The organism is Candidatus Palauibacter soopunensis (genome assembly GCF_947581735.1).
GTDB classification, from domain to species: Bacteria; Gemmatimonadota; Gemmatimonadetes; order Palauibacterales; family Palauibacteraceae; genus Palauibacter; species Palauibacter soopunensis.
The window spans coordinates 57,672-173,014 of the sequence record NZ_CANPVT010000053.1; the positions used below are offsets into that span (position 1 = coordinate 57,672).

Annotated in this window: 91 protein-coding genes and 3 tRNA genes (2 of these 94 cut by a window edge); 76 read left to right on the forward strand and 18 right to left on the reverse strand. The window is 68.9% G+C overall.

Going from position 1 to position 115,343, the window contains the following annotated elements; all coding sequences use genetic code 11:
• From RN901_RS13665 to RN901_RS13685, 5 genes are all read right to left on the reverse strand, one after another.
• Nucleotides 1–1,027: the 5' portion of a hypothetical protein gene (locus tag RN901_RS13665; RefSeq protein ID WP_310758852.1), read on the reverse strand. The gene continues 731 nt to the left of window position 1, outside the view; the window shows 1,027 of its 1,758 coding nt (coding positions 1–1,027); the start codon lies at nt 1,025–1,027; the stop codon falls past the left edge of the window.
• Nucleotides 1,028–1,031: 4 nt separating this feature from the next.
• Entirely contained in the window at nt 1,032–2,699 is a 1,668-nt protein-coding gene (locus RN901_RS13670; RefSeq protein WP_310758853.1) for a formate--tetrahydrofolate ligase, read from the reverse strand.
• A 139-nt stretch (nt 2,700–2,838) separates the two neighbouring features.
• On the reverse strand, nt 2,839–4,542 hold the full coding sequence (locus tag RN901_RS13675; RefSeq protein ID WP_310758854.1) for a sodium:solute symporter: 1,704 nt from the start codon (nt 4,540–4,542) through the stop codon (nt 2,839–2,841).
• Nucleotides 4,539–4,685 (reverse strand): hypothetical protein, encoded by a 147-nt coding sequence (locus tag RN901_RS13680; protein WP_310758855.1) that lies wholly within the window; start codon nt 4,683–4,685, stop codon nt 4,539–4,541. Before RN901_RS13680 ends, RN901_RS13675 begins: the two co-directional genes overlap by 4 nt.
• The gene (locus RN901_RS13685) at nt 4,682–7,372 is read right to left on the reverse strand and encodes a PIG-L family deacetylase (RefSeq protein WP_310758856.1); all 2,691 of its coding nucleotides are present in this window, start codon (nt 7,370–7,372) and stop codon (nt 4,682–4,684) included. Before RN901_RS13685 ends, RN901_RS13680 begins: the two co-directional genes overlap by 4 nt.
• Before the next feature lie 200 nt (nt 7,373–7,572).
• On the opposite strand from RN901_RS13685, the gene RN901_RS13690 reads away from it, so the two are divergent.
• The 8 genes from RN901_RS13690 (at nt 7,573) to RN901_RS13725 (ending at nt 16,277) form a co-directional block, all read left to right on the forward strand.
• Nucleotides 7,573–8,229: a hypothetical protein gene (locus RN901_RS13690; RefSeq protein ID WP_310758857.1), complete on the forward strand. Its 657-nt coding sequence runs from the start codon at nt 7,573–7,575 to the stop codon at nt 8,227–8,229.
• 188 nt (nt 8,230–8,417) lie between these two features.
• Nucleotides 8,418–9,137, forward strand: a complete 720-nt coding sequence (locus RN901_RS13695; RefSeq protein WP_310758858.1) for a hypothetical protein — start codon at nt 8,418–8,420, stop codon at nt 9,135–9,137.
• A 55-nt stretch (nt 9,138–9,192) separates the two neighbouring features.
• Nucleotides 9,193–9,573 (forward strand): cupin domain-containing protein, encoded by a 381-nt coding sequence (locus RN901_RS13700; RefSeq protein WP_310758859.1) that lies wholly within the window; start codon nt 9,193–9,195, stop codon nt 9,571–9,573.
• Nucleotides 9,573–10,364, forward strand: coding sequence for an SDR family oxidoreductase (locus RN901_RS13705; protein WP_310758860.1), 792 nt, complete (start codon nt 9,573–9,575; stop codon nt 10,362–10,364). The genes RN901_RS13700 and RN901_RS13705 overlap by 1 nt, the downstream gene beginning before the upstream one ends.
• Nucleotides 10,361–12,586, forward strand: a complete 2,226-nt coding sequence (locus RN901_RS13710; RefSeq protein ID WP_310758861.1) for a multicopper oxidase family protein — start codon at nt 10,361–10,363, stop codon at nt 12,584–12,586. The genes RN901_RS13705 and RN901_RS13710 overlap by 4 nt, the downstream gene beginning before the upstream one ends.
• A 49-nt stretch (nt 12,587–12,635) precedes the next feature.
• Nucleotides 12,636–14,072, forward strand: coding sequence for an amidohydrolase family protein (locus RN901_RS13715; protein ID WP_310758862.1), 1,437 nt, complete (start codon nt 12,636–12,638; stop codon nt 14,070–14,072).
• Between the two features lie 44 nt (nt 14,073–14,116).
• On the forward strand, nt 14,117–15,586 hold the full coding sequence (locus tag RN901_RS13720; protein ID WP_310758863.1) for an amidohydrolase family protein: 1,470 nt from the start codon (nt 14,117–14,119) through the stop codon (nt 15,584–15,586).
• An 82-nt stretch (nt 15,587–15,668) separates the two neighbouring features.
• Nucleotides 15,669–16,277 (forward strand): nitroreductase family protein, encoded by a 609-nt coding sequence (locus RN901_RS13725; RefSeq protein ID WP_310758864.1) that lies wholly within the window; start codon nt 15,669–15,671, stop codon nt 16,275–16,277.
• Here the strand turns inward: RN901_RS13725 and RN901_RS13730 are convergent.
• A complete protein-coding gene (locus RN901_RS13730) occupies nt 16,274–17,347 on the reverse strand; it encodes a Glu/Leu/Phe/Val dehydrogenase dimerization domain-containing protein (protein ID WP_310758865.1) in 1,074 nt (357 codons plus the stop codon). The genes RN901_RS13725 and RN901_RS13730 overlap by 4 nt on opposite strands.
• A 153-nt stretch (nt 17,348–17,500) precedes the next feature.
• On the opposite strand from RN901_RS13730, the gene RN901_RS13735 reads away from it, so the two are divergent.
• Nucleotides 17,501–18,097: a hypothetical protein gene (locus tag RN901_RS13735; RefSeq protein ID WP_310758866.1), complete on the forward strand. Its 597-nt coding sequence runs from the start codon at nt 17,501–17,503 to the stop codon at nt 18,095–18,097.
• Nucleotides 18,098–18,116: 19 nt separating this feature from the next.
• Here RN901_RS13735 and hemH read toward each other — a convergent pair whose 3' ends face one another.
• Nucleotides 18,117–19,181: a ferrochelatase gene (gene hemH / locus RN901_RS13740; protein ID WP_310758867.1), complete on the reverse strand. Its 1,065-nt coding sequence runs from the start codon at nt 19,179–19,181 to the stop codon at nt 18,117–18,119.
• A 93-nt stretch (nt 19,182–19,274) separates the two neighbouring features.
• Here hemH and hemG point away from each other — a divergent pair, with 93 nt between their 5' ends.
• Entirely contained in the window at nt 19,275–20,540 is a 1,266-nt protein-coding gene (hemG, locus tag RN901_RS13745) for a protoporphyrinogen oxidase (protein WP_310758868.1), read from the forward strand.
• 39 nt (nt 20,541–20,579) lie between these two features.
• Here hemG and hemE read toward each other — a convergent pair whose 3' ends face one another.
• On the reverse strand, nt 20,580–21,602 hold the full coding sequence (gene hemE, locus RN901_RS13750) for a uroporphyrinogen decarboxylase (RefSeq protein ID WP_310758869.1): 1,023 nt from the start codon (nt 21,600–21,602) through the stop codon (nt 20,580–20,582).
• Nucleotides 21,603–21,717: 115 nt separating this feature from the next.
• Here hemE and RN901_RS13755 point away from each other — a divergent pair, with 115 nt between their 5' ends.
• Nucleotides 21,718–23,439 carry an amidohydrolase family protein gene (locus RN901_RS13755; protein WP_310758870.1) on the forward strand — a complete coding sequence of 574 codons (1,722 nt, stop codon included), beginning with the start codon at nt 21,718–21,720 and terminating at the stop codon, nt 23,437–23,439.
• A complete protein-coding gene (locus tag RN901_RS13760; protein WP_310758871.1) occupies nt 23,426–23,998 on the forward strand; it encodes a TlpA disulfide reductase family protein in 573 nt (190 codons plus the stop codon). The genes RN901_RS13755 and RN901_RS13760 overlap by 14 nt, the downstream gene beginning before the upstream one ends.
• On the opposite strand, the gene RN901_RS13765 is transcribed toward RN901_RS13760, so the two are convergent.
• A complete protein-coding gene (locus RN901_RS13765; protein ID WP_310758872.1) occupies nt 23,995–25,749 on the reverse strand; it encodes an ABC transporter transmembrane domain-containing protein in 1,755 nt (584 codons plus the stop codon). The two genes, RN901_RS13760 and RN901_RS13765, sit on opposite strands and share 4 nt — an antisense overlap.
• A gap of 112 nt (nt 25,750–25,861) precedes the next feature.
• Here RN901_RS13765 and RN901_RS13770 point away from each other — a divergent pair, with 112 nt between their 5' ends.
• Nucleotides 25,862–26,998, forward strand: a complete 1,137-nt coding sequence (locus RN901_RS13770; protein WP_310758873.1) for a COX15/CtaA family protein — start codon at nt 25,862–25,864, stop codon at nt 26,996–26,998.
• On the opposite strand, the gene RN901_RS13775 is transcribed toward RN901_RS13770, so the two are convergent.
• Nucleotides 26,943–28,232: an acetyl-CoA C-acyltransferase gene (locus RN901_RS13775; RefSeq protein ID WP_310758874.1), complete on the reverse strand. Its 1,290-nt coding sequence runs from the start codon at nt 28,230–28,232 to the stop codon at nt 26,943–26,945. The two genes, RN901_RS13770 and RN901_RS13775, sit on opposite strands and share 56 nt — an antisense overlap.
• 101 nt (nt 28,233–28,333) lie before the next feature.
• Here RN901_RS13775 and gltX point away from each other — a divergent pair, with 101 nt between their 5' ends.
• Together gltX and tadA are read left to right on the forward strand one after the other, a co-directional pair.
• The gene (gltX, locus tag RN901_RS13780; protein WP_310758875.1) at nt 28,334–29,809 is read left to right on the forward strand and encodes a glutamate--tRNA ligase; all 1,476 of its coding nucleotides are present in this window, start codon (nt 28,334–28,336) and stop codon (nt 29,807–29,809) included.
• Complete coding sequence (tadA, locus tag RN901_RS13785) at nt 29,806–30,273, forward strand: tRNA adenosine(34) deaminase TadA (RefSeq protein WP_310758876.1); 468 nt, start codon at nt 29,806–29,808, stop codon at nt 30,271–30,273. The genes gltX and tadA overlap by 4 nt, the downstream gene beginning before the upstream one ends.
• Here tadA and RN901_RS13790 read toward each other — a convergent pair.
• Nucleotides 30,270–30,704, reverse strand: a complete 435-nt coding sequence (locus tag RN901_RS13790) for a MerC domain-containing protein (protein WP_310758877.1) — start codon at nt 30,702–30,704, stop codon at nt 30,270–30,272. The genes tadA and RN901_RS13790 overlap by 4 nt on opposite strands.
• 139 nt (nt 30,705–30,843) lie before the next feature.
• Nucleotides 30,844–32,805 (reverse strand): Na+/H+ antiporter NhaC family protein, encoded by a 1,962-nt coding sequence (locus RN901_RS13795; RefSeq protein WP_310758878.1) that lies wholly within the window; start codon nt 32,803–32,805, stop codon nt 30,844–30,846.
• Here RN901_RS13795 and pyrR point away from each other — a divergent pair.
• Genes pyrR through RN901_RS13810 form a run of 3 tightly spaced genes read left to right on the forward strand, consistent with a single transcriptional unit; the run spans nt 32,804 to nt 35,795 of the window.
• Nucleotides 32,804–33,514, forward strand: coding sequence for a bifunctional pyr operon transcriptional regulator/uracil phosphoribosyltransferase PyrR (pyrR, locus tag RN901_RS13800; protein ID WP_310758879.1), 711 nt, complete (start codon nt 32,804–32,806; stop codon nt 33,512–33,514). The genes RN901_RS13795 and pyrR overlap by 2 nt on opposite strands.
• The gene (locus RN901_RS13805; protein ID WP_310758880.1) at nt 33,511–34,485 is read left to right on the forward strand and encodes an aspartate carbamoyltransferase catalytic subunit; all 975 of its coding nucleotides are present in this window, start codon (nt 33,511–33,513) and stop codon (nt 34,483–34,485) included. The genes pyrR and RN901_RS13805 overlap by 4 nt, the downstream gene beginning before the upstream one ends.
• The gene (locus RN901_RS13810) at nt 34,482–35,795 is read left to right on the forward strand and encodes a dihydroorotase (RefSeq protein WP_310758881.1); all 1,314 of its coding nucleotides are present in this window, start codon (nt 34,482–34,484) and stop codon (nt 35,793–35,795) included. The genes RN901_RS13805 and RN901_RS13810 overlap by 4 nt, the downstream gene beginning before the upstream one ends.
• 19 nt (nt 35,796–35,814) lie before the next feature.
• Here RN901_RS13810 and rpsT read toward each other — a convergent pair whose 3' ends face one another.
• Nucleotides 35,815–36,069 (reverse strand): 30S ribosomal protein S20, encoded by a 255-nt coding sequence (gene rpsT, locus RN901_RS13815; RefSeq protein ID WP_310758882.1) that lies wholly within the window; start codon nt 36,067–36,069, stop codon nt 35,815–35,817.
• A gap of 241 nt (nt 36,070–36,310) precedes the next feature.
• Between rpsT and RN901_RS13820 the strand changes: the two genes are divergently transcribed.
• The 17 genes from RN901_RS13820 (at nt 36,311) to RN901_RS13900 (ending at nt 54,727) form a co-directional block, all read left to right on the forward strand.
• On the forward strand, nt 36,311–37,087 hold the full coding sequence (locus RN901_RS13820; protein ID WP_310758883.1) for a segregation/condensation protein A: 777 nt from the start codon (nt 36,311–36,313) through the stop codon (nt 37,085–37,087).
• The gene (gene scpB, locus RN901_RS13825; protein ID WP_310758884.1) at nt 37,084–37,665 is read left to right on the forward strand and encodes an SMC-Scp complex subunit ScpB; all 582 of its coding nucleotides are present in this window, start codon (nt 37,084–37,086) and stop codon (nt 37,663–37,665) included. Before RN901_RS13820 ends, scpB begins: the two co-directional genes overlap by 4 nt.
• 22 nt (nt 37,666–37,687) lie before the next feature.
• Entirely contained in the window at nt 37,688–38,428 is a 741-nt protein-coding gene (locus RN901_RS13830; protein WP_310758885.1) for a pseudouridine synthase, read from the forward strand.
• Nucleotides 38,429–38,477: 49 nt separating this feature from the next.
• Complete coding sequence (locus RN901_RS13835; protein ID WP_310758886.1) at nt 38,478–39,500, forward strand: MoxR family ATPase; 1,023 nt, start codon at nt 38,478–38,480, stop codon at nt 39,498–39,500.
• Nucleotides 39,497–40,429, forward strand: coding sequence for a DUF58 domain-containing protein (locus RN901_RS13840; protein ID WP_310758887.1), 933 nt, complete (start codon nt 39,497–39,499; stop codon nt 40,427–40,429). The genes RN901_RS13835 and RN901_RS13840 overlap by 4 nt, the downstream gene beginning before the upstream one ends.
• A complete protein-coding gene (locus tag RN901_RS13845) occupies nt 40,426–41,388 on the forward strand; it encodes a hypothetical protein (RefSeq protein ID WP_310758888.1) in 963 nt (320 codons plus the stop codon). Before RN901_RS13840 ends, RN901_RS13845 begins: the two co-directional genes overlap by 4 nt.
• The gene (locus RN901_RS13850; protein ID WP_310758889.1) at nt 41,385–42,377 is read left to right on the forward strand and encodes a VWA domain-containing protein; all 993 of its coding nucleotides are present in this window, start codon (nt 41,385–41,387) and stop codon (nt 42,375–42,377) included. Before RN901_RS13845 ends, RN901_RS13850 begins: the two co-directional genes overlap by 4 nt.
• A 2-nt stretch (nt 42,378–42,379) precedes the next feature.
• Nucleotides 42,380–43,369: a VWA domain-containing protein gene (locus RN901_RS13855; protein WP_310758890.1), complete on the forward strand. Its 990-nt coding sequence runs from the start codon at nt 42,380–42,382 to the stop codon at nt 43,367–43,369.
• Nucleotides 43,362–44,072 (forward strand): hypothetical protein, encoded by a 711-nt coding sequence (locus tag RN901_RS13860; RefSeq protein WP_310758891.1) that lies wholly within the window; start codon nt 43,362–43,364, stop codon nt 44,070–44,072. The genes RN901_RS13855 and RN901_RS13860 overlap by 8 nt, the downstream gene beginning before the upstream one ends.
• A 43-nt stretch (nt 44,073–44,115) precedes the next feature.
• Nucleotides 44,116–45,177, forward strand: a complete 1,062-nt coding sequence (gene selD, locus RN901_RS13865; protein ID WP_310758892.1) for a selenide, water dikinase SelD — start codon at nt 44,116–44,118, stop codon at nt 45,175–45,177.
• Between the two features lie 86 nt (nt 45,178–45,263).
• Nucleotides 45,264–45,337, forward strand: a tRNA-Ile gene (locus tag RN901_RS13870).
• A 57-nt stretch (nt 45,338–45,394) separates the two neighbouring features.
• Complete coding sequence (locus RN901_RS13875; RefSeq protein WP_310758893.1) at nt 45,395–48,475, forward strand: carboxypeptidase regulatory-like domain-containing protein; 3,081 nt, start codon at nt 45,395–45,397, stop codon at nt 48,473–48,475.
• Between the two features lie 192 nt (nt 48,476–48,667).
• Nucleotides 48,668–51,940: a SusC/RagA family TonB-linked outer membrane protein gene (locus RN901_RS13880; protein ID WP_310758894.1), complete on the forward strand. Its 3,273-nt coding sequence runs from the start codon at nt 48,668–48,670 to the stop codon at nt 51,938–51,940.
• A 22-nt stretch (nt 51,941–51,962) separates the two neighbouring features.
• On the forward strand, nt 51,963–53,294 hold the full coding sequence (locus RN901_RS13885) for a hypothetical protein (RefSeq protein WP_310758895.1): 1,332 nt from the start codon (nt 51,963–51,965) through the stop codon (nt 53,292–53,294).
• 50 nt (nt 53,295–53,344) lie between these two features.
• Complete coding sequence (locus RN901_RS13890) at nt 53,345–53,770, forward strand: hypothetical protein (protein WP_310758896.1); 426 nt, start codon at nt 53,345–53,347, stop codon at nt 53,768–53,770.
• On the forward strand, nt 53,757–54,317 hold the full coding sequence (locus RN901_RS13895; RefSeq protein WP_310758897.1) for a hypothetical protein: 561 nt from the start codon (nt 53,757–53,759) through the stop codon (nt 54,315–54,317). The genes RN901_RS13890 and RN901_RS13895 overlap by 14 nt, the downstream gene beginning before the upstream one ends.
• Before the next feature lie 83 nt (nt 54,318–54,400).
• Nucleotides 54,401–54,727, forward strand: coding sequence for an Hsp20/alpha crystallin family protein (locus RN901_RS13900; RefSeq protein WP_310758898.1), 327 nt, complete (start codon nt 54,401–54,403; stop codon nt 54,725–54,727).
• 31 nt (nt 54,728–54,758) lie between these two features.
• On the opposite strand, the gene RN901_RS13905 is transcribed toward RN901_RS13900, so the two are convergent.
• Nucleotides 54,759–57,284 carry a zinc-dependent metalloprotease gene (locus RN901_RS13905; protein WP_310758899.1) on the reverse strand — a complete coding sequence of 842 codons (2,526 nt, stop codon included), beginning with the start codon at nt 57,282–57,284 and terminating at the stop codon, nt 54,759–54,761.
• A gap of 335 nt (nt 57,285–57,619) precedes the next feature.
• On the opposite strand from RN901_RS13905, the gene RN901_RS13910 reads away from it, so the two are divergent.
• The gene (locus tag RN901_RS13910) at nt 57,620–58,444 is read left to right on the forward strand and encodes a DUF4440 domain-containing protein (RefSeq protein ID WP_310758900.1); all 825 of its coding nucleotides are present in this window, start codon (nt 57,620–57,622) and stop codon (nt 58,442–58,444) included.
• A gap of 84 nt (nt 58,445–58,528) precedes the next feature.
• On the opposite strand, the gene RN901_RS13915 is transcribed toward RN901_RS13910, so the two are convergent.
• Complete coding sequence (locus RN901_RS13915) at nt 58,529–60,079, reverse strand: SLC13 family permease (protein WP_310758901.1); 1,551 nt, start codon at nt 60,077–60,079, stop codon at nt 58,529–58,531.
• Between the two features lie 257 nt (nt 60,080–60,336).
• Between RN901_RS13915 and secD the strand changes: the two genes are divergently transcribed.
• The 9 genes from secD to RN901_RS13960 are packed head-to-tail and all read left to right on the forward strand — an operon-like array spanning nt 60,337 to nt 70,089.
• Nucleotides 60,337–62,034, forward strand: a complete 1,698-nt coding sequence (secD, locus tag RN901_RS13920) for a protein translocase subunit SecD (RefSeq protein WP_310758902.1) — start codon at nt 60,337–60,339, stop codon at nt 62,032–62,034.
• A gap of 12 nt (nt 62,035–62,046) precedes the next feature.
• Nucleotides 62,047–62,979: a protein translocase subunit SecF gene (secF, locus tag RN901_RS13925; protein WP_310758903.1), complete on the forward strand. Its 933-nt coding sequence runs from the start codon at nt 62,047–62,049 to the stop codon at nt 62,977–62,979.
• A 6-nt stretch (nt 62,980–62,985) separates the two neighbouring features.
• Nucleotides 62,986–63,771, forward strand: a complete 786-nt coding sequence (locus tag RN901_RS13930) for a TatD family hydrolase (RefSeq protein WP_310758904.1) — start codon at nt 62,986–62,988, stop codon at nt 63,769–63,771.
• On the forward strand, nt 63,768–65,561 hold the full coding sequence (gene mutL / locus RN901_RS13935; RefSeq protein ID WP_310758905.1) for a DNA mismatch repair endonuclease MutL: 1,794 nt from the start codon (nt 63,768–63,770) through the stop codon (nt 65,559–65,561). Before RN901_RS13930 ends, mutL begins: the two co-directional genes overlap by 4 nt.
• 26 nt (nt 65,562–65,587) lie before the next feature.
• Nucleotides 65,588–66,517, forward strand: a complete 930-nt coding sequence (gene miaA / locus RN901_RS13940; protein ID WP_310758906.1) for a tRNA (adenosine(37)-N6)-dimethylallyltransferase MiaA — start codon at nt 65,588–65,590, stop codon at nt 66,515–66,517.
• 10 nt (nt 66,518–66,527) lie between these two features.
• Nucleotides 66,528–67,682: an N-acetyl-alpha-D-glucosaminyl L-malate synthase BshA gene (gene bshA, locus RN901_RS13945; protein WP_310758907.1), complete on the forward strand. Its 1,155-nt coding sequence runs from the start codon at nt 66,528–66,530 to the stop codon at nt 67,680–67,682.
• On the forward strand, nt 67,679–68,479 hold the full coding sequence (locus tag RN901_RS13950; protein WP_310758908.1) for an undecaprenyl-diphosphate phosphatase: 801 nt from the start codon (nt 67,679–67,681) through the stop codon (nt 68,477–68,479). The genes bshA and RN901_RS13950 overlap by 4 nt, the downstream gene beginning before the upstream one ends.
• A gap of 7 nt (nt 68,480–68,486) precedes the next feature.
• The gene (locus RN901_RS13955; RefSeq protein ID WP_310758909.1) at nt 68,487–69,305 is read left to right on the forward strand and encodes a biotin--[acetyl-CoA-carboxylase] ligase; all 819 of its coding nucleotides are present in this window, start codon (nt 68,487–68,489) and stop codon (nt 69,303–69,305) included.
• 4 nt (nt 69,306–69,309) lie between these two features.
• Complete coding sequence (locus tag RN901_RS13960) at nt 69,310–70,089, forward strand: type III pantothenate kinase (RefSeq protein WP_310758910.1); 780 nt, start codon at nt 69,310–69,312, stop codon at nt 70,087–70,089.
• Between the two features lie 33 nt (nt 70,090–70,122).
• Here the strand turns inward: RN901_RS13960 and RN901_RS13965 are convergent, their stop codons facing one another.
• The gene (locus RN901_RS13965; protein WP_310758911.1) at nt 70,123–70,341 is read right to left on the reverse strand and encodes a hypothetical protein; all 219 of its coding nucleotides are present in this window, start codon (nt 70,339–70,341) and stop codon (nt 70,123–70,125) included.
• A 205-nt stretch (nt 70,342–70,546) separates the two neighbouring features.
• Here RN901_RS13965 and groES point away from each other — a divergent pair, with 205 nt between their 5' ends.
• The 18 genes from groES to recN all read left to right on the forward strand — a co-directional run bounded on the left by groES (nt 70,547) and on the right by recN (nt 92,039).
• Complete coding sequence (groES, locus tag RN901_RS13970; RefSeq protein ID WP_310758912.1) at nt 70,547–70,855, forward strand: co-chaperone GroES; 309 nt, start codon at nt 70,547–70,549, stop codon at nt 70,853–70,855.
• A 71-nt stretch (nt 70,856–70,926) separates the two neighbouring features.
• Nucleotides 70,927–72,567, forward strand: coding sequence for a chaperonin GroEL (gene groL / locus RN901_RS13975; RefSeq protein WP_310758913.1), 1,641 nt, complete (start codon nt 70,927–70,929; stop codon nt 72,565–72,567).
• A 118-nt stretch (nt 72,568–72,685) separates the two neighbouring features.
• Nucleotides 72,686–74,581, forward strand: a complete 1,896-nt coding sequence (locus RN901_RS13980) for a hypothetical protein (RefSeq protein WP_310758914.1) — start codon at nt 72,686–72,688, stop codon at nt 74,579–74,581.
• Nucleotides 74,582–74,734: 153 nt separating this feature from the next.
• Nucleotides 74,735–76,672: a hypothetical protein gene (locus RN901_RS13985; protein ID WP_310758915.1), complete on the forward strand. Its 1,938-nt coding sequence runs from the start codon at nt 74,735–74,737 to the stop codon at nt 76,670–76,672.
• A gap of 103 nt (nt 76,673–76,775) precedes the next feature.
• Nucleotides 76,776–78,719 carry a threonine--tRNA ligase gene (gene thrS, locus RN901_RS13990; protein ID WP_310758916.1) on the forward strand — a complete coding sequence of 648 codons (1,944 nt, stop codon included), beginning with the start codon at nt 76,776–76,778 and terminating at the stop codon, nt 78,717–78,719.
• Between the two features lie 213 nt (nt 78,720–78,932).
• The gene (gene infC / locus RN901_RS13995) at nt 78,933–79,445 is read left to right on the forward strand and encodes a translation initiation factor IF-3 (RefSeq protein WP_310758917.1); all 513 of its coding nucleotides are present in this window, start codon (nt 78,933–78,935) and stop codon (nt 79,443–79,445) included.
• Between the two features lie 81 nt (nt 79,446–79,526).
• Nucleotides 79,527–79,721, forward strand: a complete 195-nt coding sequence (rpmI, locus tag RN901_RS14000) for a 50S ribosomal protein L35 (RefSeq protein ID WP_310758918.1) — start codon at nt 79,527–79,529, stop codon at nt 79,719–79,721.
• Nucleotides 79,722–79,796: 75 nt separating this feature from the next.
• Nucleotides 79,797–80,153: a 50S ribosomal protein L20 gene (rplT, locus tag RN901_RS14005; RefSeq protein ID WP_310758919.1), complete on the forward strand. Its 357-nt coding sequence runs from the start codon at nt 79,797–79,799 to the stop codon at nt 80,151–80,153.
• On the forward strand, nt 80,150–81,184 hold the full coding sequence (gene pheS, locus RN901_RS14010; protein ID WP_310758920.1) for a phenylalanine--tRNA ligase subunit alpha: 1,035 nt from the start codon (nt 80,150–80,152) through the stop codon (nt 81,182–81,184). The genes rplT and pheS overlap by 4 nt, the downstream gene beginning before the upstream one ends.
• Nucleotides 81,181–83,670, forward strand: coding sequence for a phenylalanine--tRNA ligase subunit beta (pheT, locus tag RN901_RS14015; RefSeq protein ID WP_310758921.1), 2,490 nt, complete (start codon nt 81,181–81,183; stop codon nt 83,668–83,670). The genes pheS and pheT overlap by 4 nt, the downstream gene beginning before the upstream one ends.
• A 231-nt stretch (nt 83,671–83,901) precedes the next feature.
• Nucleotides 83,902–84,207 carry a cell division protein ZapA gene (locus RN901_RS14020; RefSeq protein ID WP_310758922.1) on the forward strand — a complete coding sequence of 102 codons (306 nt, stop codon included), beginning with the start codon at nt 83,902–83,904 and terminating at the stop codon, nt 84,205–84,207.
• A gap of 267 nt (nt 84,208–84,474) precedes the next feature.
• Nucleotides 84,475–86,046 carry a ribonuclease Y gene (gene rny / locus RN901_RS14025; protein WP_310758923.1) on the forward strand — a complete coding sequence of 524 codons (1,572 nt, stop codon included), beginning with the start codon at nt 84,475–84,477 and terminating at the stop codon, nt 86,044–86,046.
• A gap of 15 nt (nt 86,047–86,061) precedes the next feature.
• Nucleotides 86,062–86,979 carry a tetrahydrofolate dehydrogenase/cyclohydrolase catalytic domain-containing protein gene (locus tag RN901_RS14030; protein WP_310758924.1) on the forward strand — a complete coding sequence of 306 codons (918 nt, stop codon included), beginning with the start codon at nt 86,062–86,064 and terminating at the stop codon, nt 86,977–86,979.
• Nucleotides 86,980–86,981: 2 nt separating this feature from the next.
• On the forward strand, nt 86,982–88,286 hold the full coding sequence (xseA, locus tag RN901_RS14035) for an exodeoxyribonuclease VII large subunit (RefSeq protein ID WP_310758925.1): 1,305 nt from the start codon (nt 86,982–86,984) through the stop codon (nt 88,284–88,286).
• Nucleotides 88,283–88,564: an exodeoxyribonuclease VII small subunit gene (gene xseB, locus RN901_RS14040; RefSeq protein WP_310758926.1), complete on the forward strand. Its 282-nt coding sequence runs from the start codon at nt 88,283–88,285 to the stop codon at nt 88,562–88,564. Before xseA ends, xseB begins: the two co-directional genes overlap by 4 nt.
• Nucleotides 88,561–89,466 (forward strand): polyprenyl synthetase family protein, encoded by a 906-nt coding sequence (locus tag RN901_RS14045; protein ID WP_310758927.1) that lies wholly within the window; start codon nt 88,561–88,563, stop codon nt 89,464–89,466. The genes xseB and RN901_RS14045 overlap by 4 nt, the downstream gene beginning before the upstream one ends.
• A gap of 7 nt (nt 89,467–89,473) precedes the next feature.
• Nucleotides 89,474–90,373 carry an NAD(+)/NADH kinase gene (locus RN901_RS14050; protein ID WP_310758928.1) on the forward strand — a complete coding sequence of 300 codons (900 nt, stop codon included), beginning with the start codon at nt 89,474–89,476 and terminating at the stop codon, nt 90,371–90,373.
• Between the two features lies 1 nt (nt 90,374).
• On the forward strand, nt 90,375–92,039 hold the full coding sequence (gene recN / locus RN901_RS14055; protein WP_310758929.1) for a DNA repair protein RecN: 1,665 nt from the start codon (nt 90,375–90,377) through the stop codon (nt 92,037–92,039).
• A 26-nt stretch (nt 92,040–92,065) separates the two neighbouring features.
• Here recN and RN901_RS14060 read toward each other — a convergent pair whose 3' ends face one another.
• The gene (locus RN901_RS14060; RefSeq protein WP_310758930.1) at nt 92,066–93,727 is read right to left on the reverse strand and encodes a hypothetical protein; all 1,662 of its coding nucleotides are present in this window, start codon (nt 93,725–93,727) and stop codon (nt 92,066–92,068) included.
• An 86-nt stretch (nt 93,728–93,813) separates the two neighbouring features.
• Between RN901_RS14060 and RN901_RS14065 the strand changes: the two genes are divergently transcribed.
• A tRNA-Cys gene (locus tag RN901_RS14065) sits at nt 93,814–93,884 on the forward strand.
• A 51-nt stretch (nt 93,885–93,935) separates the two neighbouring features.
• Nucleotides 93,936–95,057, forward strand: coding sequence for a calcium/proton exchanger (gene cax, locus RN901_RS14070; RefSeq protein ID WP_310758931.1), 1,122 nt, complete (start codon nt 93,936–93,938; stop codon nt 95,055–95,057).
• 269 nt (nt 95,058–95,326) lie between these two features.
• Here cax and RN901_RS14075 read toward each other — a convergent pair whose 3' ends face one another.
• Entirely contained in the window at nt 95,327–95,644 is a 318-nt protein-coding gene (locus RN901_RS14075) for a hypothetical protein (RefSeq protein ID WP_310758932.1), read from the reverse strand.
• 256 nt (nt 95,645–95,900) lie between these two features.
• Here RN901_RS14075 and RN901_RS14080 point away from each other — a divergent pair, with 256 nt between their 5' ends.
• The 11 genes from RN901_RS14080 to RN901_RS14130 form a co-directional block, all read left to right on the forward strand.
• Complete coding sequence (locus RN901_RS14080) at nt 95,901–97,559, forward strand: amidase (protein WP_310758933.1); 1,659 nt, start codon at nt 95,901–95,903, stop codon at nt 97,557–97,559.
• 37 nt (nt 97,560–97,596) lie between these two features.
• Nucleotides 97,597–98,871 (forward strand): serine hydrolase domain-containing protein, encoded by a 1,275-nt coding sequence (locus RN901_RS14085; protein ID WP_310758934.1) that lies wholly within the window; start codon nt 97,597–97,599, stop codon nt 98,869–98,871.
• Nucleotides 98,872–98,915: 44 nt separating this feature from the next.
• Nucleotides 98,916–98,999, forward strand: a tRNA-Leu gene (locus tag RN901_RS14090).
• A gap of 38 nt (nt 99,000–99,037) precedes the next feature.
• The gene (locus tag RN901_RS14095) at nt 99,038–100,012 is read left to right on the forward strand and encodes a 3-hydroxyacyl-CoA dehydrogenase NAD-binding domain-containing protein (RefSeq protein WP_310758935.1); all 975 of its coding nucleotides are present in this window, start codon (nt 99,038–99,040) and stop codon (nt 100,010–100,012) included.
• 115 nt (nt 100,013–100,127) lie between these two features.
• Nucleotides 100,128–103,454, forward strand: coding sequence for a hypothetical protein (locus RN901_RS14100; RefSeq protein WP_310758936.1), 3,327 nt, complete (start codon nt 100,128–100,130; stop codon nt 103,452–103,454).
• Nucleotides 103,455–103,562: 108 nt separating this feature from the next.
• A complete protein-coding gene (locus tag RN901_RS14105; RefSeq protein WP_310758937.1) occupies nt 103,563–104,867 on the forward strand; it encodes a hypothetical protein in 1,305 nt (434 codons plus the stop codon).
• A gap of 118 nt (nt 104,868–104,985) precedes the next feature.
• The gene (locus RN901_RS14110; protein WP_310758938.1) at nt 104,986–106,152 is read left to right on the forward strand and encodes an aminotransferase class I/II-fold pyridoxal phosphate-dependent enzyme; all 1,167 of its coding nucleotides are present in this window, start codon (nt 104,986–104,988) and stop codon (nt 106,150–106,152) included.
• Nucleotides 106,153–106,459: 307 nt separating this feature from the next.
• On the forward strand, nt 106,460–107,710 hold the full coding sequence (locus RN901_RS14115; protein WP_310758939.1) for an efflux RND transporter periplasmic adaptor subunit: 1,251 nt from the start codon (nt 106,460–106,462) through the stop codon (nt 107,708–107,710).
• Nucleotides 107,707–109,104 (forward strand): TolC family protein, encoded by a 1,398-nt coding sequence (locus RN901_RS14120; RefSeq protein ID WP_310758940.1) that lies wholly within the window; start codon nt 107,707–107,709, stop codon nt 109,102–109,104. The genes RN901_RS14115 and RN901_RS14120 overlap by 4 nt, the downstream gene beginning before the upstream one ends.
• Before the next feature lie 31 nt (nt 109,105–109,135).
• Entirely contained in the window at nt 109,136–112,546 is a 3,411-nt protein-coding gene (locus RN901_RS14125) for an efflux RND transporter permease subunit (RefSeq protein WP_310758941.1), read from the forward strand.
• Nucleotides 112,543–115,343: the 5' portion of an efflux RND transporter permease subunit gene (locus RN901_RS14130; RefSeq protein ID WP_310758942.1), read on the forward strand. Its footprint extends 304 nt past the window's final position; the window shows 2,801 of its 3,105 coding nt (coding positions 1–2,801); the start codon lies at nt 112,543–112,545; its stop codon lies beyond the right edge, outside the window. Before RN901_RS14125 ends, RN901_RS14130 begins: the two co-directional genes overlap by 4 nt.

A 115,343-nucleotide genomic window follows, 5' to 3' on the forward strand; every position in this document is an offset into this window, starting at 1 on the left:
GGTGGCCGGCCGCCTCGAGCGCGTCGAGGAGGTCCGGTGTCTCATCGGCTTCCCCCCATTGCTCCGCTTCGCGCGCCGCGTCGCCGCCGAGGAGGAGGCCGACGAAGACCCGATCCTCGCCGTACTCGTCCGGCGGACGGGCAGGCTCGGCGACGACCGGAACGATGCCCCGACCCTCCTTGCCGGTGCTCTCGGCGAGGAGTTGCTCCGCCCAGCCCGGAAATGCCTCCCAGTCGGGCGCCACGACGAACGTGACCTTGTCGCGCCCGGCGAGCGCGAGTTCTCCCAGTGCCGCCCCGAGGAGGAAGCCCGGGTTGTCGTGGACCTCGTCCTTGCAGGTGTCCGCGGCCTCGGCCACCTCCGCGAGCAGGGCCGGGAGGTCGGCGCCCGCGAGCGCCGCCGGCACCAGGCCGAACGGGCTCAGGGCCGAGAAGCGCCCGCCCACCTCGGCGGGCGCCTCGAACACGGCGCGGAAGCCCCGTTCGCGGCCGAGTTCCGCGAGGGGGGACCCGGGGTCCGAGATCGCGATGAAGTGCGCCCCGGGATCCTCCACCACTTCCGCGGTCCGCGACCAGAAGTGGCGGAAGAGCGAGAGCGTCTCGATGGTGGTGCCGGATTTGCTGGAGACGATGAAGATCGTGTTTGCGGGGCGCAGCCACTCGAGGTCGCGGAGCGCCCCGGGGTGCGTGGTGTCGACGAGCGTGAGCGGCAGCCCCTCGCCCGGCATCGTGCGCGCGATGACCTCGGGCGCGAGGCTGGAGCCCCCCATGCCGAGCAGCACGAGATCGGTGAACCAGAAGGGCACGCCCGCGCGCAACTCCTCGAGCGGGCCGAGCGCCGCGGGAGACGTCTCCGGAAGGTCCAGCCAACCCAGCCGGTCGGCGAGTTCGGGCGTGTCCGGTTCCGCGCACCACAGCGTCGAATCCCGCCGCCAGAGCCGCGACACCGCGCCCTCGGCGGCCCATTCCCGGAGCCGGCGCTCCACGCCCTCCATGTAGGGGCCGGCGGAGAGATCGATCTCGATCATGCGCTCAGAAGAGCCCGACCACGCTCCCGTCCTCGACGATCCGGATCCCCTCGGCGGCGGGCACGCGCGGGAGTCCCGGCATCGTCATGACGGTGCCGGCTCGAGCTACGACGAAACCCGCCCCCGCGGAGGGCCGCACGTCCTGAACGGTGATGCGGAAGCCGGTCGGCCGTCCGAGGCGCGCCGGATCGTCGCTCAGGCTGTTCGGCGTCTTCGCGATGCAGACCGGCGTGTCCCCGAGCCCGGCCGCCTCAAGTTGCCGGATGTCCTTCGAAGCGCGCGCCGCGTAGTCGACGCCGTCCGCTCCGTACACCTTCCGGGCGATCGCCTCGATCTTGTCCCGGATCGAAGCCTCCGCATCGTATTTCGGCTCGAAGGAAGCCCCTCCCTCGTCGAGCGCCGCCAGCACCGCGCGGGCGAGATCCTCGCAGCCGGCGCCGCCCAGCGCATGGCCGTCGGAGCGCGCCCAGGGCGCGCCCAACTCCTCACACGCCTCCGCCACCGCCGCGATCTCTTCGTCGGAGTCCGTCCGGAACACGTTGATCGCCACCACCGGTTCGATGCCGAAGCCCCGGATGTTCTCGACGTGCGCGCCGAGGTTCGCGAGTCCGCCGCGGACGGCGTCGGCGTCCGGCGTCGAGAGCGCCGCGCGGTCGCCGCCGCCGTGCAGCTTGAGGGCGCGGATCGTGGCCACGAGCACGGTGGCTTCCGGGTTCAGTCCGCCCGTCCGGCATTTGATGTCGAAGAACTTCTCGGCCCCGAGGTCCGAGCCGAACCCCGCCTCCGTGATCACGACATCGCCGAAAGCCAGCCCCGCCCGCGTTGCCATGAGTGAATTGCAGCCGTGGGCGATGTTCGCGAAGGGCCCGCCATGGACGAAAGCCGGCGTCCCCTCGAGCGTCTGAACGAGGTTCGGCCCGATCGCCTCCCGCAGCAGCAGCGTCATGGCGCCCGCCACGTTCAGTTCGCGCGCCCGCACCGGCTCCCCGCCGTAGTCGTAGCCCACGATGATGCTGCTCAGCCGCTCCTCCAGGTCCTCGAGGCTGGCGGCGAGGCAGAAGATCGCCATCACTTCGGACGCGGCCGTGATCATGAAGCCGTCCTCGCGCGGCACGCCGTTGATCCGACCCCCGAGCCCGACGACGATGTTCCGCAGCGCCCGGTCGTTCATGTCGACGGCGCGCCGCCAGGTGATCTGCCGCGGGTCGATCCCGAGCCGGTTCCCCTGCTGGAGATGGTTGTCCAGCGCCGCCGAGAGAAGCGCGTGTGCCGACGTGATCGCGTGCAGGTCCCCCGTGAAGTGGAGGTTGATGTCGGCCATCGGGATCACCTGCGAGTATCCGCCGCCGGCGGCCCCGCCCTTGACGCCGAACACCGGGCCAAGACTCGGCTCGCGAATGCAGAGCACCGCGTTCGCTCCCACGCGGCGCAGGCCGTCGGCAAGCCCCACGGAGACCGTCGTCTTGCCCTCGCCCGCGGCCGTCGGGGTGATGCCCGTGACGAGGACGAGCCGGCCCGACCCGGGCTCACGCGCGAAGATGGACTCGGGGTCGACCTTCGCCTTGTAATGGCCGTAGGGCACAAGCTCCTCGAGCCCCAGCCCGATCTTCTCCCCGATCTCCCCGATGGGCCGGGGCGTCGCGGCCTCGGCGATCTGTACGTCCGTGAGCATCCGTATCATCCCGATGAGGTTGCTGAGAGCCGTCCCCCGGAAGGGATCCGGGGTGCGTAGGCGTTCTTCCGAGCGGAGACTCTACGGCCCGCGCCGCCCGCTGAAAACCGTACCCCGTATCGTGCCCGCCGCGAAGCCCTCAGCCCGAGGCGGCCGCGGACCCTCGCGGCGTCGGCGGCTCCCGCCGGCGAAGGGCGAGGCCGACTACGAGAACGGCCAGCGTGCCGACGACGTTGTACCACAGCCACGCGATCTCCGTGAAGCGCGACACGGCGAGCACGGCGAGCATCGAGGAGATCAGCCCGTAGAAGGCGCCCGCGGCCGTCGCCCGCTTCACGAGAAATGCGAGGAGGAAGACGCCCAGGAGCGCCCCGTAGAAGATCGAACCTATTTCATTGACCGCCTCGACGAGCGACCCCAACTGGCCTGCGTAAAGTGCGAAGAGAACGGCGAATCCGCCCCAACCCAGCGTGGCGAGCCGGGAAACGAGCAGGTAGTGGGCGTCCGTCCCCTCAGGTTTCACATGCCTCCGATAGAAGTCGATCACGGTGGCGCTGGAAAGGGCCGTGAGTTCGGAGTCCAGCGAGGACATCGCGGCCGCGAAGATGACGGCGATCAGCAGTCCCAGAATACCGGCGGGAACATAGGAAATGAGATAGGACGGGAAGACATAGTTCACATCGTTCGACGACGACCCGCGCACCTCGGACACGAGCGATTTCGACGCCTCCCTCAACCGCTCCAGTTCGTCATCATACGTGGCGATCCGCCGCTGCAGTGCCGCGGCATCGTCGCCGGCGCGGCGAGTTTCCAGCGCCGCAAGGGTGCTCTCGCGGCGCAGTTCGTGCGTTCGTTCGTGCTCGGCCTCCAGCGCGGCGAAGGCGCCGGCACGGGGACTTTCCCGGACCATGGCGGCCTCCGCCGAATTGAAGACGAGCGGGGGACGCTCGAAGTGATAGAAGACATAGAGGAGGACGCCGATGGCGAGGATGAAGACCTGCATCGGGACTTTGACGAAGGCATTGAAGATGAGGGAAAGACGGCTCTGGCGCAGCGAACTCGCCGTGAGATAGCGCTGGACCTGGCTCTGGTCGGTCCCGAAGTAGCCCAGGGCGAGAAAGAGCCCTCCGATGAGTCCGGACCAGAGCGTGTAGCGATTGGTCGGATCCCAGGAGAGGTCGATGCTGCGCCACATCTCATGGATCCCGCCGATATACGCCACGTCGCCGACGCCCACTCCCTCCGGCAGCGTCGAGAACAGCACCGCGATCGCGATCCCTATGCCGGCGAACATGACGATCATCTGGAGCACGTCCGTCCAGATGACGGCCGTGATGCCCCCCATGATCGTATAGGCCACGGTAATCAGTCCCATGACGAGAATCGTCACGCGCTCGTCCCAGCCCATGATGACGGAGAGCACAATGGCCGGGGCGTAGAGGACGATCCCCGCCGATAGTCCGCGCGAAACGAGGAAGAGGAAACTCGTCAGCGACCGGGTTCTGGGGTCGAAGCGGCGTTCCAGGTACTCGTAGGCGGTGAAGACCTTGGAGCGATAGAAGAAGGGGACGAACACGACGCAGAGAATGACCATGGCGATCGGCTGGCCCAGATAGAACTGGACGAACTCCATGCCGTCGTCGAAAGCCTGTCCGGTCGTGCCGATATACGTGATCGCGCTCGCCTGCGTCGCCATGACGGAGAGGCCGATGGCGCCCCAACCCAGCCGGCGGTTGGCGAGAAAGAAGCCTTCGACGCCCCGGTTTTTTCGACTCTGGAGCCAGGCGAAGGCGACCACGGCGCCGAAATAGACGGTAAAGACGAGCCAGTCGAGGCCGCTCACGGCACGCCGAAGTCGAGCAGGCGCGTAGCGAGATAGAGGAGGAGGATGAGTCCGGCCGTATAGGCGATCACCGACACGTAGAGCGCGCGCCAGCTACGGAAGGGGCCGATCCGGTCCTCCGTCTCGTCCCGGTGTTCCGTCACGGGGCGGCGATCTCGCGCCAGCGGCTCCCGTCGAGGGAGAGCAGGTTCGCCCACAGACGAAAGGCGCCGGGCACGCCCGCGCGCAGTTGCCGGAAGAAGGAGAGCGATGTGTGAATGTAGAGTCCGCGACCCACCGGGGCGGCGAGCAGGCTGCCGCGATTCGGCGGTTCGCCCGTGTCGGCCATCTCCAGCGGCGCCTGGTATCGTTCGTCCCACGCATCGGGGAAGTACAGTCCGCGCTCCTGGACCCAGCCTTCGAAATCGGCCGGGCCGAGCCGGTTGGGCTCCATCAGAACGGGCGCCTGCGGATCGACGAGCGTGACGGAGGCGTCCTCCTCCGTGACTCGGGGCGCGGGGCGGCCGATGGCGATCGGGTACGGCGCGTAGGCCCCACGGTTGAACTCGTAGCGGTTGTACTGGACGACGACCGTGCCTCCGCGCTCCGCCCACGCGAGCAACTCCGCGTTCGCCGCGATGAGATCCTCGCGGACCTCGTAGGCCCGGACCCCGAGCACGATCGTGTCGAAGCGGTCGAGCCTCTCGGCCTCCCAGTCTCCCGGTTCGATGAGTTCGACGTCGAGCCCGAGCTGCCGAATGGCTTCGGGCCCGTCGTCGCCGGAACCCATCACGTAGCCGATGCGCCGATCCGCGACGCGAACGGGGAAACGCACGATCCGCACGGCCGCGTCGCCGGCCAGGAGTCGCGGCTCGATGTGCGGATAGTCGATGATCGTCGCGCGCGTGGCGGGAACCGCGTCGCCGGCGATCCGGATCCGCGGCTGAGCGAGAAACTCCCCTTCCGCTTCTCCCGCCGGGGGCTCGACCGAGAAGCCGACGGTCTGAACCGCTCCCTCTCCGGCGAGCTCGAACGACACCGTCTCGGGCGCGGCGCGCCACCCGGGCGGCAGGTCGAGCCCGATCTCTCCGGCCGTAGCCTCCCGGGCGAAATTCGAGACCCGGAAGGCGACGACACGTGAGTCCGGATGGCTGGCGGGCCAGATCATCGTGGGCGCCGCCGCCGCAACGGATACGCGCGGCGCGACCTGCAGCGGTCGCCAGCTTTCCCCCGTCACGCCATCCACGGCCCGATAGCGTACCGGGTCCTCGACCTCGACGTCGAGTCGTTCGCCTGCCGCCGACACGACCGCGGACACTCGGCCGTGAAGAGGTGGAGGACGGAACGGGAGCGCGCGAAGATCGGGCGCCTCGGGCCATTCGTACAGGTCGCCGTCCCGCGGGCGTTCGAGGAACCACGGGGAAGCGGGCGGCGCGTCCGCGGGCACCGTGACGGCATAACGCCACAGCCCGAGTTCGCCCGGCTCGACCCGCGCCCGGGCCAACGGATCGAATACCGTATCCTCCTGACGGAAGAAGCGGGCGAACGGCCCCAGATCGTCGGGTTCCGTCTCGACCTCCGGGCCGATGCCCTCCACCGACCACCCCTGGGGGACCTCGAGGACCGGCGGGTCGAGTTCCAGGGTGGCGCCGGCGCCGCTCCAGACGCGTGCCTCGACGAGGACGGTCTGTCCGGGGACGAGAACGTCGTCCCGCGCCCTCAGTTCGACCCGTACTCCGGTCACCGCGAGGATCGCCCGCATCAGCAGGCGCGCGCGGCGATCCAGTTCGCGCCGCAGCTCGCTTTCCCGCCCGCCGCGCGCGGCGGCGCTGAGCCGCTCCAATCGGCGCGACGCCTCGGCGAGGAAGGGCAGGGCGGTTTCCGGCTGTGTCGCATCGAGCGAGCCGGCGGCGCGGCCGATCGCCTCCCGGTACAAGCGAACGTCCGCCTGCGCCGTCTCGCCGAGGTCGGCAGCGAGCGATGCCAGGGTCGTGTCGACGCCCGCCAGCAGCGGCTCCGTCGGTGAGCCGCCGACCCGCGACGACACGAGCGACAGGCGAGTGGCGCGACGACCGAGCGGCAGGGCCGTACCGAAATCCTGCGAACGGTGCTGGCTGCGGCTGTCCATCGCCACCTGGTGATGCGTAAGGCCGAGCAGGGGATCGAGTGTGCCCGTCTCGAGTTCGATCGAGGTGGCGCCCAGTTCGAAGAGGGGGCGCCGGTACAGCTTCAGGGGCGCCCAGGGTTCCGCGCCCGCCGCCAGCTGTTCGGGGAAGCGGCTGGCGTCTCCGGCGGCATCGAAGGCCTCGCGCGTGAGAAGGCCCGATACCTGGTGGTGCCCGTGGCCGTCCCGCTCCGTTCCGCTCCACATCGTGATGAGCACATGAGGACGAAAGCGTCGGATGGTCCACACCAGGTCGGAGAGGACGCGCTCGCGCGGCCACTTCGCGAAGGTTTCCTCCGCGGTCTTCGAGTAGCCGAAGTCGAACGCGCGGCCGAAGAACTGCTGCGCCCCGTCGATCCTGCGGGCGGCCAGCAGTTCGCCCGAGCGGATGATGCCGAGTCCCTCGCCGAGTTCGGTGCCGATGAGGTTTTGGCCTCCCTCGCCTCGCGTGAACGAGAAGTAGGCGGCCTCCACCCCCCATCCGCGCGCGAGCGTGGTCAGCAGAGCCGTGTCCTCGTCGTCCGGGTGCGCCGCCACGACGAGGACCCTCTTCACCCCATCGAGCTGCCGGAGGATGAGTCCCGCTTCGATCGCGCCGGGAAGGCGCGACCCCTGCGCGTGCGCCGGCGCCGAGAGCAGGCACCACGCCACGGCGGCCATCAGGGTGGACGTCAATCGAGGTTGCATGGGCGGGAAGCTACGTCCGCGCGGTGACCCCAGAAAGCGGGACGTCCGGGACAAGGTCGTACATCTATTACTTGGCGTACAGTTGACTCGCGGTGCACCGGAGGAGATCATTGGTTCATTCCACACCGTGAGGATGCGCCATCGGCATCTATCTTCGGGCGCACAGGTCTGCAGGAGGAGGCACAATGAGCGAAAACGTGATGAAATTCATAGAGACGGAGTTGACAAAGGACCCCGCGGTCTCGAACGCAACGCTCTTCGAAGGAGCGAAACTCATAGACAAGACCATCGGGAAGCTGAACCCGAGGCAATTCCACGCCAAATATCCGCTGCAGGTAAAGCGGCGGCTCGCGGGAACCGCGGGACCGAGCAAGAAGCCCAAGGCCGCGCGGGTTCGTGTCCGGAAGCGCCCGGCACCGGCCGCTTCCGGGGGGGATGTGAGTGCCGCGGTCCTGAAATACGTGACGCGCAGGCTCAAGGCGAACCCCAACGTCAAGAACAAGGACCTCTTTACGCGCGCCTGCGAGATCGATGGATCCGTGGCCAAACTTTCGGCGCGGCAGTTCCACGCGAAGTATCCGCTTCAAGTCAAGCGGCGCCTGGCGAGGGCGGCTGCCGGGACGGGGAAGCCGGCCGTGGCGGAACGCAGGGCCCCGGCAAAGCGCAAGGCGCGGGCAAAGGCGGCCCCCGCGGCCGCAACGCCATCGGTGGGAGGTGGGAATCCGGACGCCGTGCGCGCGCTGCTTCTCAATCTGGCAAGAGAACTGGCCGCGGCCGGAACGCAGGCGGAAACCATCGAAGTCATGGCACGGCTGGATGGCTACGTGAACGACATCATGCAGGCGGCTCGAAACTGAGTCGCGCCGGCCGGCCGGCTTCCTGCCGGCGGTCCGCTTCGCCGCTGTTCCCGAGAGCCCGGCGTACATGCGTCGGGCTCTCGTTGTTTTTCGTCGCGGTGCTAGGCCTCGTCCTTCCAGGGTCGGCGGCGGCACAACTGAAGCGCGACGCTCTCGTGCAGCCCGTGGGCGTGGAGGGCGGCGAAACCTTGATCGGCGTCGGTTTCACGCGTACGACGAACGCGGCCTTCCCGCTCGCGGGGCTCGGAGGAGATCTTGACGCCTTCCCCGTCCTCCACGCCGCCTGGGCGATCGGACCGCACGCGGTGCTCGAACTGAAGGGGGCGGCCCGGAAGGTTCTCTCGATCGAGGCGCGAGACCCGGCTCCCGCCATCGAGCTTGACCCTTCCGTCCGAGACGGAACGACGCGCGACGTGGGCGATTTCGAACTCGCAGTCTCCATCGCCCCCCTTGGAGGACCCACGGGCTTCTCGGCCGGTGGGCACCTGGGAGTCAAACTGCCGAACTCCGACGAAACGAAGGGGATCGGCACGAATACAACCGACGTCACGATCGCGGCCCTGTTCTCCTGGGTCTCCGCCCGCTGGCGTGCGACCGGCTGGTTCGGCGTCGGCATCCTGGAAGTGCCGGCCGAGCCCTTTGAACAGAATGATGCCTTCGCCTATGCGTTCGAGGCTCTGTGGGACGCAGCTCCGAGCTGGCGGCTTTCCGTCGGGACCCGAGGGCGGTCCAGTACAAGAAGCGTGTCTCCGCCCGGCACCGGCGACCTCGGCGAACTCCGGGCCACGGTGGAGTGGAAACGGGGACCGGTGGCCATCGACGCCGCGTTGGGGCACGGAACCACCGAAATGAGCGGAGACTGGAACATTCGCGCGGGCGTCGCGTGGACGCTTGCCGGGAATCGGTAGGCGGCTCATCGTCCGCCGACCGGATCCGGAATACATCACGCAGGGAGGGAACGTCATGAGCGAAGCGAAGCCCCGGCATTTCCGCTGGGAGGAGTTGCCCTGGGAGCGCGTGACCGGGCAGTTGGGCCGGCGCATGGTGACGGGAGACCGGGCCATGATTGCGCAGGTTCTGCTCGAGAAGGGTGCGGTCGTTCCCACCCACTCGCACGAGAATGAACAGTTCACATACATCCTCGAGGGTGCATTGCACTTCTGGCTGGGCGAGGACGGGCAGGACGAAGTCGTCGTACGAGCGGGCGAGATCCTCCATATCCCCTCTCACGTCCCGCACAAGGCCATAGCACTCGAAAAGACGCTGGATCTCGACATTTTCTGTCCCCCCCGCACGGACTGGCTCGACGGGACCGACTCCTACTTTCACGACACGGACGACTGATGGACCTGGGGATCGCGGGCCGCGTCGCCCTGGTGGCCGCCTCGTCCAGGGGCCTCGGCCGGGCCGTGGCGGAAGAACTGGCGGCGGAAGGGGCGCACCTGCTGATGTGCGCGCGAGGGAAGGCGGCGCTCATGGAGGCCGTGGCCTCCGCGGACGCACGCGGACCGGGCGATGTCGTCGGAATCCCGGCCGACCTGTCGGACCCCGCGGCCGTGGGCGGCCTGGTCGAAGCGGCGATGGCCCGCTTCGGACGCGTGGATATCCTCGTGAACAACGCGGGCGGCCCGCCGGCAGGGAAGTTCGAGGACCACGACCGGGCGGCGTGGAAAGCGGCCGTACGGCTCAACCTGGAGAGCGCCCTCGATCTCACCCGCGCCGTCCTGCCCGGCATGAAGGAGCGGGGCTGGGGACGGATCCTGAACATCACTTCTGTCGCCGCCAAGGAACCGGAGGCTGACCTGATCCTTTCCAACAGTGTGCGCGCCGCCGTGACCGGCTTTGCCAAATCTCTTTCGAACGAGGTCGCGGCGTATGGCGTGACGGTGAACAATGTGCTCCCCGGTTTCACGCGCACCGCGAGGCTTGAGGAGCTGGCCGCCGTGCGCGCCGAAGCCGCGGGGATCTCGACGGAGGAGGTGGAAGCGGGGTGGCACGCCGCAATCCCGGCGAACCGTCTCGGCGATCCGCGCGAGTTCGCCGCGGTCGTGGCGTTCCTCGCCTCCGAGCGCGCCAGCTACGTCACCGGCGTGTCCATCGCCGTCGACGGGGGGCGCACGCGAGCTCTCCATTGACCTCCGGGGCCTGGCGTTCATCCGGGCGAAGCGCCATCGCGGCCGGTGCGACGGCGCTCGGTGCCGCCGGGGCGCTGTGCGGGGCGCTCTGGCTGTGGGTGGGCGCGGCGCCCCCGAAGATGCCGCCGCGACAGGAGGCCGCTCCCTGCACGCCCGGCGAAGAGCAGGGGGCCGCTGCGAACGCCGACCTGTACTGCATGTCCCTGTTCCCGACGCCCCGCGTGCCCGGCGCGGCCGGTACGGTCGAGTTGCGCCGACCTCGGGGGCCGTTCTCGATGGGGGTGACGCCGGACGGGCGGCTTCTGTACGACGCCGTGATCTCGACGGACCTTCCGCCGCCCTCGACGCTCGGTCCGTACGACCGTTACGTCGCCTGGGCCTCGACCCAGGTGTTATGGCCCATCGAGCGGCTCGGCGAGGTCCCCGCACGCGGACGCGTCGAGGTGGGGCAGGTCGCGTTCAACAAGTTCCTCGTCCTCGTCACGGCGGAGTCCGGATCGGAGCCCGGAGGGGCCGAGGGGGCGGACGTGGAGCCGGCGGGTCCCTACGTGCTGCGGGCCCAGTCGCCTTCCAGCCGCATGCAGCCCGCCGACTTCCTCGAGTTCGCGCTCGGCGCCTCGCGGATGGGTCCCGGCGAGATGGCGATGGACGACGCCTGGAGCGGGGTGCCGATGCCCGACGGGGTCATGATGCTCCCGTCGCTCATGGAGCTTCGGCCGGACGTGCAGCCCTGGCTGCCGGGAGACGGATGGGAAGGCGAGATCGTCGATGCGCGCCCCCGCGAATTGATCGAACTCGGCGACGGCGACTCGCTCTCCCTCGACGCCGTCTACGTGCGCCGCCGCATCGGGAGCCGCGAGCTCCTCGGCTACGGCTTCAACGGGCAGATCCCTGGGCCCCTCCTTTGGGTCCCCGAGGACGCGACCGTCACGATCGACTTCACGAACCGGATCGATTGGCCGACCGCGATCCACTGGCACGGACTCCGGCTCGACAACCGCTTCGACGGCGTCCCGGGCCTGACACAGGATGTCGTGCTGCCCGGCGAGAGCTTCCGCTACACGGTGCACTTCCCCGACCCCGGCCTCTACTGGTACCACCCCCACCACCGCGAGGACGTCCAGCAGGACCTGGGGCTGGCCGGCAACCTCATGGTGCGGTCGGAAGATCCCGACTACTTCGGACCCGTGCACCGCGAGGAGATCGTGATGCTCGACGACCTGCTCGTGGGCGAGCACGGGATCGTCCCCTTCGGACTGGAGCGCGCCACGCACGCCCTCATGGGCCGCTTCGGCAACACCATGCTCGTGAACGGGGAGCCCGACTACGCGCTGGACGTTGAGCGCGGGTCCGTCGTCCGCTTCTACTTCACGAACGCGTCGAACACGCGGACGTTCAACCTCTCCTTCGGGGGAGCGCCCATGAAGCTCGTGGGCGCCGACGTGGGCAACTTCGAGCGGGAGGCGTGGGTCGAGAGCGTGATCATCGCGCCGGCGGAACGCTACATCGTGCATGTCGCCTTCCCCGAGAGCGGGAGCTACGCCCTCCTGAACGGGGTCCAGGGGATCGACCACATCGGCGGCAGCTTTTTCCCCGAACAGGACACGCTGGGGGTCGTTCGCGTCGGCAGCGGGGACGCGACGCCGGACCTGACCACGACCTTCGAGGCGCTGCGGGAGAACGGCCGGGCGCGCGACGAGATCGCGCCGTACCGCCCCCTCTTCGACCGGCCGGTGGACCTCACGCTGGAACTCGACATGACGACGCGCGACCTCCCACTCGTCGTCGAGCGTCTCATGCAGGTGGACTCGGCGTACTTCCACCCGATCGAGTGGTCGGGAACGATGCCGATGATGAACCTCATATCGACGCCGGAAAACGTGTCATGGACCCTGCGCGAACCCTCCACGGGGCTCGAGAACGAGGCGATCCGGTGGAACTTCCGCGTGGGCGACGTCGTCAAACTGCGGCTCCGGAGCCGCCGGGAGACGCTGCACCAGATGCAGCACCCGATCCATATCCACGGCCAGCGCTTCCTCGTCCTCGCCACAAACGGCGTGGCGCACGACAACCTCGCCTGGAAGGACACGGCGGTCGTCCCCGTGGGCGGTTCGCTCGACCTCCTGCTCGAACTCTCGAATCCCGGCCGCTGGATGCTGCACTGCCACATCGCCGAGCACCTGGAGGCGGGCATGAAGATGGTGTTCACGGTGGAGCCGTGATGCGGTACGTTTTCGGGCCCTGAACGGCCCAATTCACAGGAGTCTCCCCATGAGACAGCTCATCGCGGCCCCCGTGGCGCTCGCGGTCCTTCTCGCCCCGGCCGACCTGTCCGCGCAGTCCGCGGCCGAACTCAACGACGCGACCTCGGAGTTCGTATCCGTCGCCGGCCCGACCGTCGCTCTCACCGGCGTCAAGGTCATCGACGGGACCGGCGCCGCCGGCCGCACCAACCAGACGGTCGTGATCGAGGGAAACCGGATCGCCGCGGTCGGTCCGGCGGGCACGGTGGAGATCCCGCCGGACGCCGAGGTCCGCGAACTGCCGGGACACACCGTGATCCCGGGGATGATCGGGCTCCACAACCACATGTTCTTCATGGGGGCCGGGGGCCGCATGGCCCAGGGCAACATCTCCTCCCCGCGCCTCTATCTCGCGGCGGGGGTCACGACGATTCGCACGACAGGCAGCGTCTCGCCCTACGCTGACCTCAATGTCAAATCGAGCATCGAACGGGGACTCGCGCCGGGGCCCCGCATGCACGTGACGGCGCCGTACGTCACGGGGCCCAACCCGGCGCTCGGCGACATGGCGCAGGTCAACTCGCCCGAGGAGGCGCGCCGCTTCGTCCGCTACTGGGCCGGAGAGGGCGTCTCCTGGATCAAGGCGTACACGACGATCCGCCGCGCGGAACTCGCCGCCGTCATCGGGGAGGCGCACGCGCAGGGCCTTCGGGTCACGGGCCACATCTGTTCGATCACCTTCCAGGAAGCCGTCGATCTGGGAATGGACAACATCGAGCACGGGTTCGGAACCGCGACGGACTTCGATCCGCGCAAGCAGCCCGACGAGTGTCCACCCAATTCCATGGTCACGGTCGGGGAAGAGGGGGACCCGTCGGGGGAGACGGCCCGCGCGCTGATCCTCTCCATGGTCGAGAACGATGTGGGGATGACCTCGACGATGGCCGTGATCGAGCCCATGACGAAGGGACGGGCCGTCCTCGACGAGCGCACGCTGGAGGCGATGGCGCCCGAGGTGCGGGAGGACTACCTGGAGACCGTGGACGCGATCGAGGCGAACCCGGATTGGCCGATGACGGAGGCGCACCTCCAGAAGCACATGGCGTTCGAGCGCGGCTTCGTCGAGGCCGGGGGCGTGCTCGCGGCCGGCGTGGATCCGACGGGGATCGGCGGGGCGATCGCCGGCTTCGGAGACCAGCGCAACTACGAGCTTCTCATCGAAGCGGGGTTCGACGCCCCCACCGTGGTCCGGATCGTGAGCGCGAACGGCGCCCGCATCATGGGCGTGGACGACGAGCTTGGGACGATAGAACGCGGGAAACTCGCGGACCTCGTCGTGCTCGACGGCGATCTCGAGTCGGATTCCGCGATCATCAGGAACGTCACGGTCGTGTTCAAGGACGGCGTCGGTTACGACTCGGAGAAGCTCATCGACTCCGTGAAGGGGATGGTGGGGATTCGGTGACCCGGGCGCCCGTCGAGAAGGGACCCGTCAAGAGAGGAACGAAGATGTCCAGCGAATATCGCCGTGCCGGAAACACGATCTCCGCGGCTCGCGCCGCGTCCGCGGTTCTCGCCGCCTGTGCGGCCATGACGGCCGGGCTCACCGATGGGCTGGTCGCGCAGAGCTACGGTCGGCTGTCCGAGGAAACTCGCGGCTACGTCGCCGTGCAGGGGCCGACCGTGGCGCTCGAAGGCGTCCGCGTGATCGACGGCACCGGCGGCCCGGTCCTCGAAAATCAGACGGTGCTGCTGCGCGACGGGCGGATCGCCGCTGTGGGCCCCGCCTCGTCCGTCGCCGTACCGGAGGATGCGGACCGTCACGATCTGGGCGGCCACACCGTCATCCCCGGGATGGTCGGCATGCACGACCATCTGTTCTACACCTCCGTGGGGGGACGGCGCGTACAGCTCGGCTACAGCGCGCCGCGGCTCTACCTGGGCTCCGGCGTCACGACGATCCGCACGACCGGGAGCTTCACTCCCTACGCGGATGTCCATCTGAAGGACGCGATCGACCGCGGCGATTCGCCGGGTCCCCGCATCCACATCACGGCGCCGTACATCACCGGCTCGACGGGCTCGCCCCACCAGGCCCGCATGACTTCCCCCGAACAGGCGCGGCGCTTCGTCGAGTACTGGGCGGAGGAGGGGGCCACCTGGGTGAAGGCGTACACGTCGATCGGGAGCGCGGAACTGGGGGCGGCGATCGAGGAGGCGCACCGTCTGGGCCTCCGCGTCACCGGACACCTGTGCTCGGTGAGCTTCCAGGAGGCCGTGGCGCTGGGGATCGACAACCTCGAGCACGGGATGCTCACGGCGTCCGATTTCGTGCCGGAGAAGGAGCCGGACCGTTGTCCCGGCAACATCATGCAGCGTGCCGGCGGCTCGGACCCCACGGGCCCCATTGCCCGGGAGACGATCGAGGCCATGGTGGAGGGTGGCGTGGGACTCACCGCCACGCTCTCGGTCTACGAGGCCTTCTTTCCCGACCGCGACGTCGTGGACGAGCGGACGCTCGAGCTGATGGCTCCGGACCTCCGGGAAGCCTACCTGGATGAGCGGGGGCGTATCCAGGAGATGGGACCCGACCCCGAGAACTTCCGGAACGAAATGCGCTTCGAGAAGGCGTTCGTCGACGCCGGCGGGTTGCTCGCCTCGGGCGTCGATCCCACCGGCAACGGCGGAGCGCTTCCCGGTTTCGGGAATCAGCGGAACTTCGAGCTGCTGCTCGAGGCCGGGCTCACGCCGGTGCAGGCCGTGCAGGTGGTGAGCGCCAACGGCGCGAAGATCCTCGGCGTCGATGACGAACTCGGCACCGTGGAAGTCGGAAAACTCGCCGACCTCATCGTCCTGAACGGCGATCCGGGGAGCGACCCGAGCGCCATTCGCGCGGTCCGCTGGGTGTTCAAGGACGGGGTCGGATACGATTCCCGCGAGCTGATCCAGGCGACGCGCGGCCTCGTCGGGATCCGCTGAATCCGGCATCGATCCTGTGACCGACGGGGGGGCGTACCGTCCGGTTCCGCTTACGACGTTCACGCGGCGCGGGGAGGACGACATGGTGAGCCGCGCGCGGGCCTTCCGCGACGAGATGCGGCGCCGCCGGACGGTACGCGAGTACACCGACGAGCCCGTCCCCGAGGAGGTCATCGATGCCTGCATCGAGGCGGCGGGCACGGCTCCCAACGGCGCGAACCGGCAACCGTGGCACTTCGTCGTCGTGCGCGACCCGGAGGTGAAGCACCGGATCCGGGCGGAAGCAGAGAAGGAGGAGCGCGACTTCTACGAGCATCGCGCGCCGGCCGCCTGGCTCGAAGCGCTCGCGCACCTCGGAACGGACGAACACAAACCGTTCCTGGAGACGGCGCCCGTCCTCATCGCGATCTTCGCGGAGAGTTACGAAGTGCGCGGCGAGGAGAAGCTCAAGAACTACTACGTGACGGAATCCGTCGGCATCGCCACCGGGATCCTCATCACGGCGCTGCACCACGCGGGGCTCGCCACCCTCACCCACACGCCGAGCCCCATGGGCTTCCTGAACAAGGTCCTCGACCGCCCCCCCAACGAACGGCCCTTCCTGTTGCTCGTCGTGGGCTATCCGGCGGACGACGCGCTCGTTCCGGACATCACGAAGAAGCCGCTGGACCGCATCGCCTCCCGCCGCTAGCGGGCGCCGGCTGACGGTCCGCCATTGGCGTTGAGGAACCGCTGCGCCCGTCGGCGGGCCGCGTGAAGCGGCGATTCTCGGGCGGAGGCCGCTTCCTCGAACATCTCTCGCAGTGACGACCCGATCTCGTCGACCTGGGCCCGGAGCCGCGTCTCGTCCCGCTCGCCCTGGTGGATGGCGGCGAAGGCGACCGCCCCCCCGGCGTTGATCACGTAGTCGGGGGCGTAAAGGATCCCGCGCTCGCGCAGCCTCTCCGCGTCGGCCTCCGAAAGAAGCTGGTTGTTCGCGGAACCGGCGACGATCCCACAGCGCAGGCGGGGGATCGTATCCGGATTCAGGGTCGCCCCGACAGCGCAGGGCGCGTACACGTCCACATCTACGTCCCAAATATCGCCGGCGGGGATGACCGTCCCCCCGAAGCGGGCCTGCGCCCGCTCGGCGGCGTCCTCGCGCAGGTCGGTCAGGTAGAGCGCCGCCCCGGCCTCGGCGAGAAGCCCGGCGAGCGGGAAGCCGACGTCGCCGAGCCCCTGCACGAGTACGGAGCGGGCGCCGACAGCCGCCTCGCCGAACCGGTGCGCGAGTGCGGCCCGGATCCCGGCGAACACGCCACGCGCCGTGTACGGCCCGGGATCGCCCGGCTTCCCGTCCACGAGGCCGACGGCGTACCCGGAGATGGCGCCGATACGGGCCATGTCCTCCGGGGTCGTACCCATGTCGACGCCGGTCTGGAAGGCGCCGCGGAGCGAGACGAGATGTGCCGCATATCGATCGACCAGGCCCGCGCGGGCTTCGTCGCCCAGGTCGTCCGGGATGGCGATGACCGCCTTGCCGCCGCCGAACCGAATGCCGACGCCCGCCCACTTCCAGGTCATGCCCTCGGCAAGGCGCATGGCGTCGATCAGACCGTCGACGGGCGCAGGATAGGAGGCCATCCGGGTTCCTCCGGCAGCCGGCCCCAGCCGCGTATCGTGCAGCGCGACGAACATCCAGGCCCCGGTGGCGGAGTCGAACGTGGTGACGACGGACTCGCCGTTCCACGCCTCGACGACATCGAGAAAGCTGCGGGTCATACATTCTCCATGTTCGATTCGTACGCCATCGCGTGCGCGAGCGCGGTCAGACTATCGCGCGCTGCCCGCCCGGGCGACATTGGAACATGTGGGGCGCGATCGCGTATCGGTGCTCGGGAGGAAGAGGGCGGCGACCGACCGGGAGGTGATGGGATGACGACACTGTTCTTCGGAGACATGCTCCCCCCGTCACGCGAGGCCGAGAGTCGCCGCGAACACGTCCTCGTCGGCACCGCCACTCCCGTCAAGCTCGATGTCCGGCCGATCGAACACCACCTGACTCCCCGGGGCAGCATCTGCATCGGAACCTTCCACGAAGACAGGCCGATCGGGCGCTGCGCCATCCCCCGAGACAGCGTGAAGGACTTCCTCGAGATGGACCTTTTCGACAGGCCGGTCGCGCTCGCGCTGAACGTCCGGAAGGGTGGTCCCGGCATGGAAGGCAGCCTGCTCGCGCTCGTGCCCATGGACCGGGCGTCGCCGGGCGGATCCGAGCGGGATGAGCCGTGGAGGGCCAGCGTCCCCGGCGCGGCGTACGACGACGCGATCAAGGCGGGCAGCGACGCCTCCGGGTCCACTCAACTGGTCGGGATCTTCCTCGGCGAGGTCGTGCGTTTCGAGGGCGACCGGCGGGAACCGGCGTCGATGCTGCGCGAAGCCGCCGACATGCTGGCGTGTGTCATCCGCGGCCAGGTGGACAGCGTCGGTGGCCGTGTGATCGAAGACCTGACCGCGCGCCCGGAGGGCTGACTCTTCCGGCACTCCGAAGTCAGGAAAACGGCTCGCCGTTGAAGCAGACATCCGTTCCCGGGCGACACCGGCACGAAGTCCGCGGAGGCAGGGCCGGAAGGTCGACGCCCAGTGCCGCCAGCGCCAGGTCGGCCAGCACCTCGGCGAACGTTTCATCGTCGTGCGGTACGCCGACGCGGCGAAACTCGAGGCCGAGTGCGGCGGCGTGCCCAGCGAGATCCACGTCCAGTTCCATCAGCGTCTCCGACTGCTCGTGCATGAAGCTGATGGGGTCGACGAGGATCTTCGCGACGCCCGGGAGGTGCTCCAGCGCGGTCTCGATGTTCGGCGGGGTCCATTCGATCCGCCGGTTCGTGTGGTTCTGGTAACCGAGCGTCCACGTGTTTACGTCCAGGGCGCGGGCCAGGGTTGCGCACCACTCCTCGACGTATTCCACGTAGCGGCTGCCCTCTTCGATGTACCGAAGCGGGGTGCCATGGGCGCTGAACACGAGACGGACCCCCGGATCGGTCAGGCTCCAGCCGGCTTCCGCGGCGGCGCGGCGGATCGCATCGGCGCGAAGACGTACGTAGAGGGGATGACGATGCCACCCGGTCACGCCGCGCACCTCGGGGCGCCATCCGATACGTTCGAGCGCTCTCTCGACTTCGTTCAGCGCCGCGACCGTGGTCGAAGGGCCGCAGAGCGGGTAGACGGGCAGAGGAACGACTGCCGCCGCCCCCGTCTCGCGCAAGCGGCGCAGAGCTTCCTCGATCGATGGCTCGGTGAACTGCATACCCACGGTCACGCTCATCGGGTGGCCACGGGTCTTCAGCGCCCGGTCGAGCGCGGCGCCCTGCGCCTCCGCCTGCCGATCGAGCGGTGAGCCACCGATCCTTTCGTAGACTTCGAGCAGACCGGGCGTCCGCCGCCGCGCAAGCTCGCGGCTTCGTGTACGGGCCGCCGCCATGTCCGTGTGCGGCTCCAGCCGCGCGTTCGCCAGAAAGATCCGCTCCAGGAAGCGGGTGACGGCGCCCGGGTCCGCTCCTCTCGGTTCGCCGAAGTTCAGGAGGAGGACGGCGGGTCGGGGTTGGAAGTTCGCCATCGCTCGAACATATCGGCGCGGTCCCCGGCTTGCCCGCGCCGGGAGCGTTCCGAACGTTGCCGCCTCCTTGCCGAACGCTGGAAGGGGGGAGGCATGCGGGTCGGAATCATCGGCGGAGGGATCACCGGGCTGGCGCTCACGCACGCCCTGGCGCGGCGTGGCGTCGACTCGATCCTCTTCGAGGGGGCCGATGACGTCGGCGGGGTGATCCGCACCTCCCGCCACGACGGCCGGGTCGTCGAACTCGGCCCCCAGCGGACGCGGCTTTCGCCCCCGGTGCAGCGACTCGTCGACGAACTGGAGCTTCGGGGGGAGATTCTGAAGGCGCGGCCCGGAGCGCGGCTGTTCATCTGGGCCCGTGGCCGCCTTAGGGCCGTGCCGCACCGGCCGCGCGGGCTCCTGACGGGCGACCTGCTATCGCCGGCGGGCCGCGTCCGCGCCGCCCTCGAACCCTTGACCCGGGGGATTCGGCCGCCGGAGTCCGTGGCCCGCTATTTCCGCCGCAAGGTCGGGCGCGAGGCGTACGGGCGGCTCTTCGGTCCCCTGATTTCCGCGACCTTCGGATCCGATCCCGAGACGATGCCGGCGGCGCGCGTCCTCCCGATGCTCCTCGGGCCGCTGGGCGTGAAGCGCAGCCTGCTCGCCGCGGCTCGGCGCTGGGAGCCGGCCGCCACCGCGCCCGCCTTCACGTTTCGGGCCGGCATGGCGACCCTCCCGCGCGCGATCGCGCGGCGGCATGCGGAACGGATCCGCGTGTCCACACCGGTCGAGGACATCCGACGCTCCGGTCGGCGATTCGAGATCGGCCACGCGGGCGGGTGCCCGGACTCGGAAGCCGTGGACCACGTGGCGATCGCTACGCCGGCCTCCGCCGCGGCGGATCTTCTGAGGAACGTCGCGCCCGCGGCCGCGGACCGTCTCGCGGGGCTGCGGTACCACCGCGTGGCCGTGGTGCCGCTGGAAGTGGAGAGCGCGCCCGAAGGGTTCGGGTTCCAGGTCGCGCTGGGAGAACGGTGGCGTACGCGCGGGGTGACGTGGAACGCCTCGCTGTTCGGGCGCGACGGCGTCTGCACGGCCTATCTGGGCGGCGGCCTGGACCCTGGTGTGGCCGCATGGGACGTAGCCCGACTCGAGCAGACCGCGGCGGACGAGTACGAGGCGATCCATGGCGTGGCGGCGACCCCGATCCGCGTGGCCCGGCCACGGCTCCCGGCGTATGACGGCTCGTGGACCGCGCTGGATGGACTCGATCTTCCTCCCGGAATCACGCTCGCCGCCGGCTACACCGGACGGCTGGGCATATCGAGTCGGATCGCCGAAGCCGAGTCGGTGGCGGAGGGTCTCGCCGCTGGCGCCTGAGGTCGTCCCGGCTGCCGGCGTTCCCGCGCGGGAACGCCCTCAGCGGTTCTTGTCCGGCGGATTCCAGCGCCGCACCTCGTCGACGACGGCGCCGATGACCTCCGGATCGGAATCCGGGTGGAGGCCGTGCCCGAGGTTGAAGACATGTCCGGGCCTGCCACCGGCTCGGCGCAGCACATCGCGCGTACCCGCGCGCGCCGCCTCGTCGCCCGCGAGAATGCAGGCCGGGTCGAGGTTCCCCTGTATCGCGCGCTCCGGCCCGATGATGTCCCATGCCTCGTCGAGGGGCGTGCGCCAATCAACGCTGATCGCGTCGCCTCCCGCCTCCGCCACCGCGGCGTGTGTGGCGCCATAGTGCACGGTGGGGATCCCCTTCTCACGGAGCCGTTCCAGCAGGCGGCGTGAGTACGGAAGCACATGCGTCCGGTACCTGTGAGGGTCGAGGATGCCGCACCAGGAATCGAACACCTGGATCGCGCTGGCGCCGGCCTCGTACTGGGCGATCGCGAACTCCGCCAGGTGTTCGGCCCAGAACCCCGCGAGCCGGTCCCAGAGCGCCGGGGACCGGAGCATGAAGGCCCGCAGTTGCGCGAGCCGGCTGTCGCGCGTGCCGCGAGCGAGGTACGAACACAGCGTGAACGGGGCGCCCACGAAGCCGATGATCGGGCGCTCTTCGTCCGCGGCGAGGACGCGGATCGCCTCGAGCACGAACGCGAGGCGGTCGCGCGGCTCGAACGGGCGCAGGCGTTCCGCGTCGGCGAGGCCGCCCCAGGGGGGGAGGGGAACGGGCCCGACGCCGGCGCGCAGTTCGATCTCGATTCCGGCAGCCTCGAATGGCGTCGACAGATCCATGAAAAGGACGAGCGCGTCGACATCGAAGTACTCGAGCGGGAGTCGCGTGACCTGCGCGGCCGCCTGCGGGTCGCGTACAAGTTCGAGAAACCCGCGCTCCCGTCGGAGTTCGCGATAGGCGGGGAGGGAGCGTCCCGCCTGCCGCATGAACCACACCGGCGTCCGCTCCACGGGTTGGCGCGCGAGCGCGCGCAGAAGGAGATCGTTCATGGCCCGCCGATGTTACCCCGTCGCATGCCGAGCGCCAAACCGCCCGGTTGGACCCGTGGGCGACCTGTCGTAGCTTTCGGCCGACGACCTCGGATCTCTCTCGGGAGAAGCGATCATGAAACGCAGTGACCTTCGCACGCTCCTTCTTTCCGCCGTCCTCGGCTTCCTGCACATCGCGAACGCGGCCGCTCAGGAACCGGCGTTCGATATCCTGCTGCGTGGCGGACGCGTCCTGGACGGCACGGGGAATCCATGGTTCCGCGCGGATGTGGGGATTCGCGACGGGCGCATCCTCCGCGTCGGGGATCTGGCCGACGCCACGGCCGACCGCATGATCGAACTCGATGGCCGGTACGTCGTCCCCGGCTTCATCGACATTCATTCTCACGCGGACCAGGGACTCGACGCGGAGGGAGACGCCGGAAGCGAGGGTGCGCGCCGCCGGGCCGCCCCGAACCTCGTGAGTCAGGGCATCACCACCGTCGTCATCAACCAGGACGGCGGGGGGCAGTGGCCGATCTCGGACCAGCGCGGCCGCCTGGAGTCCCGCGGCCACGGCCCCAACGCGGCGCTTATGGTCGGGCACAACACGATCCGCCGCATGGCGCTCGGCGACGATTTCATGCGGCCATCGACCCCGGCCGAGGTTGAGCGCATGACGGAGATGGTGGAGCAGGGGATGGCGGAGGGCGCGTACGGCCTCAGCGCCGGGCTCGAGTACGTGCCGGGGATCTGGAGCGAGACGTCCGAACTCTTCCCGCTCGTCGAGGCGGCAGGACGGGGCGGCGGGATCTACATCGTGCACGAACGCAGTTCGGGTATGACGCCGATGTGGTTCTGGCCGAGCCAGGACGATCCGGGGCCGCCGACGATGATCCAGACGGTCCTCGAGGACATCGAAGTCGCGGAACGCACGGGCGTGACGACCGTGGCAACCCATATCAAGGCCCGCGGAGCGGATTTCTGGGGCGCGGGAAGGGCGCTCGTCGACCTGATTGAGCGGGCCCGGGCGCGCGGAGTTCCGATCTTCGCCGACCAGTACCCCTACAACACGACGGGAAGCGATGGGAGCACCGTGCTCCTCCCCCGCTGGATCTTCCCGGGCGGCGGACCGGGCGGGCGTCCGGGCGGCCAGGAAGCGGTCGACTACGCCGCGGTGCTGACGTATGCGCTCTCCGATCCCGAACGCGGCGAACGGGTCCGCCTCGATATCGCCCACGAGATCAGCCGCCGCGGCGGGCCCGAGAACCTCGTCATCATGGACCATCCCGATGAGACGCTGGTGGGCAAGACGGTGGCCGAGTTGTCGGCCGAATGGGACGCGTTCCCGGTCGAGGTGGCGATCCGGCTGCAGCTCGAGGGCGACCGCGCGAGACCGGGCGGGGCGCGCGTGCGGGGGTTCTCCCTGTCCGAGATCGATGTCGAGGAGTTCTCGGCTCATCCGTGGCTTGTGACGGCGTCCGACGCCGGGATCTCCCTCCTGGACGACGGACCTGTGCATGCGCGCTTCTACGGCACGTTCCCGCGCAAGATCAAGCGCTACGCCATGGATCTCGGCATCCTGTCGGTGGAGAGCGCGGTGCGCTCGATGACGAGTCTCCCGGCGCAGGTCATGGGGCTCCGCGACCGGGGTCTCATCCGGGAGGGAATGGTGGCGGATATCGCCGTGCTGGACCTGGACGAACTTCAGGACAACGCGACGTTCTTCGAACCGCACCAGTACGCGTCGGGCGTGGACTATGTGCTGGTGGGCGGCACCTTCGTAGTCGACGCGGGTCGGCTGACCTGGGCGCTGCCGGGAGCCGTCCTCACGCCGGAGGCGGATGATGAGAGCTGACCGGACGACGGGTGGGTGGAGTGCTGTCGCGCTCGTTGCGCTGATGGGACTCGGGTGCGCCGCGGGCGACGACGCGTCCGAAGCCGCCGGGGGCGCGGCGGACGGTGACCTGGCCGCGAGCGCCCCGGATGGGGTGCCTTCGGGCGCGAAGCCCGCACCCGGCAACGTGTTTCGCACCCTGGACGGCGGCGAGGCGAGCCTTCGCGATCTGCGCGGCAACGTGGTCGTCGCGAACCTCTGGGGTACGTGGTGCCTCCCGTGCCGCGACGAGCTGCCGGAACTCGTGGAGTTGGCCCGCATCTACGACGACCGACCCGTCGTCATCCTGGGACTCGCCGTCGACTCCGGCGACGTCGATGAGATCCGTGACTTCCTCGAGGACTTCGGCGTCGAATACCCCAACTGGATGATGGGGATGGATGACGCCGTTGCCACCTTCGGAGCCGTCGGGTTTCCGACCACGGTGATTGTGGACCCGGAGGGCTGGATCCGTAAGGAACTCCTCGGTCCCCAGACCGCCGCATCCCTGACGGAGGAGATCGAAACCCTCCTTCGCTAGCCCAGTTGCTGACCCTCGTAGAGGCGGGCGTAGAGTGCGCAGCGGCCGATCAGCGTGTCGTGCGGGCCGCTGTCGACGAGGCGCCCCCGATCCAGGACGAACAGTCGATCGGCACGCCGCACCGTGCGCAGGCGGTGGGCGATGATCACGGTCGTTCGCCCGGTGGAGGCGAGCTGCAGCGTCTCCTCGACCAGCGCCTCGCTTTCGGCGTCCAGGCCGCTCGTCGCCTCGTCCAGGATGAGGATCTCGGGTCCCTTGAGGAGGACGCGGGCGATCGCGATCCGCTGACGTTGCCCGCCGGAGAGCCGGACCCCGCGCTCGCCGACCCGCGTGTCGTAGCCGTCCGGAAGCCGCTCGATGAACTCGCGCGCGTGCGCCGCCGCCGCCGCCTCCTCGATCGCCCGGCGGTCCGCGTCCGGCCGCCCGTACGCGATGTTCTCCCCGATCGTGCCGGCGAAGAGCGGGTGGTCCTGCGGCACGATGCCGATCCGCGATCTCAGGTCCGCGACGCCGCAGTCCCGAACGTCGGTCCCACGTACGCGCACGCTCCCCTCGGTCGCATCCCAGAAGCGCGGGATCAGTGACGCGAAGGTCGTCTTCCCGGCGCCGCTCGGACCCACGAGCGCGACGACTTCGCCGGGCGCGACCGTGGCTCCGATCCCCTCCAGGGCCCACGGTTCGTCCTCGCCGTAGCGGAACGAGACGCCCTCGAAAACGATTTCCGGCGGTCCATTCCCCGCGAGCGGTTCCGGGGCTTCCGGCTCCACGATCTCGCTGCCGCAGTCAAGGAGATCGAAGACTCGGCGTGCGGCGCCCTGCGCCTCCTGGTAGGAGCCCCACAGCGACGCGAGCGCCATGATCGCCGCCGCGACGGAAAAGGCGTAGAGGAGGAACGACACGAGTTGCCCCGCGGTGATCTGCGCCGCCAAAACCAGCCGCCCGCCCTGCCAGAGGACGACCACGATGCCGCCGAACGCGACGACCGTGAGCACGCCGAAGAGGACCGCCCGCACGACCGCCCGCCCGAGCGCCGCCTCGAGCGCCGCGGCGATCCCGGCCCGGTAGCGGGCCTCTTCCCACGCTTCCCGGACGAACCCCTGCACGACCTCGATCTGGCCGAAGGCTTCGTCCGCGACGGCGTGCGCGGCGGCGAGACGGTCCTGGACCTCCGTGCTCCGCCGCCGCAGGAGACGGCCGAGGGCGAAGCCGGCGAGGACGACGATGGGGGCCACGGCCAGCGTCGTCAGCATCAGTTGCCAGTGCAGGAGCGTGAGCAGGATGACGGCACCGACGAGGAAGAGGATCTGCCGCACGAGTTCGGCGATCTGGTGCCCCATGATCTGCTGGAGCGTCGAGCAGTCGGAGGCCAGCCTCGACGTGAGTTCGCCGCTGGCTCGGCCCGAGTGGAAGCCGGGAGGGAGCCGGACGAGTTTGGAGAAGAGTTCGTCGCGCAACTGCGTCACGACCCGTTCGCCCGTCGCCCCGAGCCAGTAGGTCTCTCCGAAGTTGAACACGCCCTGCAGCGCGAAGAGTCCCAGCAGTCCGAGCGCGATCGCGCCCAGGAGGGCGGGGTCGCCCTCGCCGAAGGCCGCATCCATCAGGTAGCGGACGATGAGGGGGAAGGCGAGCCCGATCGCCGTGCTCAGGAGGAGGCAGATCCCGGCCCCGGCGAGCGCCGGGCGGTGGGCCCGCAGTCTCGGGGCGAGCCGCTGGACGGCGAACATCGAAATACGTGCTCCGGAGTCCGACATCGCGCTTGGCCTCTCCACCGTCCCCGTCTATCTTCCGCGCCCCGGTGACTCCGGGAGGGACCGAAGTTCGCACGGGTCACGAAACCGGCGCAAACGCACCCCGGAACCCCTCATGCCATCGCCTCCTCTTCAGAGCGGATCGGGGCGCCACGCGCGGATCATCGCGGCCTGGCTCCTCGTCGGCTGCGCACTCGTCGCGGCGACACTCGTCGTTGGAGGCGTGACCCGCCTGACCGGATCGGGCCTCTCGATGGTCGACTGGGAGCCGGTGAGCGGCGTCATCCCCCCGATGAGCGCCGAGGGCTGGGAGCGCGAGTTCGCCGCCTACCGGGACTCTCCGGAGTACCGGCTCGTGAACCGGGGGATGTCGCTGGGCGAATTCAAGCGCATCTTCTGGTTCGAGTACGCCCACCGGCTGCTGGGGCGCGTGATCGGGCTCGTCTTCATCGTCCCCTTCGCTGTCTTCCTCATCCGCCGGATGATCCCGCGGTCTCTCATCCCGCGCCTCCTGCTCCTGTTCGCGCTGGGCGGCGCGCAGGGGCTGCTCGGCTGGTGGATGGTGCGGAGCGGACTCGTCGACATCCCTCGCGTCAGTCCCTACCGGCTGACCGCGCATCTCGCGCTCGCCGTCCTCGTCTACGCCCTCACGCTCTGGACCGCGCTCTCGCTGCTGCGCCCCGGGGCGGGGAAAGGCGACCCGGAAGCCGCTGGGGGCGCCCGTCTCCGACGCGGAGCCGCTCTCGTGGTCGGCCTCGCCGCGCTCACCCTGCTCTCGGGCGGATTCGTGGCCGGGCTGGAGGCGGGACTCGTCTACAACACATTCCCCCGGATGGGGGACGGCTGGATCCCGCCTGACCTCTTCGGGGCGTCCCCCTGGTGGCTGAGTCCCTTCGAGGACCGGACCACGGCGCAGTTCAACCACCGTATCCTCGCCATGCTTCTGCTCGCGGGCGTGACGGCGCTCTGGTGGGCCTGCGCACGGCGCGCCCCGGCTCCGGCGAGGACGTGGGCGCACACGGGCTTCGCGGCGGCGTGGGTACAGGCGGCGCTGGGGGTCGCGACGCTGCTGATGTTCGTCCCCATCCCGCTGGCGGCGCTCCACCAGGCGAACGCGCTCGTCCTCTTCACCGCGCTCCTGGGCCTGGCGTTCGAACTCCGGCGCGCGGATGCCGGCGCCCGGATGGTGCCGGCGGCTAAACGGCCTCCAGCAGCGCCACGTGGCCGAGACCGCCCGCGGCGCATACGCTGACGATCGCCCGCGTCCCGGCCGGGCGATCCGCGAGTTCGAGTACCGTCTGGGAAAGGATGCGCGCCCCGGTGGCGCCGAACGGGTGTCCGAGCGCGACGCTCCCGCCGTTGGGATTGATCCGGTCGCGCGGGAACGTGCCGAGGCCGCCCTTCGCGGAGGAGCGCGCGGCGAGCCACTTCGAATCCTCGAGCGCCGCGACCGTGCACAGGACCTGCGCCGCGAACGCCTCGTGGAACTCCCACAGTCCGATGTCCTCGAGCGTCAGTCCGTGACGGTGCAGCAGTTCGGCGATCGCGAGGGCCGGGGCGATAAGGAGCCCCTCCCGGTCCGGATCGACGGCAGCCTGGCGCCAGTCGAGCAGGCGTGCCCGCGGCAGCGACTCGGGCAGCGACGAGAGTCCCGCCTCGGACGCCACCCAGCACGCCGCGGCCCCGTCCGTCAGCGGCGTGGAGTTGCCCGCCGTGAGCGTCCCCTCGGAGCGGGAGAAGGCGGGGCGGAGGCCGGCGAGCTTCTCCAGCGACGTCCCGGCGCGCGGGAGGGTGTCGCGGTCGATGGGGAAGGTGCCGGGCGTGACGAGCAGCCGCCGGAAGAACGCCCCCTCGTCCCGCGTGGCGCCCTCGTGACTCGCGAGCGCAAAGCGGTCCTGGGCCTCGCGCGAAATGTCCCATTCGCGGGCCATCTCCTCGGCGTGCCGCCCCATCGTCTTCCCCGTCGTTCGCTCCTTCACCGCCGGGGCCGATATCCGGAGGTCGCGGGGGCGGATCCCCGCCAGCGTCCGCACCATGCGCGGCGGGCTCCCCGCACTGCCCACGCGTCGGATCGTCCGGCTGAGTCCGGGCGAGAGTCCAATCTGCGTGTGACTCATCGATTCGACGCCGCCGCAGAGGACGAGGTTCGCCCGTCCCGCGGCGACCTGGCCCGCGCCGTGAGTCGCGGCGGCGATCGAGGTGGCGCATGCCTGGACGATGCCCTGGGCCGGAACGCTCGCCTCGAGGCCGGCGTCGAACCAGACTTCCCGGCCCCAATTGCTCACCGTGAGCGAAGGGATGACCGCGCCCCACAGGAAGAGATCGATCCGCCCCGCGTCCTCGCGGCCCGGACCTCCGTCTCCCGCCACCGTCTGCTGGATGACCGGGGCGGACAGCGCCAGACTGTCAAAGCGCGAAAGTTCGCGATCGATCTTCGCAAATGGACTGCGGAGGCCGGGGAGGACGAACGCGGATCCGGGGCTCATGCGTGGCATCCTATCGGTCGTCCATTCAAGATGGAACAATCCCGGCCGAGGTGCGCAGGCGCGCGGAGCTCGACCGGTTTCCCAACGGAAGAGGAGCCTTCATGACGGTCCGGGTGAGGTTCGCCCCCAGCCCCACCGGTTTCCTGCACGTGGGCGGCGCGCGCACCGCGCTGTTCAACTGGCTGTATGCTCGCCGCGCGGGCGGGACGTTTCTCCTGCGCGTGGAGGATACGGATCGGGCGCGTTCCCGCCCCGAGCACACGCGGGCCATCGTGGACGGACTCGCATGGCTGGGTCTGGACGTGGACGAAGGTCCCGTGTTTCAGGCGGACGGCGTCGAGCGGCACCGGCGCGATGCCCTGAACCTGCTCGGTCAGGGCGCCGCCTACCGGTGCTTCTGCAGCGCCGAGAAACTCGCCGCGCGCCGCGAAGAGGCGAAGCGGGCCGGGTCGGGATTCGGGTACGACGGCCGCTGTGGACGACTGGATGCCGCCGTCTCGGCCGCGCGGGCCGATGCCGGAGAGTCATTCGCCGTCCGGGTGCGGGTGCCGGAGGAGGCGATCGAGTGGGACGACATGGTCCACGGGCCGATGTCGTTCCCCGCCCGGTCTATCGATGATTTCATCGTCCTTCGGTCCGACGGGACGCCCGTCTACAATCTCGCCGTCGTCTCCGATGATGCGGAGGCCGGGATTACGCATGTGATCCGCGGGGACGACCACCTCTCGAACACGCCGAAGCAGATCCTCCTCTACCGGGCCCTCGGCCGGCCGCTCCCCGCCTTCGGGCACGTGCCGCTGATCCTCGGGCCGGACGGCAAGCGACTCTCGAAGCGCCACGGCGCGCTCTCGGTCCTCGCGTATCGCGACGACGGTTACCTGCCCGCGGGGATGATGAACTTCCTCGCGCTCCTCGGCTGGTCTCCCGGGGACGACCGGGAGGTGTTCGACGTCGAAGGCCTGATCGGGGCGTTTTCCATCGGTCGCGTGCTGAAGAAGAGCGCGGTGTTCGACCTGGAGAAGCTCGGCTGGCTGAACGGGCGCCACATCGCGGACGCTCCGGCGGCCGACCTGGCCGCGGCGGTCGTCGAGATTCTCGGCCGGCAGGCGCGGGAGGAGGGGCGGGATCCGGCCGGGAGCCACCCGGGACTCCAGACCTCGCCGGAGCGTCTGGCGCGCATCATCGATCTCGTGAAGGGGCGTCCCCGGACGCTCCCCGCGCTCGCGCGGCAGGTTGCTCCCTTCTTCGCGGTGAGCGTCTTCTACGACGAAGATGCGGTGAAGCGTTTCTGGAAGCGGCCGGAGGAGACGGCGTTCCACCTGCGGCGCCTGGCGGAGCGTCTCGCCGGCGATGCGGCCTTCCGCGACGTGGAGACGCTGGAGTCCGAGGTGCGGGGTCTCGCGGCGGACCTCGAGGTTGGCGCGGGGCGGATCATCAACCCCCTCCGCGTCGCCCTCATGGGGCAGTGCGTGAGCCCGGGGATCTTCGAGGTGCTCGAGGCGATGGGGCGGGCGCGGGCCCTGGCCCGGCTCGCCGCGGCGGTTCGTTTCCTGGAAGCCCGGGTGGCCACGGCGTGACCGGGACGTGGCCGGCGGAGCACGAGGCGCCGATGCGGCGGGCGCTCGAACTCGCGGTCCTCGGCGGCGAAAGCGGGGAGGTACCCGTCGCCGCGCTCGTCCTCGACTCGAAGGGCGAAATCGTGGCGGAGGCGCACAACCGGACGCGCGCCGACTCCGACCCTACGGCCCACGCGGAAGTTCTGGCGTTGCGGGCCGCCGCTGCCCGCCTCGGCGACTGGCGCCTGGAGGGGCACACCCTGTACGCCACCCTCGAACCGTGCGCGATGTGTGCCGGTGCCGCAGTCCTGGCGCGTGTCCGCACCCTCGTGTTCGGAGCTGCGGATCCCAGGGCGGGGATGTGTGGATCGATCGAAAACCTGGTCTGCGACCCGCGGCTGAACCATCGGGTGGAACTCGTGTCCGGCGTGCTCGCCGAGGAATCCGCGCGTCTCCTGCGGGACTTCTTCCGCCAGCGGCGCTAGCTCAGCCCTCGTTGATCCGCAGGCTCGTCGTCTTCGCACGCCGCGCACTCGCCGGCCTGGCAGATGCGGGCACCCTGCACCAGAGCGCCGGCGAGAACCAGGCTGCCGGCGGTCGATGTCGCGGTCTCGGGCAGCGGCTCGAGCCAACCGGCGAGGGAGGCTGCCCAGACCACCGTGCCCCCTGCAAAGGTGAGGATTACGGCCGCGTTCCTGCCGGCGGGGCCCAGCACGAGTATGGCCGCGCCGAGAACGACGGTCCCAACCAGAAAAGCTCGCTCGACGCCTTCGGAGAGCGCGAGCGCCGGCGCCACCGCGACGAGAAACGGCGTAAGCGCACAGTGCACGCCACACCAGGCCGCAGCGCACGCGGCCACACGCGATCCGGAAACCAGATACGCGCTCGACGGGGCGGTTGCCAAAGAGTTTTTCATGGTATCGCGTCGACGCCGGAAGCGAAGAGGGCAGAGCGTGAGAACCGGAGGCGCGATGATAACCGATTCTCACTTACATGTCACGGTGGTGACCCGCGGCTCCGTGAGAAGACCCCGGCTCCGGCGCGACGGCGGCGCGTCAGGTTCCCGCGGGAACGGGCCTCCCCACGAAGCGCAGCACGACGATGACGACGCCGATGCCGAGAAGGTGGGCGATCCAGGGCGACAGTCCGTACGACGTCCCCACATGGCCGAAGAGCATCGCGGCCGCTGCCACGACGAGCGCGTAGGGAAGTTGCGTCCGCACATGGTCCATGTGGTCGCACGCCGACGCCATCGAACTGAGCACCGTCGTGTCGGAGATGGGCGAGCAGTGGTCCCCGAAGACGGAACCGGCGAGGACCGAACTGATCGAACTCACGAGCAGCTCGCCGCCTCCGGCCTCGAAGCCGGTTGCACCGCCGAGGGCGACGCTGAGCGGGACCACGAGCGGGAGCAGGATCGTCATCGTGGCCCATGACGTGCCCGTGCAGAAGCTGACGACCGCGGCCGTCACGAAGGTGAGGACGGGGACGAGTTCCGGCGCGAGGCTGCCTTCGAGGATCTGGGTCAGGTACTGCGCCGTCGCGAGCTGACTCGTCACCTCGCCGAGCGACCAGGCCAGGGTGAGGATCACGAATCCCATCGTCATCGCCCGGATGCCGGTGAGCCATCCGTCGAGCGCCTGGCTCAGCGACAGGATGCGCTGCGTCGTGGCCAGCCCGATCGCGACCAGGCAGCCCGCGAGCGAACCCCACAGGATCGCCTTGAACGGATCCGCCGCGCCGAACGTGTCCCACAGCGAGGCCGGCCCCACGGCGCCGCGGCCGTCGAAGTACAGCCCCAGCAGGACCGTCGCGACCACCGTCAGCACGGGGATCGCCGCGTTGTACCAGCGCAGGGGCACGCCCTCCGCCGCGTCGAGCCCCGTTTCCTCCGAGTTCACCATGAGCTGGGAGCCCGGCCGGAAGACGCCGCCACCCGTGCGCGCCCGCATCTCCGCGCCGTGCATGGGGCCGAAGTCCCGCTGCGAGACGGTGACCGCGGCCACCATGAACAGGGCGAGGATGGGATAGAAGAGGTACGGAATGCTGCTCAGGAACACGGTGAAGGGGCTAGCGGAGGCGAGCGCCCCGGCCAGCGCGGGGTCCGAGGTCTGCTCGGCGGCGATGCGAAGTCCGTCGCGGATCAGCGAGATCTCGAAGCCGACCCAGGTCGACACGAAGGCGATCGTGGCGACGGGGGCGGCCGTAGAGTCCACGAGGTAGGCCAGCTTCTCGCGCGACACCTTCAGCTTGTCCGTGACGGGGCGGAAGGTGTTTCCGACGATGAGAGTGTTCGCGTAGTCGTCGAAGAAGATGCCGACGCCCGCGAAGAAGGTGGCGAGCTGTGCACGGCGCGGCGTGGTGGCCAGCGGCCGCAGGGCTTCGACGATCCCGCGGGTGCCCCCGGAGCGCGACATCACCCCCACCATGCCGCTCAACAGCGCCGAGAACATGAGGATCGACGCGTTGTCGGTGTCGGCGAGCGAGGGCACGATGAACGTGTCCACGGTTCGCCCGAGCCCCGCCAGCGGGTCGAGCCCGGCGATGAAGAACCCGCCCAGCCAGATGCCGAAGAAGAGCGACACGACGACGTGGCGGAAGATGAGCGCGAGAGCGATGGCGATGAGCGGCGGCAGCAGGCTGATCCAGCCCGGGAACCGCGGCGGATCCACACTCGCGCTTGCCGATCCCTGGTCTGAGGCCATCTCCACGGACAGCGGGAGGTCCCCCGCCGCGGCCCGCAGCCCGCTGACCGATGTCTCGGACCGAAGGGGCAGGGCGCCGGCGGCGAGTTCGCGTCCCGAGGCGGATCTCACGCGGTAACGGGCGTTCTCTCCGTCCTCCGTATGGAGCGTGAGAGAGAAGGGAACGTCGGTCAGGACGACCGCGGGTCCCTCCACGGTGAACGAGGGGCCGTCCTGCGCAAGGACGGTGCCGGGAAGCGACGCGGGCAAGACGAGGGCCGGCAGTAGAAGCCACCGTCCGGCGCGCCGGAAAACGTCGGATCGTATGCGCATGCCCGAACCTACCGGGGCCGTCGCGCGAGGGTCAACGCGGGCAGACAGGAGACGGGGCGACGTTGATCGTGGCGGGGGCGCGGCCTATACTCCCGCCCGACCGGGGCCGCCCAGGCACCCAGCCGCCCGCGACGGATCGAGCGAAGCCGAGACGAAACTGACGCATAACGTTCTCGACGAGGCCGCTGCCCGAGGGCTCCTAGCCGAGCTTTCCGCGCAGCTTGACCGGGCGATCGAGCCCGACGCCCGCCTCATCCTCATCGGTATCCACCGCCGCGGCGATTCGATCGCGGCCGAGATCGGCCGTCACCTCGAGCCGACGCGCGGCCCCGTTCCCATCGGTTCGCTCGACATTACGCTCTATCGAGATGATTTCGGACAGGTGGGCGCGCTCCCCACGGTCGGGACGACCCGCATCCCGGAGTCCATCGAAGACGCGCACATCGTCATCGTCGACGATGTGCTTCACACAGGACGAACGATCCGGGCCGCGCTCCAGGAGCTGTCGGATTTCGGACGCGCCCGCCGGATCCAGCTCTGCGTCCTCGTCGATCGCGGGGGACGCCAGCTCCCGATCCAGCCCGATTATGTGGGCCGCGTGATCGAAGTCGGGCCCAACCAGGACGTGTCGGTGCGCGTCGCGGGAACGGACGGCGACTGGGGGGTCGACATCGTCGCTCTCCGCGCCGCGCCGGAGGCGGGGGCATGACGACCCAGGGGCGGGAACTCGGCCTCGGGAAGGACCTCATCGGACTCGAATCCCTCACGGGAGGCCAGATCGAGGCGATCCTCGATACAGCGGAGCCCTTCAAGGAGATCAGCGAGCGCAAGATCAAGAAGGTGCCGGTCCTCCGCGGACAGACCATCGTCAACCTCTTCCTCGAACCCTCGACCCGGACCCGCATCAGCTTCGAGTTCGCGGAGAAGCGGCTCTCGGCCGATACGGTGAACATCTCGTCGGTCGGATCCTCGGTGCAGAAGGGCGAGACGCTCGTCGACACGGCGCGCAACCTCGAGGCGATGAGGATTCACATGGTCGTCGTGCGTCACGGATCGTCCGGGGCGGCGAAGTTCCTCGCGGACCGGATTCCCTCCAACGTCATCAACGCCGGCGACGGTCAGCACGAACATCCCACGCAGGCCCTCCTCGACCTGTTGACGATCCGCGACCGGTTCGGGGCCATCGCGGGCCGGCGCGTCTGCATCGTCGGCGACATACTGCACTCGCGAGTCGCGCGCTCGAACATCTGGGGCTTCCTGAAATGCGGAGCCGATGTCGCCGTGTGCGGGCCGCGCACGCTGATCCCGGCCGGCATCGAGGAACTGGGCGTGCAACGGCTGGACTCGATCGACGAGGCGATCGAGTGGTGCGACGTGCTCTACGTGCTGCGACTTCAACTGGAGCGGATGGAGGGAGGCTACGTCCCCTCGCTGCGCGAGTACAACCGCGTGTTCGGCGTCAGTTCCGAGCGCCTCGGCCGCGCCGGCGACGACATGATCGTCCTCCACCCCGGACCGATGAATCGGGGCGTCGAGATCGACTCCGATGTGGCGGACGGTCCGCGCTCGGTGATCCTCCCGCAGGTGACGAACGGGGTCGCCGTGCGAATGGCCGTCCTCTATCTGCTCGCGGGCGGACGCCCGGAGTTGGCCGAAGACGCCAAGGCGGCGGGGCCGTGAGCGGATCGTTCCTTCTCGCCGGAGGCCGGGTGATCGATCCCGCCGCGGGGCTGGACGAGGTGCAGGACGTTCTCGTGGGGGACGGACGGATCGAAACGGTCGCGCGAGGCGTGGCCGGGCCGGAGGGCGTTCCCCGGATCGATGCGCGGGGACTCGTGGTCGCGCCGGGGTTGATCGATGTGCACGTCCACCTGAGGGAACCGGGAGCCGAGCACAAGGAGACCATCCGCACGGGCGCCCAGTCCGCGGCGGCCGGCGGCTTCACGACGATCTGGGCCATGCCGAACACGGATCCGCCGCTCGACGACCCCGCCGCCGTCGGCTTTGTGCGGGAAGAGGCGCGGCGGTGGGCCCGGAAGGGGGAGGGCGGGGCGCGCGTGAGTCCCGTGGCCGCCGCCTCGCTCGGCCTCGCGGGCAAGCAGATGACCGAAATCGGCGGCTTGGTCGAGGCCGGCGCGGTCGCGGTTACGGACGACGGACATCCGATCCACGATCCGGCGCTCATGCGCCGCCTGCTCGAGTACACACAGTCCTTCGGGATCCCCGTCCTTCAGCATGCGGAGGACATGGCGCTCTCGGCCGGCGGGGTCATGAACGAAGGCGCCGTGGCCACCGCGCTCGGCCTGCGCGGGATCCCGAACGCCTCGGAAGCCACTGTCGTCGCCCGGGACATCTACCTCGCGGAACTCACGGGCGGGCATGTACACGTGCAGCACGTTTCCACTCGCGAAGCGGTCGAACTCATCCGCGTCGCGCGCGAGCGCGGAGTGCGCGTGAGCGGCGAGGCTTCGCCTCACCACATGGCGCTGACGGAAGAGGCGGTGCGCGGCTACCGCACCGAGGCCAAGATGAACCCGCCGCTCCGGTCCGCGGCCGACCGCCTGGCCGTACGGCAGGGGCTCATCGACGGCGTGCTGGAGTGCGTGGCCACGGACCACGCGCCACACCACTACGAGGAGAAGGAACGTGAGTTCGACGATGCGCCGTTCGGCATCGTCGGTCTCGAGACCGCGCTCGCCGTGTGCATCGGCGAACTCGTGAAGCCGGGCGACCTCGAGCTCTTCGATCTCATCGAGCGGATGTCCACCGCGCCAGCTCGGTTGATGGGGATCGAGGGCGGCACGCTTCGCCCCGGCAGTCGAGCGGATCTCGTCCTCCTCGATCCGGAGGAGGAGTGGACGGTCGACCCAGGGAGCTTCCGCTCGAAGAGCCGGAACACGCCGTTCAGTGGATGGAAAGTGACGGGACGCGTGAAGCGCACGATCGTCGGCGGCGAGACCCGCTACCGAGATTCATCCCCACCGACCTAGCGGGACCTGTCGCGGCCTGCTAGCTCAGGCCGTTGACGTGTCGTGCCGCTCGCGCCTTTTGACGCGCCGCGGCGTTCGCCTTGATGACGTTCCGGCGGGTCGCCCTGTCGAGAATGCGGTACAGCTCGGACAGCGCCGGCGTCGCCTCGTCGCGCGATTTCGTCGCAAGTAGATGCTTGGTCCTGGTCCGGATCTCGGACCGCACCTGGCGGTTCCGGAGTCTCCTCGCGCGCGACTGGCGCAGCCGCTTCTTCTGACTCTCGTTATTCGGCATTCGATTCCTTCTGTTCTTCTTCCTGTGTGACGGGTCGGCGCGGCGGATCGCAGGCGGCCGCTCCGGATCCGTCCAAAAATCAACGAAAGAACATACCAGACTTGCCGGATACCTCCAACCCGGCGTGTCGGGCGGAACGCGTGTGCCGGGGGTACTCGCCGCGGGTACGCCCGTGCTACATTACGCGCCGACTGGCCGGCGATCCCCGGTTCCCGCCGGCCCGAGCGTGCAGGGAGGTTCCTTGACGGCGGTTCCCAACCGACTTCCAAGCCAGCGGGCGGCGCAGCCGTTCGTCGTGGAGCTCGACCGGTTTCAGGGCCCCCTGGATCTTCTCCTGCACCTCATCCGGTCGCAGGACATCGACATCTTCGATATTCCGATCTCCACCATAACCCGGCAGTTCCAGGAAGCCCTCAGCGACGGCATCGACCGCCTCGAGCTCGATCGCGCCGGGGAGTTTCTGGAGCTGGCCGCGACCCTGGTCCACATCAAGGCGCAGCTCCTGCTGCCGGGGCGCAGCGACACGGAATGGGAAGACGATCCCCGGGCCGAACTCGTCCGGCGTCTTCTGGAGTACGAGCTGTTTCAGGAGATCGCGCGGACCCTGGGCGCCGCCGAACTGGAACGGCGGCGACACATGTCGAAGGGCTTCCTGCCTCCGCGACCGCCGCGCGAGGCCGAGGACCCGGACCTCTCGACGACGCTCGACGATTTCCTTGCGGTGCTCGGCGATATCCGGGGCCCCGATCCCGTGACGAGGCATGTCGCTCCGATCCGCATCGTCCCGGTCGAGGACAAGATCGTCGTCATCCGACACCTGCTGGGCGAGAGCCGGCGGGTGCCGTTCAACCGGCTGTTCGATTCGTGGCAGGAGCGGCAGCATGTCGTCGCGGCGCTGCTCGCCTGTCTGGAACTCGCCAGGCAACAGCTCCTGAGGCTCGAGCAGGTGAAGCGATTCGGTGCGATATGGCTGTTCGGACGCCGCTCGCGGGGTGACGGGGGAGAGGGAACGGCGTGAGCCCCGAGCAGATCGTGGAAGCGGCATTGTTCGCCAGTCAGACGCCGCTCACCGCGCGCGAACTGGCCCGGGCGGACGATGCGCTCGACGTCCGGCGCGTCCGGGAAGCGCTCGCCGCATTGCGCGAACACTACGACACGGACGGACGGGCGTTCCAGGTCTACCAGCTCGGCGACGGATTCCAGATCCTCACGCGCCCGGAATTCGTGCCGTACCTCGAGCGGTTCGACTCGATACCCCGGCCTCCGACGCTTTCCCGCGCCGCACTCGAGACACTCGCGATCATCGCGTACCGGCAACCCATCGGACGGATCGAGGTCGAGGAGATCCGGGGCGTGGCGTCCACTTCGGTGCTGCGAACTCTCCAGGACTGGGAGCTGATCGAGATCGTGGGGCGGGGAGAGGGGCTCGGTCGGCCGCTCCTTTATGGGACGACATCCCGCTTTCTGGATCACTTCGCCCTGCAGTCGCTGGATGATCTCCCCGCGCCCGAGGACCTGTCCGTCGCGCTCGTGCGTGCCGAGTCGGAGGCGTTGACCGAGGGCGCGTTGCCGTTGGAAGACCCGGCCGCAGGCTAGCTGCACCGGGCGCGGACGGCTCATGCGACTGCAGAAGTATCTCGCCAGGGCGGGGGTGGCTTCCCGACGCGGGAGCGAGGAACTCATCGCCCGCGGTCGCGTCCGCGTGAACGGCGAGATCGTGACGAAGCTCGGGACCACGGTGGACCCGAATGCCGCAAGGGTCGAAGTGGACCGCCGCCGCGTCCGCCTGAAGCCGGTGCTCTGGCTGGCGCTCAACAAGCCGCCGGGGTACACGTGCACCCGGCATGATCCCGGCGGGCGTCCGATCATCTACGATCTGCTCCCGGCCGATGCCCGCCACCTGCCTCACGTCGGCCGGCTCGATTTCATGAGCGAGGGTCTCCTCCTGCTGTCGAATGAAGGGGACGTCGTACATCGGCTCCTCCACCCCCGGACCGGAATCGAGCGGGTCTACCACGCGAGACTCCGCGGGCCCGTGACGGCCGAGCTCCCGGATCGGCTGCGGGCCGGCGTGGCGCTCGAAGACGGACCCGCGCGAGCCCGCCGCGCAGGCTGGATCACGCCTCCGCACACGTCGTCGCCCACCGTGGAGATCGTCCTGGCGGAAGGGCGAAACCGGGAGGTCCGACGGATGCTCGCCTCGCTCGGCGTCACGCTGCGGCGGTTGCGCAGGACCTCGTTCGGGCCGATTCGGCTGGGCGCTCTCGCAGCGGGAGCGGCCCGTGAGTTGTCTCCGAAGGAACGGGCGGCGCTCAAGCGGGCGGCAGGTCCCGCTTGCTCCGGGACGGTTCGGGAGTGAACATCGGGCGGCTGGCAGACCGACCATCACCGCGACAGCGAGAAGACGCATGAACGGAGAAGCCGGGACGGCCCAACGGATCTCGGGGGAGGATCTCGAGACCCAGCAGGCCGCGATCCGGGAGGTGGGAACCTTCGTGGCGGAGGTTCGAAACGAACTGGCCAAGCGGATCGTCGGGCAGCATGCCCTCCTCGACCGCGTTCTCATGAGTCTTCTCACGGGTGGCCATATTCTGCTCGAAGGTGTGCCCGGGCTCGCGAAAACGCTCACCGTCAGCACGCTCGCCGAGGCGATCCACACCACGTTCCGGCGGATCCAGTTCACGCCGGATCTGCTGCCCGCCGATGTCGTGGGAACGCTCGTGTGGGAGGAGAAAACGGGCACCTTCACTCCGAAGCGGGGGCCCATCTTCGCGAACATCGTCCTCGCCGACGAGATCAACCGCGCGCCGGCCAAAGTCCAGTCCGCCCTTCTGGAGGCGATGCAGGAACGTCAGGTGACGATCGGCGAAGAGACGCATCCGCTCCCCGTGCCGTTCCTCGTCATGGCCACGCAGAACCCCATCGAGCACGAGGGGACGTACCCGCTTCCCGAGGCGCAGGTAGACCGGTTCATGTTCAAGACCCGGGTCGGTTACCCGGCGCCCGAGGAGGAGAGGTCCATCATGCGGCTCATGGCGGGAGAGGACCCGCCGCCCGTCGAGGCCGTCGTTGAACCGGACCGCATCCTCGCCGCGCGCGCCATGCTTCCGGCGATCTATGTGGACCGGCGGCTCGAGGACTACATCCTCCAGCTCGTGCTCGCCACGCGTGAACCCGCGGCCCACGGCCTCGCGCAATTCGTGGACTGGATCGAATTCGGCGCCTCGCCGCGCGCCACGATATTTCTCGCGAGAGCGGCCCGCGCACATGCCTTCATCGAGGGCCGCGCCTTCGTGGTTCCGGAGGACGTGAAGGCGATCGCCCGCGATGTCCTTCGGCATCGGCTCGTCCTGACCTTCCAGGCCCAGGCCGAACAGATCGATGCCGATCACATCCTCGACCATCTCCTGGAGACCGTGCCGGTGCCGTGAGGCTGCCCGACTTCCTGTGGCGCCCGCGACGGCCGGCGCCGACGGCCGACTCCGGCGCCGCGTCGAAAGAGGTTCGGCGGCTGGAGTTGAAGAGCCGGCGGTTCATGGACAACCCGGCTCTCGGACCTTACCCGTCGCTCTTCCGCGGACACGGCATCGAGTTCTCCGAGGTGCGCGAGTACCAGCCGGGCGATCCGTTCCAGGCGATCGACTGGAAGGTGACGGCCCGCATGCGCCGCCCCTACGTGAAGCGCTTCGTGGAGGAACGGGAGCTTGCCGTCCTTCTCGTCGTCGATGTCTCCGCGTCGAACGAGTTCGGTACGCGGAAAGCCCTGAAGCGCGATCTCGTCTCGGAGGTAGCGAGCACCCTGGCCCTCGCGGCGATGCGTGCGGGAGATCCGGTGGGCATGCTCCTCTTCAGCGACCGGATCGAGCACTACGTGCGGCCGGCGCGGGGCCGCAACCGCAACCTCCGCCTCCTGCACGAACTGGTTTCCGTCCAGCCGGCGGGGAAGGGGACGGACCTCGATCTCGCCCTGACTACCGCGGCGCGCATGCTGACCGTCCGCTCCCTCGTGTTCGTGATCTCGGACTTCGTGGGCGGCGAGAACCTGGCCCGACCGCTGCTGGGGCTCTCGGGCCGCCACGATGTGGTCGCGCTCGCGATCGATGACCCGGCGGAAACGACGATCCCGGCATCGGGCTGGGTGGAAGTCGTAGACCCGGAAACGGGGGACCGCGCCGTCGTCGACCTCGGAGATGCGGCGCTTCGGCAGCGGCTTACGGAGCACTCGACGACGGGGGCGCGGGCGCTGGAACGGCTGTGTGCGCACTGCCACGTCGACCTCATGCGGCTGCGGACCGACACCCCGTATGAGTCCCGGCTCTCCGGCTTCTTCGCCGCCCGGGGCCGGCGGAGACTTCGGTGAGGAGGTCCCGTTGGCTGGTCCGCGCCGCCCTCGGCCTGGGGTTGGGGTTCGTCCCGGGTCTGGCCGCCCAGTCCGCGGTCGATCTCGAGGCGACGGTCCTCCCGGCGTCCGTGCGGGTCGGCGAGGAGTTCACGGTCCGCCTCATCGTCGGGCAGGAGAGATCCGGAGAGGTCCGCTTCCCCGCGCTCATCGACGGGTCGGAGTCGGTCGAGCAGACGGGGCCGGTGCAGATCCGGTCCGTCGAAGAGGGGCGACGCTGGGAAGCGGAGTACACGATTCGCGCGTGGCGCGCGGATACCCTCGTCATCCCGCCGGTGGAGGTGGAACTCGCGGCCGCGGGCGGCGTCGTCCGCCGGCTGCAACCACCGCCCGTCCCCGTCGTGAGCGTGCTTCCGGCCGCGGATGATCCGCTCGAGTTGAGGGATGCCCGACCCCTCCTGAGTTTGCGGGCCCTGCCCTGGTGGCTGCTCGTGCTCGCTGCGGCGCTCGCCGGACTCGCCTGGTGGACCTGGGGTCGCGGCCGCGCCGCCGCGACCGCCGCGGAAGTCCCCCTCGGTCCCGGAGACCTTGCACTTCGCGAACTCGCGCGCCTGCGCGAGGGGTGGGTCGGACAGAAGGTGAGCGGCGACCGCTTCTACGACGGCTACGAGGAGACGCTTCGACGCTATGCGCGTGTGACGCGCGGATGGGCTCCCTCGAAGGAACTCCTCGGGCTCGGAGGTTCGGATGCCGGGCTCGTCGCTGCTCTCCGCCATTCGATTCTGGCCCGTTTCGCGCGCATGCGGACGGAGTGGGAAGGTCCGCTCGGCGACCTGGATGTCGGCGAGGCGTTCGTGCGTGCGGACATGGCGGAGTCGCCTCCGGCCGGTGATTCCGGCGAGCCGGCCGCCGCCGGGGATGACGCCGATGGAGACGTTGCCGGTGAGGCCGATCCGAGCGGAAATGGAGGCCGCACGTGAGCGAATTCGCGCTCCCCGGCTGGCCGTTCCTCCTTCTGCTGGTGCTGCTGCCGCTCGGGTGGGCCCTGATGGGCTCGGGCAGGATCCGTCTCCCGTATCCGGACATCGCCCGTCTCACCGGGTCACGGGGTCGGAGTCGGGCACGGTTCTGGTGGTGGTTCCCGGCCGCCCTTCGCACTCTCGCCCTCGCTCTCGTCATCATCACCCTCGTCAACCCCGTGCGGGTATGGGAGCGCGTGGAATCGGAGCGCGAGGGCGTGGCGATCATGCTGGCGGTCGATATCTCGAGTTCGATGCTGGCGGAGGATTTTCGGCCGGACAACCGCATCGAAGTCGCGAAGAGGGAGGTCATCCGCTTCGTGGAGGGACGGGAGTCGGACTGGATCGGCCTCGTCGCCTTCGCCGGAGAGGCCCTCACGATGGTCCCGGGGACCCTGGACCACGCGGTCGTGGAGAGTGCGGTGGAGCGGCTCGAGGCGGGACAGCTCCGGGACGGGACGGCGATCGGCGTCGCGCTGGCCACGGCGGCGAACCGGCTCCGCGATCTGGAGCCGGAATCCCGCATCGTCGTACTGCTCACCGACGGGGACAACAACAGCGGCGGCATTTCGCCGGAGGAGGCGACGGCCGCGGCCGCCTCCCTCGGCATCCGCGTCTACACGATCGGCGTCGGCCGCGACGGGGTCGCCCCCGTGCCCGTGGCCCGGACCGCCTTCGGATACCAGTACGCGAATATCCGCGTCCACGTGAACGACGAGCTCCTGGATCGCATGGCGACCCGCACGGGCGGCATCTATTTCCGTGCCACCGATCCCGAGGGACTGACGCGGATCTACGAACGGATCAACGAACTCGAGACCACTCCGATCAAGGAAGTACGGACGGAGGAGCGCGTCGGGATGCGACGGGAACTTCTCATCGCGGCGCTCGCGCTCGTCATGCTTGAACTCCTCGTGGCGGCGACACGCTCCCGCCGGGTCTGGACCTGACCGTGGCCCCGCTCCCGGTCGCCCTCCTGCTCGGCGTCCTGGCCATCGGGCTCAGGATGCTCGCGTCGCGACGATCGAGCGCCGACCGCGCAGAACTCGCCGAATCGTCGCTGCTCGAGCGGTACGTGCGGCTGCCGGCCCACGCCCTCCCCCCGGTGCGCCTGGCCCTGCTCGGAGCGGGCGTCGTTGCGATCGCGCTCGCCTCCGGTTCCGGCGGGACGGAGGCCCGGCGCCTCGATGAGGGCGGAGCGGAGACGATCCTCGTGCTCGACGCGTCGAACTCGATGCTTGCGGGCGATGTCGAGCCGAGCCGGCTGGAGGTGCAGCGCCAACTGGCCGCGCGCCTTGCGACGCGCATTGAGGGTCGGATGGGTGTCGTCTACTTCGCCGGCCGCGCGTACGTGCTCTCGCCGCTGACGACGGACATGAGCGCGATCGAGATGCTCGCGGAGGGCGTGCGACCCGCGGCGGTGGGGCTGGGCGGGTCCTCGCTCGCCTCGGGCCTCACGCAGGCGATCGACCTCCTCGCCGGCGGAGAGGAGGGCGCACGCAAGTCGATCGTCGTCTTCTCCGACGGCGAGGAAACCGCGGGCGCGCCCTTCGGGGAGGCGATCGGGCGGGCCCGGGAAGCGGGGATCGTCATCCATTCCGTGGGGATCGGAACCGAACTCGGCGGGCAGATTCCCCTGACGCGGGAGGCGTCGCTGGACCCGACGATGGCCGCGCGACGGCGGGGCGGCGCTTCGGTGCTGCAGGGACCGGACGGGAGCCCGGTCATCACACGGTTGAACGCCGCGTCGCTGCGGCAGATGTCTCTCGGCACCGGCGGTCGCTATGTTGACGGTTCGGGCGGCATCGACGCGATCGAGAGGGAACTGGCGCAGGGCGGCCGGGAACCCCTGACATCGACCGACGACGCGGCCGTAGCGGCGCTGCTTCTGCTCGCCTTCGTCAGCCTCTGGGGAGAAGGGTTCCTGTTGCCACGTGGTTGAGTCGACACGGAGGGGGTCGATCTTCGGGCTCGCGGCCGCGGTCGCCTCACTCGCGGCGTTTGCCGGGGGCGAGCCGCAGGCCGCGCCGGGGCGGTCGGCCGGCCAGTCCGGGGCGGGCGAACCGCCTGCGTCCGAATCCGAGGCCGTCGCACGGTACCGGGAGCGAGCCGCTTCCTCCGACCGGCCGATCGACCACTACAACTACGGAACGGCTCTCCTCCATGACGGGCAGGTGGGCGAGGCACAGGCCCCCCTTGAACTCTCGATCGGCAGCGAGCGGGACGAGGTGCGCGAGAGCGCCTTCTACAACCTCGGACTCAGCACGGCTCTCGACGGTCGTTTCACCCAGAGCGATCCCTCCGCGCGTCGAGCCGCCCTCCAGGCGGCGCGCGAAGCCTTCCGCGAAGTCCTCCGCCGCCGCGTGGAAGATGAGGACGCGCGCTGGAACCTCGAACTCGTCGAGCGCTGGCTCGAGGAGGAGGGAGAGAGCGGCGGCGACGAGCAGCAGGGCGGGCAGGGACAGTCTCCGCAGGGGGCCGGCGCCGGCGCCGCGGCGGCCGCGGGCTCCGGTGAGATGGAGATGTTGTCGCCCGAACAGGCGGCGGCGCTGCTCGAACAGGCGGGGGACGCGGAAGCGGCGATCCGCGACCGCGTGATGGGCCGCAACCGTTTCCAGGATCCCGTCGTGGAGCGGAACTGGTAGGAATTCCTGCGAGACGCCCCGCGTCGCCATAGCTTCGGTCGCCATGAACTCGCCTTCGGCCGAAGCGGCCCGTCTGACCCAGTACTCGCACGGAGCCGGCTGAGCGTGCAAGCTCGGCCCGGAGGATCTGGGCCGTATCCTGCAGCACGTTCCGCACCTTCCGGATGACCGGCTCCTGGTGGGACTCGAGGGCCCGGACGACGCCGCGGTGTATCTGCTCGACGACGGGGAAGCCATCGTCGCGAGCCTCGACTTCTTCACACCGCTCGTCGATGATCCGGCGGACTTCGGCGCCATCGCGGCCGCGAACGCGCTCGGGGATCTGTACGCGATGCAGGCTCGCCCGCTCTTCGCCCTCAACATCCTGGCGGTTCCCGCCGGGACCCTCTCGGATGAGACGGTGGGCGCAATCCTCCGCGGCGCGGGGGAAGTGTGCCGCGAGGCCGGCATCGCCGTGGCCGGGGGACACTCGATCGATGACGCGGAGCCGAAGTTCGGACTCGTGGCCATCGGACTCGGCGATCCCGATCGCCTGTGGAGGAAGGGCGGAGCGCGACCCGGAGATGCGCTCGTGCTGGGCAAGGCACTCGGCACGGGTGTCGTCACGACCGGGCTCAAGCGCGGAGTGACGGACCCGGCCGACCTCCGCGTCGCCGTCGATTCCATGCGGCGACTCAACCGCGAGGCGGCGGCCGTCCTTGCCGGTTTCGACGTTCACGCGGCCACCGACGTCACCGGGTTCGGGCTTCTGGGCCACCTGCTCGAGATGTGCCACGCGTCGGACGCGAGCGCCCGGATCCGGGCTTCGGCGCCGAAACTCCTCCCCGGAGCGCTGCGCCTCGCGGCGGAGGGGTGCGTGCCGGGAGGCACGACCCGGAACCGGGACGCCTACGCGTCGCAGGTGCGGTGGGATGGCGCCGTCCCCGACGACCGGCGGACCCTCCTTCTCGACCCGCAGACATCGGGCGGACTGCTGGCGGCCGTCCCGGCGCGCGAGGCGTCGTCCGCGGCGTCCGCGCTGGCCGCGGCCGGCTACGCGTCCGCCGTGATCGGGGAGGTCGTCGAGCGGGACGGTCCCGCGGTCGCGGTCGAGGTCGCACCGTGATGGCGCCGCGACAGCGTCGCAGTCCCGCGGCGGCCGCCGGGACGTTGGTGCGAGGCGTCGCGGCGCGTACGTTTCACACTCCGTCCGGGCCCGTAGCTCAGCCGGTTAGAGCAGGGGACTCATAATCCCAAGGTCGCAGGTTCGAATCCTGCCGGGCCCATCTTCAAAATCCCCGAGTCCCGACGCGTATTCCACCACCAGCATTAAGGAGTCGTCCATGCGGCCATGCCGGGTTCCGGTCTCCCGACGCGGGTCCACTTTTCTGCTCGCCGTGCTCACGCTGTGCTGCGCCGCCACGGCGGATGCGGCCGCGCAGGCCCAGGCGACAACCGGCGTCATCCGCGGGGTCGTCCGCGATCCCGTGGGAGCGCCCGTGGCCGGCGCCGCCGTGGTCATCGAGCATCGCGCGACCGGCTTCACGACGACCGTCGTGACGGGCTCGAACGGGGCGTTCGTGCGAACGCTCCTTCCGCTGGGGGTCTATGACGTCACCGCCCGGGCTCTGGGCCAGTTCGGCGACGAGCGCACCGAGGGGCTCGTGCTCCGCGTGGGAGAGGTCGTCGACCTCGTACTCGAATTCCGTCCCGTCGCGGTGTCCGAAATCACCGTGACCGCGGATCGGACACCGCTCGTCGATACCGAGGACCCGTCGGGTTCCCACCGGCTCGCCGAGGAGGTCGTGGACAACCTGCCCAACAACGGCCGAAACTTCCTCGACTACACGCTCCTCACTCCGGGTGTTTCGGTGTCGCAGGGTCCGGACGGCGAAGTCCTCAACATCGGCGGACAGCGGGGGATCTTCAACAACGTTTCCGTGGACGGAGCCGACTTCAACAACCCCTTCTTCGGGGAGCAGCGGGGCGGCCAGCGCCCGGCTTTCACGTTCAACCAGGACGCGATCGAGGAACTCGTCGTGGTGAACCAGGGGGCGTCGGCCGAGTTCGGGCGCTCCGCGGGCGGCTTCGTGAACGTCATCACGAAGTCGGGCACGAACGAATTCGCGGGCTCCGCGCACTATTTCGGCCAGTGGGATGCGATCTCCACCGCGTACCCGAGCGAGCGCGGGGGCGGGAAGCCCGAGTTCGGACGCGGCCAGTTCGGCTTCACCTTCGGCGGCCCGGTCGCGCGCGACAAGGCGTTTTTCTTCGTCGCCTACGACCAGCAGGAAGCGAGCGAGACGAAGCAGTTCACGCGCAACGTCGTGAACCGATCCGAACTCGCGAAGCTGGAGAACTTCCTTCAGGCGCAGTGGCCCGGCCTGTTCGACGACGAGTTCGGCCCGATCCATCGCACCGACGACAACCGGGCGCTCGTGGCGAAGCTCGATTTCAACCTCAGCGACCGCCACCAGGCGTCCTTCAAGTACAACTACACCTGGTCCCAGCAGGTGAACGGAACGTTCGACGTGGATTCCTGGGGCCTCAGCGCCAACGGTCTGGAGGAGGACTTCTCCCACGCGGTCAACGCGAGCCTGCGGTCGCAGCTCTCCAACACCGTCTCGAACGAGTTCCGCCTTCAGTACGCGCGCGAGGACCGGCCACGCGGATACGCTGGCCCGCTCATTCCGGGCGCCGCCGCGCCCCCGCAGCCCGCGTTCGCCGCGCTCGGCGGCCGCCCGTTCCCGGATATCGCGATGGATTTTTCGGACGGGTTCCGGATCGGTCTGCCTTTCTTCCTCCCCATCGACCCGGGCTACGACACCCGCATCCAGCTCGTCGACAACCTCTCCTTCCTCGCGGGGGACCATCTGTTCAAGGTGGGCGCGGAGTACAACCGGACGGGGGTCGGCCAGCAGTTCATCGGCTTCGCGAACGGCCTCTACAAGTTCTCCTCCGTCGACGGATTCATGAACTTCGTCACGCAGGGGAACCGATACGTCACCTGCTCCGACGGTTCCGACAGCGCGGAAGGCGTCTGTCCGCCGGGGACCGCGATCACCGGCCCCGTCCTCCTCTACCTGCAGGCGCTCACGCTGGGGAATACGCCCGCGGACCAGTTGGGACTGCAGGACTTCTCGATGCACGAACTCGGGCTCTTCATCCAGGACACCTGGCGGCCGCGCGACAACCTGACGCTGAACCTCGGGGTGCGCTGGGAAGGGTCGTGGCACCCTGGAATGTTCATCGAGCCCGGGGACACCTTCTACGGACCGTGGATCGAGACCCCGGGTTTCCCGTCGGACGGGACGATTCCGGACGACCTCGACAACTTCCAGCCGCGTTTCGGGCTCGCCTGGGATCCGCGGAATGATGGGCGCACGCTCGTCCGCGTGAATGCGGGATCGTACTTCTCGCGCATCCCGATGCTGGTGTTCGCGCAGCACCGCACGACGAACGGCGCCTTCCAGGGAACGCAGTTCGCGGCCAGCGACGCGACCTTCCTCCCGCCGCCGCCGCGGATCGGAGAATTCCTGACGCCGCCCCCGCCGGGGACGCCACCCTTCCAGCCCGGCGTGAACATCGCGGACCGCAACCTGGAACTGCCGCGCACCTGGTCCTTCAACGTCGCCATCGAGCAGGCGCTGAGCGAGAGCGCGGCGGCGACGCTTTCGCTGCAGCACGCCCGCACGGACAACCTGTTCCGCTTCGTGGACCGAAACGCGGCGGAACTCGGCGCGCCCTTCGCGGAGGGAGCCAACGCGCTGGGGACGGTCACCGTGACCGAGAGCAGCGCGCGCTCCCGCTACAACGCCGTCACTCTCGGCCTGCACGGGGACGGTGCGCTCGGCGGAAAGCTGAGTTTCGAGGCGAACTACACGCTGGGTTTCGACCGGTCGGACGACGATAACGAACGGGATCCGTTCAACTTCTTCTATGCGACCGCAACCGACCTCGAGCCCGAGTACAACTGGTCGATCCGGGACCGACGGCACCAGCTGACCGGCTTCGTGCTCTTCGATCTCGGGCGCGGCGTCGTCCTCAACCACGTCTTCCGATACCTCTCCGCGTCGCCGATGTCGGAGAGTTGCGGCCCGACCGCGGCGAACCCTCTCGCCGCTCCCGCGGGCCAGCGCGCGGGCGCCCCGGCGGACCGCGTTTGCGCCGATGGCTCCGTCCTCAGGCGAAACACGCTCAGGCGGGAGAACGACTTCTTCACCTGGGATCTGCGACTTTCGAAGGCGTTCGATATCGGAGGCGGGCGCACAGTCGAACCGATTCTGGAGGTCTTCAACCTCACGGGCGCCGACAACTTCCTCGACACCGCCCAGACCGGATTCCTGTTCAACTTCGACGGCACCATTCGGAGCGGCCTCGGAGACACGCGCCGGGCTCAACTCGGAGTACGCGTCCGCTTCTAGCGGCCTGCGCGGCGAGCGCGCGGCGTGCGGGAGCAAATGGCTGGACGGATGGAATTCATGCGAACACCCACCTCATTAGGGCGGGGCCCCTTTACGGCGGCGGGGTTTGGACCTATAAATCGTGGAACGAGTTGAAGGAACCGGGACCGGACCGTTCGGCCGTTCCCGACCCTCCAGCCCAAGGAGTGCCGCATGAAACGCATCGCTTTCCCCACTATCGGAGCATGGGGAGTGGCCGTTTTCGCGCTCGCCTGCATCGCACCCGGCCTGAGTGGCCAGGCCGCGGGCAGCATCGCGGGCCAGGTCACTGAAGAGGGCTCCCTCCGACCTCTTTCGTCGGCGCAGGTCTTCATCGAAGGCACCGGCATCGGGACCTTCACGAACGCCAGCGGAGACTTCGTGCTGCTCAACGTACCCGCCGGCGACCAGACGGTCACCGTCCGCCTGGTCGGCTATCGTCAGACCTCCGAAACGGTGACGGTCGCCGCCGGCTCGACCGTGACCGTCGACTTCGCCCTCAACGTCACCGCGGTGCAAATGGACGAGATCGTCGTGACGGGCACCGGCGTCGCGACCGAGAAACGCAAGCTCGGCCACACGATCGCGACCCTGGACGCCGCGGAGCTCGAGAACGCACCGATCTCCGACTTCAGCCAGCTCATCGCGGGGCGCGAGCCCGGTGTGGTGGCGCTGCCCTCGTCGGGCTACACGGGCGAAGGCGCCCGCATCCGCATCCGCGGCTCGGCGTCGCTGTCGCAGCTGAACGAGCCCATCGTCTACGTGGACGGAATCCGCGTGGACCGCTCCGCGGTGCAGAACTTCAACGGGCAGGGGAACCCCTCCCGACTCGACGATATTCCGCCCGAGTCCATCGAGCGCGTCGAGATTCTGAAGGGCGCCGCGGCCGCGACCCTGTACGGGACGGAGGCCTCGAACGGCGTGATCCAGATCTTCACGAAGCGCGGCACCATCGGGACCCCGCGCTTCACCTTCCGGGCCGACCTGACCGGGATCTCCGTGCCGACCAACCGCATCCTGCCGGTCGCCGACTTCGCCGGCCGGGCCTGCGCCAGTCCCGGATGCACCGGAGACGGCGACGCGCAGCGGCTGGCGGACGCCGTCAACCTGATGTCGTCGCGCTGGGGACAGCCCGTGTCGCCCTGGGAGCCGATCGAGCGCGACCTGATTCCCGATCTGCTCACCACCGGGTTCGGTCAGACCTACTCCGGATCCCTGCAGGGTGGATCGAGCGTGTTCCAGTACTTCGCCTCCGCGCGTCTCGCCAGCGAGGACGGGCCGTACGATGCGGCGAAGAACTTCGACGTGGCGGAGGGGCTGGACCCCGAGAACGACACCAACCGCCGCGCGTCGATCCACACCAACTTCACGCTGATCCCGAGCAGCGATCTGCGCATCGGCGTGACGACGCTCTATTCGGACATGGAGCATCACACGCCCGATAACTCGAACAACATCTACGGCGTGTTCTCGTCGGCGCTCATGTCGCAGCTGCGGCTCGCCAACGCCGACCCGGAACTCGGCCAGATCAACTTCTACGGCCAGCCGGCGTTCGCCACTCTGCGCGAGAACGCCTACCAGCTGAACTTCGTGAACTCGCAGCACTTCGCGGGATCCACGAACATCGACTTCTCGCCCTCGGAGGCGTTCAACATCAACGGAACCTTCGGGATCGACTTCACGTCCGACGACGCGGTCAGTTTCCGGCCGTATCGGTGGAACGTGGACGGCTTCTCGGGCTCGACCCCGGACGGGAGCCGGAACGTCCAGGAGAACCGTAGCCGCGAGCTGACGGCCGACATCAAGGGATCGTACGTCTTCAACACCAGCCGGCTCGAGAACACGCTGCTGTTCGGCGGGCAGGGGTTCCTGCGCCAGTCGCAGTCGGCGGGCGGCAGCGGACGCGACTTCCCCGGCCCCGGCCTGGAGACGCTTTCGGCGCTGGGCTCCGAGTCCTCGTTCGAAAACTGGCTGCGGGTGACGCAGCTCGGCGGATACGTGCAGGACCAGGTCGGGTGGGACAACTGGCTCTTCCTGACCGTGGGCGCTCGCTGGGATGCCAACTCGGCGTTCGGCGAGGCGTTCAACACGGCCTTCTACCCGAAGGCCAACTTCGCGATCGTCCCGAGCGAGCGCTGGGATAGCGAGGTCTTCTCGTCGATGCGGATCAAGGGAGCCTACGGCACGTCCGGGCTGCAGCCGGGCGCCTTCGACAAGTTCACGACCTTCTCATCGCTGGGCACAGAGGTAGGTCCCGGCGTCCAGCCGTCGAATCTCGGCAACGAACAGTTGAGGCCCGAGGTGTCCACGGAGCTGGAGTTCGGGATCGATCTGGGCCTCTTCAACGACCGGTGGTCGGTCGAGGCGACCTATTGGGACCGGGTGGTCACCGACGCCATGGTCGCGCGCCAGTTCCCGGTCACGGGCGGGTTCACGCAGACCCAGCTCGACAACATCGGCGAGGTGACGGCGCACGGCGTCGAGTTCGGTATCCGCGGCAACCTGATCCAGGCGCGGGACATCTCGCTCAACGTCTTCGCGAACACGGCCTTCCTGTCCGAGCAGATCACGGACATGGGGGGAGCGCCTCCCCTGAAGACCGGCGGAAGCTATCCTCGCTACCGCAACTACCTGGTGGAGGGCTTCACGCCGGGCGCCTTCTTCGGCGCGAAGGTCGCCGATGTGGCGATCCCGCTGAACATCCTCGATCCGGTCGACGGCCAGTGCGTGGTGCCGACGCGCGATCAGGCGCTCGCGTACTTCAGTCAGCCGCGCAATCCCAACAGCTTCAAGCCGCTGGCGATCGGCAACGAGGACTTCGGAGTGCCCAACGGAGGGCTGGCGTCGCATAACTGCGGGGCCGGATTGCTCGATACGCACCTCGGCGATCCCACTCCGGACTACGCGGGCTCCTTCGGTTTCGACCTCGCGTTCCTGGGCAACTTCCAGCTGACGACGCTCATGGAGTACAAGTTCGGCCACCAGGTGCAGGATCTGTCGGGAATGTTCCGGCGCGCGAACAACTTCATCGGGCGCAACACGCCGCGCTCGGCCGAACTGTACGCCACGATGCTGAACCCGGGCTCGTCGGCGGACGAGCGGCTCGATGCGGCGGTCGCCTGGGCCCACGAAGTCGAGGGTCTCTCGCCGATGAGCGGCATGAACGGGATCTACGACGCCGACTGGATCCAGTGGCGCGAGCTGTCGCTCAGCTACCGGGTGCCGGCCACGTTCGTCCAGCGCTGGGGTTTCTCCGCCGCTACGGTGAACATGGGCGTGCGCAACCTGCTGCTCTTCATGCTGGGCGATTACCCCGGCATGGACCCGGAGGGCAACGTCCTCGGGCGCTGCAACGGAGGCCTCAACTGCAACTTCCTGAATTCGACGGAAGGCTGGGGCATTCCGGTGCCGCGGCGCTTCACGATGTCCGTGCGCGTCACTTTCTAGATCCAAGCGGGAGAACCATACCATGAGGAATCGAAACATGAAGGCCTGGTTGGCCGCGCCTCTTCTGGCCGCTTTCACGCTTGGGTGCGGCGACCTGCTGGACGTCAACAATCCCAACGACCTGGTCGAGGAGGACATCCGCCAGGAGGCCGCCGCGGCCGCCGTCGTGAACGGAACGCTCACGCTCGTGTCGTCTTCCGTGTCCCAGTCCTGGCAGCCGTACCTGGTGGCGTCCGACGAGATGCGCTGGATCGGCTCCAGGGATGCCTGGCTCTCGCTCGATCTCGGATTCGTGGATGATCCGCTGAACGAGTTCATCGATGGCCCGTTCCCGGCCATGGGACAGGCCCGGTGGATGAGCGACGAAGCCATCGAAATCGTCCAGGAGCACCTCAGCAACAACCCATCCACCGCGATCAGGACCGACCTGGCGCGCGCGTACCTGTACTCCGGCATCATCTACATGGTGATCGGGGAGATCCAGGAGGACTTCGCGTTCTCGGACAAGACGGAGAGCGGACCTCCGGTCGGACCGGCCAACATGAGTCAGGTCCTGGATGGTGCGATCGACCGCCTCTCCTCGGCCATCTCCGGCTTCATGGAGGTGGGGGCCACGGACATGGCGACGCAGGCCAGGGCTCTCCGCGCTCGCGCCAGACAGTCACGCGCGATATGGGACGTGATCAACCCGTCGCCATCCGGGAACGGTCTCGCGGCCTCCGCCGAGGCCGGTTCGGACGCGAGTGCGGTCCTGGCGAGCGTCCAGCCGGACTGGACGTACAACCTGACATTCTCGAGTGCCAGCAGGTCCAACTCGATGGCGGGCTGGGTCAACGACCGTAAGGAGAACCAGATCGACCTTTCGATCGCCACGGTCGACGACCAGAACGACATCAACGGCATCGCACTCCAGGATCCCATCGACAACGTCGACGATCCGGCCGTCATCAAGTGGCTGAATCAGTGGAAGGGCGGCAGCTATCTCGACAAGGGCGGGATCTATCCACCCTTGACGGTCGCCTCGGCCCGGATGATGCACCTGATTCTGGCCGAGAACGCGTTGGCGGGCGGGGATTCCAACGGCTTCGCCATGCACATCAATCACATCCGCGCGCTGGACGGCCTGACGCCGTACTCGGGTCAGATCTCCGAGATGGAGATGCTCCAGCACACGCGGCGGGTGAACGTGATGCTGCAGGGCCTGCGCCTGGCGGACATGTACAGGTGGGGAATCAAGGATCCCAAGTGGCAGGGCGCCGCCGCCGCGTCCGCGGCGCCGGGCACGATGCTCCCGATTTCGATCATCGAACTGCGGGCGAACTGCCATCTGAACGGACTGGGTTGCGGAGGTTGACTTCAGGGCAGAGGCGGCGGTTCGCACCCGCCGCCTCTGCCACCCCCTTTATGGGACTGCCGTTCCTGCTGGCCGCGATCGCCCTTGGCGGGTGCTCGGAGATTTTCGATGACCCGGCGCCCGAGAACATCTATTTCGAGATGCGGGGCGAGGCGGGCGGCCGGGTCAGGGCGATCTACTCCACGCAGTTCGTGGCCGGCCTCAACGAGTTCGGCGTGACGCGGGTACAGGTGGTTCGGTCGGACACGGTCATTCACGAGATCCCCTTCCAGAGAGCGATGGATATCTCCATCGACCGGCGGTGGTTCGTCCAGGTGGAGTCGCTGGATGGGGATACTCTTGCCGTCCAGGTCATCGTGAACGTGGACGACCGCGGTCTCCTCAACGAAACCGGCGGGATATTCCCTGATGACCCCTGGCACTTCGTCTACTCGTTCAACCAGCTCCTGACGAGAGATCTCGATGTCGAATTCTGACGCTCCACGGGCCGGCCGAGCGCCGCGGCATCGACTCGCCGCCCTTCTGTGCGTCGTGCTCACGGCCTCCGGGTGCTACTCCTACCGGCTCGCCGAAGACGCGCCCGTGGGTACCGTGGCGAGACTGCGCGTGCCGATCCAGTCGGCGATCGTCGATCCCAACTCGCCTCCCGGGACGGTCGCGGTCGAGGGGAAGATCATCAGCGTGGGAGATACGATCGAGTTCGAAGCGACCACGCGGCATGTTCTCGGGTTGTTCCAGGACGTCGTGCAGTACGACACGCTTCGCGTGGCCCGGGATGGCGTCGCCAGCATCGAAGTGCGCGAATTCTCGACGACGAAGAGTGTTCTGCTCGGGGCCGGGATCGTGGCGGGAACGGCGGCCCTCGCTGCCGCCGCGGCGGGGGTCGGCGGAGGCGACGCCGGCGACGCGCCGAGCACGGACCCGCCGCAGACCTCCACCGTGGTGGGCGTTTCCGTACCCGTGAGTTCGATCGGACGATGGTTCGGGCGCGTGCTGCCCTCTTTCCTGGGGCTGAGACCGTAGGGTCTGCCGATTTGGCATAATCGGCCAGGTCACGCCCGCCCAGCCGCACGAACCTCCTGGACCTCGATCGCTCGAGCCGTGCCGTGGCGGCCGCGGATCTGTACGAGACCGAGGAGGGATACGGTCTCGAACTCGAGCTTCCGGGATTCAACGAAGCCGAGATCGACATCACCGTGGATCGCGGCGTGCTCACGATCTCCGGGGCGCGAGCGGAGGAGGGAGAAGAGAAGGGTCGCACCTACCACGTGCGCGAGCGACGGAACGAACGGTTCACGCGCAGCTTCTCGCTTCCGGCCTCCATTCGCGGCGAAAGCGTTGCGGCGCACCTGAACGCCGGTGTGCTCACGGTCGAGCTGCCGAAGTCGCCGGAGGCGAAGCCGCACCGCGTGACGGTCGGCGGCGCGAAGTAGTCGTCGCGCGGCAGCCGTTCTCCCCGCCGGCTCAGTCGGGGTTGAGGATATCGTCGATCCTGGCGAGGGCGTCCCGAAGGTGCAGTTCCGTCGTGCGGTCGAGGCGCCGTCGGAGGGCGCGTTCGATCGCGTCCTGAAGCCCGTGGAGTTCACCCCGCACGAAGGCCCGAATGTCCGACTGCGACACGTCCACCGAAGTGAAGAAGTCGGAGAGGCCGCCGAAGAAGAAGAAGGGGAGCGAGAGTTCCTGCGTCATCAGGTATTCGAGCCGCTCCAGGTATCCGCGCTGGAGGTTGCGCCGGTAGACGCCGATCGAAGCGCCGGTCTCCAGCTCTCCCCAGATCGAGCCGCGCAGATCCTCGAACAGTTCACCGAGGCTGTAGTGGTCACCCCCGTTGCGGGCTTCCGCCTCGATCAGCCGCTGCATGCGGCCGGGGTCGAGGATCAGGTTCACAACACGCACCTGGATGCCACGCATGCGGTCGACCGTTGACGGGTTCTCGATCTTCGAGAGGACATTCTCGTCGATCATCCAGGTCGGCGGGTCGAAGGCCTGCCGTGCAAAGAAGTCCATCGCCCGCCGCTGTGTGGCTTCGTCCACGAACTCGTAGACGGCTCCCTCCTGCCCGATCCGCTTCCGCGTCCGCGTCACCCCGCCGACCACGGTCCCGACGTGGCCCATGTAGCGGTTCCACTGGCCGATGAGGTTGTTGTAGAGTTCCGCCAACTCCTCGTAGTTCTCCCCCTCGCGCCCCGCGCCGCTCCACTCGACGAGTCGGGGGAGGATCCGTTTCAGGTTCTCGATCCCGAGATCGCTCGCCTCCATCGCGTCGGAGCCGACGGCCTCCGTCTGGGCGCTCGGGTCGATCGGCGTCGAACTGCCGAAAGCATAGACCGGGTCGTCCTCGACCTCCCGGATCCACGCGTCGAGCGTCGGGCGCTCCTCGTCCGCGTCCGCATCGAGGATCGGGCGGTAGCCCCAGTTGATCGCGAAGCGGTCGTACTCGCCGATCCGCGGATCCACGCACGCGCCTTCGTCCTCCGGCTGCGCGACGTAGTTGAAGCGCGCGTAGTCCATGATCGATGGCGCGACCCCCTCACGGCACACGAAGCCGGGGGCCCGCAGCGAATCCACGGGGAAGGCGGAACTCGACTTCATGTTGTGCTGGAGTCCGATCGTGTGTCCGACTTCGTGCGCGGCGACGAAGCGGATCAGCCGACCCATCACTTCTTCATCGAAGAGCGCGCGCCGCGCCGCCGGATTCACGGCCGCCGTCTGGATCAGGTACCAGTTCCGCAGCAGGTTCGCGACGTTGTGATACCACTGGATGTCGCTCTCGAGGATCTCTCCCGTCCGCGGGTCGTGGACATGCGGTCCGGACGCATTCTGGACCTGTGAGGGGAGCCAGCGGATCACGGAATACCGTACGTCTTCCGGACTGAACTCGGGGTCCTCCTCGAAAGAGGGCGGCATCCGCCCCTGGATCGCGTTACTGAACCCCGCCGCCTCGAAGGCCTCCTGCCAGTCCTCGATCCCCTGGATGAGGTACGGTCTCCACTTCTCCGGCGTGGCGGGGTCCAGGTAGTAGATGATGGGTTTGACCGGGTCGACGAGTTCGCCGCGCCGGAAGGCCGCGGTGTCGCTCGGCTCGAGCCGCCACCGCGTCACGTAGGTGCGCGTGACGACCTTCTGGTCGCTGCGGCCGTAGTCCACCTGGCTCACGTTGAAGAAGCCCACCCGCTCGTCGAAAACGCGCGGCTCCATGGGTTCGTCCGGGAGCAGGACCATCGACTGGTTCATCTCCATCGAGATCGAGTTCGTGCTCGCGTTCGACGGAGGCGTCTGCGCGTTGTAGGTGAGGACATGCCGCACTTCGACGTTGCGGGGGAAGCTCTTGATCCAGTCGACGTAGGTACGGTTCGAGTCCAGCGAGCGCACGCGGTACGCGTCGCGGCGGGACTGGCTCAGCCCGAGCATGGGGATGTCGGACTCGAACAGCGGCGTGGCGTCGATGACGACGCTCGTCGAGTCGTCGTTCAGTGCCTCGATGTCGAAGGCCCGCAGGATCGGCTCGAAGTTCGCGCCCCGCACGGCCCGCGCCACCGGAAGGGCCTCGTCCGCCACGTTCGTGTGTCTCACGACGCGGAGGAAGATCCGCTCGTCGTCCGGCCCGTTCTTCTCCCAGCGAAGGACCTGCGTATTCGCCTTCTGCCCGCCGTACCCCATCCCCTCGGGAACCGACGCCAGCCGGCTCACGAGCAGGATCTCGCGTCCCAGAATCTCCTCCGGAATCTCGAACAGCCACTTGTCGTCCACCCGGTGGACGTGGACCATCCCCGAGTCCGTGACCGCTTCCTCCGTGACGACCTCGGAATAAGGCTCCGGCCCGTCGTCGTCATCCCCACCGCCGCCGCGGGCGCCGGGTCCGCCGCCGCCCGAGGCGGACGGGCCGGGAGCCGGCCGGGCGAACGGCCGGATGCAGCCCGTGGCCACGACGAGTAGCGAGAGCGAAAGGATGAGGAAGAGAGGGCGTGTGTTGCGCACGATCTTGACCATGCTGTTGGCTTCCCGGTTCGGAGATGGTGTGGACGGGTCCCGTGTGTCGACCCGGGCGCCCAACGTAAGCGGGGGTGGAATGGCGGGCCAACCGGGGCGGTCCATCGGCGGCGGCCCATCCGCGCGGCCGCCGCATTGACGGATCCGCCTTGAAACGCCTAACCTTCCAGCAGTTACGCCTTGTCTCGTCGACGATCCCCGCGGTGAAAGGCACGCGTGCGGGGCGTGCGACGTCTTATTTCGAAGGAGGTGTCCCGATGCGCATCCGCACCCTGGCTCCCTTTGCCTTGGCTATCACCATCGCTTGCGGCGGGGCGGAGACGGAAGAGGCCGCGATGACGGAGGATATGACGGAGGCAATGGACGACGCCCCCGCCATGCCCGATGCCGATGCGGCGATGGCGACGATCACGGACTATTGGCAGACCCACTACAACATGGGTCACGGCAGCATGGTCGCGAGCAAGTTCGCCGAGGACGGAGTCCTCTGGGGTAGCTCCGGGGCCATGCTCTACGGGAGGGAAGCGATCGGCGAGGGCCTCCAGTCGCGGATGGACGCGGGGGGTTCGGAGGTCGCGATCCACCCCGGCGCGGCGATGGCGTTCGGCGACCAGATCGTGGCGCGCGGACACTACGTGCTGACCGGCGGGGACGCGCGCAACTCCGGCTACTACATGGCCGTGGCCGAGAACATGGACGGAGAGTGGGCGCTGAAGGGGATGGTGGCCAATCTCGACACGCCCGATCAGACCATGTCGGCCGGCGCGATGATGGACATGCCGGAAGGGATGGGCGGTGACCTCATCCAGGCGAGCGGCGACTACTTCGTGACGCACCACAACATGGGGCACGCCTCCATGGTCGCGAACACGTTCACCGAGGACGCGGTCGCCATGCTGCCCGGTGAGCGGGCCCGCGAGGGCCGCGCGGCCGTCGAGGAGGGGCTGCAGGCGCTGTTCGACGCCGGCGTCACGTTCAGCGGAATGTCGGCTTGGTCCGCCCACGACCTGGACGAGGGGCACGCGGTAGGCGTCGGCACCTACGGCACCGAAAGCGCGGATGGTGCCGGCGGCGGGCACTACGCGGCGCTCTATTCGCGAGGCGAGGACGGGAGCCTGATGCTGCACTGGTTCCTGATGGGCGCCCACCAGGGGATGTAGCCGCCTTCATACCGGTCGGGTCGCCTCGGCGGGCGACCCGACCGGCATCCCGCCCGTCCGGCTCCCCCGGCCGTGAGTTCCTGCCTACGAGCCCGGGTGCGCCCAGTCCGGCAGGACGCCCGGTTCGATCCCGAACAGCAGTGGCCCCACGGCGTAGAAGATCAGCGTGATCACGACCGCTCCAATGAGGTTGAGGAAGAGGCCCGCCCGCGCCATCTCCGCGATCCTCACCCGGTTGCTCCCGAACACCACGGCGTTGGGCGGTGTCGCCACCGGCATCATGAAGGCGCACGAGGCGGAGAGCGTCGCCGGGACCATCAGCAGGAGGGGGTGAACGCCGGTCGCGACGGCCACGGCCGCGAAGATCGGGAGCACCATCTCCGTCGTCGCCGTGTTCGAGGTGAGTTCGGTGAGGAACGTCATCGCGAGGCAGATGACGAAGATCAGAACGAGCGGCGGCACCGTCGACAGCCCGCTGAACCCCTCTCCGACGAACCGCGCCAGCCCCGTGGTCTGGAAGCCGTGCGCGAGGGCGAAGCCTCCCCCGAACAGCAGCACGATATTCCATGGAAGCCGCCGCACCACGCCGGGTCCCATGATCGTGGCGGACTCCGCGCCCGGTGACCTCGTCGGGACGAGAAAGAGAATGCAGGCCATCGTGATCGCGACGGTTCCGTCGTCGACCAGGTGACCGTAGGGCAGGAGGGAGGACCAGCCGGGGATCGTGAACCGGCCGATCTCGATCGGCGCGCGGAATACCCACAGCAGGGCCGTCGTGGCGAAGACCGCGAGGATCGCCCGCTCCTCGAAGGCCACGGGGCCGAGCTTCCGCATCTCGGACTCCACGACGTCGCGGTCGACGGTGACCTCCTCGGGCACGCGGAAGAAGACCCGCGTGATCAGGATCCACGCGAAGATCAGCATGAGTACCGCGATCGGCAGCGCCATGACGAACCACACGCCGAAGGAGATGTGCGGGGCGTCCGGAAAGGTGATGGCGAAGATTCGCTGGAGGGAGAGGTTCGGCGGCGTGCCGACCAGCGTCGCGATCCCGCCGGCGGAGCAGGCGTACGCGATCCCCAGCATGATGGACACAGAGAAGGCGCGTGTGCGGCCGTGCCCGAACTGCTCTTCCATGCGCAGGATGACGGCCAGTCCGACCGGGACCATCATGATCGCGGTCGCCGTGTTCGAGATCCACATGGAGAGGAAGGCCGCCGCGAGCATGAAGCCGAGCACGATGCGGGCGGGGCCGCCGCCCACCGCACGGATGACCCAGAGGGCGATCCGCCGGTGTACGTCCCACTTCTCCATCGTGAGCGCGATCATGAAGCCGCCGAGGAAGAGAACGATCGTGCTGTTGAAGTAGATGGGCGCCGTCTCCCCGGTCCGTTCGATCCCGAGGATCGGGAACAGGAGAAGCGGGAGCAGCGCGGTCGCGAAGAGCGGAATCGCGTCGGTGATCCACCATGTGGCCATGAGGATCGCCACCGCGGCCATGCGCGTGACCTCCGGCCGTCCCGGCTCGAGGTCGACCAGCAGCATCAGCAGGAAGAGGAGCGGTCCGAGCCACAGTCCGATGCGTTGGCCGCGCGAGCGCGTCCCGGATCTGTTCTCCGAACGGTGTTGTGCCATGAACTTCCTCGCCGGCTCAGGGCCCCGAGTTTAGCGGGCCGTGGCAAAGCGCCGTCCGAGATGGCGCGCCGCGGCGGAGGAACGTACCATCCGGCGCGAGACGCCGCGTAGTTTCCTCTCACGGGCCGCTGGGCTAGCTTTGCGTCCCTTTGCCACGGGCCGCTTGGCCGGGGTCGCTCGTGCCCCGCCGCGGGCCGCGATCACGAAACCCACGAAGAACGGTGACAATCTAGATGTTCGGTTCGGTACGATGGCGATTGATCTGGATCGCCGTTCTGGTAGCCATTTGCGGCTTCGCCCTGGTGCCCGAGACCATCGTGGACGAAGTCACGGGCGAGTCCGAGCGGGTCTGGCCGCTCAAGCTCGGACTGGATTTGCAGGGCGGCATGCACCTCGCGGTCGAGATCTACGACCCGGAGAACGCCCTGAGCGGTCAGGATCTCGACGACGCGGTCGAGCGCACGCTCACGACGATTCGGAACCGGATCGACGAGTTCGGCGTTCGCGAGCCGACGATCCAGCGCTCGGGCAACCGCATCATCATCGAACTCGCGGGGGTCGACGACCCGGAGCAGGCGAAGCGGATCGCCACCGAGACCGCGTTCATGGAGTTCAAGATCGTCACGGACGGTCAGGACTTCATGGACGCCCTGGAGCGGATCGACCGCGCGATCGTGAACGAGGTCGGAATCGAGAACCTCCAGGTCACGACGCTGGAGACCGAGCCGGAGGTCGACCTGAGCGACATCCTCGGTGGCGCCGCCGATTCCGCAGGGGCGGAGGACCCTCCCAACGAAGAGGGCGCAGCCGAAGGCGGGGATCCTGCCGAAGAGGGGGATCCGGCCGCCGACTCCCTCGCGACCGAAGAGGAGATGGCGGACGCGGTGGATGAGGCCACCGCGCGGCCACTCTCGGCCTTGCTCGGACAGGGACGGATCCTCGGCGAGTACCTCGTGCCGCAGGAGGATCAGCCCACCGCGGCGGCGTGGCTGGAACTCGAGGCCGTCCGGGAAGCGATCCCCAGGGGCGTCACGCTTCACTGGGGCGTGGAGCAGGTCGGGGCGGGCGCCGGATCCTACGTGCCGCTCTACGTGCTCGAGGCGGAGCCGCTCATCACGGGCGACATGCTTCAGGACGCGGGCCCGGCGAACCGCGACCCGACCTTCAACCAGCCGATCGTTCCCTTCGAGACGACGCGGCGCGGCTCGCGGGTCTTCGAGCGCGGCACGGCGCGCAACATCGGCGAGAACATGGCCATCGTCCTCGACGACCGGGTCCAGAGCTACGCCGTCATTCGCAGCGTCCTGAGCCGGCGCGCCCAGATCGAACTCACCCCCGGCGCGTCTTTCCAGGAGGCGCAGGAACTCGCGCTCGTCCTTCGGGCCGGCGCGCTGCCCATGCCGATCGAGGTCGTCGAGGAGCGCAACGTGAGCGCCTCGCTCGGCGAAGATTCCATCCGGCAGGGCCGCACCGCCTTCATCATCGGGATCGTCGGCGTGATCATCGTCATGATGATCTACTACCGGGCGGCGGGAATACTCGCCGTCGGGGCGCTGCTCACGTACGTCATCTTCATGCTGGGCGGCCTGGCCGGCCTCGACGCGACGCTCACCCTGCCGGGCATCGCGGGACTCATCCTCTCCATCGGAATGGCGGTGGATGCGAACGTCCTCATCTTCGAACGGGTGCGCGAGGAACTCGCGGCGGGGAAGACGCCGCGCACGGCGGTGGACGCGGGATTCGGCAACGCCCTGTCGGCGATCGTGGACGCGAACCTCACGACGCTCATCACCGGGATCATCCTCTTCCAGTTCGGGACCGGCGCGGTGCGGGGCTTCGCGGTGACGCTCTGCATCGGGATCCTCGCGTCGTTCTTCTCCGCGATCTACGTGACGCGGACGCTCTTCATCATGTACCTGAACCGACGCGGCTCCCGGGAGTCCGTGAGCATATAGGAACGAAGTCACATGAGGGTCTTCCAGAACGCGAACTACAAGTTCCTTTCCATGCGCCGGCCGGCGTACTTCGCGTCGGCCGCGATCATCACGATCGGCCTCCTGTCGATCATCTTTCGCGGCGGGCTGCGGACCGGCGTGGAGTTCACGGGCGGCGTCCTGCTCGAGGTCCAGTTCTCTCAGACGACCGACGTGGGCCAGATCCGCGACGCCTTGACGGCCGGGGGCACGACGGGCGTCCAGATTCAGCAGCTGCGGACGGTCGGAGCGGAGACGTACGACTTCCTGCTGCGGGTGCCCGTCGGCGAGGACGAGGACCAGAACGCGATCCGGGACCAGATCAGGACGAGCCTCGAGACGCAGTACTCCGCCGGGAGCTTCGAGATCGCGCGCGGCGATACGTTGAGCGCCAAGGTGGGCGACGAGTTCCAGCGCACCGCGGTCATCGCCGTGCTGCTGTCCTTCCTCCTGACCCTGATCTACCTCGCCTTCCGCTTCGAGTGGCGGTTCGGCGTGGCCGCCGTCATCGCGACGGTGCACGACATGCTGATCACGTTCGGGTTCATCTCGCTGTTCGACATCGAGATCAACCTCGCCACGGTCGCCGCGATTCTCACGATCATCGGCTATTCGCTCAACGACACGATCGTCGTCTTCGACCGCGTGCGGGAGAATCTCCGCAAGAAGCGGAAGGAAGCGTACGACGTCACGCTCAACCGCAGCCTGAACGAGACGCTGCCCCGCACGGTCCTCACAAGCGGCACGACACTGATCGCGCTGCTTTCGCTGGTCGTCATCGGGGGCGCCGTGATTCGGCCCTTCGCGGGCGTGCTCATCATCGGCGTGCTCATCGGGACGTATTCCTCGATCTTCGTGGCGTCTCCCGTTCTCGTCGAGATTCACGACCGGGCGCGCAAGCGCGCCGCGATCGCCGCCCGCACCTAGCCAAGGGTGGCCGGAACCGGGACGACGCTGTTCGATTCGCACCTTCATCTGACGGCCGCCCGCTTCGCATCCGACCTGGATGAGGTGGTGGACCGGGCCCGGGGGCGGGGCGTGAGCCGCATGGTCACGGTCGCCTCGGATCCCGAGGACGCGGAGAAGGCCGTGGCGCTGGCCGCGCGGACGCCCGGGCTGTGGGCGACGGCCGGACTCCATCCCCATGCGGCGGACCGGACCTCGGCCTCCGTCATGGGCGAGATCGCGCGCATCGCCGAAGCCCCTGAAGTCGTCGCGATCGGGGAGACGGGTTTGGATTTCCATTACGACAATGCGGCCCGGCCGGCGCAGCTGGGGAACTTCGAGGCCCACCTCGGAATGGCGGCCCGGCTCGGTCTGCCGATCGTCGTCCATTCCCGCTCGGCGGAGGCCGAGACGGCGGAGCGGGTGAGGGAGTACGGCGACGGCGCCACGGGAGTGCTGCACTGCTTCACGGGAGGCGAAGCACTCCTCCACGCCGCCCTGGATTCGGACTGGTACGTCTCCTTTTCGGGCCTCATCACGTTCGTCCCCGAGCTGACCGAGTGGGCCCTGGCCGTACCGGCCGACCGGCTCCTCATCGAGACGGACGCGCCCTACCTCGCGCCCGTCCCCCGCCGCGGGCGCCGAAACGAGCCCGCCTACCTCACGCACACCTGCGAGCGACTGGCGGAGGTACGCGGCGTGTCTTTCGAGGAAGCTGCGGCGCTCACGGCGGAGAACGCCTGCCGCTTCTACGGCCTGCGGGACGCGGCGTGAACCGCCCGGGGGCGGGTGGCGTGCAGATCCTGCCCGACCATGTCGCGAACCAGATCGCGGCAGGTGAGGTTGTGGAGCGTCCCGCCTCCGTCGTCAAGGAACTCGCCGAGAACGCGGTCGATGCGGGAGCGCGGCGCGTCGAGGTCGCGCTCCGCAACGGGGGGAAGACCGAGATCCGGGTCTCGGACGACGGGAGCGGGATGAATCGCGAGGACGCCGTGCTCGCCCTGGACCGGCACGCGACGAGCAAGATCCGGAGCGTGGATGATCTGCGGAGCGTCCGCTCCTTCGGCTTCCGCGGCGAGGCGCTGCCTTCCATCGCGGCGGTCAGTCGATTCGAGTTGCACACGGCGCTGAGCCCCGAAGAAGGCGTGCGGGCGAGGGTCGACTTCGGGCGCATCCGCAGCGTCGACGACGTGCCGCGCCGACGCGGCACGACCGTGACGGTCCGCGCGCTGTTCCACGATCTCCCGGCGCGCGCGAAGTTCCTCAGGAGTTCGGCCGCCGAGACGCGGGCTGCGGGTGAAGCGCTCGTGCTCCTCGCGCTTGCGAACCCCGCCGTCGGCTTTCGGCTCGAGTCGAATCGCCGCGCCTCCATGGATCTCGCCCCGGTGCGGGACTGGCTCGAGCGGATCGGCCAGCTCTGGGGAGACGTCGCCCCTACGCTCATTCCCGTCGAAGATGCGGGCGGCCCCGTGCGAGTCCGAGGCTTCGTCCAGCGCCCCGACGCGGCGCGCGCGAGGGGAGGGCGCCGCTACACCTTCGTGAACGGACGTCCCTTCCGGGATCCCGCTCTCCTGCGCCAGGTGGATGAGGCGTTCCGGACGACGGTCGTCGAGGGCCTTCGGCCGAGTCTTTTCCTGCGGATCGAGACGCCGCCCGCGTCCGTGGATGTCAACGTCCATCCGGCCAAGGCGGAGGTGCGTTTCCGCGACCGCGAGAGCGTCGAGACGGCCGTTCGCGAGGCGGTGCGCGCCGCGCTGGCGCGGCTCGATTCGACGAAGCCGCTGGGAGTCTCCGGCGATACGCCCGATCCGGAGCGGGGCCATCGAGCGCCCTCGCGCGGCCGCGCCGCGAAACCCGTCGGCGAGCCGCCGGCGGAGATGCCGCAGTTCGCGCTCTTCGTCTCCGGACGGGACGACGCCGGCGGGCCCATCGAGTCGGGGGGCGAAGCCGGCGCGGGCGGGCCGGGGGCCGAGGCGGAGGCGCCGTTCGCCGGCCCGGAGCTGTGGCAACTCCACGACCGTTACATTCTGGCCGCCACGCGCGAGGGACTTCTCATCGTCGACCAGCACGCGGCGCACGAGCGGGTGCTCTACGAGGAGATCATGGCGCGGTTCGAAGCGGGAGGCGGTACCTCCCAGGCGCTCCTCTTTCCCGTCACCCTCCAGTTCTCGCCTCCGGAGGCGGAGGCGCTGGAGGACCTTACCGGATTGCTCGCCCGGCAGGGCTTCGAGCTGGAGCCGTTCGGCGAGCGGACCTGGATCCTGACGGCGGCCCCGCAGCCCCACGCCCGGTTCGACGCCGAGCGCTGCCTGCGCGAGATGGTGCGGGAACTGGCGGATGGCTCCCCGCTCGTGAACACGGCGCGCAGCCAGCACGAGCGTCTCGCGATGAGCATGGCGTGCAAGGGAGCCATCAAGGCGGGCGAGCACCTCTCCCCGGAAGAGGCGAGGGAACTGTTCGACCGGCTGTTCGCGACCCCGCTGCCCGGACACGATGTCCACGGCCGCCCGACGATCGTGCGCCTGAGCGTCGAGGAGCTCGACCGGCGGTTCGGCCGCGGGTAGCCGCCGCACCCGTGGGACGTTCACCCGTGCCGGCCATCGCGGGGCCCACCGCCTCGGGTAAGACGTCCGTCGCCATCGAGGTCGCGCGCCGGCTGGATGGCGAGATCATCTCCATGGACAGCCGCCAGGCGTACCGCGGCTTCGTCATCGGGACCGCGGCGCCCTCCGCCGACCAACTCGCCGCTGCGCCGCACCACGGCGTCGGCTTTCTCGACCCGCAGGAACGCTACGGCGCGGGTCGCTTCGCCCGTCTGGCGACGCGCTGGCTCTCCGAGATCCGGGCCCGGGGGCGGGTCCCCATCCTCGCCGGCGGGACCGGGCTGTTCCTGCGTGCGCTCACGCACCCGATGTTCGAGGAGCCTCCGCTCGACCCGGCGCGCCGTGCGGCGCTAGGCGCCTGGCTGAATCGGCTCGAACGCGAGGAACTCCTGCGCTGCGCGACCCGGCTCGATCCGGTGCTGGCGGCGCGACACCGCCCGCTCGACCGACAGCGGGCGGCGCGCACGGTGGAACTGGCGCTCCTGACCGGCGAGCCGCTCACTCGCTGGATGACACGTGCCCCGGCCGAGCGTCCACCGCTGCGAACCGCGACCTATGTGCTCGAGTGGCCCGCGCCGCTGCTCCGCGAACGGATTGCGCGTCGCGCCGAGGCGCTGATCCGGGGTGGCGCGTGGCGGGAGGAGGTCCGCGATCTCCTGGCGTGCGGCCTCGACGGATCACGCGCCTTCGACGCGCTGGGCTACGCGGACGTCGCGGCGCTGGTCCGGGGCGAGGCCGGTGTCGACGAGACGATCGATCGCGTGTCGAGGGCTACCTGGCGCTACGCCCGTCGGCAGCGGACATGGTTCCGGCACCAGGTCCCGGAGAACGCTGTCGTGCTTCAGGCGCTGGACGAGTCGACGACACCGGGGCAACTTGCGCGCCGCATCGCAACCGACTGGCGCGAATCAGGATGAAGACGGGACGATGAAGATCGGGATCACGTGCTATCCGACGTACGGAGGCTCCGGGGCGATCGCCACCGAGCTGGGGCTCGGCCTCGCCCGCAGGGGGCACGAGGTACACTTCATCTCCTATGCGCAGCCGTTCCGTCTCATCCACTTCATCGATGGCGTCTACTTCCACGAAGTCGAGGTCAATCGTTACCCCCTGTTCGAGTATCCCCCCTACTCGCTCGCGCTCGCCGTCACGATGCACGAAGTGGCGCGGCGAGAGGAACTCGACCTTCTCCACGTGCACTACGCGATCCCGCACGCCACGGCCGGTTGGATCGCACGCGACATGCTCCGGGACGGAGGCCGCGACGTGAAGCTCGTGACGACGCTGCACGGCACGGACATCACGCTTGTGGGCCAGGACCCGTCGTACTGGTCGATCACCCGCTTCTCGATCGAGAAGTCCGACCGGCTCACCGCCGTCTCCGAGTGGCTCCGCGAGCGGACGCATCGCGACTTCGACTGCAGCCGCTGCGCGATCGAGGTCATCCCGAACTTCGTCGATCCGAAGATCTACGACCGCGAGCGCTACCGGGGCCGGCACCGGCTCGCGCGGGCCGGCGAGAAGGTCGTGATGCACATCTCGAATTTCCGGGCGGTCAAGCGGATCCCGGATCTCATGGAGATGTTCGCACGGATCCAGCATGCCGTACCCGCTCGCCTCATCCTCGTGGGGGACGGTCCGGAGCGTCAGCGCGCCGCGGAGATCGCCGCCGACCGGGGCATTGCGGAGCGTGTCGTTTTCCTCGGCAAGATCGACTCCGTCGCCGAACTCCTCGCCAGCGCCGATCTCTTCCTGCTTCCGAGCGAGCAGGAGTCCTTCGGTCTGGTGGCGCTGGAAGCCCAGGCTTCGGGCGTTCCCGTGGTGGGGTCCTCGGGGACGGGCCTCGACGAGGTCGTGGAGCACGGCGTGACCGGCTACCTCCATCCGGTCGGAGCGGTGGACGCCATGGCGACATCGGCGATCTCGCTGCTGAGCGATGAGCCGCGCTGGGACACGTTCTCGCGCGCGTCGCGGCAGCGAGCCCTCGAGCGCTTCACGATCGACCGCATCGTCCCCCGCTACGAGTCGCTCTACCGCGGGGTCCTCGCTGACGGGGACGGCCCCGGGGTTCGGACGGAGTGAACCCGTTCGAAGCCTTCGTCCTCGGCGTGGTCCAGGGCCTCACCGAGTTCCTGCCCGTGTCGAGTTCCGGGCATCTCGTCCTCGGGCAGGCGCTGTTCGGGATCGAACTCCCCGGCGTCGTGTTCGAGGTCACCGTGCACGTCGCGACGCTGTGCGCCGTGTGCTGGGTCTATCGCGGGCGCCTCGCGGCACTGATTCGGGGGGTGTGTTCGGGGGATCGCCGGAGTATCGGGGATGTCGGACTCCTGGCCGCGGCCACGCTGCCGGCCGCCGCCGTCGGGGTCGGCCTGCGGAGTACGCTGGAGCCCACGTTCGAGCGACCCGTGCTCGCGGCGGCGATGCTGCTTGTCACCGGTGCCCTCGTCTGGTCCATCCGGCGCCTGTCCCGGCGGGGCACGCGGGCCCGGCCGACGACCGGCGGAGCGCTGGCGATCGGCGTGGCGCAGGCGTGCGCGATCCTGCCCGGTATTTCGCGTTCGGGGAGCACCGTGGCTGCGGCGACCGCCGCCGGGGTCGAGCCTCGCCGCGCGGCCGAGTTCTCCTTTCTCCTCTCCATCCCGGCGATCGGAGGGGCGGCCGTGCTGCAGGCGCCGAATCTCGGGGAGGCCGGACTCGCGGTCGGAATGCTACCGCTCGCGGTCGCCTTCGCGGCTTCGGCCCTGTCAGGGGTCCTTGCCATTCGTATCTTCCTGCGGATGTTGGAACGGCGTGTATTTCACCGCTTCGCCTGGTACTGCTGGCTCGTCGGCGGGGGATACCTGGCCGCGGCCGCGATCTGGCCGGCGCTTCGCGGATGACCGTTGAATGACTGACGTCGGAGCGACGATGCTCGCAGAAGAGGCAGAAGGCTGGGCCGGGGAGCCCGTCGCCGCGCTGCGTGAGCACTGGGACCGGGAGTCGGTCTTCGCCTTCGACCGCATCCCTTCGACGAACGATCTCGCTCGCGAACTGGCGGAAGCCGGGGCGCCGTCCGGCACGATCGTGCTCTGTCACGAGCAGACGGCCGGGCGGGGAAGGGCGGGCCGGAGCTGGATGTCTCCGGCGGGGGCCGGCCTCTATCTGAGCATGGTGTTTCGCCCGCGCGCGGTCTCGGTCCCGCCGCTCGTGACGGTCGTGGCCGGCGTCGATCTCGCGCGCGAACTGAATCGGCGCTTCCCCGGCCTCGGCTCGGCCGTGAAGTGGCCCAACGACCTCATGGCGCGGGAGCGGAAGCTCGGCGGCATCCTGGCGGAGACGACCCGTGACGGCGACAAGGACGTGTTTCTCGTGATCGGTGTCGGCATCAACGTCGAAGCCGGCCGGTTGCCGGAGGACGTCAACGGAGCGGTGACCCTCGCCGACTGCGTGGGTCCGGCGCGTCTCGTCGACGTCGCGGACGCGGTCGTGGCGGGACTCGAGCGCCGGCTCCCGCGCGTGCCGACGTCGCTCGATGCGGCGTCCCTCGATGAGCTGGACCGTCTCGACTGGTTGAAGAACCGGTGGGTCGAGCACCGGCTCTCGGATCGCGAACCCGCCATCGGCCTCGCGGCCGGGATCGCCCCGGACGGCGCCCTCCTGCTGCGTCCGCGCGGGGGTGCCCTGCGCCGCGTCGTCGCGGGCTCCATCGCTCTTGGCGGAAGCTGATCTCATGCTCCTCACCGTAGACATCGGGAATACCGAATCCGTCCTCGGGTGGTTCGAGGATCTCACCCCCGTGCACACGTGGCGGATCGCGACGGACCGCCGTCGCACGGCGGACGAGATCGGCCTCCAGCTCCGGGGACTTCTCGGGGCCCGGGAACTGCGGGCTCCGGAGCGGATCGTCGTCGCTTCCGTCGTGCCCGCGCTGCACCGCGTGTGGCTGGCGGTGGGCGAGACGCTCGACGCCCCGCTGCGCTTCCTCACCGGCGGCTCTCCCATTCCCGTGCGGCTGGACGTCGACCACCCCCTCGAAGTCGGCGCAGACCGCATCGCGAACACGCTTGCCGCGGCGGAACTCTACGAGCGCGACACCATCGTCGTGGATCTTGGAACGGCGACGACGTTCGATTGCATTACGGCCGATGGCGTCTTCGTGGGCGGCGTCATCGCGCCCGGCCCGACAGCCGGCACGGAGCAGCTCGCGCGCGCGACGGCGCAACTCCCGCAGATTCATGTGGAGAAGCCGGCCCGGGTCATCGGCCGCAACACGCAGGACTGTCTACTGAGCGGTGGGTTCTACTCGGTCGTGGAGGGGATCGACGGCATCGTGGCGCGGATCGGCGAGGAATGGGAATGCGAGCCGCTCGTCGTCGCCACGGGCGGGCTCGCGCGGGTCGTCGGGCCTCACTGCCGTACCGTGGACCGCATCGAGCCGGCGCTGACGATCACCGGCCTGGCGATCGCGGATCGATACCTGTTCGGACCGCCGGCCGGCTCCGAAGGCTAGCTGCCACGGGCCGCCAGCGTCCCCCCGCCAGGTTCAGGACCCGCGGAAGAAAGCGGCGCCTCCGCAGCACTTCTCCTTCATCTTGTTCGCGAACTCCGGATTGATCATCCGCACGACCAGATAGAAGATCGCGACGAAGATCGCGACCTTCACGGCCATCCACACGAGGGGCAGGACGAGGGAAAAGAGGATCCCCGTCACCCACAGACCCACCGCGCCCGCGGCCACCAGCACTACGGCTGCACGAAACATGTCGACCTCCCTTTCTGGCCCGTTCCTACGATAGGTATACGGGGCGGGTTTCATAACCCCTGCGCCTCTTGATCGGAACGGTGCACCCGCATATCTTCGGCTCGCCTTAGCACTCGATGCCCCAGAGTGCTAACAGCCGCGGGATCCCTCGCGGCTTTCATCGGAAGGATCACCCAACACCGAAGGTCCAAGGAGGGACAGGCAGATGGCAACCGCCTCGAACACGAAACTGAACATCTCCCCCATGGCCGACCGCATCGTCGTCGCGCCGCTCGAAGAGACCGAGGAGATGCGCGGTGGTCTGTACATTCCGGACACCGCGAAGGAGAAGCCGCAGCAGGGCACCGTCGTCGCCGTGGGTCCCGGCCGCATGAACGACGACGGCGCACGCATCCCGATGGAAGTCAAGGCCGGAGACCGGGTCCTCTACGGCAAGTACGCCGGGACCGAGGTTTCGCTGGATGGCGATGACTACCTGATCGTGAAGGAAAGCGACGTTCTGGCCGTCCTCTAGCCGCTGAAGCGGGAGACGGCGGGTCAAACCCGTTGACTGATGCGCCCGAATAACCGGGCGAAGGAGACGAAATGGCGAAGGATCTTGAATTCGATACCGCGGCACGGCAGCGCCTGAAGGCGGGCGTGGACAAGCTCGCGCGCGCGGTCAAGGTCACGCTCGGCCCCAAGGGGAGGAACGTGGTCCTTGAGAAGAAGTTCGGCAGCCCGACGATCACGAAGGACGGCGTGACGGTGGCGAAGGAAGTCGAGCTGGATGACCCGGTCGAGGATCTCGGCGCGAAGATGGTGAAGGAAGTCGCGACGAAGACGTCCGACGCGGCGGGCGACGGCACGACGACGGCGACGGTGCTCGCGCAGTCGATCTTCACCGAGGGCCTCAAGAGCGTGACCGCGGGCGCGAACCCGATGGCGCTCAAGCGCGGCATCGACAAGTCCGTCGAAGCGATCGTCGCGAACCTCCATTCGATTTCGGTCGAAACCTCCGGGAAGACGGAGATCGCCCAGGTCGCGGCCATTTCGGCGAACAGCGACCAGGAGATCGGCGAACTGATCGCCGACGCGATGGAGAAGGTCGGGAAGGACGGCGTCATCACGGTCGAGGAGGCCCGCGGCCTCGAGACCGAGCTGGAGACCGTGGACGGCATGCAGTTCGACCGCGGCTATCTCTCGCCGTACTTCGTCACGGATCCGGACAAGATGGAGGTCGTCCTCGACGAGCCGATCATCCTGATCCACGACAAGAAGATCTCGGCCATGAAGGACCTGCTGCCGGTCCTCGAGAAGGTTGCCCAGATGGGCAAGCCTCTCCTGATCGTGGCGGAAGATGTCGAGGGCGAGGCGCTCGCCACGCTCGTCGTCAACAAGCTGCGCGGCACGCTCAAGGTCGCGGCCGTGAAGGCTCCGGGCTTCGGCGACCGGCGCAAGCAGATGCTGCAGGATATCGCGATCCTCACGGGTGGCCAGGTGATCTCCGAGGAACTCGGCTTCAAGCTCGAGAACACGGTGGTCGGCGACCTCGGCCAGGCGAAGCGGATCGTCATCGACAAGGACAACACGACGGTCGTCGACGGCGCCGGTGACGCGGACCGGATCCAGGGCCGCATCAGCGAGATCAAGGTCGCGATCGACAAGTCCACGTCCGACTACGACCGCGAGAAGCTGCAGGAGCGGCTGGCGAAGCTGGCCGGCGGCGTGGCGGTCATCAACGTGGGCGCCGCGACCGAGACCGAGATGAAGGAGAAAAAGGCCCGCGTCGAGGACGCGCTGCACGCGACGCGCGCGGCCGTCGAAGAGGGAATCGTGCCCGGCGGCGGCGTGGCGCTGCTGCGGAGCCAGCAGGCGCTGGACGGCGTCCAGGGCTCCGATGCCGACGAGACGATCGGGATCCAGATCGTCCGCCGCGCGGTCGAGGAGCCGGTTCGCACAATCGCCTCGAACGCCGGAGCCGAGGGCTCGATCATCGTCGAAAAGGTCCGTGAGGCCGATGGCCGGAACACCGGCTACAACGCCGCAACGGGCGAGTACGAGGACATGGTGAAGGCGGGCGTCATCGACCCGACCAAGGTCACGCGTACCGCGCTGCAGAACGCGGCTTCGATCGCGGGTCTGCTGCTCACCACCGAGGCAGTCGTGGTGGAGCGGCCCGAGGCGGAGGATCCCGCGGCGGCCGCCGGCGGCATGCCGGGCGGCGGCATGGGCGGGATGTACTAGCCGTCCGCTGTCGGACACGGCGGGGCGGAGAGCCGTCCCCGCCGTCAGGTGTTGCGCGGAGGGCCCGGCTTCGGCCGGGCCTTCGCGCATCTACCCCCCGCGGTTAGGATGTCCCGCGATGCGGTACCTCGGAACTCACTCCGGACCTCGGACGGCCCGCACGGGCGCCGCGCGGTCGACGCTATGGATCGCTGCCCTGGCGCCGCTCGCCTGCGCGGATGCGACGGGCCCTGAAGAAGATCTCTGTCCCGCCGTGGCGGGGCGGGGCGCGACGCGCGTCACGCTGTCGCTCGCCGCCGGGGAGACGTGCGTACTGCCGGCTGCGGGCGTCCAGGTCCTGGAGGTCGGGGCGGGGAACGCCTCGGCGCGGTATCTGCTGGTCGTGCAGAGCGCCATGCGCAGGCCGGGGACGACGACGCGCCTGAGGCTCGATGCGCAAGCGAGGGGGGCAGCGGCCGCGCGGGTCCCTCCGCTCGCCGCTCCGGCCCGCGCGCTGCCGGCCGACGTGTTCGGCCTCGGGGCAGACGGGCCTGGCCTCGAGGAGGCCTCGCGGGCCGAACTCGCCTTCCGTGCGAATGCCCGCCGCGCCGTACTGGGCGCGCGCCCGCTTCGCCGGACGGCCGCCGCGGCGCCCGGCCCCGGCATGGTGCGCGCGAACGCGGCCCCCACCGCCCCGGCGCCCCCCTCCCTCGGCGACACGGTGATCTTCAGCAACGCCGTGCATCCGAATCTGGACGTGGACTGCGACGGGATCCACGACGTGACCGCGGTCGTACGCGCGGTGGGCCCGAACTTCGCGATCGTGGAGGATGTCGAAGGGGCCGGCGTCGTGCCCGCCGGCGGATACGATGCCCTCCTTGGAGCGCTCGAAAGGTTGGTCCTCCCGGTGCTCTCGGCGTATTTCGGCGAGCACGCGGATATCGACGGAAACGGGGTCGTCTGGATCCTGTTCACGCCCGCCGTGAACCGGACCACGCCCCGCGGCAGCAGCACCAGGATCCTGGGGTTCTTCAATCCGGCCGATCTCGCCGATCCCGAAGACTGCCCGGCGTCCAATGCCGGAGAGATCCTCTACCTCCTCGCGGCCGACCCCGACGGCCGGTTCTCCAGGCCCGTCCTCGCCCAATTCGCGACGAGCGGGGCGATCGGCGTGGCCGCGCATGAACTCGCGCACCTCATTTCGGCCGAGCGCCGAACCGTGCTCGCCCCGGGCCCGTTCGCCTCCCTCGAGGAAACCTGGTTGAGCGAGGCGCTGGCCCATTCGGCGGAGACGTTCGTCGGGATGTCGGCGGTGGGCCTGAGCCCGGGAGGCAACTACGGGTTCGCGGAACTCACCGCTCATTCCGGCATCTTCGGAACTTTCCACTTCCCGAACTTCCGCCGCTCCGCGTTCTACCTGCTCGGACCGGACCGGACCCCCGCGCTGGGCGACGCCTATGCCCGGGATCCCGACGGAATCTCCTCGCTCGCAATGCGGGGCTTCGGGTGGCTCTTCATGCGCTGGTTCGCGGACCAGTACGCGACGGAGGGCGGCGGACGGCTCGGCGGAGCCGCGGAAGAGGCCATCTTCCACGACCTGGCGGGAGGGGGCGACGGGCGCGCGCGAGGCGTGGCGAACATCGAACGGGTCGCGTCGGCGCACGGTGCCCCTGGCCACTGGGACGACCTGCTGGCGGCTTGGGCCCTTGCGCCGATCGCGGACGATCTGCCCGGAGCCCCCTCCTCGACGCAGATGAGTACGCTGCACCTTCGCGATGTGTTCGCCGCCCTGCACCGGGAACTGGAGGGACGGGCTCCCTTCGGGAGGGCCTTCCCGCTCCAGGCGATGGACATTCCGCTCGCCGAGGGGACGGATACCCGCATCGACTTCGAACTCGCCGCCTCCACGGGATACTATTTCCAGCTTGAGAGCGAGGGGCCGCACCCGGAGATCCGTCTGAGGCTTACGACGCAGGCCGGGCTTGCCGTCCCTTCTTCCGAAGCCGTCCGCATCGTCGTGCTCCGGACTCGTTGACCTCGCGGCGGATGGAAGGGTGCGCAGGACTTCGCCCGCCTCCTCGGGCACGGATCGTGAAGGGCGGGTATCTTGGCCGCCGGAGGAGACCGGCCGGCTCCGGGAGCCGGCCGACGCACGAACCTTGCCAGGGAGATCGACTGTGAGACACGCATGCTGAGACTGTGCGGCGGGGCGTTTGGCCCGCGCGTCGCCATCTGCGGTCTCACGCTCGCGGCTTGCGGTGGCGGCACGACGGATCCGCCGCCTCCCCCTCCTCCTCCGCTCGCCACGGGGTGCGGGGGGACGGCCACGCCCTCCGTATCCGTCACGCTGGACCTGACCCCCGGCCAGCATGTCACGCTCGACAACACCGCGGATGTGCGCGCCTTCAGGCTGGCGGGCTCTGAGGCGCCCCGCGACTACCAGGTCATCGTGCAGAGCGCTTCCGAAGCGCCCGGCCAGAGCGTGGACGGCTGTATACGGGTTCGTGCGGAGCGCGCCTCCGGGAACGTGACCCCGTCCGTCCCGTCCCGTCTCACGTCCACGGGCGGAGAATCGAGCCGCGACCTTCGCCGTCGAGCGTCCTGGTTCGGACGCGAACGCGTCCTTCGGGAGCGGGACCTGCAGGAACTCGCCGCGGTCGGCGCGCAGCCCATACGGTCTCGAACGCCGGGGCTCGATCCGCTGAACCTGGCCGATGCGCTGCGGCCGCCGGACCTCGGGGACACGCTATCCTTCAGAGTCGGCGTGGGCGCGGATCTGGTCGTGAACTGCCGCAACCCGACGATCGTCATGGGCGAGGTCAGGTACGCGGGAGAGTACTTCACCATCGTGGAGGACCTCCAGTTCCACGATCAGCCCGACAGCGACCGGTTCTCTGCGGACGAGTTCGAGGCGATCGGCCGGCAGCTGGACGAAGTCGTGTATCCGGTGGACGTCGCCTACTTCGGCGAGCCCGCGGACATCGACAACAACGGGACCGTCTTCGCCCTCATCACAGCCGAGGTGAACAAGCTCACCCCGGCCGGAGAAGAGAGCGTCGTCGCCGGCTTCTTCCTCGCGCGCGATCTCACGTCAAGATCGAGCTGCGAGGCTTCGAACGAAGGAGAGATCTTCTATCTCGTCGGCCCGGATCCGGACGAGGACTACGGCTCGGACATCAGTATCAGCTTCGCGAACGCGCTCGCGCGGTCCACGGTCGCGCACGAGTTCGCCCACCTGCTCAACACCCAGCAGCGCGTCACGCTCGGGAGCGGGAACATTTTCGGCGACCGGGAAGTCGCATGGCTCGATGAGGGCATGGCGCACCTGGCCGAGGAGGTCGCCGGCCTCCGGGCCGCGGGGCTCGGGACCCGGGCCAACCTCGATCTGGACATGATCACGGCGAGCGAGGAACAGCTCTCCATCTACAACCACTTCCACATCGTGAACCAGATTCGCCTCGGCCGCTTCCTGCGGGGCGGCTGTCCGCCGGATCCCGACGGTCCGGCGGCGGCCCCGGCGCTCGGCGACGCGGCCGGCGAAGATCCCGGCGGAGTGGAGTCCCTTGCCTTCCGTGGCTTCGCATACGGGTTCACACGCTGGCTCGGCGACCAGTTCGGGGCGTCCGGGAGCGGGGGAGCGCTTCCCGGAAGCCGCGAAGAAGAACTGTTCCGGTACCTGGCTTCGGGCGGGCCCGCGCACTTCAAGGGAATCACCAACGTGGAGCGCACGCTCCGGGCCGTAGCCGGAGTGGAGATGGAATGGGAGGAACTCCTTTCGCTGTACCTCGCGTCTCTCGTCGCGGACGACCGCGCCCCGGCCGACGCGGATCCCCGGATGCAGTGGAAGACCTGGAATCTCCCCGCGCTGTTCCGACAACTGAGCGACTCCAATCTCGGAGACCGCTGTCCGTTCACCCGCACCTTCCCGCTCACGCCGTCGAGGGTGAACGTGCATGTATCGACGAACAGTTCGACCGAGTTCACCGTGAACTCCTCCACGGGGCGCTACTTCTCGCTCGTGAGTTCGGGCGCCACGCCTGGCCTGATCGTGGAAGTCATGGACCCGGCCGGGGCGAGCCTCCCCGGACGCGCGCAGACGCAGGTCACCGTGCTGAGGACGCGCTGAGCGCTCCGGCCCGGACAAACCGGTGCTTGGCGATCTGCGCACCCGACCCTAGCTTCCGCGTCCACCGAGAGTCCAGCACAATCGTGCATCGACGGGTAGGCCGATGAACGAATCCCCGATTTCCATCACGCTCCCCGACGGTTCCTCGAAGCGGCTGCCACGCGGCTCGAACGCCGCTGACCTGGCCGCGGCGATCGGTCCGGGACTGGCCCGGGCCGCCGTGGCCGCGCGCGTGAACGACGTGCTCACGGATCTTTCGGCTGCCCTTCCGGATGGGGCGGAAGTCGCGATCGTGACGCGCAGCGACGAGGACCCGGACGCGCTCTGGGTCCTCCGCCACTCCGCGGCGCACGCGCTCGCCACCGCCGTGCGCGAACGGGTTCCCGGGGCCGGGATCGGCTTCGGCCCTCCGATCGACGACGGCTTCTACTACGACTTCGAGGTTCCGGCGCCTTTCACGCCGGAGGACCTCGAAGCGATCGAGCGCACGATGGCCGAGGTCGCGGGGGCGGACGACCCGTTCGAGCGCCGCGAGGTCACGCGCGACGAAGCCAAGGCCCTGTTCGCGGACGACCCGCTCAAGCTGGAGCGGCTGGACGAGATCCCCGAGGGCGAAGCGATTTCGGTCTACCGGAACGGGCCCTTCCTGGACCTGTGCCGGGGACCGCACGCCCCCCGCACGGGCGAGATCCGCCATTTCCGGCTTCTCAGCGCCGCGGGGGCCTATTGGCGCGGCGACGAGACGCGGCAGATGCTCCAGCGCATCTATGGCACGGCCTTCTACTCCCGGGAGGCGCTCGAGGCGTACATCACGCGCGTCGAGGAGGCCCGCAAGCGCGATCACCGGAAGTTGGGCAGGGAGTTGGACCTGTTCTCGATCCAGGACGAGATCGGGCCGGGGCTCGTGTGCTGGCACCCCAAAGGCGCCCGCGTGCAGCTCGAGCTGAGGCGCTGGATCGAGGACCTGCAGGAGGCGCACGGCTACGAGTTCGTCTACACGCCGCACGTCTCCAGCGAGGCGCTTTTCCGCCGCTCCGGACACCTCCCGAACTACGCGGAGAACATGTATCCCCGCATGGAGGACGAGGACGGCGAGGCGTTCCGCGTGAAGCCGATGAACTGTCCGGGGCATATCACGATCTACGCGGCGACGCCCCGCAGCTACCGCGATCTTCCGGTGCGGCTGTCCGAGGTCGCGAACGTGTACCGCTACGAACGGTCGGGGACGCTGCACGGGCTGCTGCGCGTGCGCATGCTCACGATGGACGACGGGCACGTCTTCTGTACCCCGGATCAGATCGAAGACGAGATCTTCATCTGTCTGAAACTGGTCGACACCGTGATGACGACGTTGGGCCTCGACTACCGGTTCGATCTTTCGACGCGTCCGGACGGGGACAAGCGGATCGGCGGCGATGAGGTGTGGGATGTGGCGGAAGGCGCGTTGCGCGACGCGCTGGAGCGCGGCGGGCTCGAATACGAGATGGACGAGGGCGGGGGCGCGTTCTACGGTCCCAAGATCGACATCAAGTACAAGGACGCGATCGGGCGCGAATGGCAGGGCGCCACGATCCAGCTCGACTTCAACCTGCCCGACCGCTTCGAACTCGAGTACATGGGGGCGAACAACAAGCCGCACCGCCCCGTGATGATCCACCGTGCCATCTTCGGCACCCTGGAGCGTTTCACGGGTGTGCTCATCGAGCACTTCGCCGGGGCGTTCCCTCCATGGCTCGCGCCCGTCCAGGTCCGCGTGCTCCCGATAACGGACGCGCACGCCGCCGCCGCGGGCGATATCCGCGACCGGCTCGCCGCCGAGAGCCTGCGCGCGGAACTCGACGCCCGCTCCGACACGCTGGGTTACCGGATCCGCGACGGCGAACTGCAGAAGGTTCCCTACCTGCTCGTCGTCGGAGACCGCGAAATCGAAGCCGGCACCGTGGCCGTCCGCGCCCGCGGCGCCGAGCGCAAGCAGGAGGTCGTCCCCCTCGACGACTTCGTATCCCGGATCCGTCATCGCGTCGAAACCCGGTCCCTCGAAACGTGATGTCTACCGGTTCGCCCGCCGGTCGTCGTTGACAGGCGGGTCTCTCGGGGGCACTTTCCGGTCGTTGAAAAACTGACAAGCGGGGCCGCGATGCCCCCACCCTATCGGCGCACGAAATCGTGCTGCTGCCGGTGTCCACGGCGCACTCCCCCCGAGGGACGTGCCTTCGTGCCCGGTCGGCCGTCGCCGAACCGGGCTCTTTTATGAGGTGAAGTGAACGGAGATCCCAGAGTCAACGACAAGATCCGGATCAGCCCGATCCGGCTCATCGACGAGGAGGGCAACCAGCTCGGCATCGTCGCCACCGATGAGGCCCGTGCGCTGGCGGCCGAGCGAGGGCTCGATCTCGTGGAGGTGGCGCCCGGCGCCCGCCCGCCCGTCTGTCGGCTCATGGACTTCGGAAAGTACAAGTACGCGCAGGCGAGGAAGGCGCGGGAAGCGAAGAAGAAACAGCACATCATCCACGTCAAGGAAGTGAAGCTGCGGCCGAAGATCGAGGCGCACGACATCGACTTCAAGATGCGGCACGCGCGCAGGTTCCTCTCGGATGGTGACAAAGTAAAATTCACGCTCATGTTTCGGGGACGCGAGGTCACGCACCCGGAACGGGGGCGACGGATCCTCGAGATGGTGAAGGAAGAGTTGGAGGACATCGCGGTGGTGGAGTCGGACATCGCACACGAGGGTCGCACGATGACCATGCTGATGGGACCGCACCGCACGTAGCAGCCCCGGGCTGCTGCGGGTCCAGAACGACGACTCCGTCGCGGACGGCCAGGGACGGAGCTGAACCGGAGCAGACGCAAGATGCCGAAAATGAAGACGAACCGGTCCGCCGCGAAGCGGTTTCGAAAGACCGGCAGCGGGAAATTCCGGCGCCGGCGTGCCTACCACAGCCACATCCTGACCAAGAAGAGCCCCAAGCGTAAGCGCAGGCTCCGGCAGGGGACCCTTGTGGCGAAAGCGGACGAGAAGCGGGTGAAACGGCTCCTGGGGAACTAGTTCGGGCGCCAGTTCGCCCCATTCCCCGGACAGTACCCCGGATAGTCTCAGTATCAGGAATCAGGAGGTGCGGCCATGCCACGCGCGACGAGCAGCGTTGCACGTAACCGTCGAAAGAAGAAGATCCTCAAGGAAGCCCGCGGCCAGTTCGGAGCGCGGTCAAAGCTCTATCGCACGGCGAAGAACTCCGTCGAGCGCGGCTGGGCGTATGCCTATGTCGATCGGCGCAAGAAGAAGCGCGACTTTCGCCGACTGTGGATCTCCCGCATCAACGCCGCGGCCCGGCAGAACGGGATCTCATACTCCCGATTCGTCAGCGGGCTGAAGAGCGCCGGCGTCGACCTGAATCGCAAAGTGCTCGCGGACCTCGCCATTAGGGATCCGGCCGCCTTTACCAAGCTCGTCGAGGTGGCCAAAGCGCACGGCCCATGACCCCGGCCGGCGCTTCTCTCCTCGATCGGCTTGCCGCCATCGAGGGGAAGGGGCTCGCCGCGATCGGGGAGGCGACGGACTCCGCCACGCTCGAGTCCGCCCGCGTCGATTACCTGGGCCGGAACGGTCAGCTGGCCGACGTCATGTCCCTGATCGGCACAGTCGAAGCCGCGGCCCGACGCGAGGTCGGACAGCGCGCGAACGCCGTAAAAACCGTGCTGCGCGGCGCCCTGGAAGCGCGGGCGAAGGCGCTGGAGAGCGCCACCGCCGGCCCGCGCGCCCGGATCGATCTGACCCTGCCCGCGCGCGCGCGCTGGGTCGGCGGCGTGCATCCGGTGACTAGGGTCATCGACGAGATCTGCGAGATCTTCGCGGAGCTCGGCTTCACGAGTGTGCTCGGCCCCGAGATCGAGTCCACGTGGTATAACTTCACCGCGCTCAATATCCCGCTCGATCACCCCGCCGCGGACATGATGGACACGTTCTACCTGGAGAAGGACGTCGTGCTGCGGACGCACACGTCGCCCGTCCAGGCGCGCGTGATGGAGGCGTTCCGGCCGCCCGTGCGCGTCGTCGTGCCGGGTCTCGCCTACCGGCGCGACTCCTTCGATCCCTCGCACGCCCCCGCCTTCGAGCAGATCGAGGGCCTCGCGGTCGACGAAGGCGTGGATTTCGTGGAGTTCCGCGCCGCGATCGAGCACTTCGTGCACCATTTCTTCGGTCCGGGAACGAAGAGCCGGTTTCGGCCCTCCTTCTATCCCTTTACCGAGCCTTCGGCGGAGGTGGACGTGTCGTGCGCCGTGTGCGCAGGGGGCGGCTGCTCCACCTGCAAGCGCACGGGATGGATCACGATCATGGGAAGCGGGATGGTGGATCCCGCCGTCTTCGAGGCCGTGGGCTACGACCCCGAGCGCTACACGGGCTATGCATTCGGGATGGGACCGGCCCGCATCGCGATGGTGCGGCACGGGATCCCCGACATGCGGCTCCTCTACGAGGGAGAGATGAGCTTTCTCCAGCAGTTCACATGAACATCTCGTTCAACTGGATCGACGAACTGGCCGGACTGCGCGGGAAGTTGCGCGACCCGCGTGCTCTGGCCGAGCGCCTGACCATGACCGCCGCCGCGGTGGAGAAGATCGAGACGGTGGGCGCGGGGCTGGACGGGATTGTCGTGTCCCGCGTGCTCGAGATCCGCCCGCACCCGAACGCGGACCGGCTCACTCTGTGCAAGGTGGACAGGGGCGCCGGCGAGGTGCTCGACGTTGTGTGCGGGGCTCCGGTCGTCGTCCCGGGGGCGTTCTATCCGCATGTGGCGCCCGGCGCGGAGCTTCCCGCCGGCTTCCGCATAGAGAGCCGGAAGATCCGCGGCGAGTTGAGCCACGGTATGCTGTGCTCGGAGGCCGAGCTCGAGCTGGGCCGCGACAAGGGCGGCATCATGCGTCTCGCGGACGGGCTCGAGCCGGGAACGCCGCTCGCGGCGGCGCTGGGCTTGCCCGACACGCGTCTCACGCTGGACCTGAACCCGAACCGGGTCGACCTCGCCTGCCACACGGGGGTCGCGCGGGAAGTCGGAGGGCCTCCGGTGCCGCGCGACTTCGGAGGACCGAAGTGGTCACCCGAGTGGCGGGACGGTGAGTCCGAGGCGAGCGGAGCCGGGGTCACGGTCCGCATCGAGGATCTCGACCGGTGTCCTCGCTACATGGCCGCCGTCATCCGGGGGATCAGGATCGGGCCATCGCCGGCGTGGCTCGCGGGCCGGCTTCTCGCCGTGGGCGCGCGTCCGATCAGCAACGTCGTCGATGCGACGAACTACGTGCTGCACGAGTACAACCAGCCTCTGCATGCCTTCGATCTGGCGCGGCTTTCGGGGGCGGAGATCCGCGTGCGGGCAGCCGTGGCGGGCGAGCCGTTGACGACGCTCGACGGCCAGGAGCACAAGCTCACGCCCGACCAGACGGTGATCGCGGACCGCGATCGCGCGATCGCCTTCGCGGGCGTCATGGGTGGGCTCGACACGGAGGTGACGGAAGGCACGGTCGATCTCCTCATCGAGTGCGCGTCGTTCGACCCGTCCGGCGTGCGACGGACCCGGACCGGCGCGGGGCTCTCCACCGATGCGTCCTACCGCTTCGAGCGGGGGATCGATGTCCACGCCCAGGAGCGGGCGCTCGCTCGGTGCGTGGAGCTCATCCTCGCCACGGCCGGCGGCGAGGCGGACGTCATCGGCATCCGCGCGGGCCCGGAGCCGGTGCCGGTTCCGCCGATCGATCTCCGCGTGAGTCGCGTCAACCAGGTGCTGGGCTTCGGCGTCGACGGGGCGGATGTTCTGGCGGCGCTCGAGCCGATCGGCTTCGAGGCCCTCGCCGGGGCGGACGGCGGCGAGAGCGCGAACGGGGCGGCCGACCTGCTTCGCGTCTCCGTGCCCGGATGGCGCACGGACATCGCGCGGGAGATCGACCTCGTCGAGGAAGTCGCGCGCCGGGTCGGGTACGACACCGGAACAGGACAGGACCGCCGGTTCCGGCCGAGCGCGGTGCCCGCGGATCCGCGCGTCGAAAAAGCGGCCAGAGTGCGGGAGATGCTCACCGGACGCGGACTCCTCGAAGCCCGCAGCCTGAGTTTCATGCCGGAGGATTATCGCGGGAATCGCGCGATCGTCACGGTACCGAACCCGCTCTCGGCCGAAGAGAGTTGCCTTCGCTCCGCCATGGTCCCCGTGCTGCTTCGGCGGCTTGAACACAACTATGCGCGCGGCAACCGTAACGTGCGCCTGTTCGAACTGGGCACCGTGTTCGGATACGCTGCCGGTCCGGGCCCGGAAGAGGAGGCGGACGGGACCGGCCGTTTCGAGGAGTCGGGAAGGGTGGGGGCCGTCATCGCCGGTGCCCGGCGTCCGGATCACTGGTCGGGACCGGGACTCGACTTCGACCTGTGGGATCTCAAGGAGATCGCCGGATCGTTCGCGGATCGTCTGTGCGGGGCGAAGATCGAGCCGTTCGAGGGCGCCGTGGCCGCGGCCGCGCCGGAAAACGGAGCATCTCTCGCGGGACCCTGGCTCTCCCGTGGCGGATTCCGCGCGGTGAAGGACGGTCGCGTGGTCGGCGTCGCCGGGGCCGTGGACGGGGCGTCACTCGACGCTCCCCCGTGGGCCGCGCCCGCGTTCGGACTCGAGTTCGATCTCCAGGCCGTCGAGGGGCGGCCCGTGCCCGCCTATCGTAAGACGTCGCCGTTCCCCGCCGTGCGCCGGGATCTTTCGATGACGGTGCCGCGAGGTGTTCCCGCCGCGGACATCGAACAGGCGGCGCGAGAAGCGACGTCCGATCTCCTGCGCGACGTACGACTCTTCGACGTTTACTCGGGCGAGGAGATCGAGGGCGGCCGCCTCGGACTCGCATGGACGTTTCGCTTCCGGGCTCCCGACCGTACGCTGACCGATCAGGATGTCGAGTCGGAGATGTCCGCGCTCTCTACCGCCCTGGAGAAACAGTTCGGTGCCAGAATCCGAAGGTCCTGACCGGCAACGGGAAGTTGAGCAGTTACTTGACCGCCTCTCTCGGGCGGCAGGCAGGATCGAGACCCGTTGGGAGACCCGGGTCGCCCGCCCGAGCGGACCGGCGACCCCCGACATCGAGGAGCGGCTCAAGGCGGTGACGGCGGAGAACCGTCGCCTGCGCGAGACGCTGGCCGAGGCGAGGGAAAAGGCCGTGCGACTGCGCAACCGCCTCGCTCACGTGGAGGATGAGGTATGAATTCAGCGGATGATTCGCCTCCGATCGGCGTCACCATCTTCGGCGACCGATACCGGATCCGGACGGACCGGGGCGATGCGCACACGCGAGCCTGCGCGAAGTACGTGGACGACGCGATTCAACGCGCGCACATGACAGGCGTGGCCGAACCCCATCGCGCCGCGATCCTCGCCGCGCTCGAGATCACCGACGAACTCCTCCAGGCCCGCGGCGAGATCGAACAACTCACGGCCGCCGTCGAGGCGCGGGTCACGGGAGTGACCGAACGGCTCGAGTCCCTCGGGGGCCACACCGCGCCGTAGGTCCCGCCACCCCCGTCCGCGGAGCCGCGCGCGCCCCGTCCGCTTGCGGCGTGCAGACTCCCGAGCGACGTTTCCTGGCGTAAGTTAGAGGAATCAGCAGCAATCGGTGTTGTGCTGTCCGTAAGGTGGCTTCGCACGAGCGCGGCCCCAGCTTCAGATAGATGATCGAGCGGAACGCATCGTTCCGTCCGATCTGAGCGGCATGCACCGGTGGATGAGTCCGCCGGTTTTTTTGTTCATAGATGGTTCGAGGATTGGAGTCTGGCCATGCTGGAATCCATCACCGTGCCGACGATGCTGTTGGCCATTGCGGGACTCGTGGCGGGGGGCGTCGCAGGGATTCTGATCGAGCGACGGGGTCTGCGCCGGGCGCGCGGCCGCCTCGAGAGCGATGGGCGGGACATCATCGAGTCCGCCCGGCTGGAGGCGGGCAGCCTCCGCAAGGCGGCGGAACTGGCGGGGCGCGAAGAGGCGCAGCGTCTCCGGGAGGAATCGGCCAGGGAAGCGGAGCGCCGCCGCGCCGAGCTGGAGCGGCTGGAGCAGCGGACGCTCGAGCGGAGCGAGACGCTGGAGCAGAAGCTCGAGAAGATCGACCAGCGGCAGGAGCGGGTGGATCGGCGCCGCGAGCAGATCGAGGGCGAGCGGGGCGAACTCGACGCACGGGCAAAGGAACTCGTCGACCGGGAGCGGGAACTCGGCAGACGCCTCGAGGAAATCGCCGGCATCAGCCGGGAAGCTGCGCGCCGCGAGCTCGTGGGCCAGATCCGCGACCAGGCGCGGGCGGACGCCGCGCAGCACGTGCGGGAAGTGACCGAACGGGCCCGGAGCGAGGCCGAAGGGGAAGCCCGCAAGATCATCTCCCAGGCGATCGAGAAGCTCTCCGTGGATCATTCCTCGGAAGCCGCCGTCTCGGTCGTCACCCTCCCCAGCGATGACATGAAGGGCCGAATCATCGGACGCGAGGGGCGGAACATCCGGTCGTTCGAGGCGGCCACCGGCGTCGACGTCGTCGTGGACGACACGCCCGAGGCCGTCATCCTCTCCTGCTTCGACCCCGTCCGCCGCGAAGTCGCGCGGTTGGCCATGGACCGCCTCGTCGGCGACGGCCGGATTCACCCCGGCCGCATCGAGGAGGTCGTGGAGAAGGCGCGGGAAGATGTCCAGACGACGATGCGGCAGGCGGCCGACGAGGTCCTGTACGAACTCGGCATCCACGACCTGCACCCGAAACTCCGCGAAGTTCTCGGCGTCCTCCGCTTCCGGACCAGCTACGGGCAGAACCAGTTGCAACACGCGCACGAGGTCGCGCTCATCGGGGCGACGATGGCGTCGGAACTGTCGCTCGATGCACAGTTGGTGAAGCGAATGGGCCTGCTGCACGACATCGGCAAGGGCCTCACGCACGAGAAGGAGGGGAGCCACGTCGAGATCGGCTACGATCTGTGCAAGCAGTGCGGAGAGAAGGACGGTGTGCTGAACGCGATCCGCGCGCACCATGGCGAGGAACCCGCCCGTTATCCGGAGACCTTCCTCGTCACGGCGGCGGATGCGATCTCGGGCGCCCGTCCCGGCGCCCGGCGGGAGTCGTTTGAGCACTACGTGAAGCGATTGGAGAAATTGGAGGAGATCGCGAGTTCCTGGGATGGGGTCGAGAAGGTCTACGCGATCCAGGCGGGGCGGGAGATCCGGATCATGGTGACCCCGGACAAGGTCTCCGACGAGGAGATGGCGAGGCTGTCGGAGCGGACGGCTCGCCGCATCGAGAACGAGTTGCAGTATCCGGGGCAGATCAAGGTCGTCGTCGTGCGAGAGTCGCGAACCGTGGATTTCGCACGCTAACAACGGAGAGGATGGATGACGGCGCAGCTCATCGATGGGAAGCGGATCGCGGCCGAGATACGGGCGGAAGTGACGGAACGGACGCGGGGCCTTTCGGAGCGGGGGATCCGGCCCGGCCTCGGCGTCGTCCTCGTAGGCGACGATCCCGCCTCGCACGTCTACGTGCGGATGAAGACGCGGGCCTGCGAAGAGGCCGGAATCTACGCACGCGACATCACGCCGCCCGCCGACATCGGCCGCGCGGAACTTCTCGGCATCGTCGATGAGCTGAACGCGGACCCGGCCATTCACGGGATTCTCGTACAGCTTCCACTGCCTCGACACCTCGACGAACGGGAGGTGACGGAGAGGATCGATCCGGCCAAGGACGTCGACGGCTTCCATCCCGTGAACCAGGGCCGAATGTCCCAGGGGGACGCCAGCGCGTTCCGCCCCGCGACGCCAGCCGGCGTGCAGGAACTCATCCGGAGGACGGGCGTGGAGACGTCCGGCGCCCACGTCGTCATCGTCGGCCGCTCGAACATCGTCGGCATGCCGATGTCCCAGATCATGCTCCAGAAGGAACCCGGGGCGAACGCTACGGTGACCGTGGCCCACAGCCGGACCGCGGATCTCGGCGCCGTGACGCGCCAGGGGGAGATCCTCATCGTCGCCGTCGGAGTCCCCGGCATCGTCCGTGGAGACATGGTGCGGGAGGGGGCCGTCGTGATCGATGTGGGCGTGAACCGGGTGGAGGATCCGACCACGGAGCGGGGCTATCGGCTCGTCGGCGATGTGGTGTTCGACGAGGCGGTGGAGCGCGCGAGCTGGATCACCCCGGTTCCCGGCGGCGTGGGCCCGATGACGATCGCCATGCTCCTCCGAAACACCGTGAGGTCGGCGGAGCGGACGGCAAGCCTCGCCGCGGCGGGGACGGTGGCGGCGTCGGGCTGAACGTGACGCGTCAACCCTCGCTGTTCGGGGCGGCGGAGGTCCGCGATGGCCGCTCTCCGGAGGGAGCGATCACCGTGTCCGACCTCAACGAGGCCGCGCGCGGCGCATTGGAGAAGCGGTTCGGCGACCTCTGGGTCCGCGGCGAAGTGACGAACTGGACCCGTTCCTCCGTCGGGCACCGCTACTTCTCTCTCCGGGACCAGGAGCGCGACTCCAGCGTCGCGTGCGTGTTCTTCCGCGGGGATGCGTGGCGGCTGCCGGCGGATCCGGAGGACGGTATGGAGGTCTTCGTGCGCGCCCGTCCGACCCTCTACGCGCGGCAGGGCCGGTTCCAGTTGCGCGTACGCGCCATCGAGACGGCCGGCGAGGGGCTGTGGAGGATGGCCTTCGAGCGGCTCCGCCGGAAGCTGGCGGCGGAGGGCATGCTGGATCCGGAGCGCAAGCGTGCGCTGCCCGCGTACCCTCGCCGCGTGGGCGTCGTCACGTCGCGCAAGGGTGCGGCTCTCCACGACATCATCACGGTGCTCCGGCGGCGGGCCCCATGGGTCGAGATCGTGGTGCGCCACTGCCGCGTGCAGGGCGAAGGCGCCGCCGGCGAGGTGCGAGCCGCCCTTCAGCGTCTCGCGGACTGGGGCGCCGGGGGTCCGGACCGGAAGCTCGACGCGATCATCCTGAGCCGGGGCGGCGGGTCTCTGGAGGACCTGTGGTGCTTCAACGAGGAGGCGGCGGTGCGAGCGGTCGCGACGAGTCCGGTCCCGGTGATCTGCGCCATCGGGCACGAGGTCGACGTGACCCTGTGCGAGTTGGTGGCCGATCTCCGCGCGCCGACGCCGTCCGCGGCCGCGGAACTCGCGGTGCCGGATATCCGGAGCGTCCGCGCCTCGCTCGATACGGCGGGAAGAGGTCTGGCTCGCGGCTTGCGCCGACTCATCACGCGCGGGAGCGATCGCGTGGAAGCGCTCGCGCTGCGCCTGCCGGTTTCCGCGGGGCATGCGCGCGATGTCGCGCAGCTGCGGCTCGAAACGTTGGCGGCCCGCCTCCCGGCGGGGATGGAACGCGTTCTCGCCCGCTCTCGTACGCGGCTCGCCGGACTTGCCGCCGCGCTCGATGCCCTGAGCCCGCTCGAGACGGTGGCCCGCGGCTACGCCGTCGCCACGGACCTCGAGGGACGTCGGCTCACGCGAATCAACGATTTCACGCCGAGCCAACGCTTCCGCCTGCGGGTCAAGGGGGGACAGGTCGCGGCGACAACGGACACCGTGGAACGTGACGCGGCGGAGCCGGACGCCGGGGAGCCCGACGCTTGAACGAGCCTTCAAGGGAGTTCGAATTCGAGGCCGCAATCCGGGAACTGGAGCGGATCGTCGCACGCCTCGACCGGGAGGGCATCGGCCTGGATGAGGCGATTACCCTCTTCGAGCAGGGCATCGAGCATCTCGGCGAGGCCCGGCGCTGGCTTGAGACCGCGAGCGGCCGGGTCGAGGAACTCATCGCTTCGTCTACGGGAAGACTGGAAGCGAAGCCGCTGGAAGGCGTGGAAGCGCCGGACGGGAAGCCGGAAGAGCGGCCGGACGGCGAACCGTGACCCGCGAGCTGTCCGAACTGCGTGCCGCCATCGACGCGGAGCTGGAGGGCTGGCTGTCCGAGACGCTGCGTGGGACGGGCCCGATCGCGAAACCCATTCGGTACGCCGTCCTCGCGCAGGGAAAGAGGATCCGACCGCTCCTGTTCGTCGGGGCCTGGGAAGCCGCGAGCGGCGGCACCGGGCCGGGTGCGGGCAACGGCGCGCGTGCGCTCCATCGCGTGGCGCTGGGGCCCGAACTCGTCCACACGTATTCGCTGATCCACGATGATCTCCCGTGCATGGACGACGATGACCTTCGCCGGGGGCGGCCGACGGTGCATGTCCGATACGGGGAACGCGCCGCGGTCATGACGGGGGCGGCGCTCCTTCCGCTCGCGATCCGCGCCCTGGCCGAGGGGGCGACAGGCCTGAACCTGCCGGACTCCGTTGCGAGCCGGCTCATCGGCGTCCTCACCGCGGCGGCCGGCGGCGACGGCATGGTCGGAGGCCAACTCCTCGATCTCCTCGCCGAGAAGACGAGCGTCGACTTCGAGACCCTCGAGCGTATCCATCTCGGCAAGACCGCTCGCCTCATCGCGGCTTGTTGCACGATGGGCGGTGTCGCGGCCCGCGCGCCCGAAGAGACCGTCGATCGGCTCACGCGCTTCGGGATCGCGATCGGACTCGCATTCCAGACGGTGGACGATATCCTCGATGTGACAGGGTCCTCGAGCCGCATGGGGAAGATCGGCGGGCGGGACGAAGCCCTGGGAAAGGCGACGACACCATCGGTCCTCGGTCTGGAGGGAGCGAGAGGACGCGCGGAGGAGTTCGGCCGCGAGGCGCTGGACGCGATTTCGCCGCTCGCGGGCGCGGAGCGGCTGCGCGAAATCGGACGTCTCGTCCTCGAGCGCGACCGCTGAGCGGCCCGTGAAGTTCTTCATCATCGGCAACGCCGATCACCCGGAGCTGGAGCCGCTTCTCCACCGCGTCGAGCGGAGAGCGGATGAACTCGGGGTCTCGCTCGTCTTCGAGCCGTCGCTCGCGACGAAGGCCGGGCGCGACTCCGCCGCGCCGGAGGAAATCGAGGCGGGCGTCGCCCTCGTCCTGGCCCTCGGCGGGGACGGGACGTTGCTGCGGGCGGCCCGCCTGGCGGCGCCCCGCGGGATCCCCGTGCTGGGCTGCAACCTGGGCCGGCTCGGGTTTCTCACGATGGTTTCGGAGGATGAACTCGAGGCGGCGATGTCGATGGTGGCGAGCGGGGACTACGCGCTCGAGAAGCGCATCGCTCTCCGCATCCGGGTGGTTCCGAACGGATCCAACGGGCCGGTCGAAAAAAGCTTCTACGCGATCAACGACGCCGTCATTCACAAGAGCGGCTTCGCCCGGTTGATCGGACTGCGCGTGCTGGCCGACGACGATGAAGTGGGACACTACAGCGCTGACGGCATCATCCTCGCCACAGCCACGGGCTCGACGGCCTACAGCCTCTCCGCGGGCGGCCCCATCGTCTCGCCGACGATGGAGAGCATCGTCGCGACGCCGATTTCGCCGCACACGCTTGCCGTGCGCCCGGTCGTGTTTTCGGGAGACACGAGGATCTCCGTAGAACTCCTCTCGGGGGACCACGACCTGCAGCTGACCGTCGACGGACAGCCCGGTTGCCTTCTCTCGGTGGGAGACCGTGTGGAAGTCTCCCGCTCGAAGCACGCCGTGGGCCTGGTCCGGCTCCCCTGCCATTCGTTCTTCACCGTCCTGAGGCGGAAGCTGCGGTGGGGCGACGTTCGCGAGCACCCGACGCCCCCATCCGGGGGGGACGAGGAAAGCTAGCGTGCTGAGGGAGCTTCGCGTCCGGAACTTCGCCGTCGTCGAGGAAGCCACGCTTGAATTCGGGCCGGGCCTCAGTGTGCTCAGCGGCGAGACGGGGGCAGGGAAGTCCCTCCTCGTCGAAGCCCTCGCGCTCCTCGTCGGAGGGCGGCCGTCGCCGGACATGATCCGGGCGGGCGCCGGGTCCGCCCGCATCGAGGGCCGCTTCGAGATCGAGGACGTCGACGGACTGCGAACGCTGTGCGAGGACGCCGGTATCGATCATGAAGACGGCTGGCTCATCCTGTGTCGCGAATTGCGTCGCGAGGGCCGGCATCGGGCATGGGTGAACGGGTCGCCGTCCACGGCGGGAAGGTTGCGCGAGTTCGGGGGTCGGCTCCTCGACCTCCACGGACAGCACGATCACCAGCGACTCCTGGATCGCGCCTGGCAACGCCGGATTCTGGACGCCTATGGCCGACACGAGGCACTGGCCACCGAGACGGAGGCCGCCTACGCGGGGCTGCGCGCCATCGAGGGACGTCTCGAGGACACGCGTCGCGCCGCGCGTGAGGGGCGTGAACGGGCGGACTACCTGCGCTTCAAGCGGGATGAGATCGCCGGAGCCGGGCTCGAACCGGATGAAGATGAGACGCTCGAGTCGGAGGCCCGCCGCCTCTCGCATTCCGAGGAGCTGATCGAGCTTTCGGGCTCGCTCCACCACGGACTGTACGAGGCCGAGGGGTCGATCGTCGACCAGTTGGGCGAGTTTGCGGCCCGGCTCGAAGCCCTCGTTTCGATCGATCGCGAGGCGGGTCCGTTCCGCGACCTGATCGAGGCGGCGCTCCGCAACGTGGAGGAACTCGGACGCAGCCTGGCTCCCTACCGGGACTCGATCGAGCACGACCCTCGACGGCTCGACGAAATCCGCGTCCGGCAGGATCTCCTCTACCGGCTCAAGCGCAAGTACGGCGGCACTCTGGAGGACGTGATCCACGTGGGCGAGGAGGCGCGGCGTGAGTTGGAGACCGTGCAGGGCGCCGATACCGAGATCGAGCGCCTCGAAGCGGGACGAGAGGCCGCGTCAGCCGAACTCGCCTCGTTGTCGTCCGAACTCTCTGAACGTCGCCTCGTGTCGTCCCGCGCGCTCGCCGAAGCGGTTACGGACGCACTCCCCGAACTGGGTCTCCCGGGCGCCCGTCTCCAGATCGCGCTCGACCCGTACGGCGAGATCCGGGGGACCGGTGCCGAACGGGTCGAGTTTCTCGTCTCCCTGAATCCCGGCTTCCCTCCGGCGCCGCTGCGGCGCGTCGCCTCCGGGGGAGAGATGAGTCGGCTCATGCTCGCGCTCGAGACCGCGCTCATCGAGGTGGACGACCTGCCGGTGCTCGTGTTCGACGAGATCGATGCGGGGATCGGGGGCGAGGTGGCGCACCGCGTGGCGGCCCGGCTCGTGCGGCTCTCCGTCGCGCATCAGGTGCTCGTCGTCACGCATCTCGCGCAGATCGCGGCGCGCGCCGACGCACACTACTCCGTCGGAAAGGTCACGGAAGCCGAAGGTGTGCGGACGTCGGTCCGGATGCTCACCGGCGGAGAGCGCGTCCACGAAGTCGCTCGCATGCTCGGAGGCGACCCCGCCAGCCACGCCTCGCGCGCCCACGCCGAGGAACTGCTCGCCGGCCAGTTGTAGCGCCGGCCCACGTTGCGGTTGCGCCGCTAGAAGATGCTGATCGGGAAGCGGAGTTCGGCCGCGTAGCGGAAGGAGGCCGGCGTTCGTCCCCCGGAGCCGGAGATGGCCCGCCGCAGCGAGATGCCGAACTGGTAGGCGCCGCGCACCGGCCTCGCCCCCTCATGCAGTTCCTCGACGCCCCCGGCCTCGGAGATATCGATGAGGAACCCGACGCCCAGCCGGTGGCGGGTCTGCGCTCCCTCCTCCGCCACCGTGTTCGGGTCCAGCCCCTCGACCATCCCGACGAACTGATATGTGGGTGCGGGCAGCCGGAAGTAGTCGTACTCGATCCCCACGCTGAGGGCGGCGTTGAAGCGCAGGGAAGGGCGGACCAGAACCGCGAGATAGTCCCCCAGATCCCGCCGCATCAGCGCCACCAGATCCTCCTGGTTGTAGGGGCGATCCGGAGGAGTGAAGCGGAACGCCGCCTCGTCGGGGCGCTGCATCCCGTAGCGGGCGGAAGCGCGGATCATGAAGAGGCTCCCGAGGGCGATGTCCTGGTACAACGCGAGTTCGATGTCGGTCTGGCCGTCCCCGATCGGGATGTCCGACGAATTCGTCGGGTCTCCGAAGATCGTGAGGTTGCGGTTTCGGATGGGGAGCCGGGCGAGGGCGCCCACGCTCGTGCGCAGCCGAATGCCGCGTTCCGAATCCGCTCGGGGACCGGACCCCGCGTCCGCCGCCGCGCCCGGCCCCGGGATCGGCGTTCGGCGCGTGATGCCGTCGATCAGGTTCACCCGCAGGAAGACCTCGACCTCCCCCAGATCGAGTTCGTTCCTGCTGTCCCTCGGCAGTCGATCGGCGAAGCCCTGGCTCAGGAACAGCGTATCGAAGTCCTCCTCCGTCGCGAACTCGGGCAGGGAAAGCTCCGGCAGCGTCAGGCCGAGCGCGTCGAACGCCGCCGCGAAATCCGCGAAGCGTTGCGCCATCTGGGTCCCCGCGACGCTGGAAGCGGTGGGAATCAAGGCTCCGCCCGCCGCCCGCTGCCCCAGCGTGTTGACGAAGTCGAGCGTCGCGCGTCGGAGCGCGATCGCCTCCTCGAGAGCGGTTCCTGTCAGAGAGCCGCCATCGATCAGCGAACCGAGATCGTCGAGCGCCGACTCCGCATCCCTCAGAAAGGGCGCACCAGACTCGAAGGCCACGCCGTTTCCGGTCACCGTCGCGGTGGAATCGAAGGCGAAGCCCACCGTCATGTCCGTGAGCGTGAACGGGGCCCGGACTCCCACGCTGACCCAGTCGAGGACCCCCAGTTCGACGCCGAGCCCGAGTCGGCGTATCTGCGCCCGCATGGCCGAGAAGTCGAGCGCGCCGAACGAGAAGTCGTCCTCGGTTACCGGTTCGAAGCCAAGCGCCTCCGCATCGTCGTTGAGCTCCTGGATGAGAGCGAAGGGAGCAGGGAACATGCGGCGGGCGAGCGGACCGTCGAAGTGGGCGGCAAGCGGCTCGCGCTCCCCGTCGAGGACCCCCGCGCTCGAGCCGAGCGCGAACTGTTCGGACCAGTTCAGCAGCGTCGGCCCGACGGTGAGCCACAGCTTCCCCTGCCTCGGCAGCCGCGCGTCGCTGAACTGCCCGGCCAGATGGACCGGAGCCATGGCCGTGGAGAGGAGGGCGAGCAGGACCGGAACCGCGTGTCGGGTCGGCGGAAGCATCGCGCGAGTATAGCAGCCCGGGGCGCGATGGAGAACCTTCCGGCGGTAGCGTCCGTGTGGTCGCTCCATTAGGCTGTGCGAACTTCGGCGCCGTGGCCGAGTGGTTAGGCAGGGGCCTGCAAAGCCCCCTACTCCGGTTCGAATCCGGACGGCGCCTCTTTCTTCGGCTTTCCCTTGATATCTCCGGCAAAAACGGGAGGAGAACGGGTTGGCTCTCAGGCTGAAAGCGGACCAGGCACTCCTGCTCCTTCTCGTCTTTGTTCCCATCACGCTCGTTCTCGAGTACGTCGTCCACGCGTCTGCGACCACGCTCTTTCTTACCTCCGCGGTCGCGATCGTTCCCCTCGCCGGGATCATGGGGAAATCGACCGAGATGCTGGCCGAGCACGTGGGCGCCGGTCTCGGGGGACTGCTGAACGCGACATTCGGGAACGCCGCGGAACTGATCATCGCCATCTTCGCGCTCAGAGCGGGCCTGTACGACCTCGTGAAGGCGTCGCTCACGGGGTCGATCATCGGAAACATCCTCCTCATCTTCGGGCTGAGCGCGCTGCTCGGGGGTCTGAAGTTCCGGACACAGACCTTCAACCGCACCGCGGCCAAACTGGGCGCCACGCTCCTCCTGCTGAGCGCCGTCGGCCTCGTCATCCCGTCACTGCTGTACCATCTCCGGGACGGCGCAGAGGTGGGGGCGGCCGCGGCGACGGGGGCGGCCGCGGCGTCGGCGTCGGGGTGGCTGAGCCTCGAGATCTCCGTCGTCCTCATCGTCTGCTACATCCTCTCGCTTGTCTTCGCGCTGCGGACGCACGCGGATCTCTACCAGGGGACGGCGCACGCCGGCGCCGAGACGCACGCGGCTCCCGCGTGGTCGAAGGGCAAGTCGTTCGCGGTCCTCGTCGGAGCGGCCGCGCTCGTGGGCTGGATGAGCGAGATCCTCGTCGGCGGGGCGGAGGAGGCGGCCCACGCCCTGGGGATGACCGAGGTCTTCGTCGGCGTGATCGTCGTCGCTCTCGTCGGCAACGCGGCGGAACATTCGACCGCCGTGCTCGTCGCGCTTCGGAACAAGATGGATCTGTCGATTCAGATCGCGGTGGGGTCGTCGCTCCAGATCGCCCTTCTCATCGCCCCGCTCCTCGTCTTCCTCTCCTACGCGATCGGGCCGGCGCCGATGGACCTCGTCTTTTCGCCGCTCGAAGTCGTGGCGGTCGCGGTCTCCGTCCTCGTCGTGGGACAGATCGCCGACGACGGCAAAACGCACTGGATGGAGGGAGTCCTCCTCCTCGCCGTGTACGTCCTGCTCGGCCTCGCCTTCTTCAACCTCCCGGGCTAGCAGCGGGCCGGACGCGAAGCAACGTTTGGCCAGCCAGGCGCGTCTCAGTGTTCCGGGCTCGCGGAACCCTTGACGGCTTCGCGGGATCCGGTCTGACGGGAGAACTGAAGCCGGGGCGGCGGATCACCCTCCTGTGGCAGGGACGACGTTGGGATGAAGTCGGATGTACCGAAGTGGTCGCGCGCGCCCCGGCCTCACCCCACGAGGGAGACCCCTTCCGGCCGGTCGCCGAATCCCCATCGCGTGTCGTCGTAGTCGCACACCCCGCATCACCCTTCGTGGCGATCCGCCTCGCGATCAGGGTCGTCTCGGCGACGCTCGAGGAGCTGTTCCGTGAACGCCTGTCGCTCCGCGATCTGTCCCACCTGGTCCTGGAGTTCGGAAAGCGTCTGGAGAAGGCGATCGTTTGCCGCCGGACCCGGCAAGGCCTCCCGTACCCCGCCGGCGAGCCGGTCCGCCCGGTCTCGCGTCGCCTGCTCGAGGAAGTAGGCCAGCTTGCGGGAGATCGGGAAGAGTACGACACCGCCGGTGATGATCAGCACGATCGTGGAGATGAACGTAAAGATGACGACCAGGTCCATGTCCATCCCGAGCCTCCTGGATCACAGGTGAGGGGTTGGGCCGACATCCGCCCGCGGCGCAGTACGTGCCGTGGGCGGATACGGTGCTGACGCGAGAACGACGGTCTGAGTTTCGCGGGAGCGAACCCTGGTGGCCAGGCGTGATGGACTCTCCCGGGTTGCGGGCGTGGCTTGTCGGCTCGTGAATCACTCCGCAGTGTGACGGACAGGCAACCCGGCTCCACCCGGGCGCCCGGAGCATTCCCGGCTACAGGAGGTGCGAGTGTCCCGACACCACGACGCGAATCACGAAACGGAGGCCTGCGGCATCCGGCGGCGGGGGTTCTTGAAGGTGGCGGCGGCGGCGACGGCGGCAGGGACCCTGGATCCCCGGGCGCTGGTGGCCGCGACGGAGGCGCCCCCCGTTTCCCGCGCGTCGGTACGCGAGGGACGGTGGGAAGCTACGCAGGAGGAGGTCATCCCGCTCGGGAACGGGGAGCCGCCGGCCCTTCAGTTCCAGGCGTATCCGGGCGGGACCGGGGCGCTGCTGGAGAAGTACTGGCGTGCCGGGATGAACCCGTTCGAGAAGACTCCGATGGATGTCGAGCCCTGGGAGGGGCCTGTGCCCTCCAGCGAGGAGGAGATCGCGTTCCTCCCCGTGCACCGGCTGTCGGCCCTCGTGAAGGAGCGCCGGGTCTCGCCGACGGAACTGTTCGATATCTACATGGAGCGCATGAAGCGGTACGACCCGGTGCTGCTATGCGCGGTGACGATCCTCGAGGGCCGGGGCAGGGAAGAGGCGGAGCAGGCGGAAGCCGAGATCCGCGCGGGCGAATGGCGCGGCCCCCTGCACGGGATCCCCTACGGCCTGAAGGACCTATTCTCGACCGTCGGGGCGCGGACAACGTGGGGCTCGGCCGCCTTCCAGACCCAGATGATCGAGGAGGATGCGGAGGTCGTGCGCCGACTGAACGCGGCGGGCGCCGTGCTCATCGCGAAGCTCGCGACGGGGGAGTTCGCGCGGGGCGACCGCTGGTACCGCGGCCGGACGCTGAACCCGTGGAACCTGGCCTGGGGATCGAGCGGGTCTTCCGCCGGACCGGGGTCGGCGACGGCGGCGGGCTGCGTCGCGTTCTCGATCGGGACCGAGACGCGCGGGTCGATCGTCTCCCCGAGCCGCCGCAACGGGCTGAGCGCCCTCCGCCCCACGTTCGGCCGCGTCAGTCGCTACGGGGGCATGGTGCTCTCGTGGAGCATGGACAAGACGGGCCCCATGTGCCGCACGATCGAGGACTGCGCGCTCGTGTTCAACGAAATCCACGGCGCGGACGAGAAGGACCCCGCCTCCATCACGATGCCGTTCCGTTTCGAGCGGAACCCGGACCTGGGCGCGCTCTCGATCGGATACACGGAGGACGCGCCGAACTCCTTCGTCGAGAAGCTGGAGGAGCTCGGGGCGCGGCCGCGGCTCATGCGCGAACTGCCCGCCCAGGCGGCGAGTTCGCTGGGCGCCGAGTCGTCGTCGGCCTTCGACTTCCACGTGGCCCCGGGCGGGGAACTGCCCCCGGTGCCGGAAGGGCTCAGCGAGACGCAGGAGCGCGACTTCACGCGGTTCCGCCGGGGGCGCGAGGGTCTCGCGATGGACTACGTGCACGCGCAGCGGCGACGCCTCATCGTGATGAAGCGCATGGCCGAGGCGATGGAGGGCTTCGACATGTTCGCCACCGGATCGGGCGAAGTGGGGCTCACGAACGAGACGGGACACCCCGCGGCGGTCGTCCAGTACGGCTTCGGCTCGCTCGGGCCGGAGGGCGAGGAGGCCGAGCAGCCGCTCACGACGACCCTGATCGGCGATCTGTTCGCCGACGACAAGATCCTGAGTGTGGCGCACGCCTTCCAGGCGGCGACGGACTGGCACACGCGGCACCCCGCGCTCGATTGACGGGGGACCGCGACAGACGGAAGACGGAGGACGAAGGATGAACAGAATGCCCAAGCGCCTCCTCTGGGGCGTGCTCCCGGTGCTCGTGGTCGGCGTGGCGCTTGCCGTGGCGGGCGTCCCGGGGTCGACGGCGGCCGAGTCGGACGCGGGTCGCCTCGAGCGGCTCAGCGGCGCCCTGGAGTCCTACGTGGAGGAGGGGGAACTGCCGGGCGCGGTCGCCCTCGTCGCACACGATGGTGAGGTCTCCTACCTGGAGGCGGTCGGCCACCGGGACGTCGCGGCCGGCGACCCCATGGAGACGGACGACATCTTCCGCATCGCCTCGCAGACGAAGGCGATCGTGAGCGTCGGCGTCATGATCCTCCAGGAGGAGGGAGAACTCCTCATCTCCGATCCGCTCGGCCGCTATCTGCCCGAGTACATGGAGACGACCGTCGCGGTCGCCGACGGGGCGGGGGGATACGACATCGTGCCCGCGAACCGGCCGATCACGATCCGGGACCTGCTCACGCACACGGCCGGGATCGGCTACGGCGGCGGCCCCGCGGCGGACCTGTGGGCGGAGGCGGACATCCAGGGCTGGTACTTCGCACACCGCGACGAGCCGGTGCGGGAGACGGTACGGCGCATGGCCGCCCTCCCCATGGACGCGCAGCCGGGCGAGCGCTTCGTGTACGGCTATGCGACGGACATCCTCGGCGCCCTCGTCGAGGAAGTGTCGGGCGAGCCGCTGGACGATTTCCTCCGCACGCGGATCTTCGAGCCGCTGGGCATGATGGACACGCACTTCTACCTGCCCGAGGAGAAGCGCGATCGGCTGAGCGTCGTGTATTCGGCCTCCGAAGGCGAACTCTCGCCGGCGCCCGACCCGGGCGGCATGGTCGGCCAGGGCGCGTACGTCGACGGCCCGCGGACGAGCTTCTCCGGCGGGGCGGGGCTCCTCTCCACCGCGCACGACTACGCCCGCTTCCTGCAGATGATGCTGAACGGCGGCGAACTCGACGGGGCGCGCATCCTGTCGAGCAAGAGCGTCGACCTCATGACGGTGAACCACGTCGGCGACCGGTTCAACTGGGACGGCGGCGTCGGGTTCGGCCTCGGGTTCAGCGTGCTGGCCGATCTCGGGGCGCGCGGAACCCCCGGCTCGGTGGGCGAGTACGGGTGGGGCGGGGCGTACCACTCGACGTACTGGGTGGATCCCGCCGAGGATCTCGTCGTCGTCTACTTCACGCAGCTCATCCCGACGGGCGGCGTGGACGACCACGCGAAGCTGCGCACGCTGGTGTACCAGGCGCTCGACGAGATGCAATAGCCGCGCGCGGCCTGCTGTTGTAGATCTGAGGGCCGCGCTCGCGAGCCGGAGTGGCGGAACTGGCAGACGCGCCGGACTCAAAATCCGGTGGGAGCAATCCCTTGAGGGTTCGAGTCCCTCCTCCGGCATGACCCTTCGCCCTCGTTTCGCCGACGATGTCAGGCCCGTGACCCAGCCCACGATTCGAACTGTTGCCGTCGTCGGGGCCGGCGTCATCGGCCGGAGCTGGATCCGCGTATTCGCCCGGGCCGGTTGCGAGACGCGCGTCTTCGACCCCGACCGGGAGCAGTTGGCGCGCGCACTCGATTGGGCGCGGAACTCCGCGAACGAGGACGAGGCTCTCGGATTCATCGATTCCGGGGCCGCCGGGGAAGAGCGGGCGATCCGCTGCGACACGATGGACGAGGCGCTGTCGGGCGCCGGATGGGTGCAGGAGAGCGGGCCGGAGACGCTCGCGGTCAAGCAGCGGATCTTCGCCGAACTGGACGCCGTGGCGGGTCCCGGCACGATTCTGGCCAGTTCGACTTCCGCTCACGACATGTCGCGGATTGCGGCCGGTCTCGCGGGTTCGGGTCGCTGCGTCGTCGCGCACCCCGTGAATCCGCCGCACGTCATCCCCATCGTGGAAGTCCTCCCGGGGGAGGGCACGCGCCCCGACGTGCTGACCGCCGCGCTCGCTTTTCTCGAGAGCGTGGGCCAGTCTCCCGTGCAGATGAACCGCTACCTGCCCGGTTTCCTTCTCAACCGGCTTCAGGCCGCCCTGATCCGCGAGGCCGTCTTCCTGTACGGATCGGGCGCCGCCTCCGCGGACGCGGTCGACACGGTCGTCCGCGAAGGACTGGGGCTGCGCTGGGCGCTGCTCGGGCCGTTCGGCACCGGCCACACGAACGCGGACGGCGGAGCGGGGGACTACTACCGGCGCTACGGCGACGCGTACCGCGAGATGTGGCGCGAGTTGGAGGCGGACCCCGAGTTCTCGGACCGCGTGATCGATGGGATCCACGCCGAAACGGAGCGGATGTACGGAACATCCGCCACCGAAGCCCTCTGCGCCTGGCGCGACCGACTGGTGCGGCGGATCCGGGCGCTGAAGGAAGACGACCCTCCACCCTGCCGTTCGACGCCGGGGAGTCGGCGTTGACGCGCGGGCGTCGACTCGTTTCTCAAACGCCGGAGCGCGCGCGGGTGTCTATTCACTTGCGCCGACAAGGCACTACTGCGCCCATGAGCACCACCACAGTCAGGAGCCGCGAATCATGCTGAAGCGTGCGTTTCTCCCCGTCCTCTTCGCGACAACCGTTCTCCCGGCCTCGGCGGCCGCGCAGGAGGCGGTGGCCGATGAGGACTTCATGGCCGAGATGGAATGGCGTTCCATCGGCCCGGCGAACATGGCCGGGCGGGTCACGGACATCGAAGGCATTCCCGGCACCGCGACCTTCTTCATCGCGGGGGCGTCAAGCGGCATCTGGAAGACGACGAACAACGGGACGACCTTCCGGCCCGTCTTCGACAACGAGCGCGTCGTCTCGATGGGCGACCTCGCGATCGCGCCGAGCAACCCGGACATCGTGTGGGCCGGGACCGGCGAAGAGGACTCGCGGAACTCGATCTCGCCCGGAGGCGGCATCTACAAGTCCGTCGACGGCGGGCTCACGTGGGAGCTGAAGGGGCTCGAGGACACGCAGGCGATCGGCCGCATCGTCGTGCACCCGACGAAGGCCGACTGGGTGTACGTCGCCGCGCTCGGCCACCCCTGGGGGGACAACGAGGAGCGCGGACTCTACCGCACGACGGACGGCGGCGACACGTGGGAGCGCGTGAACTTCGTCTCCGACAAGGCGGGGTTCGTCGATGTCGACATGCATCCGCAGAATCCCGACATCCTGTGGGCCACGAGCTGGGAGCGCGTGCGCGGCCCCTACTTCTTCAACAGCGGCGGCCCGGGGAGCGCGATCTGGAAGTCCACGGACGCCGGCGACACGTGGGAGAAGGTGGAGGGCAACGGCCTCCCGGAGACCATGCTGGGGCGGCTCGAGATCGAGATCGCGCCGAGCTATCCGCAGGTCATGTACGCGATGGTCGAGGCGGAGGCTCCGGAGGAGGCGGATGAGGACGGAGACCGTCACGCCTCCGGTCTGTACCGCTCGGCGGACGGCGGCGAGACGTGGGAGTTCATGAACTCGAACAACTCCCGGCCCTTCTACTATTCCGGCGTCTGGGTGTCGCCGGACGACCCGGACTTCATCTACTGGTCTTCCCTCTTCTTCTCCCGGGACGGGGGCCGCACCGTCGGGAACCCGGCCCAGGGCGTGCACGTCGACTATCACGCACTGTGGTGGAATCCGCTCAATCCGGACCACTTCATACTGGGCAACGACGGCGGGATCGCGATCACGTGGGACCGGGGCGGCAACTTCGAGTTCCCCAACCGTATCTCGATGGGTCAGTTCTATGCGGTCAGCTACAACATGGACACGCCCTATCGCGTGTGCGGCGGACTGCAGGACAACTATACGTGGTGCGGTCCGAGCGCCCGCGCCGGCGGCTCCATCGACAATCACATGTGGTATTCGATCGGGGGCGGCGACGGCTTCTACGCGCCGCAGGATCCGACGAATCCGGACATCGTATTCGGGGAATCGCAGCAGGGGCGGATCTACTGGCGGAACACGCGCACGGGCGAGCGCCACCAGCTTCAGCACCCGGACTGGCGCGAGCGCACGCAGACGCTGCGCGACTCGATCGCGATCCTGACGGGCGACGACCCCGACAATCCCCCGGCCGGCAACGTGGCGCAGATCGACGAGTTGCAGGCCCTCGTCGCGCAGGACTCCGCGCTGTTCGACATGCGGTTCAACTGGAACACGCCGCTCGAACTGTCCCCGCACGATCCGCAGACGCTGTACATCGGGGCGAACCGGGTCCTGAAGTGGACGTACGATACGGATGAGATGACGCCGATCTCAGACGACCTCACCTACGCGGATCCGGAGAAGATCGAGATCGCGTACAATACGACGGGCGGCATCACGCCGGACGTCACGGGCGCGGAGAACTTCGCCACGATCGTCTCGCTTGCCGAGTCGAAGCTCAACGAAGGCGAACTCTACGCGGGGACGGACGACGGCCGCGTGTGGCGGACGCCGGAGGGGGCGGAGTGGATCGAACTCACGGATCGCTTCGACGGCGTTCCGGAGGGGACGTACGTGAGCCGGATCGAGCCCTCGAGCCACGATCCGAACCGCTTCTACGTGACGTTCGACAACCACCGGCGCGACGACTACACGCCGTACGTCTACGTGACGGATGACGCCGGGGAGACCTTCCGCTCGATCTCGTCCAACCTCCCGACCGGCGCGCCGGACTTCGTGCACGTGGTGCGGGAAGACCCGGCGAACCCGGATCTCCTCTTCGTAGGGACGGATGTGGGTGCCTACGTGTCCACCGATCGGGGCGGCTCGTGGTCCCGCTTCATGAACGGGTTGCCCACGGTGCCGGTCCACGACCTGAAGATCCATCCGCGCGAGAGCGAGATCATCGCGGGGACGCACGGGCGCTCCATCTTCGTGGCGGACATCTCGCTCCTGCAGCAACTCGACGGCGGGCGCCTGCCGGAGGCGGTGACGGTGTTCCAGCCGAAGACGGCGATCCAGTTCGGGGATGCGCCGGTGGGCGGCGAGTTCATCGCGCAGAGCACGTTCCAGGGGGACGCGGGCCGCTACGGAGCCGAGATCTCCTACTACGTCCCGGAGGATGTGGCGGAAGCCCTCGCCGCGGCCGCCGAGGCGGAGGCGGAAGCGGAGGCCGAGGAAGAAGCTGAGGAAGAAGAGGCCGAGGAGGAGGCTGCGGCCCCCGCCGTCGCGATGCCCGGGGGCATGGCGGGCATGGCAGCCGCGCGAGGCGGTAACCGTCCCCAGGCCTCGATCGCGATCCTGAACGCGGCCGGCGACACCGTGCAGACGCTGAACGGTTGGGCCACGGCCGGCGTGCAGCGCGTGCGGTGGACCTTCAACCGGCGGAGCGCCCCGCGGGAGCCGTCGCCCGCGGACCGGCTCGACAGCCTTCGCACCGCGCGGCTCTACCAGACGGTGGGGGACTCGCTGGTCGAGCACGAAGGGGTCGCGCGCGAGACGATGGACCAGGTGCTCGAAATGATGCAGGGCGGCAACCAGGGCGCGATCATCCGCATGTTCACCGGCGGGGGCGGTGGAGGCGGCGCCGGCGCCGACTGGCAGGAGCGGCCCGCCGAGCGCTATCCGCCGCCTGGACAGGCGGGGCGGGGAGGGGGCCGCACCGCGGCCATGGCTGCCGCCGCGGCCGCCCGGAGCGGCGCCGACCCGGCGGCGATGCGCGAGGTCTTCCAGCAGGTGGGCGAGGCCGTCCGCGACCGGGGCGGCATGTCGACCTTCCGCCGCTTCTTCGGCGGGGGTGGCGGTGGGGGCGGCCTGGCCGATCCCGGGAGCTACACCGTGGCGATCACGATCGGCGACGAAACCCATACCATCCCTCTCGAGGTCGTGCGGAAGGAAGGCTTCGGGTTCTGGGATGAGCCCGACGGAGAGAACGACCGCGAGGATCCGTAGCTCCCTGTGGCCCGCCGGAGCGGCAAACGTTCGCTGCTCCGGCGGTGTCGCATGGCTCGATAGCCTTCAGCGGGGACGAGCGTGGGCTCGGGAGACCGGGACGGGCGGATGACGATGAACAGCGAGGGGAACGGCGCGTCGATCCTGGAGAAGATCCGGAAGCGGCGCATGGTGCAGATCGCGCTCGTGTACGTGGGCGCGGCCTGGCTCGGCGTGGAGATCACCGATTTCATCGTCGGGACCTATGCGTTCTCGAGGAAGATCCTCGACACGGTCGTTTTCCTCGCCATCCTCGGGTTCCCCGCCTTTCTCGTCATTGGATGGTTTCACGGTGAGCGCGGCCCCCAGCGCATCCGCCGTGCCGAAGCCTGGCTCCTGCTCACCCTGGCCTCCCTGGGCGCGATCGGTACCTACCGGATCGCGACCGCGGTACCGTCGGAGGCCGGCGGCGTGGAGGCCGCGGCGCCCGCCACGGCCGCGGACCGTGCGGATGACGGAGGAGGAGCCCCGAGTTTCGCGGGTTCGGCCCCCGACCTGGGGCCCAACTCCCTCGCGGTCCTGCCCTTCCGGAACAACGTGCCCGACGCTGAACTCGAATGGCTCGGTTCGGGTCTCGCCGACCTGCTCACGACGAACCTGGCTCAACTCCCCGGCGTGCGCGTGGTCGGCCGGCAGAGCCTCTACGACCTCCTCATGGAGGGAGGCGTCTCCGAGGAGGAGGAAATCCCGGAGGCTCTGGCGCTGACGGTGGCGCGCGGAAGCGGCGCCCGCCTGCTCCTCTGGGGCAGCGTGACGGGGTCGGCGGACGACATGCGCATCGACGCCCAGTTGATCGAACTCGAGAACGGGACCATCGCGTCGGCGGACTTCGCCCGGGGCGACGACGTGTTCGAACTCGTGGACACGCTGACCGTGCGGCTCGCGGCCAACCTCTCCGGCGCGCCACCGCCGGGCGAGGCGGTTCGCATCAGCCACCTCGGCACGCGGAACCTGGAGGCCCTCGCCGCCTTTCACCGGGGCAACGCGCTGCACCGCGCCGGCAACCCGGAAGAGGCCGAGGCGCACTACGAGCGAGCCGCGACCCTCGACAGCGCGTTTGCCCTCCCGTTCCTCACGGCGGTCGGCGCGTTCGGGGACGGAGAGGCGGTATCGCCGGATGCCGAGCGCACCGAGGCCGAACCAGGCCGCCGCGAATGGCGGGAGCGCGGCCATGCACAGCTCATCCGGCGGCTCCCCGAAGACGTGCGGGAGCAGTTGGCGAACCTCCGCGGGGAGGAACTGCGGGCCGCGATCGACTCTCTGATGGACGGCGCGATTTCCGGCGTTCGCCTGCTCGTCACGGAACGAAGAGCCGCGCGCGGCGAGCCGCCTGAAGAGCCGCCCCCGCGCCGGGATCCCCCGCCTCCCCGCTGAACGCGGCCTGAGCCGGCGGCGCTGGACGTTCGGCGTTGTGCGGCCCATGTTTCAACGAAACATGGGCGGGCGCCGCCTCCCCGCGGCGGCGGCGTCCTCGGAACACCAGGGAGGCCACATGAAGCGAAGGGCGTTTCTTCGAACCGGACTCACGGGCGCCGGCGTCGCCGGCATCGCCGCCGCACCTCTTGCCGCACCTCTCGCGGGCGCGACGGCGGCGCGCGGCCTCGACACCATCTTCAACCCCCGCCGATTGGGACGTGACTACAACGGGCCCGTCCGGCTGAGTTCGAACGAGAACCCGCTCGGCATCGCTCCGTCGGCGCGGCAGGCGATCATCGACGGGCTCGACGAGGCGAACCGCTATCCCGGCGCGACCGGCGAACTCGTGCGCGAGGCCCTCGTGGCGCGCCTCGGCGTCAAGCCCGGCCAGCTCTTCTTCGGCTCCGGCTCGACCGAGATCCTGCGCATCGCCTCGGCGGCCTGGGCGGCGCCCGGCGGCCGCCTCATCTACGCGGAGCCGACGTACGAGGACGTGCCCAGGTACTCGCAGCCGTTCGCCTACGATCACGTCACGGTGCCGCTCACGAGCGACTACGCGCACGACATCGACCGCATGCGGGAAGAGGTCGCGAAATCGTCCGCGCCGAGCGTGATCTACTTCTGCAACCCGAACAACCCCACCGGCACGCTCACCCCGACCCAGCCGATCATGGACTGGATCCGGGACGAGGGCGAGCAGCACCTCTTCCTCGTCGACGAAGCGTACTTCGAACTCGCGGACGATCCGGGCTACAAAACGTTCGTCCCCCTCATCGAGCGCCATCCGAACCTGATCGTCGCCCGCACCTTCTCGAAGGTGTACGCGATGGCCGGGATTCGCCTCGGCTACGGGATTGCGCACGAGGCCACCGTCCAGCGGGTGCTCCCGTTCGCGACACGGAATGCGCCCAACCACGTTGCGGGCGTCGCCGCCGTCGCCTCGCTCGCCGACGAGGAGTTCTTCGCGAAGAGCGTGAAGACGAACGACGAGGCGAAGGCGATGATGTACGACGCCCTCGGGCAGCTCGACATCGAGGTCCTGCCGAGCCACACGAACTTCATCATGCACCGGATCAAGGGCGAACTCGCGACCTACAACGAGCGCATGTTCGAGGCCGGGTTCAACGTGGGCCGCCCGTTCCCGCCCATGACGGACTGGAGCCGGCTCTCGATGGGCCTCCCGTCGGACATGGAGAAGCTCGCCGAGGTCATGACGGACTTCCGCAAGAAGGACTGGATCTGACGTACGGGGAGGGCGGCATCGCGCGATGCCGCCCTCCCGCGCTCCTCACCGCTGTCCGCTTTACCCGACGCTCTCGCTCTCTGCTCTACTAGTTATTTAGTTGCCCGCGTCTCTTCCCCCGCCTAGGCTCCCTCGCAGGGCAGGGCAGCCGGTCCGCGCGCCGTACAACGGTCGGCACACGTTCCCGTGTCAAAGCCTTCGATCCCTGGACAGTTGATAGACGGTTGACAGTCTTGCGATAGATTGAGCTTGCAACGGCCACTCCGACCGGTCGGCTACGCGAACCGAACACAGCGGTGCGAGGCTTATGAAGGCACGTCATTGGGTCACGTTGATCGTCTTGCTCGTCGCGGGTGCGGCCGTCGTCGGCATCTTCATGCGGCTGAACGAGGACGGGGAAGACGAGCCGCAGAGCTTCGGCGACGCCGCGGCCGATTCCGTGGCCGAAGCGGTGCGGGGCACGGCCTCGGCGGCTGCCTTCGCCACGGACATTTTCCTTCGCGTCGAAGGAGCGGTCATCCAGCGCGACACGTTCGTGCTCTGGGTCACGGCGAGCGGACGGGCCGCGTCTCTGCGCAGGGCGGCGCTCCATTCGGAAGTCGACGGGCCGGTGACCGCGGTGCCGGTACAGGAAGGCGTGCACGTGCAGGCGGGCCAGCTCCTGGCGCGGATCGACCCGGCTCTCTACGAACTCCGGGCGCAGCGGGCGGAGGCCGGCGTGGCGCGCGCGCAAGCCGAGTATCTCGACCGGGTACTCTTCGATGACGCGTTGCCGGATTCGGTCCGGATGGCTCGTGCCGAACAGGCTCGCATCCGGGTGAGCCTGCCGGACTATGAGGCGCAACTCGCAGAAGCGCGCTACGAACTGGGAAAGACGCGGATCGTCGCCCCCTTCGCCGGCCTGGTGGCGAACCTCGGCGTCGCGCACGGCAGCCGCGTCAGGGCGGGCGATTCGATCGCGACCATCGTCGACCTTTCCGAGATTGATATCGACGCAGAGGTCCTCCATTCCGAGCTCCCGCTCGTCGAGGTAGGACGGGCGGCGACGGCGACGTTCCCCGCGCTTCGGGGAGAGATCTTCGAGGGGCTCGTCGTGAGCGTGAACCCTCTGGTCGATCCCGAGACGCAGACGGCGCGGGTCACAGTGCGCCTGTCGAATCCCGAAGCTCGAATCGTCCCGGGCATGCCGGGGAACGTGCGGATCGCCGGCCGTCAGCTTGCGGACCGGACGTTCGTGCCGAAGGAAGCCGTCGTGGAGCGGAGCCGGCGCCAGGTGGTGTTCGTCTTCGAACCGGGGGCTCCGGGTTCGGAGACGGGGCGCGCACAGTGGGAGTACGTGACGCTCGGTCTCGAAAACGACACCCAGGTCGAGATCATCCCCAACCCGGACGGCGACGACACCTTCGTGCCCGCGGGCGGCGAAGTCGTGCTCGTCGACGGTCACGCCACGCTCACGCACGACGCCCAGGTGCGGATCGAGAACCACAGCGACCTTGCGACCCCGACGGAATCCGCCCCCGGCGACACACCGAGCGGCTCCGCGGACGGTTCGCGGTGAGGCGCGGAGCCGGAGGGCAGCGGCCCCGGCTCTGCAAGGCCGGAGCGCTCGCCGCCGTGCTGGCGGCTGGGGGCTTCGCGGCGCCGGTCCCCTCGGTCGCGCAGAGGTCGGCGCTCCCGGACACGATCGACATCACCAGGGCGATCCGGATCGCCCTCACCGAGAGCCCGGTCCTGCGGATATCCCGGACGCAGGCGGATCAGGCGGGCGCCGACCGATTGGCCGCCTGGGGAGCGTTTCTCCCCACGGCCGGCGTGAACGCCGACCTCGGCAGGTCGAGTTTTTCGCGGACGACGTTCGTCGGCGAGGAGGGCCTGTCGGAGACGCTTCCGGAGGTCCTCACGTCTTCGAGCCAGAACGCGACTCAGATGCTGGGCCTGAACTGGATCGTCCTGGATCGCGGACGGCGTTTCTCCGAGATGTCGCGGTCCACGGCAAGTCTTCGCGCTGCGCAGCGACGCTACGACGACCGGCAGCGCGAGGTGGTGCTTACGGTGCGCCGCGATTTCCTCGAGGCCCTGAGGCGGCAGGAACTGCTGGAGCTCACGAGAACTCAGATCGCGGACCGGGAACTCGAACTCGAGATCGCCAGCCGGCGGTACGAGATCGCGGCGGTGGAACGAACGGATCTGCTCGCCGCGGAGGGGAACCTGTTGAACGCGCGGATCGCCCTCGCCGCCGAAGAAAATCAGTTGCGGGCGGGGCTGCGCCAGCTCGTGGTATCGATGGGCCTGCCGCCCGACACGGGCGACGGCCTCGTGCTCACGGGCGATGACGGCATGCCCGAGGGCATCCCGGATATCGACTTCATCGTTCAGACGGCCGTGACATCCGACCCCGAGCTTGCGGCGCTCGACGCGGAGCGCGCGGCCGCCGCCGCGTCGTTGTGGAGCGCGCGCACCCGCTACCTGCCGCAAATCAGCGTGAATCTGGGATGGCGCCGCAGCGAGAACTTTGGCCCCGAGGACTCGTTCTGGCAGTTCGACCCGGGCGACACTCTTCACGGGTTCAGTATCACGGCATCCTGGAGCCTCTTCGATGGCTTCCAGCGTGAACGGGAGAACGCCCAGGCGTCTGCCGCCAGGCGGCAGGCCGAGGAGGATCTGCGGCGCCGGCGGCTGGAGATCGAGCGCGATGTGCGACGGTACGGCGACGACATCTCACAGTTGGCTCAGACGCTGGGTCTGCTCGAGCGCGTGTACGCGATCTCGCGCGAGCGTCTCGAGATGCAGCAGGAGCGTTACCGGCTCGGGACCGTGAGCTTCACGGAGCTCCAGCAGGCGATCGACGCGGTGCAGCGGGCCGAGACCGATCTGATCCAGCGGCAGTACGACTACCGGATCACGTGGTCCAGCCTTGCGGAATACATCGAGGGTGGGCCCGGCAGCCCATGACGAACCCCCGCCGCATTCAGGTCGGTTGACCGTGGCGCTCCCCGATCTCTCGCTTCGGCGGCCCGTAGCGACGGCGATGCTCTACGTGGGCATCGGCGTGCTGGGCGTGGTGTCCTTCCTCCGTCTGCCGATCGATCTTCTGCCGGACGTCGCCTTCCCGACGCTCTCCGTGTGGACGACGTATTCGGACGCGGGGCCCGCGGAGGTCGAGCGCTTCATCACGGAACCCATCGAGCAGCGGCTGTACTCGATCCCCGGGGCGCGAAGCATCTCCTCGCGCTCGCGGGAGGGGCAATCGCTCGTGCAGCTCCAGTTCGCGTGGGGCACGGACATGGAGTTCGCGACCCTTCACACGCGGGAGAAACTGGACAACCTGTCCGACCTCCTCCCCGATGGCTCGGAGCGGCCTACGATCCTGAGATCGGATCCGACCAGCGATCCGATCATGACCCTTGCGGTGAGCGGGGCGGATCTGCGGAACCTGCGCGATCTCTCCGAGGTCGTCTTCAAGCGCCGACTGGAGCAGCTGGACGGCGTTTCGCTGGCGGGGCTCACGGGCGGACCCGAGCGGGAGCTGCGGGTCATCGTGGACCCGGAATACCTGGATGTGCACGCGGTCTCTCTCAGCGAGATCTCGAATGCGCTCGACCAGGCGAACTACAACGCGCCCGGCGGCACGATCCAGCGGGGCCGGTTCGAGTACAGCCTGCGCACGCTGGGCCAGTTCCGCGAGGTCGATGAGCTGCTCGAGGTCGTCATCGCGCGGCCGCAGGGTGTCGCGGCCCGTCCCGTCCGGCTGGCCGATGTCGCGACGGTGGTCGACACGATCGCGGACCTCGAGACCATCGCGCGCTTCAACGGGGAGCCCGCGATCGGGCTGCAGGTGTTCAAGGAAGCGGGGACGAACACGGTCCGCGTGGCGGACGGCGTGCGCGAGACGCTGGATCAACTGCGGGAGGAATTCCCGGGAATATCGATCGAGATCGCCTCCAGCCAGGCGGCGTTCATACGGGACGCGATCTCGAACGTGGTCTCCGCCCTGCTGCTGGGCGGGGCGCTGGCTTTCCTCGTCCTCTTTCTCTTCCTGCGCGATCCGAGGTATCCGCTCGCGATCGGGCTCGCCATCCCGATCTCGGTCATGGCCGCCTTCGCGCTCTGCTACGCATTCGACGTCAGCCTCAACATCATGTCCCTCGGCGGTCTCGCGCTCGGGGTCGGACTGCTCGTCGACAACTCCATCGTGGTGCTCGAGAACATCTTCCGGCACCGTGAGGAATCAGGCGGGAGCGGGCGGGAGTCGGCCGGGCGGGGCGCCCGGGAAGTGGCCGCGGCGATCACGGCGTCCACGCTCACCACGATCGCCGTGTTCGGTCCGGTGCTGTATGTCGAGGGCGTGGCGGGCGCGCTCTTCGGCGACCTTTCGCTTGCAGTGACGTTTTCGCTCCTCGCCTCGCTGCTCGTGGCGCTCACGCTGCTCCCGGTGCTCGCCGCGCAGGTGGCCCACGGGAAGCGCGGAGCGGAAGCCGCGGGCTCTGCCGGCGAAGTGCCGCTATCGGGGCGGCTCGAAGCGCCGGAAGCCGAGCGGCCGGGACGCGTGCGACGGTTCGCCCGCGCCGTGCGTCGGGGTGCCGTCGGGGGCGTGCGAGGGGTCGGGGGCGGGATCGTCTACGTGGGGCGCTCGGTCCGGCTCACCGGCGTCGATGTCGCGACCGGCGGCGGCAGGATCCTGGGCCGGCTCCTCGGTCCCTTCCTGCGGGCCTTCGAGCGCGGGTTCCTCCGTTTCGCGGGCCGGTACGAGCGGACGCTCGAATGGGCACTGGGGCATCGCCTGGAAGTCCTCTCGATCGCGGTCGTCGCGCTGGCCGGCGCGGTCATGCTCGCCGGATCCCTCCCGCGGGGACTCATGCCGCGCGTCGACGAGCGGCAGTTCTGGGTCGAACTCAACCTCCCGCAGGGGACGCCGATCAGGACGACGGACGAGGCGGCCCGGGACGTGGAGCGGCTCCTGCTCGGCATGGCGGACGTCTCCGGCGTCTTCACCCGGGTGGGCCGCAGCCGGGGCAGTGAACTCGCCGCGCGCGACCTGACCGGACTCAACAACGCGGCGCTCGATGTCCAGCTCGCCGGGTCGTCGCGGCCGACGCGCGACGCGATCGCGGAGCTGCGCGAGCGGCTCGCGGGGAGCGGCCTGGATCCGGCCTTCGTGACGATCGAGACCGGACGGGCAACCTCGCTCGGCAGGGCGCTGGCGATCGGGGAGGCGGACCTCGCGGTGAAGGTGCAGAGCGGGGAACTGGATGAACTCGTGCCGGTCGCCGAGGCGATCGAGACCCGGCTCGAGGGCGTCTCGACGCTGGCCGATGTCCGGCTGGACTTCCTTCGCACGCAGCCGGAACTCGTCATCGAAGTCAATCGGGAGGTGGCGGCCCGCCACCAGATCACGGTGACTTCGGTCGCGACGGCGATCGAGGACTACCTCCGGGGGTCGGAGACGAACAACGCGTACTCGGTATTCGCCGACAAGGTCGACATCCGCGTCACGATCCCGGAGACGGCCCGGCGGGAACTCGACAGGGTGCTTGCGCTTCGGCTGCAGGGCGTGCCGATCGGGGAACTCGTGACGGTTCGGCAGGGGTTCGGCCCGGTCGAAATCCGGCGGGAGGATCAGAACCGCACGATCCAGGTGCTCGCGGACGTGGCCGAGGGCGGGCTCCGGACATCGGTCCGGGAGGTGGAGGCCGCGATCGCGGACATCCCGCGGCCGGCCCTCACGACCGTGCGCGTCGGCGGCGAGAACGAGGAGATGCAGGACAGCTTTCGCTCGCTAACCTTCGCCTTCGCGCTCGCGCTGGCCCTCGTCTTCCTCATCATGGCCGCCCAGTTCGAGTCGCTCGTGCAGCCGCTCGTCGTCCTTACCGCGGTGCCGCTGGCGGCGATCGGGGCGGTCACCGCGCTCTGGATCGCCGGGGACGGCCTCAACGCGATGAGCGGCATCGGGCTCGTGATCCTCATCGGCATCGTCGTCAACGACGCCATCGTGAAGGTCGACTTCATCAACCAGCGGAGGCGGGCAGGGCTGCCGAAGCGGGCGGCGATCCTTGAAGCGGGCCGGCTGAGGCTCCGTCCGATCGTGATGACGACGATTACGACCGTGGTCGGGCTGCTCCCGCTCGCCGCAGGGCTGGGGGCCGGGGCGGACCTCCGCGCCCCCCTGGCCGTCGCGGTGATCGGTGGTCTCATCTCCGCGACCTTCCTCACGCTGATCGTCGTGCCGGTCGTATATTCGGTCCTGGTCGAGCCATCCGTGTCCGTGGGGCCCGACCCGGGCCCGCAGCCCGAGCGCCGCGATCCGGCCGCGCTCCAGCCGACGCCGGGATACGGCCTCGGCGGCCGCTCCGGGCCGGCGGCTCCGGGCATGGCGCGGGGGAGCGTGGAACCATGATCGATCTGGCCATCCGCCGGCCGGTGGCGACCGCCGCCATCTACATCGCGCTCTTCGCGCTCGGCGTGACGAGCTTCCGGCTCATTCCGGTCGAGGATCTGCCCGAGGTCGAGTTTCCCCGTCTCACGGTCTCAGCCACCTGGAACGGCGCCTCGCCCGAGGCGCTGGAAGCGTTCGTGACCGCGCCGCTCGAAACCGTCATCCAGCAGGTCGGCGGGGTGGAGAGGGTCGTCTCGGAATCCTCCGCCGATCCACGCGGGACGGGGTCCAGCGCCCGCATCGAAGTCGAATTCGAGCGCGATACGCGCATGGAGTTCGCCCGCCTCGAGCTCGGCGAACGGATCAACTCGATCCGGGACGAGTTGCCCGAGGGCGTGGTGCCCCTCCTCTCCGAGTACGTCCCGCAGGAATTCGCCGAGGAAGAGGAGCGGCTGCTCAGCTTCTCCCTCACCGGCCCCTACACGTTCGCGCGCCTGGGAGAGATCGCCGAGGAGGAGATCGCGCCCTTCGTGCGGGGGCTGCCGGGCGTGTCCGCGGTGGACGTGCGGGGGGCCGAGCGCCGCGAAATCGCGGTCGAGCTCGACCGGGGCCGGCTGGAGGCGCTCGGGCTGCGGCCGGAGGAGGTCAGCCGGCGGATCGCCGAACTCTCCGAGCCGAACGCTCCGGGATCGGTCGAACTCGATGGGCGGCAGTTTGCCATCGCCGTTCGCACCCGGGCGCTCGAGGTGTCCGACATCGCGGACATGATCGTTCTCACGCGGCCGGATGGACCCGTCCGCGTGGGCGATCTGGGGCAGGTGCGCGACCAGACGGAAGACCCGCTGTTCTTCTGGCGCATCAACTCGCAGCCCACGATCTCGATCAGCGTGTACCGCCAGTCGGGCACGAACGTGATCCAGATCGCGGACGACGTGAAGGCAGCGATGACCGAGCTGGGCTCCACGCTTCCGGCGGGGGTGGGCCTCGAGTTGCTGCAGGATCAGAGCGAGAACATCCGCGAGCAGCTCACGGAACTTCGGCTCCGCGCCATCGCCGCCGCCATCGTGATCTTCATCGTGCTCACGCTCTTCCTGCGGTCGCTCGGCGCCGTCCTCGTCGTGTTCGCCACGATCGGGTTCAGCGTCCTGACGGCGGTGAATTTCCTTTACATCGGCGGGTTCTCGCTCAACCTGCTCACGCTGTGGGGACTCGCGTGGGGGTTCGGCCTTGTCGTGGACAACGGCATCGTCGTGCTCGAAAACGTGGAGCGTCATCGCCGGGCGGGGGCGGACCCATCCGATGCCGCGAGCCGCGGGGCGCGCCAGGTCGTCCTGCCGGTCCTCGCCGCGACGCTGACGACCGCGATCGTGCTCGTCCCCTTCCTCTTCCTGCAGGGGGAGCTGCGGGTCTACTACCTGCCGCTCACGTTCGCCGTGGGCTTCTCGATCATCGCGAGCCTCTTCGTGGCGTTCACCTTCGTTCCGGCCCTCGCGTCCCGCGTCGCCCGCATGCGGGATTCCGCCGGGGCGGTGGTCGATCCGGGCCTGACGACGGGGGACGCCGCAAATGCGCCGATCCGGCCGTCCGAACCGTTCTACATCATGGGATACCGGTCGCTCCTCGGGTTCGCGCTCCGGCACCCCGTCCTCGTCGCGCTCGTCTGCCTCGGGAGCCTCGCCGGGAGCTGGTATCTGTTCGACGAACATGTGAGCACGGGGAGGTATTGGAGCGGATTCGGCGGAAGCGACAGCTATATTACGATCACGATCAGCTTCCCGCGCGGCGCGGGGCTGGAGCGCACGGACGAACTCGCGCGTTCCTTCGAGGCGAAGCTCGCCACCATCGATGAAGTGGAACGCTTCGAGGCGCAGGTTCGGCCCAACTACGCCTTCATGCGCGCGCAATTCCCCGACGAACTCGAGCACACATCCATCCCGGTGGCCATCAAGGACCAGATGACGGCCTACAGCTACGGGTTCTCGGGCGTCGACGTCTTCGTGCGGGGGTTCGGTCCGAGCTTCTACGGCGGCGGCTCGAGCCCGCCCAACTACAGTCTCCAGGTGCTCGGGTACAACTACCTGACGGTGCAGGAGATCGCCGAGGAGATCGCTTCGCGTCTGACGCGATTCTCCCGGATCAACGATGTGGACCCGAACGCGAACAGCAACTGGTATCAGCGCGACAGGGAATTCGAGTACTACGTGGAGCCGGACCGGGAGGCGCTCGCGGCCTACAATCTCCCTGTTTCGCAGTTGCTCAACTACGTGTCCAGCAACATTCAGGGTCGGCCGTTCGGGAGCCGGATCCGGGTGGGCGGCGAGGAGGTCCGGTACGCCGTCAAGGTGGACGGGTACCGCGAGTTCGATTTCCACGATCTGAGCGATCTCCGCGTGCCGATCTCTTCCCGCGAGGAACTCCGGCTCGCCAACGTCGCTGAGGTGGGGCGGCGGCAGGTTCTGGCCAGCATCCGACGCGAAGACCAGCAGTACGAGCGGACCGTGGCCTGGCAGTTCCGGGGGCCGGTGAGGTTCGGCGACCTCGTCCGCGACGCGGTGGTGGACGCGATGGAACTCCCGCCGGGATACAGGATCGAGAAGTCGCGTTACGGGGGCTGGACGACGGAGGAGACGACGCAAATGTGGGTCGTGCTCGCCTTCTCCATCCTCCTCATCTACATGGTGACGGCCGGTCTGTTCGAGTCGCTCCTGGCGCCGTTCGTCGTGCTCTTCTCGCTGCCCTTCGCCCTCATCGGCGTCTTCCTCATCTTCTTCTACACCGACGCGACCTTCACCCGCACCGCGTTCATCGGCACGATCAT

What these genes read in the sequence shown, in the direction of transcription:
- RN901_RS13795 (WP_310758878.1), bottom strand. Translation starts at nt 32,805, where the DNA reads ATGCGCATACGATCCGACGTTTTCCGGCGCGCCGGACGGTGGCTTCTA.
- RN901_RS13770 (WP_310758873.1), top strand. Translation starts at nt 25,862, where the DNA reads ATGCCATCGCCTCCTCTTCAGAGCGGATCGGGGCGCCACGCGCGGATC.
- RN901_RS13685 (WP_310758856.1), bottom strand. Translation starts at nt 7,372, where the DNA reads ATGCAACCTCGATTGACGTCCACCCTGATGGCCGCCGTGGCGTGGTGC.
- RN901_RS13735 (WP_310758866.1), top strand. Translation starts at nt 17,501, where the DNA reads ATGACGACACTGTTCTTCGGAGACATGCTCCCCCCGTCACGCGAGGCC.
- RN901_RS13910 (WP_310758900.1), top strand. Translation starts at nt 57,620, where the DNA reads ATGACGGAGGATATGACGGAGGCAATGGACGACGCCCCCGCCATGCCC.
- rpmI (WP_310758918.1), top strand. Translation starts at nt 79,527, where the DNA reads ATGCCGAAAATGAAGACGAACCGGTCCGCCGCGAAGCGGTTTCGAAAG.
- RN901_RS13880 (WP_310758894.1), top strand. Translation starts at nt 48,668, where the DNA reads ATGAAACGCATCGCTTTCCCCACTATCGGAGCATGGGGAGTGGCCGTT.
- RN901_RS13965 (WP_310758911.1), bottom strand. Translation starts at nt 70,341, where the DNA reads ATGTTTCGTGCAGCCGTAGTGCTGGTGGCCGCGGGCGCGGTGGGTCTG.
- RN901_RS13895 (WP_310758897.1), top strand. Translation starts at nt 53,757, where the DNA reads ATGTCGAATTCTGACGCTCCACGGGCCGGCCGAGCGCCGCGGCATCGA.
- RN901_RS13830 (WP_310758885.1), top strand. Translation starts at nt 37,688, where the DNA reads ATGCGACTGCAGAAGTATCTCGCCAGGGCGGGGGTGGCTTCCCGACGC.
- bshA (WP_310758907.1), top strand. Translation starts at nt 66,528, where the DNA reads ATGAAGATCGGGATCACGTGCTATCCGACGTACGGAGGCTCCGGGGCG.
- RN901_RS13790 (WP_310758877.1), bottom strand. Translation starts at nt 30,704, where the DNA reads ATGAAAAACTCTTTGGCAACCGCCCCGTCGAGCGCGTATCTGGTTTCC.
- secF (WP_310758903.1), top strand. Translation starts at nt 62,047, where the DNA reads ATGAGGGTCTTCCAGAACGCGAACTACAAGTTCCTTTCCATGCGCCGG.
- RN901_RS14100 (WP_310758936.1), top strand. Translation starts at nt 100,128, where the DNA reads ATGCTGAAGCGTGCGTTTCTCCCCGTCCTCTTCGCGACAACCGTTCTC.
- pyrR (WP_310758879.1), top strand. Translation starts at nt 32,804, where the DNA reads ATGCCCGAACCTACCGGGGCCGTCGCGCGAGGGTCAACGCGGGCAGAC.
- gltX (WP_310758875.1), top strand. Translation starts at nt 28,334, where the DNA reads ATGACGGTCCGGGTGAGGTTCGCCCCCAGCCCCACCGGTTTCCTGCAC.
- RN901_RS13960 (WP_310758910.1), top strand. Translation starts at nt 69,310, where the DNA reads ATGCTCCTCACCGTAGACATCGGGAATACCGAATCCGTCCTCGGGTGG.
- RN901_RS13980 (WP_310758914.1), top strand. Translation starts at nt 72,686, where the DNA reads ATGCGGTACCTCGGAACTCACTCCGGACCTCGGACGGCCCGCACGGGC.
- pheS (WP_310758920.1), top strand. Translation starts at nt 80,150, where the DNA reads ATGACCCCGGCCGGCGCTTCTCTCCTCGATCGGCTTGCCGCCATCGAG.
- RN901_RS14075 (WP_310758932.1), bottom strand. Translation starts at nt 95,644, where the DNA reads ATGGACATGGACCTGGTCGTCATCTTTACGTTCATCTCCACGATCGTG.
- hemE (WP_310758869.1), bottom strand. Translation starts at nt 21,602, where the DNA reads ATGAACGATCTCCTTCTGCGCGCGCTCGCGCGCCAACCCGTGGAGCGG.
- RN901_RS13835 (WP_310758886.1), top strand. Translation starts at nt 38,478, where the DNA reads ATGAACGGAGAAGCCGGGACGGCCCAACGGATCTCGGGGGAGGATCTC.
- RN901_RS13985 (WP_310758915.1), top strand. Translation starts at nt 74,735, where the DNA reads ATGCTGAGACTGTGCGGCGGGGCGTTTGGCCCGCGCGTCGCCATCTGC.
- RN901_RS13690 (WP_310758857.1), top strand. Translation starts at nt 7,573, where the DNA reads ATGAAATTCATAGAGACGGAGTTGACAAAGGACCCCGCGGTCTCGAAC.
- RN901_RS14060 (WP_310758930.1), bottom strand. Translation starts at nt 93,727, where the DNA reads ATGCTTCCGCCGACCCGACACGCGGTTCCGGTCCTGCTCGCCCTCCTC.
- groES (WP_310758912.1), top strand. Translation starts at nt 70,547, where the DNA reads ATGGCAACCGCCTCGAACACGAAACTGAACATCTCCCCCATGGCCGAC.
- RN901_RS14030 (WP_310758924.1), top strand. Translation starts at nt 86,062, where the DNA reads ATGACGGCGCAGCTCATCGATGGGAAGCGGATCGCGGCCGAGATACGG.
- RN901_RS13905 (WP_310758899.1), bottom strand. Translation starts at nt 57,284, where the DNA reads ATGGTCAAGATCGTGCGCAACACACGCCCTCTCTTCCTCATCCTTTCG.
- RN901_RS13875 (WP_310758893.1), top strand. Translation starts at nt 45,395, where the DNA reads ATGCGGCCATGCCGGGTTCCGGTCTCCCGACGCGGGTCCACTTTTCTG.
- rpsT (WP_310758882.1), bottom strand. Translation starts at nt 36,069, where the DNA reads ATGCCGAATAACGAGAGTCAGAAGAAGCGGCTGCGCCAGTCGCGCGCG.
- RN901_RS13805 (WP_310758880.1), top strand. Translation starts at nt 33,511, where the DNA reads ATGACGACCCAGGGGCGGGAACTCGGCCTCGGGAAGGACCTCATCGGA.
- RN901_RS13890 (WP_310758896.1), top strand. Translation starts at nt 53,345, where the DNA reads ATGGGACTGCCGTTCCTGCTGGCCGCGATCGCCCTTGGCGGGTGCTCG.
- RN901_RS13775 (WP_310758874.1), bottom strand. Translation starts at nt 28,232, where the DNA reads ATGAGCCCCGGATCCGCGTTCGTCCTCCCCGGCCTCCGCAGTCCATTT.
- RN901_RS13720 (WP_310758863.1), top strand. Translation starts at nt 14,117, where the DNA reads ATGTCCAGCGAATATCGCCGTGCCGGAAACACGATCTCCGCGGCTCGC.
- rny (WP_310758923.1), top strand. Translation starts at nt 84,475, where the DNA reads ATGCTGGAATCCATCACCGTGCCGACGATGCTGTTGGCCATTGCGGGA.
- RN901_RS13765 (WP_310758872.1), bottom strand. Translation starts at nt 25,749, where the DNA reads ATGTCGGACTCCGGAGCACGTATTTCGATGTTCGCCGTCCAGCGGCTC.
- RN901_RS13705 (WP_310758860.1), top strand. Translation starts at nt 9,573, where the DNA reads ATGGACCTGGGGATCGCGGGCCGCGTCGCCCTGGTGGCCGCCTCGTCC.
- RN901_RS14115 (WP_310758939.1), top strand. Translation starts at nt 106,460, where the DNA reads ATGAAGGCACGTCATTGGGTCACGTTGATCGTCTTGCTCGTCGCGGGT.
- RN901_RS13885 (WP_310758895.1), top strand. Translation starts at nt 51,963, where the DNA reads ATGAGGAATCGAAACATGAAGGCCTGGTTGGCCGCGCCTCTTCTGGCC.
- thrS (WP_310758916.1), top strand. Translation starts at nt 76,776, where the DNA reads ATGAACGAATCCCCGATTTCCATCACGCTCCCCGACGGTTCCTCGAAG.
- RN901_RS14085 (WP_310758934.1), top strand. Translation starts at nt 97,597, where the DNA reads ATGAACAGAATGCCCAAGCGCCTCCTCTGGGGCGTGCTCCCGGTGCTC.
- RN901_RS13700 (WP_310758859.1), top strand. Translation starts at nt 9,193, where the DNA reads ATGAGCGAAGCGAAGCCCCGGCATTTCCGCTGGGAGGAGTTGCCCTGG.
- RN901_RS13725 (WP_310758864.1), top strand. Translation starts at nt 15,669, where the DNA reads ATGGTGAGCCGCGCGCGGGCCTTCCGCGACGAGATGCGGCGCCGCCGG.
- rplT (WP_310758919.1), top strand. Translation starts at nt 79,797, where the DNA reads ATGCCACGCGCGACGAGCAGCGTTGCACGTAACCGTCGAAAGAAGAAG.
- RN901_RS14105 (WP_310758937.1), top strand. Translation starts at nt 103,563, where the DNA reads ATGACGATGAACAGCGAGGGGAACGGCGCGTCGATCCTGGAGAAGATC.
- RN901_RS13755 (WP_310758870.1), top strand. Translation starts at nt 21,718, where the DNA reads ATGAAACGCAGTGACCTTCGCACGCTCCTTCTTTCCGCCGTCCTCGGC.
- RN901_RS14110 (WP_310758938.1), top strand. Translation starts at nt 104,986, where the DNA reads ATGAAGCGAAGGGCGTTTCTTCGAACCGGACTCACGGGCGCCGGCGTC.
- groL (WP_310758913.1), top strand. Translation starts at nt 70,927, where the DNA reads ATGGCGAAGGATCTTGAATTCGATACCGCGGCACGGCAGCGCCTGAAG.
- RN901_RS14020 (WP_310758922.1), top strand. Translation starts at nt 83,902, where the DNA reads ATGAATTCAGCGGATGATTCGCCTCCGATCGGCGTCACCATCTTCGGC.
- RN901_RS13715 (WP_310758862.1), top strand. Translation starts at nt 12,636, where the DNA reads ATGAGACAGCTCATCGCGGCCCCCGTGGCGCTCGCGGTCCTTCTCGCC.
- RN901_RS13955 (WP_310758909.1), top strand. Translation starts at nt 68,487, where the DNA reads ATGACTGACGTCGGAGCGACGATGCTCGCAGAAGAGGCAGAAGGCTGG.
- hemG (WP_310758868.1), top strand. Translation starts at nt 19,275, where the DNA reads ATGCGGGTCGGAATCATCGGCGGAGGGATCACCGGGCTGGCGCTCACG.
- pheT (WP_310758921.1), top strand. Translation starts at nt 81,181, where the DNA reads ATGAACATCTCGTTCAACTGGATCGACGAACTGGCCGGACTGCGCGGG.
- RN901_RS13730 (WP_310758865.1), bottom strand. Translation starts at nt 17,347, where the DNA reads ATGACCCGCAGCTTTCTCGATGTCGTCGAGGCGTGGAACGGCGAGTCC.
- RN901_RS13670 (WP_310758853.1), bottom strand. Translation starts at nt 2,699, where the DNA reads ATGCTCACGGACGTACAGATCGCCGAGGCCGCGACGCCCCGGCCCATC.
- RN901_RS13915 (WP_310758901.1), bottom strand. Translation starts at nt 60,079, where the DNA reads ATGGCACAACACCGTTCGGAGAACAGATCCGGGACGCGCTCGCGCGGC.
- RN901_RS13760 (WP_310758871.1), top strand. Translation starts at nt 23,426, where the DNA reads ATGATGAGAGCTGACCGGACGACGGGTGGGTGGAGTGCTGTCGCGCTC.
- hemH (WP_310758867.1), bottom strand. Translation starts at nt 19,181, where the DNA reads ATGGCGAACTTCCAACCCCGACCCGCCGTCCTCCTCCTGAACTTCGGC.